Annotated in this window: 84 protein-coding genes, 10 pseudogenes and 1 riboswitch (2 of these 95 cut by a window edge); of the genes and pseudogenes, 64 read left to right on the top strand and 30 right to left on the bottom strand. The window is 61.8% G+C overall.

Going from position 1 to position 115343, the window contains the following annotated elements:
• From MF410_RS24070 to MF410_RS24040, 7 genes and pseudogenes are all read left to right on the top strand, one after another.
• On the top strand, positions 1-1223 hold the 3' portion of the coding sequence (locus tag MF410_RS24070) for a right-handed parallel beta-helix repeat-containing protein (protein WP_097627789.1). 904 nt of this gene lie to the left of the window's left edge; the window shows 1223 of its 2127 coding nt (coding positions 905-2127); its start codon lies off the left edge, out of view; the stop codon is at positions 1221-1223.
• Positions 1220-1420 (top strand): hypothetical protein, encoded by a 201-nt coding sequence (locus tag MF410_RS24065; protein WP_097627788.1) that lies wholly within the window; start codon positions 1220-1222, stop codon positions 1418-1420. The genes MF410_RS24070 and MF410_RS24065 overlap by 4 nt, the downstream gene beginning before the upstream one ends.
• A gap of 344 nt (positions 1421-1764) precedes the next feature.
• Positions 1765-2622 (top strand): WecB/TagA/CpsF family glycosyltransferase, encoded by an 858-nt coding sequence (locus MF410_RS24060; RefSeq protein ID WP_097627955.1) that lies wholly within the window; start codon positions 1765-1767, stop codon positions 2620-2622.
• Between the two features lie 13 nt (positions 2623-2635).
• Positions 2636-4126, top strand: a pseudogene (locus tag MF410_RS24055) (sugar transferase).
• Positions 4127-4165: 39 nt separating this feature from the next.
• The gene (locus tag MF410_RS24050; RefSeq protein WP_097627786.1) at positions 4166-5218 is read left to right on the top strand and encodes a UDP-glucuronic acid decarboxylase family protein; all 1053 of its coding nucleotides are present in this window, start codon (positions 4166-4168) and stop codon (positions 5216-5218) included.
• A gap of 126 nt (positions 5219-5344) precedes the next feature.
• Positions 5345-6274 (top strand): glycosyltransferase family 2 protein, encoded by a 930-nt coding sequence (locus MF410_RS24045; protein WP_239620467.1) that lies wholly within the window; start codon positions 5345-5347, stop codon positions 6272-6274.
• 92 nt (positions 6275-6366) lie between these two features.
• Complete coding sequence (locus MF410_RS24040) at positions 6367-7359, top strand: glycosyltransferase family 2 protein (protein WP_097627784.1); 993 nt, start codon at positions 6367-6369, stop codon at positions 7357-7359.
• Between the two features lie 200 nt (positions 7360-7559).
• On the opposite strand, the pseudogene MF410_RS24035 reads toward MF410_RS24040, so the two are convergent.
• Positions 7560-8316 (bottom strand): annotated as a pseudogene (locus tag MF410_RS24035) (response regulator transcription factor).
• 564 nt (positions 8317-8880) lie between these two features.
• Between MF410_RS24035 and MF410_RS24030 the strand changes: the two are divergent.
• From MF410_RS24030 to MF410_RS24005, 6 genes are read left to right on the top strand one after another with little or no spacing between them, the layout of a single operon-like run.
• Positions 8881-9387: an acyltransferase gene (locus MF410_RS24030; protein ID WP_097627782.1), complete on the top strand. Its 507-nt coding sequence runs from the start codon at positions 8881-8883 to the stop codon at positions 9385-9387.
• Positions 9384-10421 (top strand): Gfo/Idh/MocA family oxidoreductase, encoded by a 1038-nt coding sequence (locus MF410_RS24025; RefSeq protein WP_097627781.1) that lies wholly within the window; start codon positions 9384-9386, stop codon positions 10419-10421. The genes MF410_RS24030 and MF410_RS24025 overlap by 4 nt, the downstream gene beginning before the upstream one ends.
• Entirely contained in the window at positions 10418-11521 is a 1104-nt protein-coding gene (locus tag MF410_RS24020) for a DegT/DnrJ/EryC1/StrS family aminotransferase (RefSeq protein WP_097627780.1), read from the top strand. The genes MF410_RS24025 and MF410_RS24020 overlap by 4 nt, the downstream gene beginning before the upstream one ends.
• On the top strand, positions 11511-12230 hold the full coding sequence (locus MF410_RS24015; protein ID WP_097627779.1) for an acyltransferase: 720 nt from the start codon (positions 11511-11513) through the stop codon (positions 12228-12230). Before MF410_RS24020 ends, MF410_RS24015 begins: the two co-directional genes overlap by 11 nt.
• Entirely contained in the window at positions 12227-13267 is a 1041-nt protein-coding gene (locus MF410_RS24010) for an NAD-dependent epimerase/dehydratase family protein (protein WP_239620466.1), read from the top strand. The genes MF410_RS24015 and MF410_RS24010 overlap by 4 nt, the downstream gene beginning before the upstream one ends.
• The gene (locus MF410_RS24005) at positions 13194-14423 is read left to right on the top strand and encodes a DegT/DnrJ/EryC1/StrS family aminotransferase (RefSeq protein ID WP_097627777.1); all 1230 of its coding nucleotides are present in this window, start codon (positions 13194-13196) and stop codon (positions 14421-14423) included. The genes MF410_RS24010 and MF410_RS24005 overlap by 74 nt, the downstream gene beginning before the upstream one ends.
• Before the next feature lie 51 nt (positions 14424-14474).
• On the opposite strand, the gene MF410_RS24000 is transcribed toward MF410_RS24005, so the two are convergent.
• Both MF410_RS24000 and MF410_RS23995 read right to left on the bottom strand, forming a co-directional pair.
• The gene (locus MF410_RS24000) at positions 14475-15983 is read right to left on the bottom strand and encodes an O-antigen translocase (protein ID WP_097627776.1); all 1509 of its coding nucleotides are present in this window, start codon (positions 15981-15983) and stop codon (positions 14475-14477) included.
• Positions 15984-16062: 79 nt separating this feature from the next.
• Entirely contained in the window at positions 16063-17376 is a 1314-nt protein-coding gene (locus tag MF410_RS23995) for a polysaccharide biosynthesis/export family protein (RefSeq protein ID WP_179867145.1), read from the bottom strand.
• Positions 17377-17947: 571 nt separating this feature from the next.
• On the opposite strand from MF410_RS23995, the pseudogene MF410_RS23990 reads away from it, so the two are divergent.
• A pseudogene (locus MF410_RS23990) lies at positions 17948-24976 on the top strand (DUF4082 domain-containing protein).
• A 96-nt stretch (positions 24977-25072) separates the two neighbouring features.
• Positions 25073-26257 (top strand): GTP-binding protein, encoded by a 1185-nt coding sequence (locus MF410_RS23980; RefSeq protein ID WP_097627969.1) that lies wholly within the window; start codon positions 25073-25075, stop codon positions 26255-26257.
• 415 nt (positions 26258-26672) lie between these two features.
• Here MF410_RS23980 and MF410_RS23975 read toward each other — a convergent pair whose 3' ends face one another.
• The gene (locus MF410_RS23975) at positions 26673-26873 is read right to left on the bottom strand and encodes a hypothetical protein (protein WP_239620465.1); all 201 of its coding nucleotides are present in this window, start codon (positions 26871-26873) and stop codon (positions 26673-26675) included.
• Between the two features lies 1 nt (position 26874).
• Between MF410_RS23975 and MF410_RS23970 the strand changes: the two genes are divergently transcribed.
• The 7 genes and pseudogenes from MF410_RS23970 to MF410_RS23940 all read left to right on the top strand — a co-directional run bounded on the left by MF410_RS23970 (position 26875) and on the right by MF410_RS23940 (position 39411).
• Positions 26875-31803 (top strand): DUF4082 domain-containing protein, encoded by a 4929-nt coding sequence (locus tag MF410_RS23970; protein WP_239620463.1) that lies wholly within the window; start codon positions 26875-26877, stop codon positions 31801-31803.
• A gap of 49 nt (positions 31804-31852) precedes the next feature.
• On the top strand, positions 31853-33085 hold the full coding sequence (locus MF410_RS23965; RefSeq protein ID WP_097627953.1) for a GTP-binding protein: 1233 nt from the start codon (positions 31853-31855) through the stop codon (positions 33083-33085).
• A 65-nt stretch (positions 33086-33150) separates the two neighbouring features.
• On the top strand, positions 33151-33453 hold the full coding sequence (locus tag MF410_RS23960; protein WP_097627952.1) for a hypothetical protein: 303 nt from the start codon (positions 33151-33153) through the stop codon (positions 33451-33453).
• 43 nt (positions 33454-33496) lie between these two features.
• Positions 33497-35641, top strand: coding sequence for a peptidase domain-containing ABC transporter (locus MF410_RS23955; RefSeq protein ID WP_097627951.1), 2145 nt, complete (start codon positions 33497-33499; stop codon positions 35639-35641).
• Entirely contained in the window at positions 35638-37077 is a 1440-nt protein-coding gene (locus tag MF410_RS23950) for an HlyD family type I secretion periplasmic adaptor subunit (protein WP_097627950.1), read from the top strand. The genes MF410_RS23955 and MF410_RS23950 overlap by 4 nt, the downstream gene beginning before the upstream one ends.
• Positions 37078-37525: 448 nt before the next feature.
• Positions 37526-38344: a DUF6030 family protein gene (locus MF410_RS23945; RefSeq protein WP_097627949.1), complete on the top strand. Its 819-nt coding sequence runs from the start codon at positions 37526-37528 to the stop codon at positions 38342-38344.
• A gap of 171 nt (positions 38345-38515) precedes the next feature.
• Positions 38516-39411, top strand: a pseudogene (locus tag MF410_RS23940) (GGDEF domain-containing protein).
• A gap of 124 nt (positions 39412-39535) precedes the next feature.
• On the opposite strand, the pseudogene MF410_RS23935 reads toward MF410_RS23940, so the two are convergent.
• From MF410_RS23935 to thiC, 4 genes and pseudogenes are all read right to left on the bottom strand, one after another.
• Positions 39536-40310, bottom strand: a pseudogene (locus MF410_RS23935) (thiazole synthase).
• 2 nt (positions 40311-40312) lie between these two features.
• The gene (gene thiS, locus MF410_RS23930; RefSeq protein WP_097627946.1) at positions 40313-40510 is read right to left on the bottom strand and encodes a sulfur carrier protein ThiS; all 198 of its coding nucleotides are present in this window, start codon (positions 40508-40510) and stop codon (positions 40313-40315) included.
• Entirely contained in the window at positions 40501-41481 is a 981-nt protein-coding gene (thiO, locus tag MF410_RS23925; protein WP_131711324.1) for a glycine oxidase ThiO, read from the bottom strand. The genes thiS and thiO overlap by 10 nt, the downstream gene beginning before the upstream one ends.
• Position 41482: 1 nt before the next feature.
• Positions 41483-43309 (bottom strand): phosphomethylpyrimidine synthase ThiC, encoded by a 1827-nt coding sequence (gene thiC / locus MF410_RS23920; RefSeq protein WP_097627944.1) that lies wholly within the window; start codon positions 43307-43309, stop codon positions 41483-41485.
• A gap of 93 nt (positions 43310-43402) precedes the next feature.
• Positions 43403-43533, bottom strand: a riboswitch (TPP riboswitch).
• A gap of 135 nt (positions 43534-43668) precedes the next feature.
• Between thiC and MF410_RS23915 the strand changes: the two genes are divergently transcribed.
• Positions 43669-44115: a GNAT family N-acetyltransferase gene (locus tag MF410_RS23915; RefSeq protein ID WP_097627943.1), complete on the top strand. Its 447-nt coding sequence runs from the start codon at positions 43669-43671 to the stop codon at positions 44113-44115.
• 111 nt (positions 44116-44226) lie between these two features.
• On the opposite strand, the gene ugpC is transcribed toward MF410_RS23915, so the two are convergent.
• Positions 44227-45294: a sn-glycerol-3-phosphate ABC transporter ATP-binding protein UgpC gene (gene ugpC / locus MF410_RS23910; protein WP_097627942.1), complete on the bottom strand. Its 1068-nt coding sequence runs from the start codon at positions 45292-45294 to the stop codon at positions 44227-44229.
• A gap of 336 nt (positions 45295-45630) precedes the next feature.
• Here ugpC and MF410_RS23905 point away from each other — a divergent pair, with 336 nt between their 5' ends.
• The 7 genes and pseudogenes from MF410_RS23905 to MF410_RS23875 all read left to right on the top strand — a co-directional run bounded on the left by MF410_RS23905 (position 45631) and on the right by MF410_RS23875 (position 53032).
• On the top strand, positions 45631-47274 hold the full coding sequence (locus MF410_RS23905) for an extracellular solute-binding protein (protein WP_097627941.1): 1644 nt from the start codon (positions 45631-45633) through the stop codon (positions 47272-47274).
• A gap of 72 nt (positions 47275-47346) precedes the next feature.
• Positions 47347-48465, top strand: a complete 1119-nt coding sequence (locus MF410_RS23900; RefSeq protein ID WP_097627940.1) for a sugar ABC transporter permease — start codon at positions 47347-47349, stop codon at positions 48463-48465.
• Positions 48465-49376, top strand: coding sequence for a carbohydrate ABC transporter permease (locus MF410_RS23895; protein ID WP_088936811.1), 912 nt, complete (start codon positions 48465-48467; stop codon positions 49374-49376). The genes MF410_RS23900 and MF410_RS23895 overlap by 1 nt, the downstream gene beginning before the upstream one ends.
• Before the next feature lie 16 nt (positions 49377-49392).
• Complete coding sequence (locus tag MF410_RS23890) at positions 49393-50421, top strand: LacI family DNA-binding transcriptional regulator (protein ID WP_239620485.1); 1029 nt, start codon at positions 49393-49395, stop codon at positions 50419-50421.
• 39 nt (positions 50422-50460) lie between these two features.
• Positions 50461-50921 (top strand): annotated as a pseudogene (locus tag MF410_RS23885) (RbsD/FucU domain-containing protein).
• Positions 50918-51847 carry a ribokinase gene (gene rbsK / locus MF410_RS23880; protein WP_097627937.1) on the top strand — a complete coding sequence of 310 codons (930 nt, stop codon included), beginning with the start codon at positions 50918-50920 and terminating at the stop codon, positions 51845-51847. Before MF410_RS23885 ends, rbsK begins: the two are co-directional and overlap by 4 nt.
• Before the next feature lie 150 nt (positions 51848-51997).
• Positions 51998-53032: an Ldh family oxidoreductase gene (locus MF410_RS23875; protein WP_097627936.1), complete on the top strand. Its 1035-nt coding sequence runs from the start codon at positions 51998-52000 to the stop codon at positions 53030-53032.
• 122 nt (positions 53033-53154) lie between these two features.
• On the opposite strand, the gene MF410_RS23870 is transcribed toward MF410_RS23875, so the two are convergent.
• Both MF410_RS23870 and MF410_RS23865 read right to left on the bottom strand, forming a co-directional pair.
• Positions 53155-54123 carry a dihydrodipicolinate synthase family protein gene (locus MF410_RS23870; RefSeq protein ID WP_097627968.1) on the bottom strand — a complete coding sequence of 323 codons (969 nt, stop codon included), beginning with the start codon at positions 54121-54123 and terminating at the stop codon, positions 53155-53157.
• Between the two features lie 112 nt (positions 54124-54235).
• Positions 54236-54939 (bottom strand): annotated as a pseudogene (locus MF410_RS23865) (GntR family transcriptional regulator).
• A 405-nt stretch (positions 54940-55344) separates the two neighbouring features.
• Here MF410_RS23865 and MF410_RS23860 point away from each other — a divergent pair.
• From MF410_RS23860 to MF410_RS23850, 3 genes are all read left to right on the top strand, one after another.
• The gene (locus tag MF410_RS23860; protein WP_097627934.1) at positions 55345-56613 is read left to right on the top strand and encodes a DNA repair exonuclease; all 1269 of its coding nucleotides are present in this window, start codon (positions 55345-55347) and stop codon (positions 56611-56613) included.
• Entirely contained in the window at positions 56613-60086 is a 3474-nt protein-coding gene (locus MF410_RS23855) for an AAA family ATPase (protein ID WP_097627933.1), read from the top strand. The genes MF410_RS23860 and MF410_RS23855 overlap by 1 nt, the downstream gene beginning before the upstream one ends.
• A 300-nt stretch (positions 60087-60386) precedes the next feature.
• The gene (locus tag MF410_RS23850; RefSeq protein WP_097627967.1) at positions 60387-61298 is read left to right on the top strand and encodes an acetamidase/formamidase family protein; all 912 of its coding nucleotides are present in this window, start codon (positions 60387-60389) and stop codon (positions 61296-61298) included.
• 43 nt (positions 61299-61341) lie between these two features.
• Here MF410_RS23850 and MF410_RS23845 read toward each other — a convergent pair whose 3' ends face one another.
• Together MF410_RS23845 and MF410_RS23840 are read right to left on the bottom strand one after the other, a co-directional pair.
• Positions 61342-62244 (bottom strand): proline iminopeptidase-family hydrolase, encoded by a 903-nt coding sequence (locus tag MF410_RS23845; protein ID WP_097627932.1) that lies wholly within the window; start codon positions 62242-62244, stop codon positions 61342-61344.
• Between the two features lie 83 nt (positions 62245-62327).
• Positions 62328-63104: a LuxR family transcriptional regulator gene (locus tag MF410_RS23840; RefSeq protein WP_097627966.1), complete on the bottom strand. Its 777-nt coding sequence runs from the start codon at positions 63102-63104 to the stop codon at positions 62328-62330.
• A gap of 142 nt (positions 63105-63246) precedes the next feature.
• Between MF410_RS23840 and MF410_RS23835 the strand changes: the two genes are divergently transcribed.
• From MF410_RS23835 to MF410_RS23815, 5 genes are read left to right on the top strand one after another with little or no spacing between them, the layout of a single operon-like run.
• On the top strand, positions 63247-64137 hold the full coding sequence (locus MF410_RS23835) for a proline iminopeptidase-family hydrolase (RefSeq protein WP_097627931.1): 891 nt from the start codon (positions 63247-63249) through the stop codon (positions 64135-64137).
• A gap of 51 nt (positions 64138-64188) precedes the next feature.
• Entirely contained in the window at positions 64189-65127 is a 939-nt protein-coding gene (locus MF410_RS23830; protein ID WP_097627930.1) for an ABC transporter permease, read from the top strand.
• On the top strand, positions 65124-65975 hold the full coding sequence (locus MF410_RS23825) for an ABC transporter permease (RefSeq protein WP_097627929.1): 852 nt from the start codon (positions 65124-65126) through the stop codon (positions 65973-65975). The genes MF410_RS23830 and MF410_RS23825 overlap by 4 nt, the downstream gene beginning before the upstream one ends.
• Entirely contained in the window at positions 65972-67681 is a 1710-nt protein-coding gene (locus tag MF410_RS23820; RefSeq protein WP_097627928.1) for an ABC transporter ATP-binding protein, read from the top strand. The genes MF410_RS23825 and MF410_RS23820 overlap by 4 nt, the downstream gene beginning before the upstream one ends.
• A gap of 19 nt (positions 67682-67700) precedes the next feature.
• The gene (locus tag MF410_RS23815) at positions 67701-69215 is read left to right on the top strand and encodes an ABC transporter substrate-binding protein (protein WP_239620483.1); all 1515 of its coding nucleotides are present in this window, start codon (positions 67701-67703) and stop codon (positions 69213-69215) included.
• 84 nt (positions 69216-69299) lie between these two features.
• Here MF410_RS23815 and yghU read toward each other — a convergent pair whose 3' ends face one another.
• Both yghU and MF410_RS23805 read right to left on the bottom strand, forming a co-directional pair.
• A complete protein-coding gene (yghU, locus tag MF410_RS23810; protein WP_097627926.1) occupies positions 69300-70175 on the bottom strand; it encodes a glutathione-dependent disulfide-bond oxidoreductase in 876 nt (291 codons plus the stop codon).
• A gap of 192 nt (positions 70176-70367) precedes the next feature.
• Entirely contained in the window at positions 70368-71219 is an 852-nt protein-coding gene (locus MF410_RS23805) for an NAD(P)-dependent oxidoreductase (RefSeq protein WP_097627925.1), read from the bottom strand.
• Between the two features lie 211 nt (positions 71220-71430).
• On the opposite strand from MF410_RS23805, the gene MF410_RS23800 reads away from it, so the two are divergent.
• From MF410_RS23800 to MF410_RS23790, 3 genes are all read left to right on the top strand, one after another.
• Positions 71431-71898, top strand: coding sequence for a universal stress protein (locus MF410_RS23800; RefSeq protein ID WP_097627924.1), 468 nt, complete (start codon positions 71431-71433; stop codon positions 71896-71898).
• Between the two features lie 120 nt (positions 71899-72018).
• Entirely contained in the window at positions 72019-72933 is a 915-nt protein-coding gene (locus tag MF410_RS23795) for a J domain-containing protein (RefSeq protein WP_097627923.1), read from the top strand.
• A 2-nt stretch (positions 72934-72935) separates the two neighbouring features.
• Positions 72936-73259, top strand: a complete 324-nt coding sequence (locus MF410_RS23790; RefSeq protein WP_097627922.1) for a chaperone modulator CbpM — start codon at positions 72936-72938, stop codon at positions 73257-73259.
• A gap of 13 nt (positions 73260-73272) precedes the next feature.
• Here MF410_RS23790 and MF410_RS23785 read toward each other — a convergent pair whose 3' ends face one another.
• From MF410_RS23785 to MF410_RS23775, 3 genes are read right to left on the bottom strand one after another with little or no spacing between them, the layout of a single operon-like run.
• Positions 73273-74202, bottom strand: coding sequence for a phosphatidate cytidylyltransferase (locus MF410_RS23785; protein ID WP_097627921.1), 930 nt, complete (start codon positions 74200-74202; stop codon positions 73273-73275).
• Positions 74199-74819, bottom strand: a complete 621-nt coding sequence (locus tag MF410_RS23780; protein ID WP_097627920.1) for a lysophospholipid acyltransferase family protein — start codon at positions 74817-74819, stop codon at positions 74199-74201. The genes MF410_RS23785 and MF410_RS23780 overlap by 4 nt, the downstream gene beginning before the upstream one ends.
• Positions 74816-75445 (bottom strand): CDP-alcohol phosphatidyltransferase family protein, encoded by a 630-nt coding sequence (locus MF410_RS23775; RefSeq protein WP_097627919.1) that lies wholly within the window; start codon positions 75443-75445, stop codon positions 74816-74818. Before MF410_RS23775 ends, MF410_RS23780 begins: the two co-directional genes overlap by 4 nt.
• 269 nt (positions 75446-75714) lie before the next feature.
• On the opposite strand from MF410_RS23775, the pseudogene MF410_RS23770 reads away from it, so the two are divergent.
• The 6 genes and pseudogenes from MF410_RS23770 (at position 75715) to MF410_RS23745 (ending at position 82945) form a co-directional block, all read left to right on the top strand.
• Positions 75715-76700, top strand: a pseudogene (locus MF410_RS23770) (BMP family protein).
• A gap of 7 nt (positions 76701-76707) precedes the next feature.
• On the top strand, positions 76708-78120 hold the full coding sequence (locus MF410_RS23765; RefSeq protein ID WP_239620482.1) for an amidase: 1413 nt from the start codon (positions 76708-76710) through the stop codon (positions 78118-78120).
• Positions 78117-79649, top strand: a complete 1533-nt coding sequence (locus MF410_RS23760) for an ABC transporter ATP-binding protein (protein ID WP_097627916.1) — start codon at positions 78117-78119, stop codon at positions 79647-79649. Before MF410_RS23765 ends, MF410_RS23760 begins: the two co-directional genes overlap by 4 nt.
• Positions 79639-80688: an ABC transporter permease gene (locus tag MF410_RS23755; RefSeq protein ID WP_097627915.1), complete on the top strand. Its 1050-nt coding sequence runs from the start codon at positions 79639-79641 to the stop codon at positions 80686-80688. Before MF410_RS23760 ends, MF410_RS23755 begins: the two co-directional genes overlap by 11 nt.
• Positions 80685-81629 carry an ABC transporter permease gene (locus MF410_RS23750; RefSeq protein ID WP_097627914.1) on the top strand — a complete coding sequence of 315 codons (945 nt, stop codon included), beginning with the start codon at positions 80685-80687 and terminating at the stop codon, positions 81627-81629. Before MF410_RS23755 ends, MF410_RS23750 begins: the two co-directional genes overlap by 4 nt.
• A 26-nt stretch (positions 81630-81655) precedes the next feature.
• On the top strand, positions 81656-82945 hold the full coding sequence (locus MF410_RS23745; protein ID WP_097627913.1) for an amidohydrolase family protein: 1290 nt from the start codon (positions 81656-81658) through the stop codon (positions 82943-82945).
• A 51-nt stretch (positions 82946-82996) separates the two neighbouring features.
• On the opposite strand, the pseudogene MF410_RS23740 reads toward MF410_RS23745, so the two are convergent.
• Positions 82997-83777, bottom strand: a pseudogene (locus MF410_RS23740) (class I SAM-dependent methyltransferase).
• A 244-nt stretch (positions 83778-84021) separates the two neighbouring features.
• The gene (msrA, locus tag MF410_RS23735; RefSeq protein WP_097627911.1) at positions 84022-84531 is read right to left on the bottom strand and encodes a peptide-methionine (S)-S-oxide reductase MsrA; all 510 of its coding nucleotides are present in this window, start codon (positions 84529-84531) and stop codon (positions 84022-84024) included.
• A 189-nt stretch (positions 84532-84720) separates the two neighbouring features.
• Here msrA and MF410_RS23730 point away from each other — a divergent pair, with 189 nt between their 5' ends.
• The 4 genes from MF410_RS23730 to MF410_RS23715 are packed head-to-tail and all read left to right on the top strand — an operon-like array spanning position 84721 to position 88689.
• Positions 84721-85866, top strand: a complete 1146-nt coding sequence (locus tag MF410_RS23730; RefSeq protein WP_097627910.1) for an extracellular solute-binding protein — start codon at positions 84721-84723, stop codon at positions 85864-85866.
• Positions 85866-86756 carry an ABC transporter permease subunit gene (locus tag MF410_RS23725; RefSeq protein ID WP_097627909.1) on the top strand — a complete coding sequence of 297 codons (891 nt, stop codon included), beginning with the start codon at positions 85866-85868 and terminating at the stop codon, positions 86754-86756. Before MF410_RS23730 ends, MF410_RS23725 begins: the two co-directional genes overlap by 1 nt.
• Complete coding sequence (locus MF410_RS23720) at positions 86753-87580, top strand: ABC transporter permease subunit (protein WP_097627908.1); 828 nt, start codon at positions 86753-86755, stop codon at positions 87578-87580. The genes MF410_RS23725 and MF410_RS23720 overlap by 4 nt, the downstream gene beginning before the upstream one ends.
• A gap of 29 nt (positions 87581-87609) precedes the next feature.
• Positions 87610-88689: an ABC transporter ATP-binding protein gene (locus MF410_RS23715; protein ID WP_097627907.1), complete on the top strand. Its 1080-nt coding sequence runs from the start codon at positions 87610-87612 to the stop codon at positions 88687-88689.
• A gap of 5 nt (positions 88690-88694) precedes the next feature.
• Here the strand turns inward: MF410_RS23715 and MF410_RS23710 are convergent, their stop codons facing one another.
• From MF410_RS23710 to MF410_RS23680, 7 genes are all read right to left on the bottom strand, one after another.
• Entirely contained in the window at positions 88695-89528 is an 834-nt protein-coding gene (locus MF410_RS23710) for an inositol monophosphatase family protein (RefSeq protein ID WP_097627965.1), read from the bottom strand.
• A 111-nt stretch (positions 89529-89639) separates the two neighbouring features.
• Complete coding sequence (locus MF410_RS23705; RefSeq protein ID WP_097627906.1) at positions 89640-90710, bottom strand: ABC transporter ATP-binding protein; 1071 nt, start codon at positions 90708-90710, stop codon at positions 89640-89642.
• Positions 90707-91537: a carbohydrate ABC transporter permease gene (locus MF410_RS23700; protein WP_097627905.1), complete on the bottom strand. Its 831-nt coding sequence runs from the start codon at positions 91535-91537 to the stop codon at positions 90707-90709. Before MF410_RS23700 ends, MF410_RS23705 begins: the two co-directional genes overlap by 4 nt.
• The gene (locus tag MF410_RS23695) at positions 91534-92436 is read right to left on the bottom strand and encodes a sugar ABC transporter permease (RefSeq protein WP_003595640.1); all 903 of its coding nucleotides are present in this window, start codon (positions 92434-92436) and stop codon (positions 91534-91536) included. Before MF410_RS23695 ends, MF410_RS23700 begins: the two co-directional genes overlap by 4 nt.
• A 282-nt stretch (positions 92437-92718) precedes the next feature.
• Positions 92719-93951: a sugar ABC transporter substrate-binding protein gene (locus tag MF410_RS23690; RefSeq protein WP_097627904.1), complete on the bottom strand. Its 1233-nt coding sequence runs from the start codon at positions 93949-93951 to the stop codon at positions 92719-92721.
• A 62-nt stretch (positions 93952-94013) separates the two neighbouring features.
• Complete coding sequence (locus tag MF410_RS23685) at positions 94014-94916, bottom strand: sugar phosphate isomerase/epimerase (RefSeq protein ID WP_131711321.1); 903 nt, start codon at positions 94914-94916, stop codon at positions 94014-94016.
• An 11-nt stretch (positions 94917-94927) separates the two neighbouring features.
• On the bottom strand, positions 94928-95962 hold the full coding sequence (locus MF410_RS23680; RefSeq protein WP_097627902.1) for a Gfo/Idh/MocA family oxidoreductase: 1035 nt from the start codon (positions 95960-95962) through the stop codon (positions 94928-94930).
• A gap of 135 nt (positions 95963-96097) precedes the next feature.
• Between MF410_RS23680 and MF410_RS23675 the strand changes: the two are divergent.
• Positions 96098-97126: pseudogene (locus MF410_RS23675) on the top strand (substrate-binding domain-containing protein); the annotation flags it as partial.
• Between the two features lie 35 nt (positions 97127-97161).
• Here MF410_RS23675 and MF410_RS23670 read toward each other — a convergent pair.
• A complete protein-coding gene (locus MF410_RS23670; protein ID WP_097627900.1) occupies positions 97162-98499 on the bottom strand; it encodes an LLM class flavin-dependent oxidoreductase in 1338 nt (445 codons plus the stop codon).
• Positions 98500-98821: 322 nt separating this feature from the next.
• Here MF410_RS23670 and MF410_RS23665 point away from each other — a divergent pair, with 322 nt between their 5' ends.
• Entirely contained in the window at positions 98822-100039 is a 1218-nt protein-coding gene (locus MF410_RS23665) for an SfnB family sulfur acquisition oxidoreductase (RefSeq protein ID WP_097627899.1), read from the top strand.
• Positions 100040-100118: 79 nt separating this feature from the next.
• On the opposite strand, the gene MF410_RS23660 is transcribed toward MF410_RS23665, so the two are convergent.
• Together MF410_RS23660 and MF410_RS23655 are read right to left on the bottom strand one after the other, a co-directional pair.
• Positions 100119-101327: an acyl-CoA dehydrogenase family protein gene (locus tag MF410_RS23660; RefSeq protein ID WP_097627898.1), complete on the bottom strand. Its 1209-nt coding sequence runs from the start codon at positions 101325-101327 to the stop codon at positions 100119-100121.
• Between the two features lie 79 nt (positions 101328-101406).
• Positions 101407-102453 carry a substrate-binding domain-containing protein gene (locus tag MF410_RS23655; protein ID WP_097627897.1) on the bottom strand — a complete coding sequence of 349 codons (1047 nt, stop codon included), beginning with the start codon at positions 102451-102453 and terminating at the stop codon, positions 101407-101409.
• 235 nt (positions 102454-102688) lie between these two features.
• On the opposite strand from MF410_RS23655, the gene MF410_RS23650 reads away from it, so the two are divergent.
• From MF410_RS23650 to MF410_RS23600, 11 genes are all read left to right on the top strand, one after another.
• Entirely contained in the window at positions 102689-104173 is a 1485-nt protein-coding gene (locus MF410_RS23650; protein ID WP_097627896.1) for a sugar ABC transporter ATP-binding protein, read from the top strand.
• Positions 104170-105231 (top strand): ABC transporter permease, encoded by a 1062-nt coding sequence (locus MF410_RS23645; protein ID WP_097627895.1) that lies wholly within the window; start codon positions 104170-104172, stop codon positions 105229-105231. Before MF410_RS23650 ends, MF410_RS23645 begins: the two co-directional genes overlap by 4 nt.
• 17 nt (positions 105232-105248) lie before the next feature.
• Positions 105249-106646: an LLM class flavin-dependent oxidoreductase gene (locus MF410_RS23640; RefSeq protein WP_097627894.1), complete on the top strand. Its 1398-nt coding sequence runs from the start codon at positions 105249-105251 to the stop codon at positions 106644-106646.
• A 121-nt stretch (positions 106647-106767) separates the two neighbouring features.
• Positions 106768-108378, top strand: a complete 1611-nt coding sequence (locus MF410_RS23635) for an ABC transporter substrate-binding protein (protein ID WP_097627893.1) — start codon at positions 106768-106770, stop codon at positions 108376-108378.
• Positions 108379-108418: 40 nt separating this feature from the next.
• Positions 108419-109408 carry an ABC transporter permease gene (locus tag MF410_RS23630; RefSeq protein ID WP_097627892.1) on the top strand — a complete coding sequence of 330 codons (990 nt, stop codon included), beginning with the start codon at positions 108419-108421 and terminating at the stop codon, positions 109406-109408.
• On the top strand, positions 109405-110238 hold the full coding sequence (locus tag MF410_RS23625; protein ID WP_097627891.1) for an ABC transporter permease: 834 nt from the start codon (positions 109405-109407) through the stop codon (positions 110236-110238). The genes MF410_RS23630 and MF410_RS23625 overlap by 4 nt, the downstream gene beginning before the upstream one ends.
• Before the next feature lie 10 nt (positions 110239-110248).
• Entirely contained in the window at positions 110249-111028 is a 780-nt protein-coding gene (locus tag MF410_RS23620; RefSeq protein ID WP_239620480.1) for an ABC transporter ATP-binding protein, read from the top strand.
• Positions 111025-111789 carry a dipeptide/oligopeptide/nickel ABC transporter ATP-binding protein gene (locus MF410_RS23615; protein WP_239620479.1) on the top strand — a complete coding sequence of 255 codons (765 nt, stop codon included), beginning with the start codon at positions 111025-111027 and terminating at the stop codon, positions 111787-111789. Before MF410_RS23620 ends, MF410_RS23615 begins: the two co-directional genes overlap by 4 nt.
• Positions 111790-111814: 25 nt before the next feature.
• Entirely contained in the window at positions 111815-112909 is a 1095-nt protein-coding gene (locus MF410_RS23610; protein ID WP_097627888.1) for an aminotransferase class V-fold PLP-dependent enzyme, read from the top strand.
• A gap of 71 nt (positions 112910-112980) precedes the next feature.
• Positions 112981-113844 (top strand): glycerophosphodiester phosphodiesterase family protein, encoded by an 864-nt coding sequence (locus MF410_RS23605; protein WP_179867144.1) that lies wholly within the window; start codon positions 112981-112983, stop codon positions 113842-113844.
• Positions 113845-113972: 128 nt separating this feature from the next.
• Positions 113973-115343, top strand: the 5' portion of a protein-coding gene (locus tag MF410_RS23600; protein ID WP_097627964.1) for a GGDEF domain-containing protein. Its footprint extends 288 nt past the window's final position; the window shows 1371 of its 1659 coding nt (coding positions 1-1371); the start codon lies at positions 113973-113975; its stop codon lies off the right edge, out of view.

The following is a 115343-nucleotide window of genomic DNA, read 5'->3' as shown; positions in this document are numbered from 1 at the left end:
TCGATGCTCCCGGAGAGTGGTGGTACGACCTTGTCGCGGGCCAGCTTCATTATATCCCCGTCGATCAATCATTGCCCAATTCCATGGTTGTTGCTGGCATTCTGCCGACGTTCTTCAAGTTGGATGGGGCCAATGGGATGGTCGTATCAGGGCTAGAGTTTAGAGATGGAGCTCCTGCAGGCAGCGGCAAGTTCTATACGGAAACCAGAGGATTTGGCGCCATACGGATCGAACACTCTGACGGCGTCAGGATTCTCGGCAACAGCATCGAGAATGTCGGCGTCGGGGTGCATGTGACGGAAAGTAAGGATGCGTTGATTGCCGCCAATGTGATTGCAGATGTGGCTGGCAACGGGATCTACGTCGGCACCAATTATGGCACGTTCGGCAAGTCGAACGGCGCCAGGATCCTTTCAAACCACATTCATGATATTGGAACGGTATATATTGAAACCGCGGGAATATGGTTCCAGGCGGCTGATAATGTCAGGATCGCCGACAACCTGATCGAAAACACGGCGCAGTTCGGAATTGCCGGCGGATCGCTGTGGGGTTCCAATGACGCCGTCTATAACGCTGTCATCGAGCACAATGTGATCCATAATGCCAATCAGCAGACGGCAGATGGCGGCGCCATCAAGATGATGGGCGAGCAGGGCGATCCTCTGAACAGCACCATCCGCTCCAATCTCGTGACCGGGACCGGTCATCTCATGAACAGGGCCGATGGGACGTTCTGGCCTCCCGGATATGAGAACACCAGGGAATGGCCGTCTCCTATCAGCTGGGCGATCTATACGGATGGGAAGGCGAGCGGGCTGCGCATCGAGGGAAATACCCTCTCGGGCAATGTCGCGGCGATCGGTATCAACGGCGGTTGGAGCAACCTGGTAACGGGAAACGTCATCACGCACGGATCGGGAGCGGCTTTTCGGGTTGATGACGGTACCGGCAGGGGTTGGCGTCCGACATGGGCACGCCCTAATCGTATCGAGGAGAATGTTGTATCGGTTGATAGCGACAGCGGCATTGTCGCGTATGTCAACGCTCCCGATCTTGGGCTTGGATTTGTGCAATTCGCGCGCAACCGCTACAGCGGCAACTTGAACAGCCAGAGCTTCCGAATAGATCCGAGCATCATGCGTTCGGGAGAATTTGGCAGCCTCAGGGATCTTCAGAAGGCTGGGGCGGACATCGGAAGCGTGGTCGCGCCGGCGGAATGACAAAGGGCGCCGCGACGAGCGGTGTTCTGCGGCAACAGAGCCGGCAGAAGGCCGCCGATCCGTGGAACAATCGATCGCGTCAAGGTAAGCCGCAGTCAAATCCGCTCGCGAGCCTGCTAGGCTTCTGCGAACCAGCGTCGGCATTTGCCGGCATGTTCGATCTGCGCCACAAAAATTATGGCATTGCCAGCTCGTAGGCCCGGGTTCTTCTCTGGCATGCTCTTTACCAGGTCCTGCGATGAGCTTTCGGTCCAACCTTCAATTCGCGGGCGGGTCTTCATTCTGCTCATAAAGATAGAACGCGATCCTCCGCGGCTTTGTGTGCGCGAGGGCGACTATGCTGTGCGCCCCCTGCGGTCATCAAAAAGAGCAACATGGCAAGCCATGGGGTACATGGACTTACTTCGAATATCGTACGTCATCCCGGCGTAAGACGTAAAGATGAAGTCTCTTCTACGTCCAATAGCTGGAGCTGCAAGTATGGAGGCAATCGGCCTGCCGGGATATTCTGATGACAGTTTCAGTCGCGAAAGCGCAGGTCATGAGAAAACAAGCAGTAGGCAGCAGCCCAACTTCAGTTCTTCATCCGGAGGGATCTTTAGGATGGACGAATGTCCTTGGCGTTCGCGTTTCGGCAGTCAATCTCAAAAGCGCGACTGAGTTTATTCAAAAAGCGATCGAAGACGGCAGGAAGGAATATGTCTGCGTTCGTGACGCACACGGCATCGTCCGATGTCAGGATGATCCCGAGCTCCGGTCGATCCATAACCGGGCGTTCCTCGTAACCCCTGACGGCATGCCGCTTGTTTGGGCGCTGAGGAAGGCTGGGCATGCGGAAAGCGGCAGAGTCTATGGACCTGATCTCATGCTATCCGTTTTCGATGCCGGCAGCGCCAAGGGCTTGCGCCATTTCCTCTATGGCGCGACGGCCGAAACGCTCGAACAACTGCAGGCGCGCCTTCTCGCAAAATTTCCGCAAGCGCAGATCGTCGGCTCCTATGCGCCGCCTTTTCGCAAACTGTCGACGCAGGAGGAAGCAGATATTGCTGACAAGCTCAATCGGTCGGGCGCCGATATTATCTGGGTCGGGCTGAGCAGTCCCAAGCAGGAACTCTGGATGGCGCACATGCGCGACCGTCTGGAAGCATCGATGCTTATCGGTGTCGGAGCTGCGTTCGATTTCCATGCTGGCCTCAAGCGGCAGGCTCCGAGGTTCATTCAAAGAAGCGGCTTCGAATGGGCGTTTCGTCTTCTGTGCGAGCCGCGGCGGCTGTGGCGGCGCTATGCGCTCGTCGTGCCGACTTTCATCTCACTGTCAGCATTCCAGAGACTGGGACTTCGGCAGTTTCCGATTGAAGACGCCATTTCTGGATCGGGCGTGTCGGGACAAATGCAGTAGGGGGTAAAGCGTCATGTCCATATTTGTGCCGTCAGCGATGACACCGGGTCCGTCGAAGGCATCCACATCAAATGACATGACATCGCGGGCGATTCCGGCAGGGTCCGTGCCGCCCATAGCAGCCAAGACCGCCGATGCCTTTGTACCGGCAGGGCTGAATATGCCCGTCGCGCTACGGCGCCGGCTTCCACGGGTTGCAACGTCGTCCTTGCTGGTCGCCGGCGACACCGCCAGCTATTTGCTTGCCTATTTCCTTCTCCTGTCCTTTCTTCCCAGTGGTTCGGATGGCACGTTCGTGGAACGCGCGTTCACGGTCGCCGCACTGGCTGCGATTGTGCTTTACGCATCGGCCGGCCTCTATCCCGGATATCGGCTGCATGACCACGAACATCTGCGGCGACGCACTTTGGCTGCCGTCAAGGTGGCTGTCCTGGCGGCATTCGGAGCAATTATCCTGCCGGAAGGGGGACGGCTGCTGTTTGCCATTATTGTATTCCTCGGTCTCGGGTTGATTGTTCAGCCATTTCTGCATTGGCTTGCACGAGGTCTTTGCTGGAGACTTGGAATTTGGGGGGAGCGTGCGGTTGTCATAGGGGGCGCAACCTCGCTCCCGCGCTCGTGGCACATTTCACCGACCACTGGCAGTATGGCATCAGGCCGGAGCCCTTTTCCCCGATACTTTGGACGCAATGCCGGGTGGTGGGCCATCCATTGCTTTGATCGCGGGCGACAGGGGCTCGCTTGTGTCCGGCTTGCCGGCGCTGCGTGGGAAGTTCGCCGAAGTCCTTTTGCTGTCCGACACACCGAGCCTCAAGGTCAGTGGGTTGCGACCTGCCGATATCGGCGGAGAGATCGGCATTCGCCTCACCACCGGGGGAGCTCGATCAACTCGGATCCAATTCGCCGGATCCTCGATCTCGCAATCGCCATCCCTGCAACGATCGTGGTCGCGCCGTTCATCGCGATTGCAGCGGCCGCAATCTACGCCATCGATCCAGGTCCTGTCTTCTTTCGGCATGCCAGGGAAGGACGGTCCGGCAGGCCGGTGCACGTCCTGAAATTACGGACCATGTACCAAGATGCAGAACAGCGCCTTGAAGCACTATTCCGAGACAACCCTGCCATGCGCGCCGAGTGGCTGAGCCATTTCAAGCTTAAGGACGATCCGCGCATCCTTCCGGTGATAGGACATATGCTGCGCTCATCGAGCATCGACGAGCTCCCGCAATTGGCGAACATCATTGCGGGCGAGATGGCCTTTGTCGGACCACGGCCGTTCCCGGAGTATCATCTTTCGGCGATGGACGGCGAATTTCGGGACAAGCGCCGTTCCGTCACGCCGGGGCTCACAGGCCTTTGGCAAATATCCGAACGAAGCGATGCGGATATCGAGCTGCAGCAGCAACTCGACGAGTTCTACATCGACAACCGGTCCCTCTGGTTCGACTGCCAAATTCTTCTCGGCACAATCCCCGCTGTCTTCAAGCGCAGGGGAGCCTGCTGACCACTTCCACGAGGCAAGCATCAACAACGGAGCACATCAATGCACGGACACAAGAGAATTATGGTTACCGGCGGCACCGGGTTTCTGGGATCATTCCTGTGCGAAAGGCTTTTGCGAGAGGGTAACGACGTCCTCTGCGTGGACAATTACTATACCGGTTCGCGCGACAACGTGCTGCACCTTCTCGACGATCCACGCTTTGAGATTCTTCGCCACGACATTACCTTCCCGCTTTATGTCGAGGTCGACGAGATCTACAACCTCGCCTGCCCGGCCTCTCCTGTCCACTATCAGCACGACCCCGTGCAGACGGTGAAGACCAATGTGCACGGCGCCATCAACATGCTCGGCTTGGCAAAACGCACCAAGGCGAAGATCTTCCAGGCCTCCACCAGCGAAGTTTATGGTGATCCGGCCGTCCACCCTCAACCCGAGGAGTATCGAGGCAGCGTCAATCCGATCGGCCCGCGGGCATGTTATGACGAAGGCAAGCGGTGCGCCGAAACATTGTTCTTCGACTATCATCGTCAATACGGTGTGGAAATCCGGGTGGCGCGGATCTTCAATACCTATGGGCCGCGCATGCAGACCAATGACGGCCGCGTCGTCTCGAACTTCATCGTTCAGGCTCTTCAAAACCAACCGATCACCATCTTCGGCAACGGCACACAGACGCGCTCCTTCTGCTATGTGGACGATCTGATCGAGGGCTTCATTCGCCTGATGGGTGCGCCGGCCGGCGTTACGGGTCCGATCAATCTCGGTAATCCGGGAGAATTCCAGGTCCGGGAACTGGCCGAAATGGTCATCGAGATGACGGGATCGAAATCAGGCATCGTTTACAATCCTCTGCCGATTGACGATCCGACGCAGCGCAAGCCCGACATCAGTCGCGCAAAGCAGGACCTGGGCTGGCAGCCGACGGTGAACCTGCGAGAGGGGCTCGAGAAAACGATCGCGTATTTCGAGTGGAAGCTTTCAGGCGGAGTCAAGAGCGTGCCTGGCGTCCGGTCTTCGCGAACGGCGAACACCTATCTACCTACCCCGGCCGTCGGACTTCCCGCTCCGCAAGCTGCGCCTCTCGGAACGTGAGAACGGCAAAGCCAAAATCAAGGCTCGGTTTCTTCAATGAACCGAGCCCCAAATCGCAGTTTGCAAAAAGAGCGGCGATCGCCGGACGTGCCGATCGCTGCAAAAACAACAATGAGGACATGAAGCATGCGCGTTGCCGTTATTACGCCATACTACAAGGAGCCGAACGAGCTCCTTGAGCAATGCCGGGCGAGCGTTCTCGACCAAACCGTTGCATGCGACCAGGTTTTTGTTGCCGACGGGTTTCCGAACGCTGTCGTCGGTGGCTGGCACGCAAAACATTTCATCCTGCCGAACGCTCACGGCGACGCGGGCAACATGGGTCGTGTGATCGGCAGCCTTAGCGCCTTTGTCCAGGGCTATGACGCGGTGGCCTTTCTCGATGCGGACAACTGGTACAGACCCGACCACATTCAGCGCCTGCTCGAACTTCACCGCCGGACTGGTGCTGCGGTTTGCACATCGAGACGTTCGATGCACCGCGCGGACGGCAGCTACATGTTCGACGACTCAAAGAGCGACGGCCGTACGCATGTGGATACGAACTGCTTATTTCTCACGCGACCGGCCCTGCCAATCATTGCGCGCTGGGCTCACATGCCGAGGGAACTCTATCCAGTCGGAGATTCCGTCTATTGGAGTTCGATCCGGAGTTCCCGGCTGTCGTGCTCTCATGAGCCGACCGCGACGGTATGCTACCGCACGACTTGGGAAACCGACTACAAGCGAATGGGGGAACCTGCCCCTGCGGGCAGCAAGACCCTCGCGTTCACCGACCAGCCGTACTACTGGTTCAAGTCTCTCCCGGCTCGGGACCGCTGGCGCATCTGGCAGGATTTCGGCTTTCCGCTCAGACGGCGCTCGGTAGCAAAGCTGGTCGGCCAATATGCGCTGTCAAGGCTTTCCCCTACTCTTATCTCGGCCCAAAACATGAGTACTGAAAGTCTTGCCGGGGCCCAATCTCTTGTCTTCCTGCGCGGTCCGCCCTGTTGGGGACTGTCTGGTCGCGCACGAAATCAGCCAGGCGAAAGCGTCTCTCGACATCTGCGAGAATGAATCAGAAAACAGACAATGCATACACCGAAACGATGCCGCGTCCGGAAGATCTGTCAAACCAACGGTGACGCTGTGCGCACGGAGGAAGAAGTTTGCAACGTGTTGATGTAGTAATTCCCTGCTATAACTACGCCCATTTCTTACAGGAATGCGTTGAAAGCGTCCTTTCGCAGGCGGGAGTCGATGTGCGCGTGCTTATTCTCGATGATTGCTCGCCGGACAATACGCCGGAAGTCGGAATGGCCCTGGCAGCCCGTGACACGCGGGTCACTTATCGGCGGCACGCGGCAAACATGCGGCACATCGCCACCTACAATGAGGGGATCGATTGGGCAGGCGGTGACTTGTTCCTGCTTCTTTCTGCGGATGACTATCTTCTGCCAGGCGCGCTGCACCGTGCAGCGGAACTGATGCGCAATTATCCGGATGTGGGGTTGGTGTTCGGGAACGCGATCATAGCGGAGCCAGACGGGACCATGAGCAAACGCGCTGATCCTCTCGGCGAAAATTACGTGCACGCCATGCAGATCTTGTCCGGTCGGCAATTCATGCAGTTGAGTGGAGCACGCAATCTCGTTCCAACGGCGACCGCTGTCGTGAGGACGGCGCTGCAAAAGCAGGTCGGCGGGTACCTGAAGGAACTGCCGCATGCCGGCGATATGGAAATGTGGCTGCGGCTCGCATCACATGCCGGCGTAGGGTTCATCAATGCTGATCAAGCAGTATATCGCCAACATTCCTCGAATATGTCGCTGCAATACTATGGAGAAAATATTCTCTCCGACCTTGTGCAAAGAAAAAAGGCCTTTGATATGCTATTTAGCCAAGCGGCCGATAGCCTCAGAAAAGATGAGATATTACGACGCTTTCTTGCCAGAGATCTCGGAAAACAGGCGCTTCGACAGGCTGGCATCGCATTCAACAATTTCGACGTTGCGACGGCCGTGGCTATTCAGCGTTTTGCATTGGAGGTTTCCCCTGATGTGCGAAATTCGTTGCCCTGGATCAAATTGGTCTGCAAGCAAACGATCGGTCCAAAGTGCTGGTACGCCTTGAATTCGATGCGGCGAAGAGTTGCAGCATGAACAGGCAGACCGGGCCGGGTTAGTTCATCCGCAAGTGCCGAAACAGCCGCCCATGTCGAGCGCTCGATCGTTGCTCACGCCAAGATCGCAGGAAGCGTAATAGGGCGCCCTCAAAAAACCCGGTGACGCATTTGCGCCACCGGGTGATTTGAGCAAAGAAACGTGGTTCCAGGAATGCTCCGGCCAGCACGTATTCACGTTCATGCCGGAATAGTATTTTGGAACAAGTCGTTAAGCTTGAACACGACCTCCGTCCTGTTCGTTGCCTTGACCTTTTTCATGATGTTGCGAACATGAACCTTGACTGTGCTTTCTCGCAGGTTCAGTTCGTAGGCAATGATCTTATTCGCCTTCCCGCGGCGCAGTGCCGCGACGACTTCGGCCTGGCGATCCGTGAATATTCCGGCCAATGGATGCGCTGTCGGATTGTTCGACTGCATCAAGTGGCGCATGGCGAACAACGCGCTTGCGGGCACGAAAAGTCCTCCTGCGACCGATAGCGCAATCAAGCTCCATGCAGACGCTAATGCTGACGGAGGCAGGTATGTATCCCTTTGCTCCGTAATCGATCGCCCTGACGATCTGGGCGAAGTCGTCGCTATCGGACAATATGATGACCGGTGTCGATACGAATTCCGACGAAAGAGCCTTGATCTGCTCCGAAACGACAGGGTCGTCGACCGTCTTGCCGCCGACGTTCAAGAGGATTGCCGAAAGCGGAGGATATTCTTCACGCTTTTGCTTCCACTCCTCAATCGATCCGAACGCCAGAATTACGAAATCCGCCGTGTGTGCGGCCATGCATTGCGCAAGGCAGTGCCGGTCAAGTTCCCTTTTATCGAGAATGACAAGCGAATGCTTTGACTTTGACGGTCCGGCAAGCGCTGTCGAACCATCGTCTATCTCCAACGGAAGAGATATGTTTTCCTGCCTGTGGCTTATATTTATTGTATCCAACGCCCTATCCTCCCAGCCTTTTTTACGCGGTACTTCAAAGTCGAATATCAAACCCCTCTGTAAATATGGGAGTTTAATAACCAGAAGTGCTAAACTATTAACACAGTTTCCAAGATGTTAAACTAATTAATAGTGGTTATCTCAACACATAAGTTCCACGCAAATATACAAATGGCTACATAGTTGAGAATGATCGATCTCGGCTAATTCATTTGTATGGCGGGGCGTCAGGTTGCTACATATATATATAGTCGAATGCGCTAAACCCATGTAAACCATGCCCGTCCTCGACGTGGAGGATCAGGATCGCTCGGCGCGTGACCTGTCGCCGCCGATGGTCGATGGTCATAGACGTTCGCATGCGCTCGTCATCCGATTTTCGTAAGCAGATACGCCTTTAGGTGAATGAGCTTCAACGTTTTGTTTCTTTACTCAGATGAAGAAAACAATTCTTTTTGAAGGGAAGGAAATATTTTCTCTGACGAAACGAAACCTTGGATGCATTCTTGCGATGGCCGGTTTCACCCACGTCAGGGCCTGTTGAAGCGTAGGGGGCGAGTTGGGATGATTGCATCGAACGTCAACCTGGGTGACGGCTGCGTTATCCACCATCGGGATCTTGTGAATCTCTACGGCTGTACGATAGGCGCGGGAACGCGCATCGGCACCTTCGTTGAAATCCAGAAAAACGTCCTCGTCGGAAAGGACTGCAAGATCTCCAGCCATTCCTTCCTTTGTGAAGGCGTGACGCTGGAGGACGGCGTTTTTATCGGCCACGGGGTCATGTTCACCAATGATACCTACCCGCGCGCCGTCAATTCGGACGGCAGTCTGCAGACGGAGGCTGATTGGGTCGTCATCCCCACTCTGGTCAAGCGCCACGCATCGATCGGCAGCAACGCCACCATTCTGCCCGGCGTGACCATCGGCGAGGCCGCACAGGTCGGCGCCGGCGCTGTCGTAACGAAGGATGTGCCTGCCGGCGCCATTGTTGCCGGCGTTCCGGCGAGAATCACCGGTCGCGTTCATGACCGGTCAGTTGACATGCAAGTGTTGGGAGGAATGCGATGATCGGCATTGCTGTAGTTGGGTATGGGTATTGGGGCCCGAACCTGGTTCGTAACATCTCTGAAGCGGCCGGCGCGCAGCTCCTTTCAGTTTGTGATCTCAACGTCGAACGGCTGGCGGCTGTGAAAAGCCGGTATCCGGCGGTGACGATCACCGACAATTTCGAGGAAGTTCTGCGCGATCCGAGAGTGGATGCAATCGCCATCGCAACCCCGGTCTCGACCCATTTCAAGCTCGCAATGCAAGCGATGATGGCCGGAAAGCATGTCTTCGTCGAAAAGCCGATGGCATCGACGACGGAGGAGGCCGCCCGGATGGTCGAGGAGGCCGCGCGCAGACGCCTCGTGCTGGCCGTGGATCATACCTTCGTTCACACCGGCGCCGTCCGCAAGATGCGCGAATTGGTCGAAAGCGGCTTGGGCGACTTGTATTACTACGACTCGGTTCGGGTCAATCTGGGGCTCTTCCAGCACGATGTCAGCGTTATCTGGGATCTCGCGGTGCACGACCTGTCCATCCTGGACCATGTTGTGCAGGAAAGGCCGGTGGCTGTGTCTGCGACGGGCATGAGCCACGTGCTCGGTGAGCCGGAGAACATCGCCTATCTGACGCTTTTCTTCGAAAGCAAGCTTATCGCCCACATCCACGTCAACTGGCTGGCGCCGGTCAAGGTGCGCCGCACGCTGATCGGCGGCAGCAACAAGATGGTCGTCTACGATGATCTGGAGCCCAGCGAAAAGATCAAGGTTTACGACAAGGGCATCACGCTGAACCCGAATTCCCAGGCCTACGGGGAGAAGGTGCATCAGATGATGGTCGGCTACCGCAGCGGCGACATGTGGGCGCCGAAGCTCGATATGACCGAAGCGTTGAAACGCGAGCTGGATCAGTTCGTCGATTGCATCGAGCAGAGCTCGCGGCCCATTACCGATGGCCAAGCCGGGCTGCGCGTTGTTCGCATCCTTGAATCCGCAAGCCGGTCGCTCGCCCAGCGCGGTCGCATCATTGAGCTCGAAGAGGCGAGGCGCATTGCATGATCCCGTTCCTGGACCTCAAAGCACAATATCAATCGATCAAGAGCGAAATCGACGCCGCCGTGCTCGGCGTGCTCGGCTCGGGACAATACATACTGGGCGAGGAGGTCGCCCGGCTCGAGCAGGAATTCGCGGATTATTGCAACGTCAAACATGCGATAGCCGTCAACACCGGGACGAGCGCCCTGCATCTGTCGCTGCTCGCGGCAGGTGTCGGCCCCGGCGATGAAGTCATCACCGTGCCGTTTACCTTCGTCGCGACCGTGTCGGCGATCTGTTACGCAGGTGCACGACCGGTGTTCGTCGATGTGGAGCCCGTGACGCTGACGATGGATCCGGCTCAGCTCGAGGCAAAGATCACTCCCCGAACCAAGGCCATTATTCCCGTCCATCTCTACGGTCAGATGGCCGATATGGACGCGATCAAAGCGATTGCCGACCACCACCGGATACCGGTCATCGAGGACGCCTGCCAGGCACATGGAGCGCAGTATAAAGGCGCGCGCGCCGGCAGCATCGGCGCATCCGGCTGCTTCAGCTTCTATCCCGGCAAGAACCTCGGCGCCTGCGGCGAGGGCGGTATCGTCGTCACGAACAGCGACGATCAGGCCAAGACGATGCGCATGCTGCGCGACTGGGGTCAGGAACAGCGTTATCACCATCTGCTGAAGGGCTTCAACTACCGCATGGATGCCATTCAAGGTGCGATCCTGCGCATCAAGCTCCGGCACCTCGAAGCCTGGACCGAAGCGCGGCGCTCCCATGGCCGCCGCTATTCGCTGCTGCTCGGCGGTTCGCCGAATTTGAGGACGCCTGTCGAAGTCGCCGACCGGCGTCACGTCTACCACGTCTATGCCATCAGAAGCCGCGATCGCGACGAGCTTCAGCGCGGGCTGAGCGCGGAGGGCATCCAGTCCGGGCTGCACTATCCGATTCCCGTTCACCTGCAGAAGGCCCATGCCGACCTTGGGTACCAAGCTGGCGATTTCCCAATCTCGGAAGCCGCCGCACGGGAGGTGCTCTCGCTGCCGATCTATCCCGAGATGCCGGCGTGGCACGTCGATCAGGTGGCCGCTGCGCTGGAGTACGCCTATGTCAGCTAGTCGTGCCGGCGAGGCCCGGGTCGTGCAGGCGGTCCATGGCCGTCATGAAAGGCCGGCGGACCCGGCCTACCAGGCTGGGTTGGCCGAAGAACTCAGGCAATCTTATGGGCGTGCCGGCCTGATTGAGCTCTACGGTCGATTCGCGGCCGGGGACGGTGTCATCGATACTCTGATGCGAAAAGCCATCTGGCAAGCGATCGCGCGAAGTTGCGGCGCAGGATTGCAGGTTGCAGGCGGTGCCGGTTTCAAGCATCCGGAAACATTCGAAATCGGCAATGGCGTGTTTATTGGCGCCCAGGCCTATATCCAGGGACGCTTCGACGGTACCTGCGTGATCGGCGACAATGTCTGGATCGGGCCGATGGCCTATTTCGACGCGCGCGATCTGGTGATCGAGGATTGTGTCGGCTGGGGACCTGGCGCCAAGGTGCTTGGCTCCAGCCACACGGCCCTGCCGGTCGATGTGCCGATCATCCGCACGGATCTCGAAATCAAGCCGGTCCGTATCGGCGCGTGGGCCGACATCGGAACCAACGCCACAATCCTTCCCGGAGTGACCGTCGGCAAAGGCGCGATCGTCGGTGCGGGCGCCGTTGTCGTCTCAGATGTCGAGCCGTTTTCAGTTGTCGCCGGCGTGCCGGCGAAGTTCATACGCTGGCGCACGGAGGCTGATCCTGTGCTGGATATATCGCATGGAGGAAGATCGTGAGAAATCAACGGGTGCTCATTACCGGCGGAGCCGGCCTGATCGGGTCGCATATTGCCGATCTCGTTGCATTGGAAAAACCGCGTGAGATCATCATTCTCGACAACTTCGTGCGCGGACGCCGGGATAATCTCAGTACGGCAATAGCCAGCGGGTGCGTTAATATCATCGAGGGAGATATCCGCGACAGAGCGCTTCTGGCAAAAGTCTTCGAAGGCGTCGATATCGTGTTCCATCAGGCCGCCATCCGCATCACGCAATGCGCGGAAGAGCCACGACTGGCTTTTGATGTCCTTGCGGAGGGCACGTTCAATGTTCTCGAAACTGCCGTCAAGGCCGGTGTTTCGAAGGTGGTCGCTGCTTCCTCGGCTTCCGTTTTGGGGCTGGCCGAGAGCTTTCCCACAACCGAAGAGCATCATCCCTACAACAACCGGACGATCTACGGCGCGGCGAAGGTATTCAACGAGGGGCTGATGCGCAGCTTCGCGGAAATGTACGGTCTGCGCTATGTCGCGCTCCGTTATTTCAACGTCTACGGGCCGCGCATGGACGTCTACGGCGCCTATACGGAGGTTCTGATCCGTTGGATGGAGCGTTTGGCGGCGGGAATGCCGCCCCTCGTCTACGGGGACGGCAGCCAGACGATGGACTTCGTCGATGCCCGCGACATCGCCCGCGCTAACATTTTGGCCGCGAAAAGCGATGTCACGGACGAAGTGTTCAACGTCGCGAGCGGCAGGGAAATAAGCCTGCTGCAACTCGCCAAGATGCTGAGCGACATTATGGGTTCGTCACTTGAGCCGGAGCATAAAGAAGCCCGCACGGTCAACGGCGTGACTCGTCGTCTTGCCGATATCAGCAAGGCGGAACGGCTCCTCGGCTTCAAGGCGGAGATCTCCATGGAGCAAGGACTTCGTGATCTCGTTGCCTGGTGGCAAATGCAGACCGACGCAGGGGGCAGGCAGCATGAGTTCATCTCAATCTACAATACTGGCGACAATCCCGGTCGCCAAACCCGTCCTCGGGGAGGAAGAGGCTGAGGCTGCGCGCCGCGTTATTCTGTCGGGATGGGTGACGCAGGGGCCGGAGGTCGCGGCTTTCGAGCGTGAATTCGCTGCCTTTGTGGGCGCCGCGCATGCTTGCGCCATGTCCAACTGCACAACTGCGTTGCATCTGGCGCTGAAGGCGGTCGGCGTATCCGCCGGTGATGAAGTCGTGACGGTCAGCCATTCTTTCATCGCGACGGCAAATGCGGTTCGATACTGCGATGCGGTGCCCGTTTTCGTTGATATCGAAGACGATGGTTACAACATCGACGCCAGTCTGATCGAAAGGGCAATCACGCCCCGCACCAAGGCAATTCTCTGCGTGCATCAACTCGGCATGCCTTGCGATCTCCGCGCTGTCGTCGAGATCGGCAAGCGCCATCAGATACCGGTCATCGAGGATGCCGCCTGTGCGACGGGAAGCGAAATCCTGTGGGATGGGCGTTGGGAAAAGATCGGCAAAGCGCATGGCGACATTGCGTGCTTCTCCTTCCACCCCAGGAAGGTCGTCACCACGGGCGATGGCGGCATGCTGACCACGGCCAATCCCGAATATGACCGGAAGTTCCGGCTCTGGCGCCAGCACGGCATGAGCGTCACCGATGCCGTTCGTCACGGGTCGAAGCAGGTCATCTTCGAAGACTATGACGAGTTGGGTTTCAATTACCGGATGACCGATCTTCAGGCGGCCGTCGGACGCGAGCAATTGCGGCGGCTGCCGGGGTTGGTTGCCCAGCGCAGGCTGCTTGCCGAGCAATATTGCGAACGTCTGCAGACGATTACCGGGCTTTCCCTGCCGGCCGAGCCGCGCTGGGCTCGCAGCAACTGGCAGAGCTTCTGTGTGAGATTGCCCGATACGGTCGACCAGAGGGCCGTCATGCAGACGCTGCTCGATCAGGGTATCTCGACGCGGCGTGGTGTGATGAACATTCACCTGGAGGGAGCCTATTCATGTGAGAGCTCCTATCGCGCAGCCTCGAGCCTGATGCGAAGCGTATCTGCGCAGCAGCAAACCATCATCCTGCCGCTTTATGCCCAGATGACGGTGTCTGACATGGACCGGGTTGTCGAGGCACTTCGCGCCGCCGTTGCGGAAGCGACCGTCGGAGCGGCTGCCGTGCAACCTGCCAGGGATGTTGCTCTCGCCTGAACAATCGGCATAACGAACAATGCGCGCATCTTCGGATGCGCGCATTGTTCGTTATGCTGATTTCGTGATCCATCCGCGGATGATTGCCGGCACGGATTCCGGCGGAAGCAGGTCGATCAGCATGCGCAGCGAATAGAGCCCGCAGAGAACGACGGCGACGAAGCCGATCGCCGTCGCCGGCCATAGCGGCAAAATCGAGAACATCAGGAATACCAGTCCCGATGCAGGCAGGAACAGCAGCGCATGTCTGCGATTGGCGGCGGACCAGCGAAAACCGGTCAGCCTCCGCACGATCACATAGATCAGGATGCTGTGCCAGACATAGAGGCCAAAAAACGCCATGCCGGCGCCGCGCGTACCGAACAGCGATACGAAGAGCCAGGCAAGCCCGACATGCACGACTGCCGCCGCAACCTCCGTCCAGAAGAAGATCGCCTGGGTACGCTTCGCCACGACGATGAAACCCATCGGCCAAGCAATGATCCGCAGCATCATTCCGAGGCAGATCCAGCGCAGAAGCTCGACTGCCCCATGAAATTCAGCCGAATAGAACAGGCTCATCATCAGCGGCGCGAGCGTCAGCGTGCCGAGCAGGCCGGGGCCGGCGAGCAGCATGCTGATTTCCGCCTGTTCATTGACCAGCCGATTGCATTCGGCACTGTTGTCGATCGTTGCGGTCAGGCGCGGATAGAAATCCGTTCCCATGGCCTGCAGGATGAAACCGGCGTATAGACCGCCGAGGCCCCAGGCCGCCTGATACAGTCCGGCCGCCATGACGCCGCCCTCCTTCAGCACGATGAGGCGGATGGCATAGGCCGCACCGAAGGTCAGAAGTCCGCTTGCCATGAAGACGAAACCGAGCCGGAGCAGCGCCGACACCTCCCGGCTGAACTGGCGCGCCGGCATTGGGGATGGATGCGGGAAGATCCGCCGGCTGTACCACCAGGTCGGAAGGATCGAGGCAGCTGCAATGACCACGAGCGACGGTGCGATCGCCTGGACCCCGAACAGGTAGATCAGCGGGATACTCACGGCCGTACCGATGAGCCCGGCAAGCACGTTGATGCGGGCAAGATCGGCAATGCCGCGCAGGCCCTGAATCAATGCGCTCTGCCCCGCAGACACCAGCCGGAAGAAAACGGCGAGCGACAGCAGCACAATGCCGCCGACGTGCTGGAAATCACCGAAAGTGAAACTTGAGACAGGATATGCCAATGCGGCGAGAAGAACCGCCCCAAGCAGCGCCAGCACCACCGATATGCGTCTCAGCACGGTTGCCGACTGGGCAATCCTCGCTGAGTCGCCGGTGCCGGCTGCCTCAGCGACTTGGCGCACGCCACTGCCGCCGACGCCCAGACCCGCGATAGACTGCGCGATATCGACAATCGAGCTATAAAGGCCCATAAGCCCGATGCCCTCAGGCCCGAGCAGGACGGCCATCGCCTTGTTTCTGATAATGCTGAGTGCGACATTCACGAGCGAAGCGCCGCCCATCAGCATCGTCGACTTGAGGATCTCGGTGTAGGTCTGGCTGCCGGGTGGGGTAATGCGCAAAGTCATCGGAAGCCCCCAGCCGTGTGTCCTGTGCCGGCGTTCAATCCCCGCCGCAGGCTCGATTGCAGCACATGCTTTTCGCTTATCACCGGCTTACCTGACTGATATGCGCCTCGTTCTGAGCAGGTAGAGCTGCGGCGTCTTCGGACGGCGCATCGGCGATGCTGCGGCTCCGGGTTACCCTGATCACGTCGCCCGGCGCTAACTCGGTCGTTTCCAAGGCCTGGAATTGAGTGACCTGTCCATTGTCCCGCCGGTTCACGACGAACGTCAGGGGGAGTTCGTCAACGCGGTTATTCACGTTGGCGCCGTTCGCCAGGTCTTCGAGAAGAAGTTGTTGCGTGGTGTCGCGCTTCAATTTCAGCTGATCGAGATTGGCTCTTTCCGCCTGCACCTCGGACGCGATCTCGCTACGGCGAGTGTCGGAAAGTCCCTCGAGACTGCGCGTCGTCTCGTTGGTTGCCTGGCGGCCCCGCATGATGGCGGTGACGAGGTCGAGCCGGTCGGAGCGATAGGTGGTGAGCAACCGTTCCAGATCCATCTGGCGTGAGCTGATTGTCAGGCCCTTCTGGACCAGCGTCTTCACGCTCGTCAGTTGCTCCTCGACCGACTGGATATTGTCATCCGAGCCTTTCAGCTTTTCTTGCATTGTTTCGATTTCCGCCGTCAAGAGATTGCGCAATTCGACGAGCGCCACCGACTGTTTGTCCAGTGCGTTTGCACGGGCCTGAAAAATGACCCGCTCCTCCTCGTAGATACTCTCGGCATATTGCCGATCGGCAGCGGGCGGCGGATCGAAGGCGATCTCTTTCTTCCCGGCCATCTCCGCTTGCAGCCGCGCGAGTTTTGCCGAACCGCGCAGCAGCGAATGGTCGATCTCCCGCAAGTCGCCGGCAAGCCTGATCGTCTGCGATTGCTGCTGTGCCGCAGCCCGCAACGGGCCGCCGCTCATGGCCAGGGATTGCAGGACGCTGAGGCCAGAGCGAAACTTGTATTCTCCCGGCGCTACCACGTCTCCGACGACGTAAATGGAGGGATAGTCGAGGATATCGATGGTCACCGCAGGCGCCTGGGCCAAACCCATCTTCGCTTGAAGGCGCTTGGCAATTTCGCTGGTAAGGCCCGCATTATCCAGATTTCCAACCGACAGCGACCCCAGAAAGGGTAGGGAGACCGTACCTGCATCCGAAACCGTATAGTCGCCGCCAATCCCGTCCCATCGCTCAAACTGGCCTTTGGACTGGATCCATTGGACGATTGTCAGGCGGATTCTCGTTTGTGGCGCCAAGGGGGAGCTGTCGGCGACAGCAGACGGCACCGCTCCGGCGAGAAAGGCGAGTGTGCTGATGACAAACGTCGCGCGAAAGAACACGCGAGGGGCGCGGTGCGATAGATTCATATGCATGTCTCGCCTGCAAACATTCTTACACGGACGCTGATACGATTACCTTGAACTCTGCTCGAACGCCGGAACCAAATTCCGAAGCTGCATCGCCAGTGTGCAGTCTGGCGAAGCCTTGAGGAAGGTGGAGGTCGTTTGCTTTGCCACATCAATATTGATGAGGTGGGGAGGGTGCTTCAGCCTAAATTGAGTAGAAACATGTATCGTCGGTGCCGCACACAGGCGTTGTCGCGCAAAATCAACAGGTTCTGCACGCAGAAATAGGCGCGCTCGCTTCGGTGAAGCGCAACCCCTCGGCAGCGCCTGTATGCTCCGGATCGCCGATCTTACCGCACGATGACCCGCCGCTTCGCTCTCTTCGCGGCTGCGAGCCTTGCACAGGAAACCGCAATCTCCGCCATCACGCATCTGATCCATCGCGCGGGCGCGCAACACGGCCGCTTGCCAAAAGGATGCCGCCAGTAGAGCGAAAGGAGTAGGATATACTCTGCTAATTTTCGACTATACTTCAGAACTTCGCGTTTAAGCGATATAGATTCGACCCTGACAATCTCGCGAGGTACCTGCCATGTATCGCAACGCTCGCCGGTGGACTTCGCGCTCACTCCTGCTGGATTCGCTGGTCCCCCGATGGTTGACTGTCGGCGGAAAGGAAAGGCCGCGTAAGCCGGCCGGAAAGCAAGGGGATGATGCCCAACTCGCGGCAGGGGTGCAAACGGCGGATGGAAACAAGCAGGCTCCCCTTGTCGGCGATCCCCATAATGACGCGGCGCTCAACAAGCACGACGTTGGGCAGATCGCGGGCGTGGACGGTGACTTCTGACGGTCGGGCCGACGACGGCGTTGTAGCGCCGCCCTTGCCCGACGCTTTCACAGTCAATCGCGAAATCGGAAAGCGAAGCGCTAATAGAGCCGCGTCCGTACTGTCAGTTCATATGCCGGATTTTGCCCCTTTCGAGGGGAACGCGCACGGACTTGCGTTCGGGTCGGCATCACCCCTTTACCGCACCTACGCTGGAATGAACCTCATAGGCGACGATCCTTTGGCGCCATATCTGCCGCAAAGCCCTTCACCGACCTCGTCGGGCACGATTCTGCCGCCGTCGCCAGCGAGCGTGCGCACTCGGGCAAAGTCGTCATTCTCGAATCGACGCCGTCGGCGCAGTCGACCGTGCAGCATGCTGGTGCAAATGCGCTGGCGGTTGGCATGCCCTTTGGTGTGTGCGGGTGCGGCTACTATACGTCCCCCACACGGATTCTCGATTACGCCCATAGCGGCGCCCTGCTTCAGCAAGATGGTCAGTTGCCGGGATCAAAGCTGACCGACGGACCGGACTATGCGGAGGCGATCAAGAAGGCCATCGGAGCCTCGGTCAGCGACCCGCTTCTCGATCGTAGCCTGTCTCCTCTCTCAGGCTGGCGCGGAACCGCAACGTGGACAGAATCAACGGCCCTGAACGGATCGTTGCCAGGCGGCGGAGAGACCGGAAAGGGCACTACCACGAAGGGTGTCGGCACCCTTTCCGGCTCGGTGACGACGCCGTCTCCACCTTCTGCGCAGCGATCGTTGACGACGCAAAATCTGGCGGCCGCTGCGGCGGCGGCCAGCAACGCGATCGTCCTGGAAAACCAGAAGCAGGGCAACCCGGAGAGCGAGTGGGGTATCGACGGTGCCGGCAGCACCAACATCGAAGGTTTTGCGACCGACATCAGCGTCGACAACGGCAAGACGATCAACTTCAAGATCAACACGAATTCTACCAACTACCGGATCGATATCTATCGACTCGGCTACTATGGCGGCATGGGCGCGCGCAAGGTCGCGACAATGCAGCATACCGGATTGCAGACCCAGCCCAGTCCGTTGCGCAATGCAACGACCGGCACGGTCGATGCCGGCAACTGGGCGGTTTCGGCTTCGTGGACCGTACCTGATGATGCTGTCTCAGGCGTCTACATCGCCAAGCTTGTGCGCCAGGATGGCACCTCTGGCGAAAATCAAATCCCGTTCATCGTGCGCGACGATGCCAGCCACAGCGACATTGTCTTCCAGACCGCAGACGAGACCTGGCAAGCTTACAACGGCTGGGGTGGCGCAAACTTCTATGGCGGCAACGGCCCCGCGACGGGCCAGGGCGCTGGTCGCGCCTATGCCGTCAGCTACAACAGGCCGATTGCAACCCGCGGCGGGGTCGGCACCTATGCCGGCCCGCAGGACTATCTGTTCGGCGCCGAATATGCTGGCATCTACTGGCTGGAACAGAACGGTTATGACGTCTCCTATATGTCGGGTGTCGACGTCGACCGCTATGGCAGTCTCCTGCTTAATCACAAGACCTATATCGATGCCGGGCACGACGAATACTGGTCGGGACAGCAGCGGACCAATGTCGAAGCCGCGCGCGACGCGGGCGTCAACCTGATGTTCTGGAGCGGCAACGAAGTCTATTGGCGCACCCGTTGGGGCAACGCCTACAGCGCCGACGGCACGCCCTATCGCACACTTATCTCCTACAAGGAGACATGGGCGCCTGGCAGCAGCATCGACCCTTCCAACGAATGGACGGGCACCTTCCGTGATCCGCGTCTCAGCCCACCTGCCATCGGCGGCGGAAACCCGGAAAACTCGCTGACCGGGCAGTTGTTCAAGGTCGACGATGTCGGCAGCAATCTCGCCGCGATCACCGTCGGATACGACGACGCCAACCTGCGCTTCTGGCGCAATACGAGCGTCGCCAATCTTCAGCCTGGCCAGACGGCAACGCTCACCAAGAACTATCTTGGTTACGAGTGGGATGAAGCGACTGACAACGGCTTCGATCCGGCTGGTCTCGTCAAGCTCTCATCGACGACGCTTCCGGTCAGCACCTACCTGCTCGACTACGGAAACACGACCGGCAATGCGACTGCGACCCACAATCTGACGCTTTATCGGGCGCCCAGCGGTGCGCTGGTGTTCGGCGCCGGTACCGTCTACTGGACGTGGGGCCTGAGCGACAATCATGACAATCAGGCGACTGCGACCGATCCCCGCGTGCAGCAGGCTATGGTCAATCTGCTGGCCGATATGGGCATTCAGCCCGGGACGCTGCAATCCGGGCTCGTTGCGGCAACGGCTTCGGCGGATCATACTGCACCGACTTCGGTGATCACGGTGCCCGCCACGGCGGCCGTTGGATCCACCGTGACGATTACCGGCACAGCTACCGATTCAGGAGGCGGGGTTATCGCCGCGGTCGAGGTCTCGACCGACAACGGGGCGAGTTGGCATCCGGCGACCGGCGATGAGAACTGGACTTATAAGTGGTCGCCGCAGACCGCGGGCACCTACACCATCCGATCTCGCGCAGTGGACGACAACGTCAACCTGGAAACACCCTCGACGGGTCGAACGGTCACCGTCAGCGGGCCGAATTACACCTCTCTCTTCGGTGCAGCGACACCGGCGGTGATCAACACCAACGATACCTCGGCCGTTGAACTCGGCGTGAAATTCCAGACCTCCTTGGCGGGCACCGTCACCGGCATTCGTTTCTACAAGAGCGACCTCGATACGGGAACGCATACAGGTTCACTATGGTCGAGCACTGGTACACGGCTTGCGACCCTCACCTTCACGAACGAGACGACCAGCGGCTGGCAGACTGCCTATTTCACCAGTCCGGTGTCATTGACAGCCGGGCAAATCTACACGGCGTCTTACCACACGAATACCGGTCATTATTCCACGACCACCAACTACTTCACCTCAAATGTGACCAGCGGTCCGCTGACGGCACCGGCCAGCGGCAATGGTGTCTACCGCTATGGCAACAACAGTCAGTTCCCCACGACCACATTTCAGTCGACGAATTATTGGGTCGATGTGATGTTTACCACGCCGAGCTCGAACACGACGCCGACGGCGGTTGCCGATGCGGGCGATGCGACCGAGAAGGGCGGCGTGGCCAACGGTTCGGGCGGCGTGGTTGCCAGCGGTAACGTGCTGACCAACGACACCGATCCGGATTCTGGTGACACCAAGACCGTCACGGCAGTGGTCTTCGGCGCGACGTCGGGCACGCTCGGCTCAGCACTCGCCGGCACCTATGGCAGTCTGGTGCTCAACGCATCGGGCGCCTATACTTATGCCGTCAACGAGGCCAATACCGCCGTCCAGGGGCTGCGCCTGTCGACCAACACGCTGAGCGAAGTCTTCAGCTATACGATGCGCGATAGCGCCGGCGCCACGGCCACGGCCAATCTCACCGTCACCATCCATGGCGCCAACGATGCGCCGGTGCTCGCTGTCCAGACGGCCGCCCAGAATGCCACCGTCGGCACGGCCTTCTCCTTCGCGGTGCCAACGACGACCTTCACCGATGTCGACAGCGGCGAGACGCTGGCCTATTCGGCAACGGCCGCCGATGGCACGGCATTGCCGTCTTGGCTCTCCTTCAATGCCTCGACCCGGACCTTCTCCGGCACGCCGACGGCAGGCGGCACCTACGGCGTCAAGGTCACGGCGACAGACCTTGGCGGCCTCGCCGCCAACGAGAGCTTCAACATCGCCGTGTCGGTTCCCGGCAACACGACGCCGACGGCGGTCGCCGATGCGGGCGATGCGACCGAGAAGGGCGGCGTGGCCAACGGTTCGGGCGGCGCAGTCGCGAGCGGCAACGTGCTGACCAACGATACCGATCCGGATTCTGGTGACACCAAGACCGTCACGGCAGTGGTCTTCGGCGCGACGTCGGGCACGCTCGGCTCAGCACTCGCCGGCACCTATGGCAGTCTGGTGCTCAACGCATCGGGCGCCTATACTTATGCCGTCAACGAGGCCAATACCGCCGTGCAGGGGCTGCGCCTGTCGACCAATACGCTGAGCGAAGTCTTCAGCTATACGATGCGCGATAGCGCCGGCGCCACGGCCACGGCCAATCTGACCGTCACCATCCATGGCGCCAACGATGCGCCGGTGCTGGCTGTCCAGACGGCGGCCCAGAACGCCACCGTCGGCTCCGCCTTCTCCTTCGTGGTGCCGACGACGACCTTCACCGATGTCGACAGCGGTGAGACGCTGACCTATTCGGCAACGGCCGCCGATGGCACGGCACTGCCCGCCTGGCTCTCCTTCAATGCCACGACGCGCACCTTCTCCGGTACGCCGACGACCGCTGGCACCTACGGCGTCAAGGTGACGGCGACGGACCTTGGCGGCCTTGCCGCCAACGAGAACTTCAATATCGCCGCCTCGACGGCGCCCGTGACCTACAGTCTGTTCAACGCCTCCAGCACGCCGACCCAGACCAATCTCAACGATGGTCAGCAGCTCGAGCTTGGCGTCAAGTTCCAGTCGAACGTTGCCGGTGACGTTACCGGCATCAAGTTCTATCGCAGCGCCAACGACAACGGCCAGAACGTTGTCGACCTGTGGACCACGACGGGCACCAAGCTCGCCACCGCCACCTTTGCCGGCACCACCGGCAGCGGCTGGCAGACGGTCAACTTCTCAACCCCCGTCACGATTACTGCCAACACGACCTACGTTGCCTCCTATCACACCACCGGCGCCTACGTCGCGACCAACAATTTCTTTACGGCCGCCGTCACAAACGGCCCGCTCACGGCGTCGGCCAGCGGCAACGGCGTATACACCTATGGCGGCTCCGCTACCGCTGGCATTTTCCCGAATGCCACCTACAACGCCGCCAATTACTATGCCGATGTGGTCTTCCGCCCGGCATCGACAACGCCGAACACGACGCCGACGGCGGTTGCCGATGCGGGCGATGCGACCGAGAAGGGCGGCGTGGCCAACGGTTCGGGCGGCGTGGTTGCCAGCGGTAACGTGCTGACCAACGACACCGATCCGGATTCTGGTGACACCAAGACCGTCACGGCAGTGGTCTTCGGCGCGACGTCGGGCACGCTCGGCTCAGCACTCGCCGGCACCTATGGCAGTCTGGTGCTCAACGCATCGGGCGCCTATACTTATGCCGTCAACGAGGCCAATACCGCCGTCCAGGGGCTGCGCCTGTCGACCAACACGCTGAGCGAAGTCTTCAGCTATACGATGCGCGATAGCGCCGGCGCCACGGCCACGGCCAATCTCACCGTCACCATCCATGGCGCCAACGATGCGCCGGTGCTCGCTGTCCAGACGGCCGCCCAGAATGCCACCGTCGGCACGGCCTTCTCCTTCGCGGTGCCAACGACGACCTTCACCGATGTCGACAGCGGCGAGACGCTGGCCTATTCGGCAACGGCCGCCGATGGCACGGCATTGCCGTCTTGGCTCTCCTTCAATGCCTCGACCCGGACCTTCTCCGGCACGCCGACGGCAGGCGGCACCTACGGCGTCAAGGTCACGGCGACAGACCTTGGCGGCCTCGCCGCCAACGAGAGCTTCAACATCGCCGTGTCGGTTCCCGGCAACACGACGCCGACGGCGGTCGCCGATGCGGGCGATGCGACCGAGAAGGGCGGCGTGGCCAACGGTTCGGGCGGCGCAGTCGCGAGCGGCAACGTGCTGACCAACGATACCGATCCGGATTCTGGTGACACCAAGACCGTCACGGCAGTGGTCTTCGGCGCGACGTCGGGCACGCTCGGCTCAGCACTCGCCGGCACCTATGGCAGTCTGGTGCTCAACGCATCGGGCGCCTATACTTATGCCGTCAACGAGGCCAATACCGCCGTGCAGGGGCTGCGCCTGTCGACCAATACGCTGAGCGAAGTCTTCAGCTATACGATGCGCGATAGCGCCGGCGCCACGGCCACGGCCAATCTGACCGTCACCATCCATGGCGCCAACGATGCGCCGGTGCTGGCTGTCCAGACGGCGGCCCAGAACGCCACCGTCGGCTCCGCCTTCTCCTTCGTGGTGCCGACGACGACCTTCACCGATGTCGACAGCGGTGAGACGCTGACCTATTCGGCAACGGCCGCCGATGGCACGGCACTGCCCGCCTGGCTCTCCTTCAATGCCACGACGCGCACCTTCTCCGGTACGCCGACGACCGCTGGCACCTACGGCGTCAAGGTGACGGCGACGGACCTTGGCGGCCTTGCCGCCAACGAGAACTTCAATATCGCCGCCTCGACGGCGCCCGTGACCTACAGTCTGTTCAACGCCTCCAGCACGCCGACCCAGACCAATCTCAACGATGGTCAGCAGCTCGAGCTTGGCGTCAAGTTCCAGTCGAACGTTGCCGGTGACGTTACCGGCATCAAGTTCTATCGCAGCGCCAACGACAACGGCCAGAACGTTGTCGACCTGTGGACCACGACGGGCACCAAGCTCGCCACCGCCACCTTTGCCGGCACCACCGGCAGCGGCTGGCAGACGGTCAACTTCTCAACCCCCGTCACGATTACTGCCAATACCAACTATATTGCGTCTTATCACACGACCGGCGCTTACGTGGCGACTGACGCCTTCTTCGCCAGTGCCGTCACCAACGGTCCTTTGACGGCCCAATCAAGCGCGGTCGCCGGCGGCAACGGTGTTTATGCCTATGGCGGATCCGCCACCACAGGTCTCTTCCCGACCAGCTCCTACGATTCTGCGAATTACTATGCCGACGTGGTCTTCCGCCCGCAGCTCGCCGGATGAAGCAAAGCTTATGGACCGGTTTTCGAATGAGGCTAACACGACGCACATACTGGCCGCGGCGAAGGCGCTGCGACCGACCGCCCTCAAGGAATGCCGATGAACAGGATTGAGCGGCTCCCGGTAACCGTGCTGGCCGGCTTCCTCGGCGCCGGCAAGACGACGCTCCTCAGTCACATCCTCAACAACCGTCAGGGGCTGCGGGTCGCTGTCATCGTCAACGATATGAGCGAAGTGAATATAGACGCCAGTCTCATTCAACACGGCGGCTGCAACCTGTCGCATACAACCGAGACATTGATCGAGCTCAGCAACGGCTGCATATGCTGCACCCTGCGCAACGACCTCCTGACGGAAGTACGACGGCTGGCCGAAGAGCAGCGATACGACTATCTGTTGATCGAAGGCACCGGCATTGCCGAGCCACGCCCCATTGCGGCAACCTTTTCCTTCCGCGACGAGAACGGCGTCTCGCTCGCCGACTTTGCCAGGCTCGATACAATGGTCACCGTGGTCGACGCTGCAAACCTGTTGGCCGACTACAGCAGTGCCGATCTGCTGGCCGACCGCGGCCTGCAGCGCGACGGTGAAGACCGGCGCACACTTATCGACCTGCTGGTCGATCAGATCGAGTTTGCCGATGTCGTCGTGATCAACAAGATCTCGGACGCGACCGACGAGGTCCGAGCAGAGGTGAGCAAGATCGTAACGTCTCTCAACCCGGATGCACTCCAGCTGGAGACGGATTTCGGCAAGATTTCTCTTTCAACCGTCCTCGATACAGGCCTCTTCGACGAAGCAAAGGCGGCTGCGCATCCCCTGTGGCACAAGGAATTGTACAGCCCGGATGAGCATGTTCCGGAAACGGAGGAATACGGCGTTTCGAGCTTTGTCTATCGTACCAGACGTCCCTTCGATCCCACACGGTTTCGGGCATTCCTGGACGAGCCCTGGCCGGGGGTCCTGCGCGCCAAGGGCCATTTCTGGCTTGCCACGCGCCCGCGTCATGTGGGGCTGATGTCGGCTGCCGGGATCCAACGGCGCTGCGAACCCATGGGACTTTGGTGGGCAGCCGTGCCCCGGCAGGACTGGCCGAGCCATCAGCAATTTCGCCAGCATCTCGAGAGCCGGTGGGACAGCGCTTGGGGCGACCGTCGGCAGGAACTGGTTTTTATCGGCGTTGATATGGACGAGACGGGTGTGCGGACCGCGCTGGACGGGTGCCTCGCCAGCGCCGATCCGCGCGACTGGGCTAGCCTCGAAGATCCGTTTCCGGCCTGGTAGCGGCGCAGGACAACGCTCGAGTTGACCGGCTAGGCCAGCCGGACCGAACTAGAATTCCTTTTCAAGCGTCAGGCACTTGCCAGGAGCCGTCGGCAACTTTGGGGCCTTGTCGTCCGGTATGGGGTGAGGGTCATCACATTGGAGTAGGAGCTACCTCCCACATACCCCGGATTGCTGTCGTACGTTCCCTTCGCAAAGGTGCCAGAATGAACATCTTGCTACAGCGGTCGAAGGGCCGGCCGATGCGGAAGGGGACGCCGCTGATGCGGAGAATTCATGTCAGTAATCGTGAGTACCTGTGTACATTTGGTGGAGCGTTGAGTGTCCTTCGTGCATCCTCTGCCTGGAGCGCAGTCCTTGCCTCCGCGACAGTTGTGTCGTCGAGGAGCACGGACGGCGCTCCGAGCTTTGCCAATCAGGGCAGCGCAACCGTCCAATCCTCCTTCACCGGCACGGTCACATCTTCCCTGATATCCTCCGGCGACATGCAATCGTCCCCGGCATCGTCGACGGCGATGCCGGCCCCTGCTGCCGACGGCGGCGCGCAGGACACGTCCACGAAGACGGCGTCGGCTGCGACGGTCTTCCAGACGCCGTCCTCGACATCTGAGCGCACCGTGCTTGGCCCGGATCCGGCCGAGGAGGCGGCGGCACTGCCTGCCGCCCCCGCGCTTACGGGTGTTACCAGCGATGTCGATACCGGCAGCGCCAAGACGGCGGCGCCGGTCAGTTCTTCCACCAGTGTCGGCACGGCTTCGTTGCGCCTTCAGGCCTCGATCGCATCCATCTCGGTGGAGCCGAGCCAGGACGCTTCCGCTGAGACGACCGCCGCCCCGACAGCGCTGGTGGCGCCGGCGGCTGCAGCGGCAGCAGTGACGCCCAACAAGATCGCGCTCGAAAACCTGAAGCAGGGAAACCCGATCAGCGAGTGGGGTCTGGAGGGCGATGGCGGCGGTACCATCCAGGGCTTCGCCACCGAAATCAGCACCAATATCGGCCAGACCGTCGATTTCAAGATCGCCACGGATTCCACCCATTACCGCATCGACATCTACCGCATGGGTTATTACGGCGGCGCCGGCGCGCGCAAGGTCGACTCGATCGAGCAGCAGCTGACCACGGCGCAGATCCAGCCGCATCCGATCGTCGACATGTCGCTCGGCCTCATCGATTGCGGCAACTGGTCGGTTTCGGCGAGCTGGCAAATTCCTAGTGACGCCGTCTCCGGCGTCTACTTCGCCAAGCTGGTGCGCGAGGATGGGACCGAGGATGCAAGCATCATCCCCTTCGTCGTGCGCGACGATGCCTCGACCAGCGATATCGTCTTCCAGACATCGGACACGACCTGGCAGGCCTATAATGCCTGGGGCGGCGCCAGCCTGTATTACGGCGAAGTGCCTGTCGATCCGGCCGCCATGATCGGCTACCTGCCGCCGAACTGCAGCTGCGGCCTGACCGCCATCGGCCGCGCCTCGGCCGTCAGCTACAACAGGCCGATCATCACCAATACGAGCCCGATCGGCGGCTCGCACGATTACATCTTCGGCGTCGAATCCTCCGCCATTTCATGGCTGGAGCAGAACGGCTACGACGTTTCCTATATATCCGGCGTCGATGCGGCGCGCAGCGGCACGCTGCTGCTCAACCACGATGCTTATCTCTCTGTCGGCCATGACGAATACTGGTCTGCCGAACAGCGCGCCAATGTCGAGGCTGCCCGCGATGCCGGCGTCGACCTCGCTTTCTGGAGCGGCAACGAGTGCTACTGGAAGGTCCGCTGGGAAAGCAGCATCGACGGCAGCGGCCAGGCCTATCGCACCATGGTCTGCTACAAGGAAACCTGGGGCACGAGCACCGATCCGAGCAATATCGGCACCGGAACCTGGCGCGATCCGCGCTATGCCGATGCCGGTCAGGAGCCGGAAAATTCGCTGACCGGCACGATGTTCCAAGTGGACAGCTACCGCCAGGACACGATCTCCATCCCCTACGATTATTCCAACCTGCGCTTCTGGCGCAACACGGATGTCGCCGAGCTGCAGGAGGGTGATACCTACAATCTGGTGCAGAACCTGCTCGGCTACGAATGGGATTCCGACGTCGAGAACGGCTTTCGCCCGGATGGGCTGATCGACCTGTCGCTCTCCTCCATCGCCGTGAGCACCTATCTGCGCGACTACGGCACGACGGTCGGTGATGCGGTGGCGACCCATAGCCTCACCATGTACCGGGCGGAAAGCGGCGCGCTGGTCTTCGGCGCCGGCACTGTCTTCTGGTCCTGGGGGCTGAGTGACAATCATCAGGGCCCGGCCACGTCGACCGATCGCAACGTCCAGCAGGCGATGGTCAACATGTTCGCGGACATGGGCATCCAGCCGACGACGCTGGATGCGAGCCTGATTCTAGCCACACAATCGACCGACACCCTGAAGCCGACCTCGTCGATCTCGTCACCGATCGTCGGCGCAAGTTTTATCGAAGGGCAGCACGTAACGATCACCGGCACGGCGCAGGATTTCGGCGGCGGCATCATTGCTGGCGTGGAGGTCTCGACCGATGGCGGCCAGCACTGGTTCAAGGCCACCGGCCGCGAGAGCTGGAGCTATAACTGGGTCGTCCAGGCAAGCGGCACCTATACGGTCCTGTCGCGCGCCGTCGACGACAGCGTCAACATGGAGGCGCCATCGGCCGGCAAGCAGGTCACCGTCACCCTGCCGGGCACGCAGGGCCTCTGGACCTTGGCGGAGAAGCCCACTGTCGAAATGGCGATCGATCCCAATTCCGTCGAGCTCGGCCTGCGCTTCCAGGCGACGACGGCAGGCTATGTGGAAGGCATCCGCTTCTACAAGGGCTTCCACGATATCGGCGACCATGTCGTCAGCCTCTGGCGAGCCGACGGAACCTTGCTGGCAACGGGTGTCTCGGTCGGCGAGTCGCTCTCCGGTTGGCAAACGGTGATCTTCTCCAGTCCGATCCAGATTGCGGCGGGCACGACCTATGTGGCCTCCTATCACACCAACGGCTTCTATTCCGCCACCGATAATTATTTCGGCAGCACCTATGCCAGCGGCGCGCTGAAGGCCGTCGACGGCGGCGGCGTCTACGCCTATGGCGACAATGCCGGCACATTCCCCGGCCAGAGCCCCGGCACGGGCACCAACTACTGGGTCGACGTGGTCTTCGATGCCGGCCCCAACAGCGCGCCGGTTGCGACCGACGATACCGGGCTGGCCATCACCCGCAACAACAGCGTCGTCATCTCGATCACCTCGCTCATCGGAAACGATACGGATCCCAACGGCGATGCGATGACGATTTCGGCCGTCGGCAATGCCGTCAACGGCACGGTGACGCTCAACAAGCAGAACGGCACCGTCATCTTCACGCCGACCAACGATTATTCGGGCCCCGCAAGCTTCACCTATACGCTGTCGGACGGGCGCGGCGGCACGGATCAGGGCAGCGTCAGCCTCACCGTGAACCCGGGCCCTACCGGCGAAACACTGTTTACATCAAGCGAAGGGCCGACGGGCGCAAGCTTCAACGACGGTCAGTCGCTGGAACTCGGGATGCGGTTCGTCGCTTCGTCCGGCGGCATGATTTCCGGCATCCGCTACTACAGGGTGGTCGGCGATACTGGCGCCCATACCGGCTCTCTCTGGTCGGCCGACGGCACGCTGGTCGCGACCGTCACCTTCGCCGACAGCGGATCTGTGAGCGGCTGGCAGACCGCGACATTCGCCAACCCTGTGCATATCGCCGCCGGCACGACCTATGTCGCCTCCTACCACACGACAGGCTCCTATGTGGCGACATCGGACTATTTCACCTCAGCCCATACCAACGGCGCGCTGACGGCGCTTGCCGGCAGCAACGGTGTCTTTGCCGAGGGCACCGGTTTCCCGACTTCCAGCTACCAGTCGTCGAATTACTGGGTGGATGTCCTCTACAACCAGACAAGCAACGTGCTGCCGGTCGCCGCCAATGACAATGGCTACTCGACCTATTCCAACACCGCGCTGGCGATTGCCGCAGGCAGCCTGCTTGCAAACGACACCGATGCCGATGGCGATCCGCTCAGCATCACCGGCGTCAATGGTGCGGTCAACGGAACGGTGACCTTCAACAGCCAGACCAAGTCCGTCACTTTCGCGCCGACGGCGGGTTATACGGGTGCGGCAAGCTTTTCCTATTCAATCTCGGATGGGTTTGGCGGAACAGCCTCGGCCACGGTCAGCCTCACTGTCGGCACGCCGCCCGGCGGAGGCACGACGTCAAGCCTGTTTACCGGTGCGGATACGTCGGGGGTTGCCGTCGCCAATGACACCAACTCGGTCGAACTCGGCGTCAAGTTCATCGCGTCCGCCAGCGGCCAGATCACCGGGCTCATCTATTACAGGAGCGCTCAGGATACCGGCACGCATGTCGGCTCGCTCTGGACCGCGAGCGGCCAGCTTCTGGCCCAGGCGACCTTCATCAACGAGACGGCGAGTGGCTGGCAGACGGTTACCTTCACCCAGCCGATCAACGTGACGGGCGGCACCACCTATGTGGCGAGCTACCATTCGAACGGCTTCTATTCGGCAACGGCGAACTACTTCACGACGGACCATACGAATGGTGCGCTGACGGCTCCGTCGAGTACGACGAGCGGCGGCAACGGCCTTTATGCCTATGGCTCGGGCAGCCTGTTTCCGACGGCATCCTACAATGCGAGCAACTACTGGGTCGACGTCGTCTATCAGCAGGGCGGTGCGCAGAATGCGGTTCCGGTCGCCGCCAATGACAGCGGCTTTACGACCAATACCGGCACGCCGATCACCATCCAGGCCTCGGCGCTGCTCTCAAACGACAGCGATGGCGATGGCGATCCGCTCACGATCACTGGGGTCAGCACCGCGGTCAACGGCTCGGTCGCCTGGAACGCCCAGGCCCAGACGGCGACGTTTACGCCGACGGCAGGCTATTCGGGACCAGCAAGCTTCAGCTACACGATCTCGGACGGCAAGGGCGGCACGGCCTCGGCGCAGGTGGCGCTTACCATCAGCAATGGGACGGCCGGTCCGGAGCAGAATCTCTTTGCCGCCAACGCGACGCCTTCGGTCGTCTCGGTCAACGACAACCAGCAGGTCAATCTCGGCATGAAATTCCAGGCCGATACGTCAGGCTGGATCACCGGCATCCGCTTTTACAAGGGTGCCGATAATACAGGCTCGCATAACGGCTATCTCTGGACCGCCTCGGGCACGCTGCTCGGCAGCGTCACCTTCAACAACGAGACGGCGAGCGGCTGGCAGACTGCGCAGCTCACCCAGCAGATCGCCATCCAGGCGGATACGACCTACGTCGTCTCCTACTCGACCAACGGCAATTATTCGGCGACCGGCAATTACTTTGCCAGCGACGTGACGAACGGTGATCTCAAGGCGCTCGGCGGCAGCAACGGCGTCTATGCTTATGGGGCGGGCGGGTTGTTCCCGACAGCCAGCTATAACAGCACGAACTACTATGTGGATGTGGCCTTCAAACCACAGCTCGCGGCGTAACGCCCGCGAGGATGTAAGGCCGGGCATGCTGTAAAGAGTGAGAGTATCGATGATGGGTGCAGACAACAGATTGCCAGTAACGGTTCTCGCCGGGTTTCTCGGCGCCGGCAAGACGACTGTCCTCAATCATGTCCTGAGCAATCGGGAGGGCCGCCGGGTTGCCGTCATCGTCAACGATATGAGCGAGGTCAACATCGATGCGGAGCTCGTGCGCGAGGGGGGAGCAGATCTCTCGCGCACCGACGAGACGCTGGTAGAGCTCACCAACGGCTGCATCTGTTGCACCCTGCGCGACGATCTCCTGAGCGAAGTCCGCCGGCTCGCAGCCGCCGGCCGTTTCGACTATCTGCTGATCGAGGGCACCGGCATTGCCGAGCCCCTGCCTGTTGCAGCCACCTTCTCCTTCCGCGACGAGAGCGGGGCGGCCCTCTGCGATGTGGCGCGTCTCGATACGATGGTCTGCGTCGTCGATGCGGTCAATCTCCTCGCCGACTACCAGAGCGCCGAGTTCCTAGCCGATCGCGGCGAAAGGCGTGACGGGCATGATGACCGCAAGCTCGTGGAACTGCTCGTCGAGCAGATTGAATTTTCCGATGTCGTCATCATCAACAAGGCAGGCGACGTGCCGTGCGCCGACCTTGCCGAGGTTCGCCGGGTCGTCGCGGCGCTCAATCCGGGGGCGCAGGTCGTCGAGGCGGTCTTCGGCCAGGTGCCGCTTGGCGCGATCCTGGATACCGGCCTCTTCAGCGAGGCGAAGGCCGCCCGTCATCCGCTCTGGCACAAGGAACTCTTCGGCTGGGGCGATCACGTGCCGGAGACCGAGGAATACGGCATAAGAAGCTTCGTCTATCGCAGCCGCCGGCCCTTCCACCCCCTTAGGCTCAAGGATTTCCTAGACCGGAAATGGGCGGGCCTCATCCGCGCAAAGGGTCATTTCTGGCTGGCGACGAGGCCTGATGAAATCGGCCTTCTGTCGATTGCCGGCTCCCAGTGCCGCATCGAAACCAGGGGCTACTGGTGGGCCTCGGTGCCGCGGGTACAATGGCCGCGCTTTCCGCAGTTCCGCCAGCTCATCGACCGGCATTGGGATGATGTCTGGGGCGACCGCCGCCAGGAGCTGGTCTTCATCGGTTCCGGCTTCGACGAGGAAGCGATCCGCGCGGCTCTCGGTTATTGCCTGATCGGCGAGGAGACGGGTTTCGATCCGCAGACCGCCGTCGGCATTCGCGATCCGTTTCCGGCTTGGCAGCACGGACATATCCCTGCGTATTCAAATAGTTAGAGTGTCATATGGAACGTAAAGCGCCTTAAGTGAAGACGTATTGATTATCAACGGAGGAGAGAACAATGAGCAACGAACTTTACGCAGACGGCATCGGCGAAATCACCATTACGGGAACGATCGTGCGCATCGACCTGATGTCGCTTTCGGCAACCGATCGCGACGATAACAACAACCCGAAGCCGGTCTTCCGCCAGCGCATCATCATGCCTGTCGATGCTTTCGCCAACGCGGTCGATCTGATGCAGAAGGCGCTCGGTGGGTTGGTCGAGGCGGGTGCGGTCCGTCGTATCGGCGATATGTCGGCGGCGGCGGCGACCGATATCCAGCAGGCCGGCGCGTCGAACGCTTCGCCGAACTTCAACTGAAAAAACGAATATCGACTCGGTCTCGTATTGTTTCGGGTGGGCCATGACTGGTTTTCTGCATACCAACCTGCACTGTCTGGCGCTCGTCGCGCGTCATCATGGCGTCGATCTCGCGCCTGAAAGATTGCAGCATGATTATGCCGTCGGCAACGATCCGGTTGCCGTGCGGCAGTTGCTGCGCATGGCCAAGGATGCCGGTCTCAGAGCCCGGCATCTGACGCTCGACTGGCGATCGCTGTTTCAACTGGGCGAGGCCTTTCCGGCGTTGGCGGAACTGACGAACGGCAATTGGGTGGTCATCGCTGGCGCTGTCGGGAGCGGCGAGGATGAGAGAATTCGCGTTCTCGATCCGCTCGCGTCACGCGCCGAAGTGATGATGCTGAGCGAAGAGCAATTCGCCAAGGCCTGGCTCGGATCTGTCGTCCTGCTGAAGCGCAATTATCGCATGTCCGATGAGGACCGGCCGTTCGGCTTCCGCTGGTTCGTCCCCGAAATCATCAAGCAGCGCAGCTTCTTCCGCGATGTCGCGCTCGCAGCTTTCGTGCTTTACGGCCTGGGGCTGACGACGCCGATCTTCTTTCAGCTCGTCATCGACAAGGTGCTGGTGCATCAGAGCTATGCGACGCTGACGGTTCTGACAGCGGGCATTGCGATCGCACTCGTCTTCGATGCGACCTTCACCTTCCTGCGGCGCTATCTGCTGCTCTACGCGACGAACCGGATCGATATCCGCGTCGCGACACGCACCTTCGGCCATCTGCTAAATCTGCCGATCGCGCTCTTCGAGCAGGCTTCGGCCGGCGTCCTCGTCAAGCATATGCAGCAGACGGGGCGCATCCGCGAATTCCTGACCGGGCGGCTGTTCCTCACACTTCTGGACGGTGTTTCCCTGCTGGTCTTCGTGCCGATCCTGCTTCTCTACAGCGTCAAGCTGACGCTGGTTGTGCTGGGTTTTGCAGCGCTTGTCGGGCTGGTGGTGATGATGCTCGTCGGGCCGTTCCAGCGCCGCCTGCAGGCGCTTTACCAGGCGGAAGGCGACCGTCAGGCCTTGCTGGTGGAAACCGTGCACGGCATGCGCACCGTCAAATCGCTGGCGCTGGAGCCGCGCCAGCGCAAGGTCTGGGACGACTATTCGGCGCAATCGATATCCGTGCGGTTCCGGGTCGACAAGATCTCGACCATCGCCCAAGCGATGACCGGGCTGCTGGAGAAGCTAATGAGTGTCGCGATCATCGGCCTCGGTGCGCTAGACGTCTTCAGCGGCGCGATGACCATCGGAGCGCTTGTCGCCTTCAACATGCTCGCGGGCCGTGTCTCCGGTCCGCTCGTCCAGATCGTTACCATGGCGCATGAATATCAGGAAGTGGCGCTCTCCGTGCGCATGCTCGGTGAGATCATGAACCAGCGGCCGGAGCAGGCAGGCCGCGGGCGTGGCGTGCGACCGCATTTGCAGGGCCGCATCGAATTCGACAGGGTCTCCTTCCGCTACGCTCCGGACAGCGCGCCGGCGCTCGACAATGTCTCCTTCGCCGTTCCGGCGGGCTGCGTCTTCGGCGTGGTCGGCAAGAGCGGCTCGGGGAAGACGACGATCACAAGGCTCATCCAGGGGCTCTATCAGAGCCAGGAAGGGCTGGTGCGCATGGACGGCTATGACAGCCGCGAGATCGACCTTGTGCACTTAAGAACCAGCATCGGCGTCGTGCTGCAGGATAACTTCCTGTTTCGCGGCTCGGTTCGCGAGAATATCGCCGCCGCCAAGCCCGATGCGAGCATCGAGGAGATCATGGAGGTCGCCCGCATCGCCGGCGCCGAGGAGTTCATAGAGCGTCTGCCGCGCGGCTTCGACACGATGCTGGAGGAAAATGGCTCCAACCTCTCCGGTGGCCAGAAGCAGCGGTTGGCCATCGCTCGCGCGCTGATCACCGATCCGAAGCTGTTGATTTTCGACGAGGCGACGAGCGCGCTCGATCCCGACAGCGAGGCGATCATCCGCGAGAATCTGAGCCGCATCGCTGCCGGCCGCACCGTCATCATCGTCTCGCACCGGCTTTCGACGCTCGTCGATGCCGATGCCATTCTCGTCGTCGATCGCGGCAAGGTCGCCGATATCGGCCGGCACGATCAGCTCGTATCGCGCTGCATGACCTATCGCCACCTGTGGGCCCAGCAAATGAGGCAGGTCGCATGAACGCGCACGCCAGAAAACCCAGTGAAAACCTGCCGGTCCCTTCAGACAAGGGCGCCTCGGACAAGGCTCCTGATAAGGGAAGGGCACTAACTGCCCGCCCGCCGCTGCCGCCGGCAATTGCCGAATTCCAGTCCGATGCTGTCGAGCTCGAGGAACGCGCCCCGCCGCGGGTGGCGCGCATGACGCTCTACTGCGTAACGGCGCTGCTTGCCGCAGCGATCACCTGGGCCTCGGTCTCCTCGATCGATGAGGTGGTGATTGCGCCAGGCAAGCTCGTCACCACCCAGCCGACCATCGTCGTACAGCCGCTCGAAACCTCGATCATCCGCACGATCGAGGTGAAGGCCGGCGAGGTCGTGCATACCGGTCAGACGCTCGCGACCCTCGACGCCACCTTCAGCCAAGCCGATGTCGACCAGCAGCAGGCGAAATTCTCCGCACTCGATGCCCAGGTAAGGCGCATCGAGGCCGAGCTTGCCGGCGACGACTATACGAAGATGGCAGGAGATACGCCCGACCAGATGTTGCAGGCGCAGCTCTTTGGCCAGCGACGGGCCTTTTACGTGGCGCAGTTGCAGAATTTCGATCAGCAGATCGCCGGCCAATCCGCCGCTCTTGTGGCGAGCAAAAACCAGGAGGCGGTGCTCAATGACAGGCGTGATGGGCTCTCTCAGATCGAAGCAGCGCGGGAGAGGCTCTATGACAACCAGAGCGGTTCGCTGATCACGCTGCTCGGCTCCCGCGACGCCCGCCTCGACGTCGAATCCGATCTAACTGCCGTCCGCGGCCGGGCCGACGAGGCCGCCCACTCCTTTGCCAAGCTCCGAGCCGACCGCCAAGCCTTTATCGAGGACTTCCGCCGCGCCGCAATGGAGCAACTGGTGGAACTGCGCGGCCAGCGCGACATGGCCGACGAGGAACTGAAAAAGATGAAGCTGCGCCGCAACATGGTGGCGCTGACCGCACCCGCCGACGCCGTCGTGCTGGATCTCGCCCAGCGCTCCATCGGGTCTGTGGTGCGCGAAGCCGAACCGATCGTTACCCTGGTGCCGATCAACGTGCCGCTCGAAGCCGAAGTTTCGATCAACACCCGCGACATCGGCCGGGTGGCCGTCGGCAAGGAAGCGCGTATCAAGCTCGACGCCTATCCCTTCCAGAAATACGGCACGGCCTCCGGCAAGGTTCGCACCATCAGCGAGGACACGTTCCTGACCGGCCAGCAGGATCAAACCACCACCCCCAGCCAGTCGGCTGCTCCCTTCTTCAAGGCTCGCGTCCTGCTCGCCGACACCAGGCTGAATGCGTCGGACGTGCCAGTGCGGCTGCTTCCCGGCATGACCGTGTCCACGGAGATTAAGGTCGGCAAGCGCACAGTGATCTCCTATTTCCTGTATCCGTTGCTGCGGGGCCTGGATAACGCAATACGCGAACCGTAGGCGGATCGGTCTGCCGCGAACGCGATACCGAGTGTATGAAGATCAATGGGCGGCTGACAATGCGGGGTCAGCGCAGTTGTCGCGAAGCGGTCTGATGTAGGTGTCCTGAGGCGGCCAATGCGCTCTTCCCACCAATTTTGAGGGGGTGAATGCCGTCCGACAGGCTTGCTGCTTGACGCTCCACAGAGGCGACCTCACACTCAAAAGTGTCGAAGGTGAGTCGGACAGACTGTACCGTTTTGCACATGCGTTGCTCACCTCAGAAAGAGCCGCCAGCAGGGGCATTGGCTGACGCGCCGACCGACAGCGGCTGGTTGCAAACGGGATCGAGCTTGATTGGGTTCAAACTCGCATCCGCTCCGATTTTGCTTGTGAGGTCGCCGTGGATAAAACGCTATCAGCAGTCGATCCTCCTCCCGACATCCCCCATCGGCGCTGGAACTCCAGATTGCGGAGCCGCAGCCGCTGGCTGCTTTGGTCGATACTTTTGATATCCGGTTTGCTTTTTGCAAGTACGCTTGTCTTTTACCGTGAACTCCACGACCTCGACGATCCGGTCGGGCTCTCTGACGATGGAGCTCTCGACACGGCTGTCCAATCAGCGCCCATGGCCATCGGCCCCGGCACGGCGGCTCCTTCTCCTCTCCCGCCGATGTCTATATCGCTGCCGCTGATCGAGGTCCCGAAGCCGGAATGGGCAAGTCAATTTCTGCGGATGTGGCGCGTTTCGGGCCCGAATATGTGCGGTGCTCTTCGAGGGGCCGGCATCGAGATGAGCGACTGGAAAGCCGCATCGATGCGCAATCGCAGTTATGAATGTTATTTTCAGCGCATCTACGAACGGGACGAGGTGCGTCCCCTCAGTTCCACCTTCGTCAAGGTTCGTGGAAATGAAACCGGCGATGTTGTCGATATCCGCGCCAAGATCATTGGGCCGGCGACAGACGCGAAGGGGCACCTCGCCCCGGCCGTCCTGCGCATTTTCGAGATCATCGTGAAGCAGGCGTGCTGGCGCGATTTCGAGGATACTCTTGCGTCGATCCAAAACCTTCGAAATGTCGAATACGAGCGATTCGGCTCCTATCTCAGCTTCACGCGCGAAGCCGGCAGCGAAAATAACTTCAATTTTGTCCTTGGTCTGAAGGCGACGTCAGATTCGCAGGTGAGGACGAAGACGTATTTTTCCCCAGAGCGGTGGCTAGCCACAACAGATCCGCGTCTCACGGACAGCTTGGGCACGTCACTATCGGCCAGTTGCGCCCAATGACGGCGGGGCGATATCTGCAACATCCACTTGGAGCCAGCGCTTATCGGGATATCTCTGGTGCCCGCCAGGCATCCGGAGGCCGATAACCGACTTAGGGGCCTTTGTCTCACGAGACTTTTCACGTAGAAATGGCGCGGTATGCATGGTTGTGGTAACCAGACGGGATCCAATATGGACGAGATCGCTGAACAGCTTCTGCAGCTCTCTGCGAACACCTCGACGCTCATGGCGGTCTATGACTCTAGCGACCGGCTGCGCTACGCCAACCTGGCGTTCCGGTCGGCGTATTTCATCGAGCGGGACGAGACCCCGCTTTGGCCGGATCTCATGCGACGCAATTTCGAACGCGGTCAGGGCACTGTCATTCACGCAAAAAAATTCGACGAGTGGCTGCGCTCGACGCAGTCCCGCCGGGGAAAATCGGCTACCGGGCGTTCGAAACAGACCTGATGGACGGCCGCTGGCTCTGGATGACCGAGTCTGTCCAGAAAAACGGCTGGATGCTGTGCGTTGCAAGCGATATCACAACCCTGCGTGCCGAGGAGAGAAGTGTTCGGCAGGACCGCGACTTTGCGGTCAAGGCTTCGCAGACCGATGAGCTGACCGGGGTTGCAAACCGGAGATTCGTCATGGCGCGGATAGAGGACATGCTTGTTGCCGCCAAAGACGGTAGCGAGGGATGCCTTGCCGTGCTCGACATCGACAACTTCAAGCACATCAACGACAGGCTCGGCCATCACGCCGGTGATCTCGTGCTGAAGGACTTTGCGCAACGAATCCACCAGCATGTCCGGCGCAACGACTGTTTCGGTCGCGTCGGAGGAGAAGAGTTTGTTTTGGCGATGCCGGACACGGCTTTGGAGGACGCCGTCGAGATCATCGAAAACATGTTGACGATGATCCGGTTTTCCCGCCCGCTGACGGAATCCCCCGATTTTGCCTACACCTGTTCGGCAGGCGTTGCAGCCTCCCTCAGTGAGGATACTGCGGCTGAACTCTATAGACGCGCCGATCAAGCACTTTACGCCGCCAAACTTGGCGGCCGCGATCGGGTCCGCGCCGCTTGAAACTGTCGCTGCATCCAAGCACACCGGTCGCCACGCGTGATCTGGCCCGTAATCCGTTCGAAGTATATCGCAGACCCAACCGATGAGCGTCGGCTGTGGGAAGATCAAGCAGAAACCGTCGACTTCATGCAAACACCGCCTTTCCGATCACGGGCGTCGAAGGCACGGCCATGTCGCGCGGCTCCAGCATGCCGGCGCCGAATGCCTGCCTGCCGGCATCGATTGCCTTGGCAAAGGCCTCCGCCATTGCGGCGGGGTCGCCGGCGCCGGCAACCGCGGTGTTCAGCAGCACGCCATCGAAGCCGAGTCTCCATGACGATAGCAGCATGTGAAGGCCGGCCGATGCCGGCATCCACGATGAGCGGTACGTCGGGAAAATGCGCCCGCATCGATCGAAGGGCTGAAAGGTTTTGTGGTCCCGCCGCAGATCCGATCGGCGCGCACCAGGGCATCAGCACCCGGCATCCGGCGTCGATCAGACGCTCGGCAACGACCAGGTCGTCCGTCGTATACGGAAAGACCTGAAAGCCTTCGCCGGTCAGAATGCCGGCCGCTTCCACGAGCGCGAAAACATCCGGCTGCAGCGTGTCGTGATTGCCGATCACCTCCAGCTTGATCCAATCGGTGCGAAACACTTCGCGGGCCATCTTCGCCGTCAGCACCGCCTCGGACACGCCGTGGCAGCCGGCCGTGTTGGGAAGAACGTGAACGCCGAGTGCACGGATCATGTCGAAGAAAGCGCCGCCATTGCGCCCTCCGGCCATTTCGCGGCGCAGCGATACGGTGACGATCTCCGTTTTAGAGCGCGTGATGGCTTCGGCGAGGATGGCGGGTGAGGGGTAACGGGCGGTGCCGAGAAGAAGGCGTGATGCGATTTGACGTCCGTAAAGATTAAGCATGCTCAGCCTCCCTGCATCGGGGTCAGGATTTCGATCCGGTCATAATCGTTCAGCATATGCTCGCCGCGATCCTCGCGATGGACCAGTTCGCCATTGACGGCGGTCGCCAGCCAGTCGCCTTCGTAGTCGAGCGCGGCCAGAAGCTGCAAAAGCGTTGTGGCGGCGGTTGTCTGGGCTTCGCCATTGATGATCAGTTGCATTGGGTGTTCCTTTGCTTCGGCTGTTGGGAAAAAACGAGATCGGCAGCCTCGGCCGCCATGGTCGGCGCCAGCAGAAAGCCGTGGCGATAGAGGCCATTGAAAACGACGGCCTTCCCCTCCCGCAGGACGCGTGGAAGATTGTCGGGCAGGGCAGGGCGAATGCCGGCGCCGGTCTCGACGACGGCGGCGTCGGCAAAGGCCGGGTGCAGCGCATAGGCCGTGTTCAGCAATTCCATCAGCGAACGTGCGGTGATCGGGCCGTCGGAATCGGTCTCGATCATCGTTGCGCCGATCATGAACAACCCGTTGCTGCGCGGGACGATATAGACGGGGAAGCGCGGATGCAGCAGGCGGACGGGCCGGGCAAGGGTGACCTCTTCGGTATGGAGATAGAGCATTTCACCCCGCACGCCGCGCAGATCGCGCTCTTGCCCGATGCGGGCGGCACCTGTGCAGTCGACGATATCGGAGAAATCGTCATCGCTCACATCTACGCCGGTAAAGGTGACGCCGTTTGCCGTCAGTTGCTCTTTCAGCCCGTGCAGCGCCTGGCGAGGGTTCAGATGCGCCTCACCGGGGAAGAACAGACCGTGCCTGAAACGGGCGGCGAGCATGGGCTCCAGGGCGGCGATATCGTCCTCTTCAACCCATTGATAACCGGTCGTGCGGCTGGCAAATCGCTTCAGCTCGCCATGGTCGCGCGTCGAGGCAACGACCAGCGTGCCGTTGCGGACGACCTTGCCGGGCAGGATCGCTTCCCAGCGATCGGCGGCATCGAGGCCGCGCGTCAGCACTGCCTCATCGGCGCTTTCCCGCTCGCACCAGGGCGCCAGCATGCCGCCGGCGAGCCAGGACGCGGCATGGGCGAAATTCGGATGCGGGTCGAAGACCGTGACATCGGCACCGCGGGCATGCAGCTCGCGGGCGACGGTGAGGCCGGCGACGCCGGCGCCTTTGACAAGCACGCGCATGTCAGTCCGCCCCGTGCGCGGAGGTCTCGATCGGCATATAGAGATCGCCGCCCTCCCGGTATTTCGCCGCCATCGCGTCCAGCCCCTCCTTCTGCGCTTCAGCGCGGATGTCATGCGATATGCGCATCGAGCAGAATTTCGGGCCGCACATCGAACAGAAATGCGCCACCTTGTGCGCTTCCTTCGGAAGCGTCTCATCGTGGAAGGAGCGGGCCGTCTCCGGGTCGAGGGAGAGGTTGAACTGGTCTTCCCAGCGGAATTCGAAACGTGCCCGCGACAGCGCATCGTCGCGAAGGCGCGCCGCGGGATGGCCCTTGGCAAGGTCGGCCGCATGGGCGGCGATCTTATAGGTGATGACGCCGGTCTTGACGTCGCTGCGGTCGGGCAGGCCGAGATGCTCCTTCGGGGTGACGTAGCAGAGCATGGCCGTGCCGAACCAGCCGATCATCGCCGCGCCGATGCCGGAGGTGATGTGGTCGTAGCCGGGGGCGATATCGGTGGTCAGCGGCCCCAGCGTGTAGAAGGGCGCCTCGCCGCAGACGGCGAGTTGCTTGTCCATGTTTTCCTTGATCTTGTGCATCGGCACATGGCCGGGCCCCTCGATCATCACCTGGCAATCCCTGGCCCAGGCGATCTTCGTCAGTTCGCCGAGCGTCTCGAGTTCGGCAAATTGGGCCGCATCATTGGCATCGGCGATCGAGCCGGGGCGAAGGCCGTCGCCGAGCGAGAAGGAGACGTCATAGGCCCGGCAAATCTCGCAGATCTCCTCGAAATGCTCGTAGAGGAAGTTTTCGCGGTGATGATGCAGACACCACTTGGCCATGATCGAGCCACCACGCGAGACGATGCCGGTGACGCGGTTGACGGTGAGCGGAATGTAACGCAGCCGCACGCCGGCATGGATGGTGAAATAGTCAACGCCCTGTTCGGCCTGCTCGATCAGCGTATCGCGATAGATTTCCCAGCTAAGATCCTCGGCGATGCCGCCGACCTTCTCCAGCGCCTGATAAAGCGGCACCGTGCCGATCGGCAGCGGCGAATTGCGGATGATCCATTCGCGGATATTGTGGATGTTGCGCCCGGTCGACAGATCCATGACCGTATCGGCGCCCCAGCGGGCGGCCCAGACCATCTTCTCGACTTCTTCAGCCATCGACGAGGTGACGGCGGAGTTGCCGATATTGGCGTTGATCTTCACCAGAAAATTGCGGCCGATGATCATCGGTTCGCTTTCGGGGTGGTTGATGTTGGCGGGGATGATCGCCCGGCCGGCGGCGACTTCCCGGCGGACGAATTCCGGCGTCACATGATCGGGAATATCGGCGCCGAAGCTCTCGCCGTCACGCACCAGCACTTCAGCCTTGGCCTTGCGGCCGAGATTCTCGCGAATGGCGACGAACTCCATCTCCGGCGTAATGATGCCGGCCCGTGCGTAGGCGAGCTGGGTGACGGCTTTGCCGTCCTTGGCGCGCAGCGGCCGGCGCCGCCCCGGAAATTCCGGCGTCAGCCGGTCGCCGCTGACAAAGCCGTTGTCCTCGGGGCGGACATGGCGGCCGTCATAGGCTTCGACGTCGCCGCGGGCCAGCACCCAGTCGCGGCGCAGTGGAGACAGGCCCTGCTCGATGCGGATCTCCGCACCTTCGATCGTGTAGGGGCCGGAGGAATCATAGACGATGACAGGCGGCTCGCCGGCAGTCGGATGGACACTGATTTCGCGCATCGGCACGCGGATATCGCCATGAATATCTCCTGGAATATGGATCTTCCGCGATGCCGGCAACGGGCCGGTGGTGACGGTCAGGGTGAGGTTCTTTGCGGCAATGGTCATGGTTTGAGGCTCCAAGTTGTAAGTTGGAGACCCAGTCAATCAGCCGGAATGATGGAAAGACACCGGCACGGATTCCACGCGTGAATCCAAAGCCTTCGAGCGCTTGCACCGTCCCTACGCCAGTATGAACTGGATCAGGTTCAACGGGTCACTGCGCCACAACAGGCAAAGCCTCATTGTCCAGCAGTATCTCAGCCCCTTGCGGGACCCCCCTGGTGAATACCGACAGTCGTAAAGCGCGGTCGCTGGTTGTGTCAAGCTTACAGCTTTGTCGTTTCCGTAGATCGTCCGGCTCGGAGCCTGTTGCGTTACGGATCGAACTGCGGCAAATGTCAATTCACTCAACGTCAGGTGGATTTATGTCGTTTCGGATTAAACGTCTTACGCTAGAACATCTCAATGACGCCGCCACTGTGCTGGTCAGCGCCTATTCGGGACCTCCGTGGAACGAGAATTGGTCGCTTGAAGCGGCGGCTGAAAATGTAAACACCGTGCTTGGAACGCCGAAATCCATTGCGCTTGCGGCCTTTGACGGAGGCAAGGTGCTGGGGATCGCGTTGGGCATACGACAGCGGCGCCATGCCGGTCCGGTCGTTTATCTTGACGAGTTGTCGGTGCTGCCTGAAGCCCAAGGTGCGGGAATAGGGACTGCGCTGCTATCAGCAGTTTTCGAAACAGCAAAGGCCGAGGGATGCAGCAGCGTCTGGTTGGTCTCACAGCGAGAAGGGGCGTTGTCGAAATTTTATCAGGGTTGCGGGTTCGCCCTCGGCAACAACCTTGGTCTCTACTCCAAATCGAGTGCGTAGCGGCCGCGTCTGCGGTGGCCAGCCATAGCCGAGGCCGAGCGGAAGAATTCGAGGTCCGTCAGCCCGATCTTCACTTTGAACCTATCTCGGCGGCTTTTGAAGCGATACCGCTCAATCCGGTCGTAATGTCTTGCCGGATGCCGCATCGAAAAGATGAAGCTTTCCTGGCCGAGCAGCGATCGTCGCGACCTGCCCCGGTTTAAACTCGTGACGGTCGGACAGCACCGCGACAAGCTCGCCGGTCCCGTAGCGCAGGAAAACCATCGTCTCATGGCCGGTAGGTTCGGTGACGCTGACGGTCGTGTCGAGGCCGCTTGGGCTGAGCGACAGGTGCTCGGGCCGCACGCCGAGAAGCACGGCCTGCCCTTCGGACGCCTGCGGGTTAAAACCGAGCGCGATCTCGTCGCCGGTCTCGGTGACGAAGATCGCACCATCGGCCTTGTAGCGGCCTTTCAGCAGATTCATCGACGGTGAGCCGATAAAGGCCGCAACGAATGTATTGCGGGGACGATCGTAGAGTTCCAGCGGCGTGCCAATCTGTTCGACCTTGCCGCCCTGCATGACCACGATCTTGTCGGCCATGGTCATCGCTTCGACCTGATCGTGGGTGACATAGATCGTCGTGGTTCTCAATCGCTGGTGCAGTTCCTTGATCTCCTTGCGCATCTGCACGCGCAGCTTGGCGTCGAGGTTCGACAAGGGCTCGTCGAACAGGAAAACCTGCGGTGACCGGACAATGGCGCGTCCCATCGCCACGCGCTGGCGCTGGCCGCCCGAAAGCTGGCGCGGATAGCGGTCGAGATAGGGCACGAGGTCAAGCGTTTCGGCCGCCGCCTGCAGCCGCTGCTTGATGATATCGGCAGGCTGTTTCTGCAGACGGAGCGCAAAGACCATGTTTTCGGCAACGGTTTTGTGCGGATAGAGCGCATAGCTCTGAAAGACCATGGCGATGTCGCGATCCTTCGGCGGCAGATTGTTGACGACCTTTCCGCCGATCGAGATGGTGCCGCCGGTGATGCTTTCGAGCCCCGCGACCATGCGCAGCAATGTCGATTTGCCGCAACCGGACGGGCCGACGAGCACCACAAATTCGCCGTCGCGAATGTCGATATCAACGCCATGCAGGATATTTACGGCGCCATAGGCCTTGCGCGCCTCCGAAATATTGACCTCAGCCATGTGCCTCCCCACTCGCTTTCCAGCTCCCCCGGCGGTTCCGGGAGATATGCATCTCTCGACAAAATCCAAGGCATGAGGCTTGGCGAAACGCACCCTGCCGCTGCTCGTACATGCTGTCAGACCTCCTCCATGAAACGTTTCATTTCATGTTGACTTTTGCCGCTTGCCGTCTAATTCTCGCTGGCGAGGCCGAGAGGAGCGGTTTCGAACATCAATATGAAACGTTTCATTTTTTTGTTTACCAGATAGTTCTGCATGAGACCAGTGCGAAAATCGGACCGGAGCCAATCCGGAAAGACGGGCTGGCGGCAGCGCAAAAACGTGGAGGAGGAAAGTATGAAAGTCGAAATATACGATGCATTGATGCGCCGTCAGGCAAGTCGCCGCGACGTCCTGCGCGGAACTGCGAGTGCTGCGGCTCTGCTCGGTCTATCGGGCGCGATGGGCGGAATTCCCGGCATGGCGATTGCCGCCGCCGACGATCTGCGCGCCCAGATCCTGCAGATCCCGGGCGTCGGCAAGGGCTCGCCGACGGATGCGGACTGGCAGAAGGTCGGCGAACTCTGCCTCGGTCCGACCAAGGCCAACGTCAAGCAGGGCGAATTTGCCGGTGTCGAGCTGACCTTCATGGGGCTCAACAATCAAAACCTGCACAACTTCCTGTTCCGCGGCTTCCTGAAGCCCTGGGAGGCTTATACCGGCGCCAAGATCAACTGGATCGACCTTGCGCAAGCCGACTACAATGCCCGCCTTCAGCAGTCGATCGCGACCGGCACGGTCGATTTCGACATTCTGGAAATGGGCGCTCCGTTCGAAGGCGATACTGCCGGACGCGGACTGCTGGACGAGATGCCGGACTGGGCTGCAAAGCAGATCGAGGCCGACGACCTGGTGAGTTACCTGAAGCCGCCGGTCGGCACCTGGGGCGGCAAGACCTATCGCGTCACGATCGACGGCGACTGCCACACCTTCGCCTATCGCAAGGATTACTTCGGAGAGGGCTCCATCAGCGGCATGGCTGAGCCGCCGAAGACCTGGCAGGAGGTCAACGCGGCCTCGAAGGCGCTGATCGGCAAGACCGATCCTCTGACCGGCCAGCCGGCCTATGGCTATCTCGATCCGCTGAAGGGCTGGGGTGGTTTCGGCTTCTATTTCATCGAGAACCGCGCGACGGCCTATGCCAAATATCCCGGCGATCCGGCCTGGCTGTTCGATCCCGAAAACATGAAGCCGCTGGTCAATAACCCCGCATGGGTCCAGGCGATCCAGGACGTCCTGGATCTGATCGCGGCCAAGGCCTATCCGGCCGATCAGATCAATGCCGACCCCGGCACCACGGCCTTCTCGCAGTTCCTGGCGGGCACCGGCGCCATGCTGATGTGGTGGGGCGACGTCGGGTCCGGCGCGCGCACTTCGGACTCGTCGGTCGTCGGCGATGTGGTCGGCTTCGGCATCAACCGCGGCTCCAACCGGGTTTACAACCGTAAGACCGGGCAGTGGGAAGACAAGTATAACGAAGCGCCCAATATGGCCTATCTCGGCTGGGGCATCTATGTCACCAAGCAGGTCTCCGGCGACGAGAAGAAGCGAAAGGCGGCCTGGTCCGCCGCCGCCCATCTTGGCGGCAAGGATCTGTCCTTGTGGACGTCGGCCTATCCCTCCGGTTTCCAGCCTTACCGCCAGTCCAACTTCAACTACGACGAATGGGAAAAGGCAGGTTACGACCGCGCCTATATCGAGGACTACCTGGGTTCGAACGCGGACAGCTACAACCACCCGAACGCCGCCATCGAACCGCGCATTCCCGGTATCTTCCAATATTATTCCGTCGCCGAGGACGAATTGGCTAAGGGCTTTGCCGGACAGTACAAGTCGGCGCAGGAGACCGCGGATGCGATTGCGGCCGCCTGGGAAAAGATCACCGACCAGATCGGCCGCGACAGCCAGCTGAGACTCTATCGGGCGAGCCTCGGGCTCTGATCGTTTGACACCAATACGCCGGCGGACCGGAAGCGGTTCGCCGGCGCCCATTCCGTCCGGGCGAGGAAAATCATGTCGACAGTCGAAGGCGACCTGCTCCACACGGTCGAAGCCAGCTCCATTTCCGCGAGCCGTCGTTTCTGGGGCCGCACGGCTCTATGGCTGAGCGCCATATGGTTCATAACATCCTTTGTCTTGCAGGGGGCGCATGAACTCGGCTGGACCGGGTGGGGTTTTGCGAACTGGCGGCCGGTTCTTTATGCCTATTTTCTCTGGGCCGCCGTTCTTTGCGTCACGCGCGTCGTCATCTACGGCGAGCCGGGCAAGAAGGCGCTTTTTGTTCTGCCTGCCGCGCTTTTCGTCGTGTCGATGGTGGTCTTCCCGCTGCTCTTCGCGCTCTGGATCGGCTTTTCCGATTGGAACCTCGCCTCCTCGACCGGTCGGCGCTTCAATGGGCTCGACAATGTGCGCCGGATGATCGCCGATCCGTTCTATGCCAATGCCCTGCTGAACATGGTCCTTTACTGCCTGGCGATCGTGGTCGAATATGCAATCGCGTTCGGGTTGGCGCTGCTCCTCAACCAGGAAATTATCGCCCGAAAATTCTGGCGGGTCACCTTCCTCATCCCTTTGATGCTGTCGCCGGTCGCGGTGAGCTGGATGGTCGGCAAATCGATGCTGGAGACCCGTTTCGGCCCGATCGCGCGCTTCGCCCGCTGGCTCGGCTGGGAAAACCCGTCCTTCTTCGGCGATCCGCTGACGGCGAAGCTGTCGATCATGATCATGGATGCCTGGACCTTCATTCCCTTCATGATGATCATGCTGCTTGCCGGATTGCAGGGCTTGTCCAGGGAGGTGCTGGAGGCGGCCGAAGTCGATGGGGCTACCAAATGGCAGCGCTTCTGGAAGGTCACTTTCCCGCTCATGCTGCCGGTTTCGGTGACGGCGGTGATGATCCGCGTGATCTTCAAGCTCAAGCTCGCCGACATCATCATCACGGTGACGTCGGGAGGCCCGGGCGGCGCGACCGACTCCGTTACCAGTTTCATCTATCGTGAATACCGCGACCGGTCGAATGTCGGGTACGGTACCTTGCTCGCGCTCGTCTATCTGGTGATCATCGTCTTCGGGATGACAATGCTGATGAAGATCGCAGACCGTATCGTGAAGCGGATGACAGGAAGGCTCTGATGGTTCGCATCGATTTCGAAAAATACGGGCGAGCTCAGCGCATTCGCTGGTGGGCGATGCGCCTGGCCGTCTACGGGCTGCTCGTCACCTGGGCGTGTGTCTGCATCTTCCCGCTGTTCTGGACGGTTTCGACCTCGTTCAAAACGGCTGCCGATGTCATGCGCGGCAATCTGGTCCCCTGGTTCAATTTTACGCCCAATTGGCTCGGCTGGCGCTCGCTCGGGCTCTCTCCCGATACGATCTCCCAGGTATCGACGGTGCGCGATGAATTTATGCGCCGGCTCTGGAACAGCGTCATCATCTCCGTGACCGCATCCGCGCTTGCGGTCGTGCTCGGATCGCTGGCCGCCTACGGCCTCAGCCGCTTTTCCTACAAGTTCGGCCATATGCGCAATTCCGACATTTCCTTTTTCTTCCTGTCGCAGCTGATCATGCCGCCGGTCGTCCTCGCCCTGCCGTTCCTGGTTCTCTATAAGGAGCTGGCGCTGCTCGACACTTATGCCGGCATGATCGCCGTCTATACGCTGATGGTGCTGCCGATCGTCGTCTGGATCATGCGCGACCAGTTCGCCACGATCCCGGTAGAACTCGAGGAGGCAGCCCTGGTCGATGGCCTGTCGATCTGGGGCGCCTTTGCCCGCATCATCGTGCCGCTCGTTCTGCCGGGCATGGTGGCCGCCTTCCTGTTGGCGCTGATCCTGTGCTGGAACGAATATTTCTTCGCCGCACTGCTGACCTCCACCAATACCAACACGCTGCCGGTGATGATTGCCAGCCAGACAGGCAGCCAGGGCATCAACTGGTGGTCGATGGCTGCCCTTTCCACCGCCGGCATCCTGCCGCTTGTCGTCGTCGGCGTCGTCCTGGAAAAGCACATCATCGCCGGGATGACCGCGGGCGCCGTCAAGTAGCTGCGGGATGTCAAAAATGTCAAAGATGCCGACAGTCAAGGATGTTGCCGAATATGCAGGCGTCTCTGTCGGCACCGTTTCGCGTGTGCTGTCGGGCGAAACCGCGGTCAAACCCATGCTGCGGGAAAAGGTCAACGACGCTATTTCAGCGCTCGGTTACCGCCCGAACGTCACCGCGAGAGCGCTGCGCACCAGCAGAACCGACGTCATCGGCCTCATCGTTCCCGACATCACCAATCCGTTCTTCGCCCAACTTGCGGCAAGCGTCGAGCGTGCGGCGCTGGAGCGTGCGCATAGCCTTATGCTGGCAAGCTCGCATGACGACCGCGAGGCGGAGCAGAGCCACGTTTCAGCCTTCCTCCATCGGTCGGTGCGCGGCATCATCGTCGTGGCTTCGAGCGACGGTTCGGGCCTCCAGCTGCCGGCATCGGTGCCGATCATCTCGCTGGACCGGCGCTTCGGCACATTTCCTCTGGTGTCGACCAACCATGCGCAGGCAGCCGCGCTGATTGCCGACCATCTCTACGGACTGGGGCACCGACGCATCGCCTATATTGCCGGACCGGCCGATACCGAGGCGGGGCGCATGCGCAAGGAAGGCTTCGTCGGCCGCTTGGAGGAGTTCGGCAAGACCGGCGAACCCGTTGAACTGGAAATTGCCTATGGCAGGTTCGACTACGAGTTCCGGGAAAGAATTGCCCGTGACCTGCTTTCGCGCCCGCCACAGGACCGGCCGACGGCGATTGCGGCTGCCAGCGATCAGCAGGCCATCGGCGCGCTGCGCACAGCGCGCGACCTGAAGATCGACGTGCCGCGCAAACTGTCGGTGACAGGGTTTGACGATATATCGCTCGCCAATCTTGTCGTTCCCAGGCTGACGACCATACGCCAGCCGGCCGACATGCTGGCCCGGCGTGCGGTCGGCCTTCTCTTGGCGGAACCGCCGGTCGCGGAGGACGAAATGGTCGACGGATCGCTGATCGTGCGCGGTTCGAGCGGCCCAAGCCCGCAGTCCAAGGCGGAAAGCGCCGGCCATACGAATTGAAGCAGGCCGGTGCTCCGGCAACGAAAGGATGGAAGATCGATGCTCAAGGGAATTCGGGCCGAACTCAACGGCGACATTCTTCAAGCACTTTGCAATATGGGACACGGCGACTATCTCGTCATCTCAGACATGAATTTTCCGTCGGATTCGATTGCCCGGCAGACTCGCCTGGGGACGCTGCTGACCATGGAAAACATTCCCGCGCCGCAGGCAATCGATGCGATCCTTTCGGTCTTGCCGCTGGACACGCCGATCCAGCCATCGGTGGGTCGCATGGAAGTGATCGGCAAGCCGGATGAAATTCCCCGATTCAGCAGGAAGTCCAGGCGATCGTCGATCGTGCCGAGGGCAAGCCATCGCCGATGTATCCCGTCGAACGCATGGCCTTCTACGAAATCGCCAAAAAGGCCTATTGCGTCATCGCAACGGGGGAATTGCGCTTCTACGGATGCTTCCTTCTGACCAAGGGCGTCATTCCGGCGGATGAGGCTCTGAGATGAGCAAGAAAAGCGGGATTGTCATCCTCGGCATTTTTGCAGCCGACACCGCCTATAAAGCAAAACGCCTGCCCCATATTGCCGAGACGTTGATGGGATCGGGTTTCACGCTCGGGCCGGGAGGCAAGGGTTCCAACCAGGCGATCGCCGCGGCAAAGGCCGGCGGCAAGGTGACCTTCATTTCACGGGTAGGCAACGACCCGTTCGGCGAGATGGCTCTTGCGGCCTATGCGGCGGCGGGTGTCAAAGCCAATGTGATGAAAATGGACGGCGTTTCCAGTGGTGCTGCCTTCATCTTCGTCGACGAAGTGAGCGGCGACAATGCCATCATTGTCGTGCCGGGCGCCGCGGGCCTTATCGGCATCGAAGATGTCGATGCGAACCGGGCGGCGATCGAAAGCGCTCAGATTTTCATGACGCAGCTCGAACAGCCGCTCGAGGCCGCCTTGCACGGTCTCTCGATGGCGAAAAGGGCAGGGGTCACGACGGTCTTCAACCCCGCGCCGGCGCGCGCCATCCCGGATGAGATCTACGGCCTGTGCGATTTCATCGTACCCAATGAGGTGGAAGCCGCCGAATTGGTGGGGCATGCAATCACAACCGATGAGCAGGTCCGTGCGGCGGGCCGCACCCTGCTGGATCGAGGAGCGCGGGCGGCGGTCATCACCCTTGGCGGACGCGGCGCGTATTATCACACCGTTGATCAGAGCCAATTCGTCCCTGCATTCTCGGCAGGAAATGTCATCGACACCACCGGGGCGGGGGACGCCTTTCTCGGCGGTTTCGCGACGGCGATTTCCGAAGGACAAACACCGATCGAGGCCGTCCGTTTCGGCTCTGCGACCGCTGCAATCGCCGTAACCCGGCCGGGCACCGCCCCCGCCATGCCGTCGCGCGCCGAGATCAACGCCTTGATGGCCTCCTCATGATTGAACACCGCAAGGTGCGCTTGATGGTCGGCGGCGAAAAACCAGAGTTGCCTGCGAAATTTGCCAATCGGTGAACTGCAGAAGTTGAAATCCTGCATACTTTATGTATGCAGAAAGGGCCCCGTAAAGTCGGCCGAGGAGAAGCGCAGCATGACGATGACCACCTTGACGATTGTCGACTTGCATAGCCGTATTGAAGCCATCTTCCGCAAGGCCGGCCTCAACACCTTGCAGGCCGGTGCGCTTGCCCGCGTCATCGTTGCCGGTGAGCGCGACGCCTGCAAATCGCACGGCATCTACCGTATCGAGGGCGCGCTGCGCACAGTCAAATCAGGCAAGGTGAAGCCGGACGCCGTGCCGGAACTGGATCTCAACGAAGGTTCCGCCATCGTCAAGGTCAATGCAAAAGGCGGCTTTGCCAATGCGGCCTTCGAACTCGGTCTGCCGGCGCTGGCCGAACGCACCCGCAGGCTCGGCATTGCCGCCCTCGTCATCAACGATTGCAGCCACTTCTCAGCGCTCTGGCCGGAGGTGGAGGCGGTGACCAAAGAGGGTCTTGCGGGCCTCGTTATGTGCCCGAGCTATGCGACCGTCGCGCCTGCCGGCGGCAACAAGCCGCTGCTCGGTACAAACCCCTTCGCCTTCGGCTGGCCGCGCAACGACACTTCGCCCTACGTCTTCGACTTTGCGACCTCCGTCGCTGCCCGAGGAGAAATCGAGTTGCACCGCCGCGCCGGCAAGCAGCTTCCCGAGGGCTGGGCGATCGATGCCGACGGTAATCCGACGACCGATCCGGAAGCCGCCCTTGCAGGCGCCATGCTGCCCTTCGGCGGACACAAGGGATCGGCCATCGGCACGATGATCGAACTTCTCGCCGGTATCATGATCGGCGACCTCACCAGCCCTGAGGTGCTCGACTATCTCGGCACGACGACACTCGCCCCGTTCCATGGCGAACTCATCATTGCGATGTCGCCGCAAGCCTTTGCCGCCGGCCGCCCCGGCGATCCCTTCGCCCGTGCCGAGCTGCTCTTCGAAGCGATCGTCGGCAGCGGCGCCCGCCTGCCGTCGCAACGCCGCTTTGCCGCCCGCCGGAAGTCCGAGATGGAAGGTATCGTACTGACGGCAGTCGAGTTGGAACTGCTTGATCGCCTTTTCGACAAAAGTCTCGACGCGTTCTCGTGACGACTGCATCTTTCTCGCTGGTTTACAAATGACAAGCCCTCCGAATGAACTGAACCCGAAAGTTGGACATCAACCGTCGGGGATCAGTTCAGAGAGGAGGGCCGTCAACTCAAACCGATGGATTATGCAGAGGCTTTATATGTCTGCACGGCGCCCGGCAGCTTGCTCCACTCGGCGTACCAGGTGTCAAACAGCTTCAACTGGGCTTCGACATAGCCGCGCTGGCTCTCGGAGAGCACATCCGTCTCGTTGAAGTGCAGCGTGTATTCCTTGTCGCCCTTCAGCACCATCATGTGCTTGAAGTAGAGAACTAGGTCCGGGCCCTCGTCGAAGGAGGAGAGAACGGCAAGCGCCGATTCCAGTTCCAGGGCGCGCTGGCGGGCATCCGGATCGCCGGCGGCCGCGCCCTGTGCGAGGTTGCACATGTGGATGACTTCCTTCGGCAACACGCAGCCGATGCCGGTGATCGCGCCGACGGCGCCGCAGTTGACAAAGCCGTGGAAGACGCAGGTGTCGACGCCGATCATCAGCGAGACGTCATCGTCGCGGCTGGTGATGTTTTCGGCCGCGTAGCGCATGTCGGCCGCGCCGCCGAATTCCTTGAAGCCGACGAGGTTCTTGTGTTCCTGGCGCAGCGCGAAGAACAGATCGGCGCGGGTGGCAAAGCCGTAATAGGGGCTGTTGTAGATGACGGCCGGCAGGTTCGAGGCAGCCGAAAGGATCGCCTTGAAGTGGTTCTTCTGGGCGGCAACGACTGTGCCGCGCGACAGGACGCGTGGGATCACCATAAGGCCCTGGGCACCGACCTTTTGGGCGTGCGCGGCGTGCGCGACGGCAGAGGCGGTGTTGACGGCGCCGGTGCCGACGATGACCGGAATGCCAGCCTGCACCAGACGCTCCACGCCCTGCATGCGCTGCCCATCCGTCAGCAGCGGCCAGTCACCCATCGAGCCGCAATAGACGACGGCGGACATGCCTTTTTCGATCAATTCCTTGCCCTTGCGCACCAGTGCGTCGAAGTCTGGCGTGCGGTCGTCCGTGCAGGGCGTCATCAGGGCGGGAATGACGCCGGAAAAAATTGTGGCCTTCATGTCGATCTCCTTCAGCGCTGGGCGAGGCTTGATCGGCAAAGGTCGCCGACCTGTTCACGGATGGAAATAACATCCTGTGTTCTTTTTGTCGACAAGAAAAATACAAGATCTGTTATAGTGCTATGTCGAGCTTGCCGTTGCGGCTGAAAAGCTTCTGCACCTGGGCGACGATCTGTTCGGCGTGAACCTTGCCCAGGCGATCGGCCTCCTCGACATCGCGTGCCTCGATCGCGGCAATGATCTCAGCATGTTCATCGACGAACTGCCGGGGAAAAGTTCATCGTAGGACTGGTAATAAAGCCGGAGAATCCGCCGGCCTTCATCGAGCAGCCGGCGAAAAAGGCCGGTGAAATAGGGGTTGCGCCCGGCCTCGGCGATGGCGGCGTGGAAGGCGGCGTTGGTCGCGATCATCGCCAGCGTGTCGCGCGCTTCGATTGCCGCCGAATAGTCCTCGTGGAAGCGACGGATAGAGGGCAGGTCCTCGGGGCGATGGTTCTGTGCCGCAAGGCGCGTCGTCACCCGGTACATGAGGACGAGGGCGTCGAAGAAGGTGCTGAGATTGAGAAAGTCGATGTTCGACACCATGGTCGAGCGGTTCGGCAGCGTTTCTATCAACCCGTCACCGGCGAGGCGCACCAGCGCTTCGCGGATCGGTGTCCGCGACATCTTGAACCGCTCCGCCAACTGCACTTCGTCGATCGGGCTGCCGGGGGCGAGCTTGAGGTCGAGTATCTCATCGCGCAGCAGGTCGTAGACCATTTTCACGCCGGAGCCGCGTTTGCGTTCGGGATGAGAACCGGGGTCGATGTCGCGCATAAAAACTCCTCTTGTCGACACGACAAATACAATGGGTTTCAAGCTGCAGCAAACCGCGGGGAGATGCCAGGGAAAGGGCGACCTTCGATAAGCGTGCGATAAGCTTAATTTACAATGTTATAACATAACAAAATTGCATAAGTTCTGTTATGGAACAGGAGCTTTTGCCTGCCATGCCTCTCCATGTTGGTCGCCAATCGGCTGAGACAGCAGGGCCATCGGCTGCGGTATCGGCGCTGCCCGCAACATTGATTGTGGATGGGCCGGTTTGAAGAGCCCATTTCGCTCGCGCCCCTTGGACGCGTGCTCCATATTCTATTGCTTACGGCCAGGTGACAACGACCGCACGATTATCGGTCAGCCCGCACCTGTTACACGATCTTATCGCAACACGATTCTGTATTCATGGCTTATCGTTTCGTCCACACGGCCGATCTCCATCTCGATTCTCCCCTGCGGTCGCTGGCGCTTCGCAACGCCGATCTGGCCGATCTCGTGAGCGACGCCAGCCGGCAGGCGCTGGTGGCGATCGTTGACCTGTGCCTTGAGGAACAGGTCGATGCGCTCGTCATCGCCGGCGATCTCTATGACGGCGAGCAGACGTCGATGAAGACGGCGCGCTTCCTGGCAAGCCAGCTGGAACGGCTGCACCGAGCGGGGATTCATGTCTTCAAGATTCGCGGCAATCACGATGCAATGTCGAAGATCGCCAGGGAACTGGTAATGCCCGATACGGTGAAGATCTTCGGCGGCCATGCCGAGATCGTGGAGGTGACGAAAGGCAGCCTGTCCGTTGCGATCCACGGCATGAGCTTCGCCAAGCCGCACGCGCCGGACCCCCTTCTGCCGAAATTTAAGCCGGCGGTGGCGGGTGCGGTTAACATCGGTATTATGCACACGAGCCTCGCCGGATCGGCCGGCCATGACGTCTATGCGCCCTGCAACGTGCTCGACCTTCACGCCTCGGGGTTCGACTACTGGGCGCTCGGCCATCTCCACCAGCGCAGCCAGCATCCCGGCGCGGCGACGATCATCATGCCCGGCATGCCGCAGGGCCGCGACATCAATGAGTCGGGCGTCAAGACCGTATCGCTGGTGACCGTGGCGGACGACCGGACCGTGACGGTCGAGGAGCGGCGCACCAGCGTCGCGCAGTTCGAGCGCGTCGATGTCGACCTCACGGGTGTCGATGATTGGCGCGATGCGGCCATGGCGGTCGAAGCGGCACTGACGGCACAACGCGACCGCACGGCCTCGCCGCATCTCGTCGCCCGCCTCAGGCTTTCCGGCCGCACGCCGCTCTCCTGGCAGCTTCGCCGCGATGTCGACCTCATGCAGGCGGAAGCCGAGCAGCGCGGCGATCTGATCGGCCGGACCTGGATCGAGAAGCTGGAGCTCGCCTTCGAAGCGCCCTCGACCCTTGCAGACGCCTCCGCTGCCGATCCCATCGTGGGGCTGGCTGCGCTGATGCGGGACGAGGTCATCTCCCGTAGCGGGTTTCGCGACGATATCAGGGAGATGGTTCGGGACCTGCTCGCCGACCTGCCGGCCGAGAGCCGAGTATTCGCCGGCCATGACGAGGCGGGCTTCGAATGCTTCATCGACAACATTCTCGCCAACGGCGCCGACGACATCGCCGCCCGAATGAAGGCCGCGGACCGGGGAGAAAGCTGATGCGCCTGCGCCGCCTCGACCTCACCCGCTATGGCAAATTCACCGACCACTCGATCGATTTCGGTCCGGCCCTTCCGGGCTCGCCCGACCTGCACATCGTCTACGGCCTCAACGAAGCGGGCAAGTCGACCACCTTTGCCGCCTATCTCGATCTGCTTTACGGCATAGGCGAGCGCAGCACCTACAATTTCCTGCATCCTTACAACACGATGAAGGTTGGCGCGCGGCTGGAATTCGATGATGCGGAATACGAGCTGGCGCGGCTCAAGCTTCGGACCGGCAGCCTCGTAGACGATCGGGGGCAAGCCGTGAACGAGGCGCTGCTCGCCGGCGCGCTCGGCGGCATCGGCCGCGAGGCCTACCGTACCATGTTCTCGCTCGACGACCAGTCGCTCAAGGACGGCGGCAATGCCATCATTCAAAGCAAGGGCGAGCTCGGCGAGTTGCTGTTCTCGGCAAGCTCCGGCCTCGCAGGCCTCAGCCGTTCGCTGGTAACGGCCGCCGACGAAGCCAATGGGATCTACAAGAGGCGGTCGTCCAGCACGAAGCTCGCCGAACTTAAACGCGCGCTCGAAGCGCTGAAGGCCGAGCGCAACGCCATCGACACGCTTGCCTCCACCTATTCTGCCCTGAAATCGACCCACGAGCAGGCCGAGGCCGCCTATGCCGGGACCACGCGGGAACTGGCCGAGGCCAAGGCCCGGCATCAGGAACTCACACGCCTTCTCGGTGCCCTGCCCGCGGCGCTAGAGCTCAGGCGGCTGGACACCGATGCAGCCGGCATGGGCGATCTGCCGCGGCCGCCATCCGAATGGTTCGCGCTGCTGCCGCAGCTATCCCGCGATGAGACGCGGCTGCAGGCGCTTGTCGAAACCGTTGACCGCACGCTGCGCCAGCTTGCCGACGAGATCGAGGCGATCGCGATCGACGACAAGGCGCTGGCGGTCGCCGCCCATATGGACCTGCTGGATCAGGGCCGGGCGCGTTATCTCGCGGCTGAGAGCGACCTGCCGAAACGCCGGCTGGCGCTGGCCGAACAGGAAGGTGTGCTGGTACGGCTGCTTGCCGATCTCGAGCAGCCGGGCAATGCGACGCCCGAGGCACTGCTGCTGCCCGCCTCGCTGATCGGCACCATCCGCGACCTCATCGAACGGCGTTCCGGCGTCGAGGCGAAACTGGCTGCCGCGGGGCGCGAGCTGGTGCGGGCGCGCGAAAATCTCGAAAGGCTGAGCAAGGAAGACGGCTCGCATAACGGAGCCGCGGTGCTCGATCCGGCGCGGCTTGGCCGCATCGAGGCCGCTCTCAGCCGGCTAACCGGGTCCGATCTCGCAGTGCGGCTCACCATGGAAGAACGTTCCCTTGTCCAGGCGAAGCGAATGCAGGCAAGCCAGTTTGCCCAGCTCGCGCCCTGGACCGGCGACGCCGCGGCCTTGCAATTGACGAGCGCGGCGGAGCCTCGGCAGATCGAAACCTGGCGTGGCCAGGCGACCGCTATCGACAAGCGGATCGGGGATCACGAGGCGCGACGGCGCGATCTCGGCACCGAACAGGCGCTGACCAGAGCCCGGATCGCCGCCTTCGTCGCCGGCGGTTCGATAGACGATGCCGAGGCCGTGAGGCTGCGCGACGAACGCGATGCCGCCTGGCAGGTCCATCTCACCAGCCTGAATGCCGCCACTGCCCGGGCATTCGAGGAGCGGATGCGGAAGGACGACGTGGTGTCCGCCGGCCGGCTGTCGCGGGCGCAGGAGCTGGCGGAGCTGCGCCAGCTCCGCCAGACGGAAGCGGCAACGGCAGCGGCGATCGAACGGCAACGGGAACTGCTCGCCGAGGCGCGCGCCGAACATGAGGCGCTTGCCGAACGCATACGTGGTCTGCTGCCTGGCACCATCGAATATGACGCCGAAGCTTCAGCGCTTATTGCGACACTCGAGACCTGGAGCACCAAGCGGGCCGCGGCGCTGGCCGCCTGGGGCGATCTCCAGCGAGCCGAAGAGACGGTGGACGCGCTTCGCGGCGAACTGGACGGGCATACCGCGACGCTTTCGGCCAGTCTTGCGGATGCTGGTCTTGGTGACGCAAACCATCTGCCGGTCACCGAGCTGATGCAGACAGCAAATGAGATGCTTGCCGCCGGCAAAGCCGAGTGGGCGGCGCGGCAGGCGCATGAGAAGGCCATCGACGATCTCAGCCACGATCTCAGGGAACGGGAGCGCGACCGGCAGGAGGCGGAAGCCACTATAGCGGCCTGGGATCGGGAATGGGCGGGCGCGCTGTCACGAAGCTGGTTTGCCGACAAGGCCGGCTCGATAGCCGCCGTCCGCGCCATGCTGAACGCGCTTGGCACACTGCCCGCCATCCTGAAGGAACGGGATGACCTCGCCAGCCGCGTTGCCGCGATGGAACGCGACCAGGAGCAATTCCGCGGGGATATTGCCGGTCTTCTCGCAGACTGCGGCCTCAGCCGGTTGGCGGCGGATACGCTCGCCTCCGCCAATGCGCTCGTCGAACGCCACGAGGCGGCGCGGCATGCAGCGCAACTTCGGGCAGACCGGCAGGCGGATCTCGAAAAACACTTGGAGAAACAACGGGCGTTGGAGGAAGAACTGGCCGTTCACAATGCCCGCAGGAACGAATTGACCAGCTATTTCGGCACGGACTCGCTTGCCTCAGTCGACGCATTCCTGAGCCAGGCCCGAGAGCGCGACCGGCTGGAGCAGCGGGCTGCCACCTTGCGCGGTCAGATCACCGAAGCATTGCGCGCGACGAGTTTTTCCGAGGCCGAACGGCGCCTTGCCGATGTCGACTCCGATGCCGTCGAGCGCGATGCAATGGAGCTTGCCGCCCGGATCGAAGATCTCACCGAACGGGCGAAGCTTCTCTATTCCGACGTGTCGCTGGCATGGCAGAAGCTCGAGGCCGTCGGCGGGGACGACGCGGTGGCCCGTATCGAGGCCAAACGCCGAACCATCTTCCTCGAGATCGAGGAACTGGCCGTGCGGCATCTGACGCTGCGCGCCGGCACGCTCGCGGCCGAACAGGCGCTGCACATCTATCGCGAAAAACATCGCAGCTCGATGATGAACCGCGCATCGGAAGCCTTTCACCTGATCACCGGCGGCAACTATTCCGGCCTGACGACGCAGCCCGACCGGGACAGGGAAATACTGATCGGCGTATCACGTGATGGCGGCTCGAAACTTGCAGACGCGATGTCGACGGGCACGCAGTTCCAGCTCTACCTGGCGCTGCGGCTGGCGGGTTATGAGGAATTCGCAGCGCTTCGCCGACCCGTGCCCTTCGTCGCCGACGATATTATGGAGAGCTTCGACAATCCTCGCTCCGAAGAGGTTTTCCGCCTACTCGGCGACATGGCAAAGGTAGGACAGGTCATCTACCTCACGCATCACTGGCATCTCTGCGAGATCGCACGGGATGTCGTTCCGAACGTGACCATCCACCAACTGCCATGATTGGCCGCAAGATATGTCGCCCGCCGCATAGGTGCTTACTTACATCTGCTGTCCGGAGAATGTAGGCGAGATCAGACATCAGCAGCCGTCCTACCCGTTGCTTCGCTCGATCGGCTGAGGGATCTTAAAGCGCGACGCGAGACCTATATCGGCCCTTGGCTACCCGAACCGATCATCGAGATCGAAGAAAACCCCGAGTGATGCTGCGGATATTGGCATTGCTGGCGATCTCTGGTCTAGTCTACCCGGCGTCCAGCCGCAGGCCTCATGGCATTCGAAACGAGCGAGAGCTGTATTCTCATGACCACTCACCGCTTCATTCCGACGAGCTTTCACAATGTCATCGGCTCCCTTCCGCCAGCCCTGCGCATCGCCGATGGCGACACCGTCGTGACCGAGACTCTCGACGCCGCCGGACATGACAAGGATGGCGTCAAGCAGGCAACCGGCGGCAATCCGATGAACGGCCCGATCTTCGTGGAAGGCGCCGAGCCCGGGGATGCGCTGAAGGTCGAGATCGTCAGCATGATCCCGACCAGAGACACGGGGTTTACCCGAAGCGTCGTCGCCGCCAGTGTGGTCGATCCCGAGACGGTGCGTGACCTGCCGCCACGCGATATCGCCATCTGGGCCATCGACCGCGAGGCCTTGACCGTCCGGCTTTCCGAGCCGGTCGCAGGCCTGGAAAATTTCGTTCTGCCGCTCGCCCCGATGATTGGCTGTTTCGGCGTGGCGCCCAGCCTCGGCCAGGCGATATCGACCGCGACCAGCGGCGAATATGGCGGCAACATGGATTATCGGCTGTTCGGTCCCGGCACCACGGTTCGCTTTCCCGTGTCGGCTCCCGGCGCCTTGTTCTTTCTCGGCGATTGCCATGCCGTGCAGGGGGATGGTGAGATTGTCGGAACCGGCATCGAGACCACCTTCGAAGTCACCGTTCGCCTGACGGTGGAAAAAAAGGCCGGGTTGGTCTGGCCGCGCGGGGAAACTGCCGAAGACATCTTCACCATCGGCAACGCCCGACCGCTCGACCAGGCGCTCCAGCATGCCACCAGCGAAATGCTGACCTGGCTGGCGTCGGATTATGGCCTGGACAGAACGGCAGCCAGTCATCTGCTCGGCCAAGTCGTGCGTTACGACGTCGGCAACGTCTTCGATCCGGCCTATACGATGGCCTGCCGTGTTGCCAAGAAATGGCTGGTTCGTCGATAGGCGATCGCCAGCTGGCGATCAATGATTGGCCGGCGGCACTTCCTCAATCGTGCCGTGACAGGAAAGCGGAAACGGTCGCTAGGCAAAGCTGCTTTTCCTCGACATGCGGCATGTGGCTGGAATTTTCGAAGAGCACCCATTCGCAGCCGGGAACACGGTCGAGATAGGGCCTTACCACCAGGGGTGTCGCCTCGTCGTATTGGCCGGAGATCAGCAGCGTTGGGGCTTCGATGCGGTCGAGCCTGTTTTCGATCGTCCAGTCCTTCATCGTGCCGATGACATGAAATTCGGTCGGGCCATTCATGTTGCGGTAGACAGTGCTGTCCTCGTCCATGATTTCGAATGTCCGCGCCACTTCGGGTGGCCACGGCACCACGCGGCAGACATGGCGGTCATAAAAGACGCGGGAGGCGGCGATATAATCCGGATCGGTCAGGCTTCCCGCCAGCTCATGCTTCAGCAGCGTGTCCTGCACCTCCTTCGGCAATTCCCGCCTCAGCCGGTTCGCTTCCGAAACCCAGGTGTGCATGTTGGCCGGCGAGTTGGCGATGACGAGCGCCTTCAGGCCTGGCGGCCGGCGCACCGCATGTTCGGCGCCGAGCATGCCGCCCCAGGACTGGCCGAGAAAGGCATAACGATGCTGGATGCCGAGATGGGCAAGCAACGCGTCCAGCTCTTCGAGAAACAGGCCGACCGTCCAGAAATCCGGCCCTTTGTCGGGAAGGCGGGTAGAGTTGCCATTGCCGAGCTGGTCGTAATGAATGACCGGGCGGTCGTCGAGCGCGGCGATGTCCTTGAAGGAATCGACGTAGTCATGGGTGCAGCCGGGTCCTCCATGGGCGACGACGAGCGGCAGCTTGTCGCTTTCCAGCGATCCGGTGACACGATACCAGGTGCGATAGTCGTGAAAAGGCAAATAGGCTTCATTCGTCACGGTTTCGGCCACCGGTGTCTCCATCTCTTGGCATGTCGGAAACCATAACGCGGCGGCAGCGGCCAAGGCAGCTATCACAACTTATAGGGTGACCATTAATCGGCCGGCCGGTCCTCGAGTAGGCGGTAATGGGTGGCGCGCACCACGGCCTGGGTGCGGTTGCGCGCACCGAGCTTCTTTGCCGCGGCATTGAGATGCATCACGACGGTCGGCACCGAACGGCCGATGATGCGGGAGATTTCCTTGGCGGAAAAACCTTCCGCGGAATGGCGCAGACACTCGCGTTCCCGCTCGGTCAATCGGACCGTGCCGACGCTCAACGCCTTCTTGTCGAAAAGCGAATACGCCGTCTCGTGGAAGACATGGGCCAGCAGGTTGAAGTCGGCGATATAACGCAGCGCATGCCGTTCGAACTCACTGTTCCCACCGAAGCGGATGCCGGTAACCGTCGCATAGTCGCCGCCCGGCATATGGACCGGCACGGTGACGCCGGTCGACATGTCGCGTTCGTACAGGTAGCGCGCTACCGGCGCGGTGTCGTCGCTGATGAAGCGATTGATCAGTGTGTCGGCATCGGTGTCGTAGTTCCAGAAGAACGGCGCCGTGCTGCGCAGCGCCACCTTCTGGACAGGATCGATGCGGAAATAACCGCGGTCGAACCAATAGTCGTGCATGTCGTCGGAAATATTCCGGAGCTTCAGCAGAGATGGTATCATGATCGCGCCGTCGAGATCGTAGGGCACCGGCGTATAGTCGTAGATCAGCGCCTCGAAGCCGATCTGCTTCATCGCCTCGAAGGCCTGGTCGATCCGGCCCTCCAGCGTTTCGTGCGCCGTAAACTGCCGTCTGATCGTTCCGATGTCGTCAATCATGGCCTCGTCAAGCATGGGCGGCTCCCGGTTCGGCATGCACCCCACCCTATCACTTCTTATAGCTGGCACGGAGCGAGATTTGCGATAAAAAATTAACCATGCCCAAATATTGAGCAAGCGAAATCTTCTGCCGGAGCGATCAATGTGGCGTGAAATACGGCCGGACCAGCGGTTCGAGATCGATGTCGATGGCTATCGCGTCGTTGCCTATAGCTTCGGGGCCGGCAGCGAGACGGTTTTCTGCCTGAATGGCGGACCCGGCCTGCCCTGCGATTACCTGCGCGAGGCGCATTCCTGCCTGATCGACAAGGGCTACCGCGTCATCGCCTTCGACCAGCTCGGCACCGGCGCATCCGATCGGCCCGACGATCTCTCGCTCTGGACGATCGGCCGCTATGTCGAGGAAACGGAGACCGTGCGCAAGGCGCTGGGGCTCGGCAAAGTCCATCTGCTCGGCCATTCCTGGGGCGGGTGGCTGGCGATCGACTACGCGCTGACCTACCCCGAAAATTTGAAGACGCTGATCCTCGAGGATACCGTTGCCGACATGCCGCATCTGATTTCGGAACTGGAACGGCTGCGGGCGGCACTCGGTCCCGAAACGGTCTCGATGATGCAGAAGCACGAGGCGCAGGGCACCTACAATCACCCGGAATATCTCGCAGCCGTCACCATTCTCAACTATCGCCACGTCTGCCGCCTGGCGGAATGGCCGGCGCCGGTGCGCCGCTCGCTCGACGATTGGAACATGGCGCCCTATGAGACCATGCAAGGGCCGAACGAGTTTCTCTATACCGGCAACCTCAAGGACTGGAACCGCATCCCCGATCTGCCGCGCCTGATGCTGCCGGTGCTGATCACGACGGGAGAGCATGACGAGCTGACGCCGGCCTGTGCGCTGAGGATGAAGCTTGCCCTGCCAAATGCCGAGCTCAAGGTGTTTGCCAATGCCAGCCACATGCCGTTCTATGAGAATCCGCAGGATTATTATCCAGCACTTCTCGATTTTCTCGCCCGGCACGAGGCAGGCTGATGCAACAGGAAGCGGACCGAACCCGACGAAGACAAAGGGGCGATCGCCGTCATGCATCGCTATAAATTCGTTCTGACGCGACCGCTGCAGTTTCTGCCCGTCATCTTCGGCATTAGCGTCATCACTTTCATTCTGGTTCGGCTGATTCCCGGCGATCCGGCGCGCAACATTCTTGGCACGCGCGCGACGCCGGCGGCTCTCGCCAGCATCCGCGCCCAGTACGGTCTCGACCAGCCGATGTGGCTGCAATATGTCTATTTCCTCAAGAATCTTGCCAATGGCGAAATGGGCAAGTCGATCCTCTACAAGATCGACGTGCTGAAGCTGATCGTCACCCGCGTCGAGCCGACGCTCGCGCTCGTCGTCTCCAGCGTCGTGCTTTCGGTCCTGATCGCAGTGCCGATGTCGGCAATCGCCGCACGCAATGCCGGCCGGGCTCCGGATCATGCGGTGCGCATCATCTCGACCTTCGGCATCGGATTTCCGCCCTTCTGGCTGGGGCTGATGCTGATCATCCTGTTCAGCGTTGATCTCGGTATCCTGCCGGTCTCGGGCTATGGCGCGACGATCGGCGAAAAGCTGTCGCATCTGGTGCTGCCGAGCCTGACGGTTGCGCTGTCGCTCTCGACCGTGCTGACGCGCAGCCTGCGGGCGGCAATGATCGAGCAGCTGAAATCGGATGTGGCGACCGCGGCGCGCGCCCGCGGCATGCCCGAAGGCATCGTCTTCTGGCGGCATGTGCTGCCGAATTCGCTGGTGCCGACGATTAATCTGCTTGCCGTCAACATCGGCTGGCTGATCGGCGGCACTGTGGTAGTCGAGAGCGTCTTTGCGCTGCCCGGCATGGGACAGCTGCTCGTCAGGGCGATCTTCTCACGCGACTACATGGTGGTTCAAGGCGTCGCCATGGTCTTTGCCTGCGCCACTGTGCTTATCAATTTCATCGCCGACATCGTCACTGTCGCCGTCGATCCGAGGGTGAAGCTATGAGCATCGAGGCGGTCGCCCCCGCCTCCCTCGGCTGGCGCCGGTTCTTCGGCCGGCGGCCGATGCTTGTGCTCAGTGCCGGCCTGCTGCTGTTCTTCGTCCTGCTGGCGATCGGTGCGCCCCTCGTCGCGCCTTACGACCCGATCATGCAGAATGCCGAGGTGCGCCTGCAGGCGCCTTCATTGTTGCATCCCTTCGGCACCGACAATTTTGGCCGCGATATTCTCTCCCGCGTTATCTGGGGCGCGCGCCTCGACCTGCAGATGGCGCTGATCGGCGTCATCTTCCCGTTCCTGATCGGCACGATCGTGGGCACGATCGCCGGCTTCTTCGGCGGCATCGTCGATGCGCTGTTCATGCGTCTTGTCGATATCATCCTCGCCTTCCCCTTCCTCGTGCTGATGCTGTCGATCATCGCCATCCTCGGCCCGGGTCTTGGCAGTTTCTATATCGCCATGGCGCTGGTCGGCTGGGTCTCCTATGCGCGGCTGATCCGGGCGCAGATGCTGGTGCTGAAGGGCAGCGACTATGCCGTTGCCGCTGTCAGCCTCGGCTTCAGCCGCCCACGGATCATGTTCCGCCACCTGCTGCCGAACGCGATCGCCGGCTCGATCGTATTTTCGATGTCCGATGCGACGCTGGTGCTGCTCAGCGGCGCTGCCGTCAGCTATCTCGGCCTCGGCGTCCAGCCGCCGATTGCCGAATGGGGCGTCATGGTCGCCGAAGGACAGAGCTTCATCACCACGGCATGGTGGATCACTTTGTTTCCTGGCCTCTCCATCGTCTGCCTCGCCTTCGGCTTCAGCATGCTGGGCGATGCCCTCGGCGAACTGCTGGGGGTGCATGAATGAGCGGCTCGGTGCTATCCGTTCGCGATCTCACAGTCAGGGCGCATGTAGATTCCGGCCCGCGCACGCTGCTCGATGCGGTCTCGCTCGACCTCGGCAAGGGTGAGATTCTCGGCCTCGTCGGCGAAAGCGGCTCGGGCAAGAGCCTGTTCTGCCGTTCCCTGGTGCGCCTGCTGCCCTCCTTGCTGCTGAAGATCGAAAGCGGTAGCGTCCTGCTCGAAGGGCGCGACCTCATGCGGATCGACGATGGCGAGATGCTGAAAGTGCGCGGCGGCGAGATCGGCATGATCTTCCAGAACCCGACCAGCCATCTCGACCCGGTGATGCGGATCGGCGATCAGATCGCGGAGGGCATCCGCTATCACCAGGGCCTCGGTGCCCGCGAGGCCCGCACCGCAGCGACGGAAATCCTGGCGCAGGTCGGTTTTCCCGATCCCGTGCGCCAATATGACAGCTACCCGCACGAATTTTCCGGTGGCATGCGGCAGCGGGCGATGATCGGCGTGGCGCTGTCCTGCAATCCGAAGATCCTGATCGCCGACGAGCCGACCACGGCGCTCGACGTGACCATCCAGGCGCAGATCCTGCGGCTGCTGATGGAGATTCGCGACCGGCGCGGGCTGTCGATCATTCTGATCACCCACGATCTCGGCATCGTCGCCCAGACCTGCGACCGCATCGCCGTGCTGCGCGGCGGCAAGCTCATCGAGGAGGGGCCGAAGCGGGCGATCCTGGCGCTGCCGCAGCACCCCTATACGATCAACCTGATCAACAGCCACCCTTCCCTGCCGGGCGAGATATCAGCGCCGCGGCCGGACATTGCCGAAGCCGGCCAGCCGGTGAGGCCATTGCTTGAAATCGACGATCTCCACGTGCGCTTCAAAACCGGCGGCAGCCTGTTCAAGGGCGGTGCCAGAAATGTCAGCGCCGTTGCCGGCGTCAGCCTGCAGATCATGCCCGGCGAGACGGTCGGCATTGTCGGTGAATCCGGCAGCGGCAAGAGCACGCTTGCCCGTGCTGTGCTCGGTCTCACACGGATTTCGTCCGGTCACGTCACCTTCGACGGCGTCGATCTGGCCCAGCAGAAAAGTGCTGGCCTGGCAAAACTCAGGCGCGAGACGGCGATGGTGTTCCAGGACCCATACAATGCGCTCAATCCGAGGCTGACGATCGGGCAGATGCTGGCCGAAGTGCTGAAGGTGCAGGGCAAGGTCGCCAGGAGCGATATCCAGGCGCGGATCGGCGAACTGCTCGATCTCGTCGGCCTCGAACGCGAATTCGCCGGCCGCAAACCGCGCAGCATGAGCGGCGGCCAGTGCCAGCGTGCCGGCATTGCCCGAGCCCTCGCCGTCGATCCGAAGCTGATCATCGCCGACGAATGCGTGGCGGCCCTCGACGTCACCATCCAGGCGCAGATCATCGAGCTCTTCCGCGAGCTCACGGCGAAGATGAACCTCACGCTGATCTTCATTGCCCATGATCTCGCAATCGTCCGCAATCTCTGCGAACGCGTCGTCGTGATGTATCGCGGCGAGATCGTCGAGGAAGGTCGCTCAGAAGAAGTCTTCGCGCGGCCGAAACACCCCTATACGGCGGCGCTGATCGCCGCCATTCCCGACATCGATCCTGACAAGCGGCTGCTTCAAGACGCCGACGGCAAGGACGATCCCCATTCGATGCCGATTCAATCAATCAAACGCATGCCATAACAACGAAGGGAACGAACTCATGACAAACAGGTGGAAATCAATCGGGCTTGCAGCCTTGCTCGCCGGTCTGACGCTCAGCGCAAGCTATGCCGAGGCCGCCGGTGTACTCACCATCGGCCGCCGCGAGGATTCGACGACATTCGATCCGATCAAAACAGCGCAGAACATCGACAACTGGGTGTTCTCCAACGTCTACGACGTGCTGATCCGCGTCGACAAGACAGGCACGAAACTGGAGCCGGGCCTTGCCGAAAGCTGGACCACCTCGGATGACGGGCTGACCTACACGTTCAAGATCCGCGACGCGAAATTTTCCGACGGTTCGCCGCTGACGGCGGAGGACGCGGCCTACAGCCTGCTGCGCATCCGCGATGACGCGGCCTCGCTCTGGAGCGATTCCTACAAGGTGATCGACACGGCGGTCGCAACCGACGCCCATACGCTGACGATCAAGCTCAAGAACCCGTCCGCGCCGTTCCTTTCGACTCTGGCACTGCCGAATGCCTCCGTCATCTCCAAGAAGGGCATGGAATCGCGTGGTCCCGACGCCTATGGCGAAAAGCCGATCGCATCCGGCGCCTTCGTGGTCGAGGAATGGCGGCGCGGCGACCGCGTCATTCTCAAGAAGAACCCGAATTTCTGGCAGGCGGACCGGGTGAAGCTCGACGGTGTCGAGTGGATCTCGGTGCCTGACGACAATACCCGCATGCTGAACGTCCAGGCCGGTGAGCTGGATACGGCGATCTTCGTGCCCTTCTCCCGCGTCGAGGAGTTGAAGAAGGACCCCAACCTCAACGTCGATATCGACGCTTCGACCCGCGAGGATCATCTGCTGATCAACCATGCGCATGGCGCGCTCGGCAAGAAGGAAGTCCGCCAGGCGCTTGATCTCGCGATCGACAAGAAGGCGATCGTCGATACCGTTACCTTCGGCCAGGGCACGGTCGCCAACTCCTACATTCCGAAGGGCGCACTCTATTATTATGCCGACAATCTGCAGCGACCTTATGATCCAGAAAAGGCAAAGGAGCTGTTGGCGGCTGCCGGCGCCTCGGACCTGACGCTGAATTATTTGGTGCGCGCCGGCGACGAAGTCGATGAGCAGACGGCCGTGCTGGTCCAGCAGCAACTGCAGAAGGCGGGCATCACCGCCAACCTGCAGAAAGTCGATCCGAGCCAGGAATGGGACATGACGGTTGCCGGCGACTACGATATCTCGGTCAACTACTGGACCAACGACATTCTCGATCCGGACCAGAAGACCACCTTCGTCCTCGGCCACGATTCCAACAACAACTACTCGACCAATTACAAGAGCGAGGCGGTGAAGGAACTGGTTGCCAAGGCGCGTCTCGAGCTCGATCCGAAGAAGCGCGAACAGATGTATGTCGATCTGCAGAAGATGGCCAAGGACGACGTCAACTGGATCGACCTCTATTACAGCCCCTATATCAACGTCTCACGCAAGAATATCGAGAACTTCTACCAGAACCCGCTCGGCCGGTTCTTCCTGGAAGATACGGTCAAGAACTGAGTTCTGACAGCATGCAGATGTTCCGCCGCCGTAAAGGCGGCGGAACATAATTTGTTGCTGCGACACGTGGCTGGGGCCGCTTGCTTACTCGGCGGCAGCGAGCTTGTCCTGCGTCCTGGTGTCGAAGTCGCTGGCGTCGTGGCGCTCGTGCAACTGGCTCGAGGGCTCACCGGAGAGGCGGTTGACCATCCGGCCGCGTTGCACGGCCGGCCTGCTGTAGATGCTGTCTGCCCAGCGCAGCACGTTCTTATACTCTTCCACCTGCAGAAACTCGGCTGCACCGTAGGTCCAGCCCTTCACCAACCCGCCATACCAGGGCCAGACGGCAATATCGGCGATCGTATAATCGCTGCCTGCCAGATACTCGCTTTCGGCAAGGCGACGATCGAGCACGTCGAGCTGACGCTTCACCTCCATTGCAAATCGGTCGATCGCATATTCGATCTTCGTCGGCGCATAGGCGTAGAAATGGCCAAAGCCGCCGCCGAGATAGGGGGCGCTTCCCATCTGCCAGAACAGCCATGACAGGCATTCGGCGCGGGCGGCCGGTTCAGTCGGCAGGAAGGCGCCGAACTTTTCCGCGAGATAGGTCAAGATGGCGCCCGATTCGAAGACACGGATCGGCTTTGGCCCGCTACGGTCCATCAGCGCCGGTATCTTGGAATTGGGATTGACCGCGACGAAGCCGCTGCCGAACTGGTCGCCATCGCCGATCTTGATCAGCCAGGCGTCATACTCCGCACCTTCATGGCCAAGCGCCAGCAGTTCCTCGAGCATGATAGTGACCTTCTGGCCGTTCGGGGTGCCGAGCGAATAGAGCTGCAGCGGATGGCGGCCGACCGGAAGCTCCTTGTCATGCGTCGGCCCTGCGATCGGGCGGTTGATACTGGCGAATTGGCCGCCATTCGCCTTGTTCCAGGTCCAGACCTTCGGGGGTGTATAATCGGGAGAACCGCTCATCTTTCAAACTCCTGGCATTGATCGGACAGAGCGCGGCGCCGGTTGGGGCCGCCGCATTTTTCCTGACATAGCAGAGGCGATGAGGTTTTGTCAGAGGTGTCGGAGAAGGTTCACACAATCGTCAGAGTGTTGGAAAGCCCATGGCTCCATCTCTCATATTCGGTTGCTGCGACTATTGCTTGACCATTGCGATCAGTTTTCGGTTCCCGAGGAAGCGATGATCTCGTCCAGCCGTCCGACGAGCACGCGGCTGCCCTCCACGTCGCCAGCCATCCTGGCAAAGAGGTCCGCCATGCCGCGGAAGATGGTCGCCGCCGGATCATCGTCTCCAAGGAAATCGGCAATCTCCTGCATTTCGGCGACCCATCGATAGGCCTTCGGGTACATGTCGGGAATGGATCTCGACAGCTTGCGATCGACGTCCGGAAGGCTGTCGGAGAGTTCGGCTTTCAGGCTTTCGGCAGCACCCGAGCGCGATGCGGCAAGCAGCATGGCGGTGCCGAGGCCGGTAAATCCCTTGTTGATGCCGGCATAACACATTTTCAGGGCCGAGGCGGCGCCGAGCGGTCCGTCGAGCCTGCGGATCCTGAGGCCGCAATCCTCGAGCAGCCGGCTCCGCTCCGCGGTATCGCCGCTGATATAGATGGTCGGACCTGATTTGCCGGGGACCGGCGGCCCGCCGATGATCGCTCCGTCAAGCACCTCGATGCCGCTGCCTTCGAAGCGTGCCGCCAAAGCCTGCATCGTTTTCGGCGCAATCGCGTTGAGGTCGATGAAGGGAGGCGGCGCCTGCATCTCCGACGCTATGTCCGCGACGAGTCCGGCGACCTTGATCGCCTGCGCCGGCGGGACGATCGACAGGATCAACTCAGCCTTCGTCAGCTCCTGGTGGCCGACCGGCACCATGCCGGCTGCCTTTGCCCGCACAATCGTCTGCTCGCTCCTCCCCTCGAGATAGGTCAGCACCGTAGCGCCGTGGTCGATCAGCCGTTTGGCGACGGCACTTCCCATCGCACCCGATCCGATAATCGCAAAATTCGGCATGTGAACCTCAATCAGTGACGACACCGGGTTAGAAATGTTGCTGGAGACCGTGCCGTCAACTGCGACGATACAGCCGGAGGTTCGTTCACAAGCAGTTGGCCGTTTCATGCGCGCTGCCGTTGCGGCACTTTTTCTTGATATTCGTCAATGTCGGAATGGTCGACACCGGTATGATCGGTGTTATCATTCGCATTCGAGGATATGGATTTCAATGTATCGGACGATCATCTGCGGCATCGGCATGGGTTCCAGGGAAACGGCAAGCCGCCTTTTGCGTCGGGCTGCTGCGCTGGTGGATAAAGGCGGGAGCCTCGTCGTCGTGCACGTCATCGAGGGTATCCCCCACCGTCACCTGACGGAGCTTCCCGAAGAATTCGAAACGACCGCGATCGTCGACGCCGAAAAGAAGCTTGCATCGCTTTGTAAAGAGATGGGAGTTCCGGCAACGATCGAGGTTCGTATCGGCGTCGCCGCCTCCGTGCTCGTTTCCGTTGCAAGGGAGAAGTCGGCCGATCTCATCCTGCTTTCATCCCATGTGACGGATATCACCGACTACGTCTTCTCCTCGATCGTCGACAAGGTCGTGCGCCACGCCGGGTGCTCGGTTCTCATCGACCGGCGACCCGATCCCGCGCATGAAGGCTCGGCGCCTCAAGTGGAAGACGCGACGTTGTTTTAGTTCCGCTGCGGATTGACGAAGTCGATCGGAGCGACCGGCCTCCCCTCCCCGGCGGCGGCCCGACAACCTATATCATCCCCAAGCCAACCAGCAGTATTCGCTGCCTGACCGGAGATATGCATGAGCCAGGATCCATATGAGCTTCTGGGCGTAAAACGGGATGCGACGCAAAAGGATATTCAAAGCGCGTTCCGCAAGCTCGCCAAGAAACTTCACCCCGACCTCAACCCCGGCGACAAAAAGGCCGAGGAACGGTTCAAGGAAATTTCAACCGCCTACGAGATCTTGAGCGACGAGGAAAAACGCGGACGCTTCGATCGCGGCGAGATCGATATAACAGGCGCCGAGCGGGCGCAGCGCAATTATTACCGCGACTATGCCTCAAAGAGCGGGCCGGGCGATCCCTACCACAACAGCGCCGGCTTTGCGGATTTCAGCGATGCCGACGATATTTTCGCCAGCTTCTTTTCACGTCGTGCCGGCGGCGGCCAGACCCGTGGTCGTGGCCGTGACCGGCAATTCTCCATGGAGGTCGACTTTCTCGAGGCGGTCAACGGCACCAGGACGGAGGTCAAGATGCCGAACGGTCCGGCGCTGGACGTACAGATCCCGCCGGGGACGCGCGACGGCCAGACCTTGCGGCTGCGCGGCAAGGGCGAGCCGGGCATTGGAGGCGGGCCGACAGGTGATGCCCTGATCGAAATCCGTGTGACCCCACACCGTTTCTTCACGCGAGACGGCGACGATATCCGCCTGGAACTACCGATCTCCCTCAGCGAGGCCGTGCTCGGCGGCAAAGTCCGTGTGCCGACCCCTTCCGGACCAGTCAATTTGACGCTCCCGCCTTATTCGAACAGCGGCAAGGTCCTGCGTCTCAAGGGCAAAGGTGTTGCAAAACGTGGCGGCGAACACGGCGACGTCTACATTTCGCTGAAGATTGTGCTGCCCGACGCCCCGGATGAACGGCTGACGGCCTTGATGAAGGAATGGGCAACGGCAAACTCCTACGATCCGAGAAAGAACATGGAGGCTTGATCATGGATGATCTCGAATTCCGTCTTTACTTGAAAATCGACGTCATCCAGCTTGACCTCTGGATCGAACAGGGTTGGCTGATCCCGGAGACATCAGACGGCCGGAGGCAATTTCGCGACGCCGACGTTGCACGCGCCAGGCTGATCCTGGACCTCATGGGAAACATGGGTGTCAACGAAGCCGGCGTCGATATCGTCATGGAGCTGGTCGACGAATTGCACGGCCTGCGGGGAACGATGGGCAAGCTGATGGCGGCCATCGGCAAGCAGGAGCGGGATGTTCAGCGCCGGCTGCTCGAGAGCCTCGAGGAGATCGACCGGTTTTAGATCGGCCGAATTCTCAGGTGGTGAACCAATAGCGGACGATGTGGAAGAACAGCGGCGCTGCGAAGGTGATGGAATCCAAGCGGTCGAGCACGCCGCCATGGCCCTCGATCACATAGCCCCAGTCCTTGGCATTGAGATCGCGCTTGATGGCCGAGAGCACGAAGCCGCCGAAGAAGCCGGCGACGACGATGACGGTGCTGACGGCCGCGGCCTGCAGCGGCGAGAACGGCGTCAGGCGATAGAGCAGCGTTCCGACAAGGATCGCCGAGGCGCCGCCGCCGATCAGGCCTTCCAGCGTTTTCGACGGGCTGATGTTCGGCGAGAAGCGGTGCTTTCCGAGAAGCTTGCCCCAGACATACTGGAAGACGTCACTGAGCTGCACGACGATGACAAGATAGACGAGAAGAAGTGCCGACGGTGTGTCGGTCTGCAGCATCAGCAGCGCCGGCGCGTGGCTGATCGAATAGACCGTCAGCATCAGGCCCCATTGCACCCTGGCGCTGCGCGCCAGGAATTCGTTGACATCGCCCGTCAGGGTCGCCACCGCCGGCAGGATCAGGAAGGCATATACGGGGATGAAGATCGCAAAGAGGCCGTACCATAGCGTTCCGAGCAGCACATAGTGCACCGGCAGGACGACGAAGAAGGAGAGGAACAATGCCAGGTGGTCGCCGCGCCGCGACGGCGTCAACGTCCAGAATTCACGAAGCGCCATGAAGGAGAGGAACGCGAACAGGATGACCACCGCCGTATCGCCGAGCAGGATCGCGCCGCCGAATATGGCGACCATGATCCACCAGGAGCGGATACGGGCGTTGAGGTTGTGGACGGTGGCGACGGAGCCGGGCTCGGTCGCGCGCCTTTGCAGGATGAAGCCGATGGCCGAGGCGGCGGCAAGCAGGGCGAGGATGGCGGCAAGTACCAGGGAAAACAGGCTGGTCATCTGACAGGCCCCCCGTCTGCGAGCTCGATGACCGCGGCCCGGGCGCGGGCCAGGAAGGCATTCTTTTCCTCGCCGGGTTCGACGCGCAGCGGCTTGCCGAAACGCGCGGTGCAGGTGATCGGGACGATCAGCATGCTTCCTTTCGGCAGGATGCGCTGCAGATTGTCGAGATGGATCGGTATGAGGTCGACATCGGGAAAGCGGCAGGCCAGGCGATAGATGCCGCTGCGGAACGGGGCGATCTCTTCAGTGGCGCTTCTCGTGCCTTCGGGAAAAATCAGGATCGAACGCCCCTCTTCGAGCAGGCGCTCGAGGGGCTCCAGCGGGTTGCTGTCCGGCAGAGGCTTGCGGTCGATCAGGACGGCGCGCAGGCCTTTCTCGGCGATAAAACGGCGAAAGGCGCTGGTTCCCCAATAGTCGCGCGCCGCCACCGGATGGGTCAGCCGCCGCACCGGATACGGCAGGGCGGCCATGACGGCGACGGTATCGACATGGCTGTTGTGATTGGCGAAATAGATGCGGCGGCGCGTGTCGGGCGCACAGCCCCGCCACTCGCTTCGGGCGCCGACCACGATACGGACGAACAGCACCAGAAGACGACGAATAAGAGGAATCATGGTCTCTCCAGCGAACGGGCAAGCGTTATCGTGCGCGTGACGCAGGTGACGAGGCTGCCGGCCGCGATGATGGCGGAGGTTAGGATCAGCGATCGATGGCTGGCGAAGACCAGTGTCTCCACACTCTGGGCAACGAGGCCGGCCGTCAGCACCGCCATGCGGCGCTGCTTGGCCATGATGCCGCTGAAGTCCTGGGCAAGGCCGACCGATCCTCCGAAGACCCTGATATAGGCGGTGAGTGCGGCGAGCAGCGCAGCAAGCCAGCCAAGCCAGGCAAAACCGCAGGCATAACCGGCGGCGACGAGCAGCAGACTGTCGGCGATCCGGTCGGGGAATTCGTTATAGATCGGCCCGCTCCTGGTTTTCTTGCCGCCTTCGATTGCGACCATGCCGTCGAGCAGGTTGCAGACGAGCCGCAGCTGCACAGAGATCGCGGCGCCGATCATAGCGATTGGGTGCGTTGTGAGCAGGATCAGCGCCGCGCCGATGCCGGCAAAGAGGATCGACAGCAGCGAAATACCGTTCGGCGTGACGCCGGTGCGCGCGAGCCATGCGCTCATGCCGATCGCCCAGCGCGACGACCGGCTCGCAATCGGTCGCCGTGAGGCGGCCTCTTCTTCCCCCATTTTCATTTCCCCAAACCCGATCTCCTTGCATATCCTGCCGATGTCGTCGCGCCAAGCCGTCCCGCACTCTAAATTCCGCGCGAGGTCCCGCTCGCGCCAGGCCGCGTTCATTCGGCCGAATCCCGACGCGATACGAGTTCGGAAAAACGGCTGAAGGATCCGGGGCGATGGATCGAACAGCCTGATTTTTAAGCCCATTTGGCGCTTGACACATTTTTGGGCGCTACCTATGATTTTTGAACCAAACGGTAAAAAAAGGGGAGCAGTCAATGACCAAAGACATCCTTATTTCACGCCGGACAGTGATCGCGTCAGGCATTGCGCTTGGCGTCAGCGGCTTTGTCCCGCTGGCGAGAGCTGCCGCGCCGCTGAAGGTTGCGGGCATCCATGCATCGCCGGTCGAAAATGCCTGGAACTCCTGTTTGCACAAGGCCCTGCAGGACGCGGCCAAGGAAGGCGTCATCGAATATGTCTTCTCCGAAGGCGTCTCCGGCACCGATTATCCCCGCGCCATGCGCGAATATGCCGAACAGGGCAACAAGCTGATTATCGGCGAGGCCTATGCGGTGGAGAAGAAGCTCGGCAGGTCGCGGCCGATTATCCCGATACAGCCTTCGTGCTCGGGTCGAGCGGCGAGCAGGCTGGCGACAATTTCGGCGTCTTCGGCACCTGGAACCATGACGGCGCCTATCTTGCCGGCATGCTCGCGGGCAAAATGACCAAGTCCAATGTCGTCGGTTCCGTCGGCGCCATTCCGATCCCCGAGGTCAACATGCTGATCAATGCGTTTGCGGCCGGCGTCAAGGCCGTCAATCCGGACGCCAAGCACCTGGTCTCGTTCATCGGCACCTTCTTCGATCCGCCGAAGGCGCGGGAAGCTGGTCTTGCCCAGATCGACGCCGGCGCCGACATCCTGTTCGGCGAGCGCATCGGCACTGCCGATGCCGCCAGGGAGCGCGGCATCAAGTCGGTCGGCTCGCTGATCGACTATACGCCGCGCTACCCGGATACAGTATTCGCCAACGCCATGTGGTACTTCCGCCCGATCCTGAATGCCGCGATTGCCGATGTCGCTGCCGGAAAGCCGGTCGGCAGAAACTACACGTCTTACGGCCTGATGAAGGAAGGCGGCAGCGATATCGTCTTCGTCAAGGGTGTGGCGCCCGCCGACGCAGAGGCTGCGATGGAGGCCAAACGGGCGGAGATCAAGGCCGGCACCTTCGAAGTTCCGAAGATGGTGGACGAGCCGAAGTAATCGGCTCATGCAGGGTGATGCGACGGATCTGGCGGTAGCGCTCAGGCATGTCAGCCTGAGCGCTACAGAGGCGATGCATGCTTCTCTTGCCGAAGCTCAGCGGCAGGAGCCTCTCGGCGCGATTGCCTATCTCGATGCCGCCATGGGTCTCGCCTCGGCAAACGGTCGCGACCGGGAGCGGCGGAGCGAGCCCGAACGCTTTTCCAACAGGCCGTTTGCCGGCGTGCCGATCTTGGCGAAGGATCTTGGCGGCCCCTTCGCTGGGTTGCCGGTGACGGCCGGCTCCCGTCTCTTCGAAAGAAGGGGCGGCGAAGCGGATTCCGATCTCGCTTCCCTTTTCCGCGAGGCCGGCTTCTGTCTGTTCGGCCTGACGACCAGCCCGGAATTCGGACTGTCGCTTGCGAGCGAACCAGCAGTCGGGCCGATCTGCCGCAATCCGCTCGATCCGGCCCGCACCGCGGGCGGTTCCTCGGGCGGTGCGGCGGCAGCGGTTGCCGCCGGGATCGTCGTGATTGCGCATGCCACCGATGCCGGCGGTTCGATTCGTGTGCCCGCTGCCTGCTGTGGCCTTGTTGGAATGAAGCCGACGCGCGGCGCCATCCCGGGCGGGCCATCTTTCGGCAATCACCTCGCCGGCATTGCGAGCGAACTCGCGGTTTGCCGTTCGGTGCGGGATACGGCGCTGATTTTCGACGAGCTGAGCGGCAATTCACGAGGTCCCTTTGCGGATCCCGCCCCTGTCGATATCGACAACGAGCGTTTGCGGATCGGCCTGTTGACCGATACCGGAGCGGCCTATCCGACCGAGGGTGATCGGCTTGCAACTGTCGAGGCTGCGGCTCGTGCCCTTGAGAGCGACGGGCACGTCATCGTTCCGCTGAGCTGGACCGAGTTCGCATGGAGTGTCACTTCAAGCGGCCGCGCCTTCGCCGATATCGTCTCCGTCAACCTTGCGGCGCTCATCGAGGCGGCGGCGCTTGATGAAAGCAGAGCCGAGCGACTGACGCAGGCTTTCGCGGCGCGCGGACGGGCGCTGTCGGCGACATCGCTCTGGAACACGCTGAACGATGCCGTCCTCGTGAGCCATAAGCTCTGGGCGCTATTCGACAGGGTCGATTGCATCCTCATGCCGATGCTTTCGTCTGCGCCTCTTGCGATCGGCTCCTTTCCGTCCGATCATGCCGACACGGATCTGCATCTCGAGCGGATGACGGCATTTGCGCCGCTTGCCTGCCTCGCCAATATTTCGGGTTTTCCTGCTTTGACACTGCCTTTCGGACAGGATGAGCACGGCATGCCGCTGCCGGTGCAGATCATGGCGCCGATGGGCCACGAGCCGCGGCTCCTGTCACTTGCCGCACGTCTGGAGACCGAGGGGCGGTGGCGCCACCGCTTTCCCGTTGCAGGGCTGCCGTCATGACCGGGCCCGTGCTGGAGATTATCGGCGTCAGCAAGCGCTTCGGCGCCAATCTTGCCAATGACGATATTTCCATGACGCTTGCCGGGGGTGAGGTCGTCGCCCTTCTCGGCGAGAACGGTGCGGGCAAGACCACGCTGATGAGCATCCTTTTCGGCCACTACATGCCGGATGCCGGCCGAATCCTGATCGAGGGCACGGAGGTGCCGCAGGGCAAGCCGCGCGCGGCGATCCGCGCCGGCGTCGGCATGGTACATCAGCATTTTTCGCTGGCGCCCAATCTGACCGTCCTTGAAAATGTCATGACCGGCACGGAAAGACTGTGGTCCTGGCGCTCAAGGACATCAGCGGCGCGGACAAAGCTCTTGGCAATTTCCGAGCGCTTCGGCCTTAAGGTCGATCCGGATGCCCGCCTTGGCGACTTGTCGGTTGGTGAGCAGCAGCGGGTCGAAATCCTCAAGGCGCTCTATAACGATGCCCGGATCCTCATCCTCGACGAGCCGACGGCGGTTTTGACCAATATCGAGGCCGAACGGCTGTTCACGACGCTGAAGGAAATGGCTCGCCAGGGCCTGTCGCTGATCTTCATCTCCCACAAGCTCGACGAGGTCATGGCGGCCGCCGATCGCATCGTCGTCCTGCGCGGCGGCAAGATGGTCGCCGAACGCAAGGTGTCGGAAACCAGCAAGGCGGAACTCGCTGAACTGATGGTCGGGCGCCGTGTGACGCGGCCCGTGCGCGAGCCGTCGACACCTGGTGCCGTTGCCCTCGAAGCGGCCGATGTGACGGTGCGCATCGGCGGCGTCGATCGGCTGAAATCGATCAGCTTCCGCCTGTACCAGGGCGAGATCCTCGGCATTATCGGCGTTTCCGGCAATGGCCAGGCGGCATTGGCGCATCTTCTCTCCGGCACGCTCTCGCGGAGTGCCGGCGACCTTCTGCTGTTCGGGGAAGCCATCGGCAATCTCGGCGTTGCCGATGTCGTCGAAGCCGGCATCGGCCGCATTCCCGAGGATCGCAACGAGGAGGGCGTGATCGGCGAAATGGCGATCTGGGAAAACGTCGTGCTGGAACGCATCATCTCACCGGCCTTTTCTCGCCGTGGCCTCGTCAACCGCAAGGCGGGCATGGCGTTCGCGAAGGAGATTATCGACGGCTTCGATGTCCGCGGCGGCGGCCCGGCCATCCGTACCCGGCTGCTCTCAGGCGGCAATATGCAAAAACTCATTCTCGGCCGCAACCTGCATCGGCGGCCGCGCATCCTGATCGCGTCGCAGCCGGCGCGCGGTCTCGATGAAGGGGCCGTGGCAGCCGTGCACGCACGCCTGCTCGAAGCCCGCCGGCAGGGTACCGCCGTGCTGCTGATCTCGGAGGATCTCGACGAGGTGATCGCGCTTGCCGATCGCATACAGGCAATCGTCGGTGGCCGCCTGTCACCGCCCGTCGAAGCCGACGGTGCGGATGCCCGCAGGCTGGGACTGATGATGGCTGGCGAATGGCAGGAAAGCCCAGAGGCCGATCATGCGATTTGAGCGCCGCGAACACCGCCCGCTTTACCTGCTGATCGTCACGCCTGTCGTCGCGGTCATCGCAGCGCTGGCGCTGGCGGGTATCCTGATATCAATTGCCGGCGCGCCGGTTCTCGATGCCTATTGGCGCATCCTGATCGGCGCTTTCGGATCCCGGCTTTCGGCTACCGAAACGCTGACGCGGGCAACGCCGCTGATGCTGACGGGGCTTGCCGCCGCCGTCGCCTTCCGGGCGCGGCTCTGGAATATCGGCGCCGAAGGCCAGTTTTATCTCGGCGCCATCGCTGTTGCGGCGGCGAGTTCGAAGCTGCTCGGCAACCTTCCCGGCCCCATTCTCATTCCGCTGCTGCTGCTGATCGGCGCCATTGCCGGCATGGTGCTGATCCTGATCCCGCTCTGGCTCCGACTGCGCTTCTCGGTCGATGAGGTCGTCACCAGCCTGCTCCTGAATTTCATCGCCGTGCTGTTCGTCTCGATGCTGATCGACGGCGTTCTCAAGGACCCGCTCGCCTTCGGCTGGCCGCAGTCGCAATCCGTTAGCGATCACGCCATGCTGCCGAAGCTGATCGCCCGCTCGCGCCTGCATATCGGTTTTGCGATCGCGATCGCGCTGGCCATCATCGTTCATTTCATCCAGTCCCGCACCGTGTTCGGCATGCAGTCACGCGCCGCGGGCCTCAATCCCGGCGGCGCGATCTTCGCCGGCGTTCCACTCGGCAGAACGCTGGTGAAGGTCGCCTGCCTTTCGGGCGGGCTTGCAGGGTTGGCGGGGGCGATCGAGGTCATGGGCGTCAAGGGTTATGTGACGACCGATCTGTCGCCCGGCTTCGGCTATGCGGGTATTGTTGTCGCCATGCTCGCCAACCTCAATCCGCTCGGCGTCGTCTTCGCCGCCATTTTCACCGCCACCATGTTCGTGGGCGCGGATGGTATGAGCCGCGGCCTCGGCATCCCCACCTATATCGCCGACGTCACGGTGGCGCTGTCGCTTTTGACGATGCTGATTGCCTTGTTCATCACCCAATACAGGATCCGGCGATGATGCAGCTCTTCGACATCATCGCTTCATCAGGGCTCTGGGCTGCAATCCTGCGGATCGCCACGCCGCTCATTTTCGGCACGCTCGGCGCCTTGCTCTGCGAACGGGCCGGCGTGCTCAATCTCGGCATCGAGGGCATCATGACCTTCGGCGCCATGATCGGCTGGCTTTCCGTCTATCACGGCGCCGATCTCTGGACCGGCCTGCTGATCGCCGCCATCGCCGGCGGCGTCTTCGGCCTGCTGCATGCGGGCCTGACGGTGACGCTCGGCCTCTCCCAGCATGTCTCCGGTCTCGGCGTGACGCTCTTTGCCTCCAGCTTCAGCTATTATGTCTTCCGGCTGATCGTGCCGCTTGCCAATACCCCACCCACCATTGTGCCCTTCCAGCCGATCGCCCTTCCCGGTCTTTCGACCTTGCCTTTCATCGGGCCGGCCTTCTTCACCCAGACGGCGCCGACCTATCTTGCGATCGCCATCGCGCTGCTGATGGCCTACATTATCTTCCGCACACCAGTGGGGCTTGCGATCCGCATGACCGGCGAAAATCCGCACGCGGCGGAAGCCCAGGGCGTCGATCCGATGAAGGTGCGCTACTGCACGGTGATCGCTGGAAGCGCGTTGATGGGAATGGGCGGGTCATTCCTGACATTGTCGGCGTTCAACAGTTTCTTCCCGACCATGGTGCAGGGACGCGGCTGGATCTGCATCGCACTCGTCGTGTTCGCCTCCTGGCGCCCCGGCCGCGCGCTTTTCGGCGCCCTGCTCTTTGCCTTTTTCGACGCCTTTCAACTTCGTCTGCAAACCGCGCTGAGCGGGCTTGTACCCTATCAGCTCTTTCTGATGACCCCCTATATCCTGTCCATCGCCGCCCTTGCCGTCATGGCCCGCCGCGCCCGCGTTCCGCAGGCGCTGATGCGGCCCTATCGACGCGGCGAACGCTGAAACCGCTCACATCCAACGAGGTTCCGATGTTCGATCTGATCGTCAAAAATGCAAATCTCCCCGATGGCTCAGAGAGTATCGATATCGGCATCCAGGGCGGCAAGATCATCGCTCTTGAGCGCAATCTCCAGGCGCAGGCGGGTGAAGAGATCGACGCGACCGGTCGGCTGGTCAGTCCGCCCTTCGTCGATCCGCATTTCCATATGGATGCCACCCTGTCCCTCGGCTTACCGCGCATGAATATCTCGGGCACGCTGCTTGAAGGGATCGCGCTCTGGGGCGAGCTGCGCCCGATCGTGACAAAAGAAGAGCTGGTCGATCGTGCGTTGCGCTATTGCGACTTGGCTGTCACCCACGGGCTGCTCTTCATTCGCAGCCACGTCGACACCAGCGATCCCAGGCTGGTGACCGTCGAGGCGATGATCGAGGTTCGCGAAAAGATCGCTCCCTATATCGACCTGCAATTGGTCGCTTTTCCTCAGGATGGCTATTACCGCTCGCCCGGCGCGATCGACACCCTAAACCGCGCTCTCGACATGGGCGTCGACATCGTTGGCGGCATTCCCCACTTCGAACGAACGATGGGCGAAGGCACGGCGTCGGTCGAGGCGCTCTGCCGCATCGCTGCCGATCGCGGCCTGCCGGTCGACATGCATTGCGACGAAACCGATGATCCCCACTCGCGCCATATCGAGACGCTGGCTGCTGAAACCATTCGTTTCGGGCTGAAAGGGCGGGTCGCCGGGTCGCATCTGACCTCGATGCATTCGATGGACAATTATTATGTCTCCAAGCTCATTCCGCTGATGGCGGAGGCCGAGATCAACGTCATCCCCAATCCGCTGATCAACATCATGCTGCAGGGCCGGCACGACACCTATCCGAAACGCCGCGGCATGACTCGCGTGCGGGAGCTGATGGATGCTGGGCTCAATGTTTCCTTCGGGCACGACTGCGTCATGGACCCCTGGTATTCGATGGGATCGGGCGACATGCTGGAGGTCGGCCATATGGCGATCCATGTCGCCCAGATGGCCGGCATCGACGACAAGAAGAGGATCTTCGACGCGCTGACCGTCAATTCGGCGAGGACGATGGGGATTGCAGGCTACGGCCTGAAGAAGGGATGCAATGCCGACCTCGTCATCCTCCAGGCGAACGATACGCTGGAGGCGCTGCGGCTGAAGCCGAACCGGCTGGCGGTGATCCGGCGCGGCAAGGTCGTCGCCCGCTCGGCGCCGCGCATCGGCGAGCTTTTCCTGGACGGGCGCCCCGCCCGGATCGATGGCGGCCTGGACTATATCCCCCGCTATTGAGAGGGGATGGCGCTGGCCGTCGGTGAGATTCGCGCGCTGTCCGCCTCTCCATTACTCCGGCGCCCGGCGAGCGGTGATGATCCACGCCCGCGAGTTCGAACAGCACGCCCTCCGGGGTCATATGCGCCTCCATTAAATCGCGCAGCCGCTGCAATGGCCTGTCAGGCTGTTCGTTCGTGCGGGCGAGCGCGTCCGTCACAAGATAGAGGCCGGCAAGTGCATTGGATGCGGCATCGGCGTCCGGTCCATAGAAAACCGGCTCCCGAACGTCGATAAAGTCGATCGAGGTAAAGCCGGCCGTGCTCAGTAGCTCCGTGGCAACGCCGGGATCGCCGAGCGAATACGGATCGGGAGCACCTGCGGAAACGGCAGTTTCGGTCCCGAGGGCCTGCCGGATGGCGCCGGACCATGCGTTGCGCTCCCGGCTCTGCCACACCATCCACACAAGGCGCGCGCCCGGCCGCATCGCTCGGCCGATATTGGCAAAGGCCGCCGCCGGATTGGCAAAAAACATCACCCCGAACCGGCTGATGCAGAGGTCAAAACTGGCCGGCGGGAACATGTGGGACTGCGCGTCTGCCTGCTCGAAAGCCACATTTCGCAAACCCTCCGAAGCACTCCGCCGCCTTGCGACCTCGAGCATTTCAGCCGAAACGTCCACACCGACCGCTTCTCCTTGCGCTGCGGCGCGGGCGGCCTCACGCGTCGTTTGCCCAGCGCCGCAGCCGATATCGAGCACCCGATCATCCGAGCGCACGCCGGCGGCATTCCGCAGGTGCCGATTGTGTCTTGCCAATTCCGCATCGTAAAAGTCGGCACGATCCAACGCCATAACACTCACTCTGCGTTGTTCGATCAGGGCAGTCCGAGGAGCCGTCACGCAAACAGGTTGCATGTTAGGATCAGTTTGGCAAGATGAAGACCGACCGCAATCTGCGATTGCCGGCGGAGGGGCATGAAATTCACGCTCACGACATCGACCAGTTGGTGCGTCATTGGCCGATCATACTGGGTTCTGACCCGGCGGGACGTGCCGTGCATGCCGGCGTCGCTTCCGGCATGCACGCATGGTTGCGTCAGGCGATCTTCTGGCGGGCCGGCAGCTTCCAGCCGGGCCGGACGAAGTGGCAGGTATAGCCGTTCGGGATCCGCTCCAGATAGTCCTGGTGCTCGGGTTCTGCTTCCCAGAAATCGCTCACCGGCACGACTTCGGTGACGACCTTGCCGGGCCAGAGGCCGGATGCGTCGACATCGGCGATCGTATCCTTTGCAACGCTCTCCTGCTCGGGGCTGGTGTAGAAGATCGCCGAGCGGTAGCTCGCGCCGACGTCATTGCCCTGGCGGTTGCGCGTGCTCGGGTCATGGATCTGGAAGAAGAATTCGAGGATTTCGCGATAGCTGATCTTGGCTGGATCGAAGATGATCTCGATTGCCTCTGCATGGGTTCCGTGGTTGCGGTAGGTGGCGTTCGGCACGTCGCCGCCGGTATAGCCGACGCGGGTCGAGATCACGCCTTTGTAGCGGCGGATGAGGTCCTGCATGCCCCAGAAGCAGCCACCGGCGAGCACTGCACGTTCTTCGGTCATTGGGTGTCTCCTTGTTTGCCCAGAGATAGTGTCTGCAGCCGCCGATTTCCATATGGGCGGAAATAAGCACAGCTGTGCAATTCTCTCCGAATAGCGCCGTTCCTGTCATGTCGATGTTACGCGCCGGCGCTAGCAAAGTCCTGAACAATCCTGCGGAGGCGGAGCCTCGATACCTGATGGAGATGGGTTATGAACAGGCGTGAATTTCTGATCACATCGTCGGCTGCGGCCGGTCTTCTGGCTCTTCCGCGTTTCGCATCGGCCGCGGCCGGCACGATCGACCTCTACAGCGGTTCGGATGCCAATATCATCGACCTCTGGAACAACATCATCCGCCCCGCCTTTCAAAAAGCCCATCCTGAAGTCGCCCTGAAGGTGACCGATGCCGGCGACAATAACGGCCTGCGCGCCATCGCTGATCGCGCGCTCGCAGCGCTGAAGACCAAAACCGATCCGCAGGCCGATCTTTTCGAGCAATTCGATCCGCGCCTGCCGGCGGGCGGCATCGATGCCGGCCTCTGGCTGAAACTGTCAGCCGAAAACGTCGAAGGCTATGACCATATCAATCCGCTCGCCCTCGATACTCCCTACTCCCTTCCCTATCGCGGCTCGCAGGTCCTGCTGGCCTACGACACGACCAAGCTCGACCCGAAGGACGCGCCGAAGAGCTGGGAGCAGCTCACCACCTGGATCAAGGCCAATCCGGGCCAGTTCATCTATAACAGACCCGACAAGGGCGGTTCGGGCAGCAATTTCGTCCGCCGCGCCATTCATGAGGTGAACGGCCGCGATCCGAAGAAATTCAAGGTCGACAATTACACGGCGGACTACGGTACCGAGGCACTGACGCCGGCCTGGAAGATCCTTAACGATCTCGCCCCTTCGCTCTACGATAAGGGCGCCTATACATCAGGCAACACCCAGTCGATCCAGCTGCTTGCCCAGGGTGTCGTCACCATGGTGCCGGTCTGGTCGGACCAGGTGCTGCAGGCGATCGCGCAGGGCGTGCTGCCGGAGACGACCGGCCTAGTGCAGCTTGGCGATCTCGCCCTTTGCGGCGGCTTCTCCAGCATTACCGTCTTCTCGAACGGCGCCAACAAGGATGCGGCGCTGAAGCTTGCCGCCTTCATGCTGACGAAGGAGATGCAGGAAGCGATCATCACCCAGATCGGCGGCTTCCCCGCCATCTCCTGGGATCACATCTCCGACGATCTGCGCAAGAAATACGCCGACGTCATTCCGTCGACCATTCCGACCTTCCCGAGCGGCGATTGGGAAAAGGCGATCAACGACGGCTGGTACCGCAGCGTCGCTCCCGGTATCAGCCGCACCTGATGTCCGCCGATACCGCGCTGGCGGCACCGCGCCGCCACCAACCCATTGACAGGGGGAGCTCGATCGGGCTCCTCCTCGTCGCCCTGCCGGTTTTGCTGCTGGCATGGCTGATCGTCTATCCGATCTTTTCGGCGGTCGTCGGCACCATCTTCGTTCGAGGCCCCGATGGCGCGACGGACCTGACGTTCGCCTCCTACCGCTTCTTCTTCACCGACGGCTACAGCCTCGCCAACCTGTGGATGACGCTCTGGACCACTGCCGTCTGCGGCACCCTGCTGCTGGCGATCGGCTTTCCGATCGCGCTTTATCTTCGCTTCTCGCAAGGGCGCCTTGCCGCCTATGTGCAGGCGCTGGCGATCTTCCCGATGTTCGTGCCGTCGATTATCCTCGCCTATGCGCTGATCAGGACCGTCGGGCCGAACGGCACCGTCGACCTGCTGCTGAACGCCGTCGGCCTGCCCAAGCTGCGCACGCCCTATCTGACGCCATGGGGACCGGTCATCGGCCTCGTCTGGGACAATCTTCCGCTGACGGTACTGATGCTGACGGCCGGCCTCTCCTCCGTTTCGAACAGCGCCGTCGAGGCGGCCCGCGACGTCGGCGCAAGGCCGCTTCGGGTCTTCGTCTCGATCATCCTGCCGCGCATGGGCAATTCCATGCTGGTTACTGCATCCTTTGCCGTGCTCGGCATCTTCTCCGCCTTCACCCTTCCCTATGTGCTCGGCCCGGCATCGCCTGAAATGATGGGGCCGTTCATGCAGCGCACCTTCGCCGACATGAACGATCCGCTTGATGCCATGACCCAGGCCGTCATCACATTCGGCTTCTGCCTGGTCTTCGGCATCTTCTACATCCGGTCGATCGCCCGCAACCGTGAGGCCCGGCCATGAGTGCCGGCGGATCGCGCATCACCCTTCGCTTCGACTGGGTCGGCCTCGTCTTCGCCTGTCTGCTGACGCTGTTGATCGCCCTGCCGCTGATCGTCGTCGGCACCTGGGCCTTCACCGAGATCTGGCGTTATCCATCGGTGATCCCGCAGCAGTTCGGCCTGCGTTTCTGGGGCCAGACGCTGGCGCGGCCGGATGTCTGGGATGCCCTGTTTCTCAGCCTGCGGTTGACGACGACCGTAACGTTCCTATCCGCCGTCATCTGCCTTCCCGCGGCCTACGCCTTCGCGCGCCTGCGTTTTCCCGGAAGAAACATCCTGTTCCTGTCGTTTCTCGCATCGCATGCCTTTCCGAAATTCGGCCTGCTGGTCGCCATTGCCGGCATCTTCCTGCAGCTCGGCCTGATCAGTACCTTCTGGGGCGTGGTGCTGATCCAGCTCGTCGGCACGCTGATGCTGATGATCTGGATTCCGGTCGCAGCCTTCCAGAATGTCGACCGGCGCATGGAAGAGGCGGCCCGCGATGCCGGTGCTGCGCCGCTGCGCGTCTTCTGGTCGATCACCCTGCCGCAGGCCGCACCGACGATATCAGCCGCCCTGCTCTTGACCTTCGTCGGCACCTTCTACGAGACCGAAGGCGCCTGGCTGATCGGGGCGCCTGGGATCCGCACTATGCCGGTGCTGATGATCAGCTTCATCAACAATCAAATCGTCGTGCAATACGGCGCCGTGCTTTCCGTCATGCTGTGGGTGCCGTCCTTCATCGCGCTGATGTTTGCCCGCCGCGTTATCGGCACCGGCGCCTTTGCCAGAGGTTTTGGCGCCTGAGAAGCCTCAATCGAGGAAAGGGTTTGAGAATGGCACATCTGGCAATCGAGAGCGTTTCGAAACTGTTCGGAACCACCTTTGCCGTCAACGACTTTTCGCTCGAAGTCGGCGACGGCGAGCTTGTCTGTCTGCTCGGCCCCTCCGGCTCCGGTAAGTCGACGCTTCTCAGAATGATCGGCGGCTTCGAGCGGCCGAGCGGCGGCACGATCCGCATCGATGCCAGTGATGTGACGAACCTGCCACCCGAGCGGCGCCCGACCGGCATGGTGTTTCAGAGCCACGCGCTCTGGACGCATATGGATGTCTTCAACAATATCGCATTCGGCCTGAAGCTGCGGCGCCTGCCGAAATCCGAAATCCGTGAGCGCGTCGAGAACGCGCTCGATATGGTCGGCCTTGCCGATTACGGGCGGCGGATGACGACGCAACTGTCGGGCGGACAGCAGCAGCGCGTCGCGCTTGCGCGTTCGCTGGTGCTCGAGCCCAAGATCCTGTTGCTCGACGAACCCTTCGCCAGCCTCGACCAGCATCTGCGCGAGAGGCTGCGGGAGGAAGTGCGCGATATCCAGCAGCGCCTCGGCATTACCACGCTCTTTGTTACCCATGGCCAGGACGAGGCCTTGGCGCTTGCCGACCGCATCGTCGTCATGCGTGATGGGCGCACCGAGCAGATCGCGCCACCGAGCACCATCTATCGGCAGCCGCAGACGGCCTTCGTCGCCGGTTTCATCGGCTCGATGAACTTCGTCCAGAGCCGCACCCGAAACGGCGTCTGCGACCATCCGCTCTTCCCGCTTGCCGTTCCCGTCGAGGACGGGCCGGTGACGCTGGCCACCCGCCCGGAAGCGCTGACGATCCGTCCTTCGTATCGAGCAGACGCGGCCAGCGTCCATCGCATCGTCGATTTCGGCACGCACAAGATCGTCGATATCGATCTTGCGGACGGCAGCCGCCTGAAGGCAATGGTGGCGCCCGACGATCGGATGGAGGCCGGGATGAAGGTCGAGCCGAATTTTACGAGTTTCTTCGTCTTCCGCGACAATACACTCGTTCACCAGGGAGCCCCGGCAACGACCGGTGCGCAGCTCGGACGGTTGCTGCCGGTCTGAAGCAATTACGCCTTCGCCAGGAAGCCTTCCCTAAGCCAGGGGTGCAGCACCTTGCTGGCGGCAAGGATATCGCCCTTCCCGTCGACGGCGGCGCCGGAAAAACGGGTGACGATGCCGCCTGCCTCTTCGACCAGCAGCGCCGAGGCGCCGAAATCATGGACCGCGAGCCCGTCCTCGAAGAAACCGTCCAGCCGGCCGCAGGCGACATAGGCGATCGACAACGCCGCCGAACCGAGGCGGCGCACGCCTGCCGTATTGGCCATCAGCCGTTTGATGGCGTCGAAATAGACCTCTTCCGTAACCGCCTTGACCTGGCCCGGAATCGGCAGGCCGGCGCCGACGAGCACGTTCTCGATATCGCCGACATCGGCGCAGCGGATGCGCTCGCCGTTAAGATAGGCGCCGCCGCCGCGCTCGGCACTGAACAGCTCGTCCTGCATGGCGTCATAGACGACGCCGGCGACCAGCCGACCACCCTCGGCGATCGCGATCGTCATGCCGAAATGCGGGAGGCCCCAGGCGTAATTGGTGGTGCCGTCGATCGGGTCGATGTAGATGATCGGCGTTTCCGGCCCCGCCGTGCGGTTGCCGACGGCTTCCTCGCCCTGGATGGCGTAGTCCGGGAAGGCCTTGGTCATTTCGTCGACGATGATCCGCTCGACGGCGACATCGATCTCGGTCTGATAGTCTCGCGGCGCCTTGGCGAGCATTTCCTGAGAGGTTCGCCGCCGCAGCGAGCGGCGGGCGATTTCGCCCGCCTTCACCACCGCTTCGGCAAGCACGAGGAGGCGGGACGACGCCGTGGGGGAAAGGCGCGCTGAAATCAGGGAGGATGTCATGATGAAGATCCGGATGCTGCAGATGTGACGGAGTGACTCGTGCGGGAGCAATCCCTTCGCAGAGGCTGATGATGGTTTTATGAAACCGTCAGCGTCTCTGCGCCGGCGATGTTATATCACACGGTCCGTCGATGCGTCGAACAGATGGATCTGCCCCGGATCGATCGAAAGTCCGATCCTGTCTCCCGTCTTGACCCTGTCGCGGCGCGTCTCGACGATCGTCAATTCCGGTTGGGTCTCCGCGACGATGAAGGTCGACGAGCCGGTCGATTCGACGAATGCGATCGGGACGTCGAAAGTGCCATGCCCGGGCTCGACGACGCCGATATGTTCCGGCCGGATGCCGGCGACGAGCTTGCGCCCTGGCTCGACGGTGCGGGTGAGCGCAAGCGACTGTTTCACCGCGCCGAAATCCAGGATCAGGCTCCTGCCGTCTTCGGCGGCAATCGCGGGAATGAAATTCATCGCCGGCGAGCCGATGAAACCGGCGACGAAGCGGTTTGCCGGCCGGTCGTAAAGATCGAGTGGCGCCCCCTGCTGTTCGATGACGCCGTCGCGCATCACCACCACATGGTCGGCCATCGTCATCGCTTCGACCTGATCGTGGGTGACGTAGACGAAGGTTGCGTTCAGCCGGTCGTGCAGCGACCGGATTTCCTTGCGCATATGGACGCGCAGCGCCGCGTCGAGGTTGGACAGCGGCTCGTCGAACAGGAAGGCCTTGGGATGGCGGATGATGGCGCGGCTCATGGCGACGCGCTGGCGCTGGCCGCCGGACAGTTCGCGCGGGTAGCGCTTGAGGAGATGCGAAAGACCGGTCGTCGCCGCCACCTCTTCGGCCGCCTTCTTGGCTTCCGCCTTGGCGATGCCGCGAATGCGCAGGCTGTAGGTCAGGTTCTCCTCGACCGTCATATGCGGATAGAGCGCATAGGACTGAAACACCATGGCGACGTCGCGCTTGCGCGGAGGCACGCCGTTCATCAGCTCGCCGGCGATCCGCAGATCGCCGGTCGAGATGCTTTCGAGGCCGGCAAGCGAGCGCAGCAGCGTGGACTTGCCGCAGCCAGACGGGCCGACGAGCGCGACGAAAGTACCCTTGGCGATCGACAGGTCGATGTTCTTCAGGGCGTGGAAGGCGCCGTAATATTTATTGACGCCTCTGAGCTCGATCTGTGTGGTCATTTGAGGGCTCCAGAGGTGAGGCCGGATACGATGCGGCGCTGCAAGAGAACGAAGATGGCAAGGATGGGTGTCACATACATCGTGGCGTAGGCCATGATGTTGTTCCACTCGTTGGTGTTCGGTCCCATGAAGGAGTTGAGACCGACGCTTGCCGGCTGAAGGTCGACCGCCTGGATCATCGATTTCGAATAGACGAATTCGCCGAAGGCCTGCATGAAGATCAGGATGGCGCTGACGAGGATGCCGTTGCGGGCGAGCGGCAGCACGATGTTGAAGAAGGCGCCGACGCGCGAATTGCCGTCGACGAGGGCCGCCTCCTCCAGCTCCTGGGGCACGCTCATGAAGGTGGCGCGCACCAGGATGACGAAGAAGGGCATGCTCTTGGCGGCGACCGCAATGATGACGGCGAGCCGCGGCGTGGAGAGCATGCCGATCTGCGAGAAGCCGACGAAGATTGGCGTGATCATCAGCGATGCCGGCAGGACCTGCAGCATCAGGATCAGGAACAGGCCGATATCCACCCAGACGTTGCGGTATCTGGCGAGCACATAGGCGCAGCCGACGCCGAGCACGGTGATCAGCGCCATGGAGCCGAGAGCGATAACCAGCGAATTCCAGAGGTAGCGGCCCATGTCGCGGCTTTCCCAGACATAGGTGTAGGTGCCCCATTGGGGTGCTGCCGGCCAGAAGCTCGGCGGCGTGGCGAACATCTCCGAGCCGCTTTTCAGCGCGGTGATGTACATCCAGTAGAGTGGGAAGAGATAGATCGCCGCCATGACGATCGAGATTGCCAGCATCAAGCGGTCGCGATTGGTCGTCGTGCTCATCCGCGCACCTCATGGCGTGTGGACCGGACATAGACGACGGAGGCGAACATGACGAAGACGATCATGATGACGGAGATCGTCGCGCCCTTGGCGAAATCATACTGCCGGAAGGAAAGATCCCAGGCCCAATATTGGGTGACGTTCGACGAATTGTTCGGCCCGCCCGAGGTGATCGCGGCGAAAAGATCGAACTGCTGCAGGGTGAAGATCAGGCCGAGCGCGATGATGGCGCCGATGGTCGAGCGCATCATCGGCAGCGTGATCGTCCAGAAGCGCTGCCAGACATTGGCGCCGTCGAGTTCGGCGGCTTCATAGAGATCGGCGGGAATGCCGGCAAGGCCAACGGACAGCAGGATCATGTTGAACGAGGTGCCGAGCCAGATATTGGCGATGATCACGGCATAGAGCGAATAATGCGGATCGGAGCGCCAGAAGATATTGCCGGAGATGATGCCGCTTTCCCTGAGGATGAAATTCAGGACGCCGAAATCGCCCGAGAGAATCCAGTTCCAGATGGCGCCGACGACAAGGCCGGGCATCACCCAGGAGACGAGGAACAGGCCGCGCATCCATGAGGCGCCGGGAAAATTGACCCAGAAGAACAGCGCCAGCCCGAAGCCGATCAGGAACTGGCCGGCGATCGAGCCGGTGACGAAGATGACGGTATTGTAGAGGATCGGCAGCGTTTCCGGCTGCGCGAAGAGGTCGGTATAATTCTTGAAGCCGACGAAAGGACGCGAGAAGGTTCCGAGGCTGAACATGTCGACCTCCTGGAAACTCATCACCACATTGTAGATGAGCGGCAGACCCGCCATCAGGAACAGAAAGCCGAGCGGGAAAGCGACGAGCACGATATCGAAACCACGGCCGTCCCTGACGCTCATCAGGATCCTCTTCATGCGTCCTCCGATGCTCCGATCGGGGCCGCCTGGCGCATGATGCGGAAGACGGCCCCTGCCGGGAGGAAATGGTTGATGGCCTTCGCCATCGGTGGGTAGTCCCCTTCTCCCCGCGGGGAGAAGGTGGCGGCAGCCGGATGAGGGGGCGCCGAGTTCGGCGCTTGCTATTCTTCACTTGCGTTCAGAATGCTCGTCGCTTGCGCTCCTCACCCCCTCATCTGCCCTTCGGGCATCTTCTCCCCGTTGGGGAGAAGAGGGAGCGAACGGCCGGCTCGACGCTGGCTAGCCTAAAACAGCCTTAATCTTATCCGCGGCCTGGTCGAGTGCGTCCTTCGGGCTCATCTGGCCGGTCAGCGCCGCCTGGATGGCGTCCTGGATCGCCTTGGAGATCTTCGGCCATTGCGGATGGGGCCCACGCGGCTTGGCGTATTTCAGCTGTTCGAGGAAGACTTTGAGGGCGGCGTCCTTCAGCGGCTGGCCGGTCTCGGGAATGGTGATATCGGAACGGGCCGGAAGCTGGCCGAAATTCTTGAACATCTTGTCGTCCTGCGAGGCGAAATATTCGAGCGCCTTGAAGGCTTCGGCCGGATGTTTGCTGCTGGCGAAAATCGCCCAGTTGAAGTCGCCCATGGCCGACGAGCGTTCGGCCCCTTCCTTGGGAACCGGAAGCAGGGTGACGCCCCAGTCGAACTTCGCTTCCTGGGTCATGCGGTCGAGCTCCCAGGGACCGGAAATCGCCATGGCCGCATTGCCGGAGTTGAATGTGCCGGTGGAATCCCACTGGCCGCGCGTCAGCGTATCCGGAGACGCGAGCTTCTCGTCCATGATCGTCTTCCAGATCCCGAGTGCCTTCACCGCGCCGTCGGCATTGACATGCTCATAGCTGCCGCCGCCCATCTGCGCCCAGGGAAGGAACTGGAAGGTGCCCTCCTCATTGGCCTTGGCCGAGAAAGCGAGGCCGTAGACGTTCTTGGCAGGGTCGGTCAGCTTGCGCGCATCCTCGACCAGCTCATCCCAGGTCTGCGGCGGCTTCGCCGGATCGAGGCCCTTGGCCTTGAACATGTCCTTGTTGTAGTAGAGCGCGATCGTGTTCGTCGCTTTCGGCACGCCGTAATATTTGCCGTCCCATTCGACCGATTTCAGCGGCCCGGGGAAATAATTATCCGGCTTGATGACGCTCGACTTGGCGATCATGTCGGTGAGGTCGAGGAAGGCGCCGCGCGACGAGAACATCGCATGCTCCGGATTGTCGACGGCAATGATATCGGGCGCCTGGCCGGTGGCGTAGGCGCGCATGGCCTCGGTGACGACGTCGTCGAACTGGATCAGCCGATATTCGATCTTGATGCCGTTGTTCTGGGCGTTGAACTCCTTGACGAGGTTCGGCGCCGGCTGGGTGTCCTTATCCAGCGACCAGAGCGTCAGCGTGACGTCCTCGGCCTTGGCCGAAAGGCCGAAGAGTGAAACGCCTGCAAGCGCCAGAGCGCCGAGAATTGCATATTTGCGGATAGCCATGGTTCTCCTCCTTTGTGGTTATCCCCGTGTCCGGCAATTCCTCCTTGCCGGAAACGATATCATCAGACCGGATCGACGACGAATTCGCCGCCCCGGGCATGCTTGAGGTGGTTGAGCGCATAGACCTGGCCGGTCATTTCGAGTTCGTCGCGATAGACCGGGTCGTGCCAGCCTTCGATGTCGATCGAGCCGGACCAGCCGGCAAGGCGCAGCTCGGAAATGATGTCGGTCCAGTTGCTGTCGCCGAAGCCCGGCGTACGCATGAAGACGAATTTCTCCTTGCCGAAGATGCCGTGTTCCTTGATGATCTCCCAGCGGATGGTCGCGTCCTTGCCGTGGACGTGAAAGAACTTGTGCGCCCATTTGCGGATCTGCGGCATGGGGTCGATCAGATAGACCATCTGATGGCACGGTTCCCATTCCAGCCCGATATGGTCGTCCGGCGTCTCGTTGAAGATTAGCTCCCAGGCATCCGGATTATGGGCGATGTTCCAGTCGCCGGTCGCCCAGTTGCCGTCCATGGCGCAGTTCTCGAAGGCGATCTTGATGCCCTTATCGGCGGCGCGCTTGGCGAGCTCGCTCCAGATCTGCTTGTAGCGGGGTAAACTGTCGGTCAGCGGTTTGCCGCGGACGCGGCCAGTGAAGCCGGCGACGCAAGATGCGCCGAAGTGATGGGCATTGTCGATGCAGTCCTTCCAGCCCTGCAGTGTTTCCAGGTCGATGGCGCTCTCTTCCAGCGGATTGCCGAACATGCCGAGCGTCGAGATGGTGATGTCGCGGTCGCCGATCACCTCGAGGCAGCGCTTGCCGAGTTCGGCGAGGTTCTGCCCCTTGGTCGTCTGCCAGAAGAAGGGTTCGAAGCTTTCGAAGCCCATGTCGGCAATCTCGCCGATGCGCGTGGCGGCATCGCCCTTGTTGCCGCTGACCATGGTGCCGATGCGAATGGATTTTGCAGGGTTGCTCACGTCACGTCATCCTATGCTGAAATTTCGATACGCTTGCCGGTCTTGGCGCTTTCGATCGCGCCGAAGACCATGGCGAGGCTTCGGATATTGTCGGAATTGACCGTTTCGGGATGTTTGCCGGTGCGGATCGCCGCGATGAAATCGGCGATGACGCTGGCATGGCCGTGGGTTTCCGCCTCATGTTCCGGACCGGGAACGTTTACGGCGGCAGAGCCGCGCAACAGGCCGGGCTCCTCGCCGGCAACGGTCGCCTTGAAATTTTCCTCGCCGTCCCAGGTGAGCATGCCCTTCGAGCCGACGAGACGCCATTGGCTTTCCCAACTGGTGCGCTCGCCCTCGGCGCACCAGGAGCCGCGATAGGTGAAGACGATGTCGTCGGAGAATTCGAAGATGGCGTTCGCCGAGGCTGCGTGCCGGTACCACGACCCCTTCGGATTGCGCTCGACGCAATAGACGGCGAGCGGTTTCCGGTCGGCGACGTAACGAGCCGCATCGAAAGTGTGGATCGCCATGTCGAGCAGCAGGACATTGTCCATTTCTTCACGGAAGCCGCCGAAATGCGGCGCGAGGAAGAAATCGCAATGAATGCCGGTGAGTTCGCCGATCGCGCCGCTGTCGACGAAGCGGCGCAGGCGCCGGATGCCCGAGATGAAACGGCGGTTCTGGATGACGGCGTGGATCCGGCCTGTTTCGGCGGCAAGGTCGATCAGCGCGGCGCCCTCGGCAAGCGAGGCGGCCATCGGCTTTTCGCTAAGCACGTGGCAGCCAGCCTTGAGCGCCGTCGAAACGACATCGTAACGGGCGGCCGGAATGACGATGTCGAAGACCAGATCGGCCTTGGTGGCGGCGATGACCTCGGAGAGATCCGAGCCGATGACGGCGCTCTCGAGTCCGAACTCGGCAGCGAGCTTTTCCGCCGTCTCTCGGTTGAGGTCGACGAGGCCGACGATATCGATGGAGTCAGCCAGTTGAGGGTTGGACGCAATGGCGCGCAACCAACCTTTGGACATAGCTCCGCACCCGCACAGAATGGCACCGAATTTCACGATTTCCTCCAGGGAATGGCGCCAACTCTCCTCGTGACACGCACTCCGTAAACGTTTACGACTGTAGGCGAAAACATTTTGCGGTGTCAATAGACGCCAAATGGGAAATTACGGACGGGAGGAAAATCGTCAGCGATGAAGGGGATTCGCCAGCTTGCCGAACAGTTGAATATCTCGATCGGCACGGTCTCCCGGGCGCTGAACGGCAAGCCCGATGTCAATCAGGAAACCCGCCGGCGGGTGTTGGCGGCGGCCGAGGAACTCGGTTACGTCGCCAACCAGTCGGGACGGAGTCTCAGACAAGGAGAGACGAAGGTCATCGGGCTGATGATCGAATCCAGCATGGAGGCGGTCGAAAATGCCGACAACTTCTTCCTCGGCGTCACCAGCGGCCTGCAAAGCGTCTTTGCCTGCCACAAACTCGACCTGATCATGCTACCCTGCCCGAGCGACGAGGATCCGCACGAATATCTGAAGCGAATGGTGGCGCGCCGGATCGTCGATGCGATGATCATCTCCAATACGCAGCGCTTCGACCGGCGCATCGATCTTCTGTCGCGGGCAAAGATCCCCTTCGTTGCGGTCGGCCGCAGCCTTTCCCCAGGCAATTTCCCCTGGATCGACCTCGATTTCGAAGGCGTGGCCGAACGCGCCGTCGACCGGCTGGTCGCGCGCGGCCACCGCCGGATCGCGATCACGGCGCCGTCGAGCGATGTCAACCTGGGCCATGTCTTTCTAGAGAGTTATCGCCGCGCGCTCGCGCGGCACGGTATCGCTTTCGATCCGTCTCTCGTCATTCGCGTCAAGTCGAGCGAACAGGGCGGCTACCAGGCGGCCCATGAGCTGCTGCTGCTCGAAGAGCGGCCGACGGCGGTGATCCTGATCTACGAGCTGATGGCGATCGGCCTTTACCGCCGCCTGATGGAATCGGGCGTCATGCCCGGCCGCGACCTTGCCGTGATCGGCTTCCGCGATGCCCCGCGCGCACGGTTCCTAAACCCTTCGCTCAGCTGCTTCCGTATGTCGCTCTACGATCTCGGCGTCGCGCTCGGACAGACGCTTCTCGCCCATGTGCCGGCCTATCGCGCGTTCTATCCCGAAGGGGGGCGCAATATTGTCTGGCCGCTCGAACTGGTGCCGGGGGAAAGCGACGCGTTTGAGATCGCGACGGCGAAAGGAGTTCGAGCGGTTGACACGCCTCACGTGGGGGGTGCGAAAAACCGGTTCTCCGGCCGCGGCAAACCAAGATGCTCACGCAGCGTCGTGCCGTCATATTCGCTGCGGAACAGGCCGCGGCGCTGAAGCTCCGGAACCAGTCGCTCGGTGACGTCAAGAAGACCCTGCGGCAGATAGGGGAAGACGATATTGAAGCCGTCCGAGCCTTCCTCCTCCAACCAGCGTTCCATCTCGTCGGCAATGCTTGCCGGCGTGCCGACGAAGGCGAGGCCGGCATAGCCGCCGTAACGCTGCGCCAGCTGGCGGACGTTCAGCTTCTCCTCGGCGGCAAGCTTCAGCACCTGGGCGCGGCCGGTCTTGCTGGCATTGGTGTCGGGAATATCTGATGGTAGCGGTGCGTCGGGATCGAAGCCGGAAACGTCATGGCCGAGCGCGATCGAAAGCGAGGCGATGGCGCTGTCGTAGTGCACCAGGCTGTCGAGGGTGGCGCGTTTGGCCCGCGCTTCATCGATCGTATCGGCGACGATAACGAAGGCGGCGGGCAGGATCTTCAGATGGTCGCGGTTGCGGCCGATCGTTTCCATGCGTCCCTTGATATCGGCATAAAGCGCCTTGCCGGCGGCAAGATCGCGCGGCGAACAGAAGACCATTTCGGCAGTCTCGGCGGCAAGCTGGCGGCCGGGGTCCGACTGGCCGGCCTGGACGATGACAGGCCAGCCCTGCGGCGGCCGGGCGATATTGAGCGGTCCGCGGACGCTCAGTTCCTCGCTCTTGTGGCCGAGCACATGCATCTTCTCCGGATCGAAGAACAGGCCGCTTTTCCGGTCGCGGATGAAGGCATCGTCGGCGAAACTATCCCAAAGCCCGGTGACCACATCATAGAATTCCCGGGCGCGATGATAGCGCTCGCCATGCTCCACATGTTCGTCGAGGCCGAAGTTGAGCGCGGCATCAGGGTTCGACGTCGTAACGATGTTCCAGCCGGCGCGGCCGCCGCTGATATGGTCGAGCGAGGCGAAACGCCGGGCAATGTGATAGGGCTCGTCGAACGTGGTGGAGGCCGTGGCGACGAGGCCGATGCGCTCCGTCACCGCCGCCAGCGCCGAGAGCAGCGTAAAGGGCTCGAAGGAGGTCACGGTGTGGCTGCGCCTCAGCGCCTCGACCGGCATGTTGAGCACAGCAAGATGATCGGCCATGAAGAAGGCGTCGAATTTCGCCCGTTCCAGCGCCTGCGCGAAGGACTTCAGATGGGCGAAATTGAAATTGGCGTCGGGATAAGAACCGGGATAGCGCCAGGCGCCGGTATGCAGGCTGACGGGGCGCATGAAGGCGCCGAGGCGCAACTGCCGTGAACGGGTCATGATTTTCCTCATGGATCGGGCAAGGCGGCCGCCCTGCCCCGCATTGGGCGTTCTTTCTGCAACCGGCGCGGTGACGCACCTGACATCGGTTACGTAGGAGGTCGCCGTCGTCAAATCGAGACCGGGAACGCCGGTTCTGGGCAGGAATTTTATCGCTTCCCAGGCGATGTCGTCGCACGAGTGTCCGACCGCAACACTAATCGCGGCGATCCAAGCCCGATGAGCAAACACTTTTCATTTTCTATCGCATCTATAGAATTTGTGCTCTTATCTCGACGCTTAATTTCTTTCACCGATAGGCTCGTCAGAATTGGAGACATCGATGAACACCGTGCTGAGGCAAGCAGATCAGATCCGGCCCCTGGCCGACCGTATCGGCAGCGATGATGAGGCGATCGCCACCGCCCGCAGACTGGCGGCGCAATTTGCCGCACGCGCAGCCGAGCGCGACGCCGACCGGATCCTGCCGTTTAGCGAACTGGATCTTCTCGCCCAGTCCGGCCTTCTGGCGATCACCGTGCCGGCGCAATATGGCGGGCTCGACGTCTCCAACGCCGTGCTTGCCGAGATCACGGCGATCCTGTCTGAGGCGGATGGTTCGATCGGCCAGATCCCGCAGAACCATTTCTATATCCTCGAGGCGCTCAGAACCGACGGCGGCGAGGAGCAGCAGCGCTATTTCTTTGGTCGCGTGCTGGCCGGCGATCGTTTCGGCAACGCGCTATCCGAGCGCGGCACCAAGACGGTCGGCCACTACAATACGCGCATCACCCGCGACGGTCCGGGTTACCGGATCAACGGCCGCAAGTTCTATTCCACAGGCGTGCTCTTCGCCGACTGGATCACTGTCTTCGCCCTCGATCCGGAGGAGCGGCTGACCATGGCCTTCGTGCCGAAGGGCACCGAAGGTGTCGAGATCGTCGACGATTGGGACGGTTTCGGCCAGCGCACCACCGGCAGCGGCACGACGATCCTCGACAATGTCTATGTCAGCGCCGATTCCGTCGTCTTCCATCACAAGGGTTTCGAGCGGCCGACGACGATCGGCTCCGTCGGCCAGATCATCCATGCCGGCGTCGATCTCGGCATCGCCAGGGCTGCCTTCGCCGAAACGCTTGATTTCGTCAGGACGAAATCGCGCCCCTGGATGGATAGCGGCCTCGACCGGGCTTCCGACGATCCGCTGACGATCGCTAGGGTCGGCCAGATCGCCATCCGGCTCGAAGCGGCAACCGCTCTTGTCGAGCGCGCCGGCCACAAGGTCGATGCCGCGCAGATCGAGACGACGGAGCAAAAAGTGATCGAGGCAACGCTGGCAGTCGCTGCGGCGAAGGTGCTGACGACCGAAGTGGCGCTTGAGGCCTCGAACACGCTTTTCGAGCTTGCCGGAACCTCGTCGGTACAGACAGGCCTCAACCTCGACCGCCACTGGCGCAATGCCCGCACCCATACGCTGCACGATCCCGTGCGGTGGAAATATCACGTCGTCGGCAACTACCATTTGAACGGCGTAACGCCACCGAAGAACGGCGCGCTCTGAAATCTTCCCCTCTTTCAACCGAAAACCCCACCGCCGGTGCCGGCAGTGGGGTTTTTGCTTTCGATGAAAGATGACCGCCTCAGCTATAGAGGCTGACCTCCGGTATCTTGTCGTTCAGCGCGAATTCACCGACTTCCTTCGCCTTGTAGAAGACGGGATCGTGCAGCGTATGGGTGCGGACATTGCGCCAGAACCGGTCGAAACGGTATTTGTCGGCCGTTGAGCGTGCGCCCGTCAGCTCGAAGACGCGCGAGGTGATGTCGAGCGAAACATGAGTGGCGTGGACTTTGGCGGCATAGGCTTCCGCCGCCGCTTCGCCACGCTCGCGCGCCGTCACATCGCGGCCGCGGGCAAGGCCCGCCTGCACGGCGGCTGCCGCACTGTCGGCAAGGGCCGCCGATGCCTTCAGCGCGGCGGTGAATTCGCCGACGCGTTCGAGGATATAAGGATCATCCGCCGCCCGCTCGACACCCGAGGTGATCCATGGCCGGGTCGTGTTGCGGACGTAATCGACGGCCGCCTGCAGCGCGCCCTCCGCGGTGCCGAGATAGAAATTGACGAAGACCAGTTGGATGAACGGCGTATTGAAGGTCGACAGCACCGGCGGCGCCACATCGGGTGCAGCCGGCGCGTCGACGAAATCCTCCTCGTAGACGGGAAAGTCGCGGAACTCGACGCTGCCGCTGTCCGACAGGCGCTGGCCAATATTGTCCCAGTCGTCGTTGGCGACGTAGCCTGGACGATTGGTCGGCACGGCGAAGCCGGCGATCTTGTCGTCGAGCGCCGCATTGGCATTGATGTAATCGGAAACCCGCGCCGCCGTGGAGAAGGACTTGCGCCCGTTCAGCACATAACCGTTGCCGCGCCTCGTCAGCACCAGCCCGGGATCGCGCGGGTTGACGGCGGCACCCCAATAAAGGTTCTTCGCTACCGTCTCGCTGCCCAGCGCATGGGCGCGTGCCGGATCGAGCGCCCAGTAGATATACTGGCTGTTGACATAGTGGTAGCCGAGCAACTGGCCGATCGAGCTTTCGCCGCGGGAGAGAATGCGCACCAGCTTCAGCCCGTCGACCCAATCAAGGCCGCCGCCGCCGATTTCGCGGGGGTGCAGCGCATTGAGCAGCCCGGCATTCTTCAATTTGACGATTTCGCCAAGCGGCGTGCGGCCTTCGCGGTCGAGGTCTGCGGCGCGCCGCGACAGGTCGGCAGAAATCTCCTCGGCACGGGCAAAGAGGTCTTCGCGCGTCGGGTTGCGGCTGGCCGCGAAGATGACATTGGATTGGCTCATGGGCGGAACTCCAATTCTCCAAAAGATGATCCGGCGGAAGCCGCAGAGGCTTCCGCCGGAAGGATCGAAGTGCGTGGTCTCAGAACAGCTTGTCCGGGATCCAGCTGGCGGTCGCCGCATCGCTCGTGCTGAAGGCCGGGATCTTTTCGGCCAGTTCCTCGACCGTCTTGACGCCGGCTGCGCGCAGGCTTTCCTGCGTCAGAAGCGTCGGCTTCACGGTGATTTGGTGAGGAACCGTCTGCCCGGCGATTTCGAGGGCGGCGGCGCGAATGGAGACGGCGCCGACGACGGCAGGATTGGTCGCGACGGTCGCAACCCAAGGGCTGCCTTCCTCGGTGATTTCCTGGATATCGGCCGTCGAGACGTCGGCCGAATAGATCTTGAGCTTGTTTGCTATGCCGAGGTCGTTGGCGGCAAGCTTCACGCCGCGGGCGAATTCGTCATAGGGGGCAAAGACCACGGATATATCCGGATTGGCGGTGAGCGCGGCCTTCGCCTGGTCGGCGGTCGAGGTCGCGGTCGTGTCGCTGACATTGCCGAAGCGGGCCTTTTCGACCACGCCTGAATTGTCCGACTTGAACTTGTCCCAGACCTCGTTGCGGCGGTCGAGCGGCGCAAAGCCGGCGACATAGACATAACCGGCGTTGAAGCTGTTGCCGTTGTCCTTCACCACCTGCTCGAGTGCCAGCGAGGCAAGCTCGTGGTCGCTCTGCTCCACCTGCGGGATTTTGGGATTGTTGAGGTTGACGTCGAAGGCCACGACCTTGATGCCCTTGTCGAGCGCCTGCTGCACGACGTCGCCCAGCGATTCCGGCAGGCCGTGGTCGATGACGATGCCGGAGACGCCGAGATTGATCGCCTGGAGGATCTGTTCGCGCTGTTCTGCGGCATCCTGCCGTCCCGGGAAGATGCGCAGGTCGATATCCAGCGCCTTGGCCTGGGCTTCAGCGCCCGCCTGATAGGCCTGGAAGAAGTCGCCGGCCGAGATGTAGCTGATCAGCGCGACCTTGACGCCGCCCTTGTCGAAGGGGGCCGGGGCGCCGGACAGGCCGTCGGCCTTTGCGCCTTGAATGAAAATGAACGGAATGACGGCGGCAGACAGTGCGAGCCGTGCGAGGGATTTCATCGTCGCGTTCCTTCTAGCAAATCGGAGGCGTCGTCTGACAGGTCTGGAAGCCCTCGCGACGTGTTGAATTATTAGATATAATCTCTATGTATTTAGTAGAGTAAATGATCCGATTTTACCGGCTGCGGGAGATTCTTTGTTCCCCGAGCGCCGCTCGCCGGGGAAAGCCGTGCCTGGAGTTCGACCGCCCGGACGGGGCACACTCCGGCTTCGAATGCAGTCCCGGACACTATCGATGCCGCTTCTTCACATTGAAAATATCACCCGCAGTTTCGGGTCGACGCGGGCGCTTGCCGGTGCCGATCTTTCGATAGAGCGCGGTGAGATCGTGGCGCTGATGGGTGCAAACGGTGCGGGCAAATCGACGCTGGTCAAGATTCTTTCCGGCGTGCTTCCGGCCGATAGCGGCGCGATCAATCTGGATGGTCGTCCGTTTGCGCCGCGCAGTCCGGCCGAAGCGGCAAAGGCCGGCGTCGTCACCGTGCATCAGTCGACGGATCTCGTCGGTGCCGCCGGCCTGACGGTTGCCGATGCCCTGCTGCTCAACCGGTTCGCCGATCGCAGCACGCCCTTCTTCGTCTCGCGTGTCGGCATCCGCCGTGCCGCGCAGTCCATGCTCGATGCCGCCGGCTTCAGTCTGCCGCTGGACCGTGATTTCGGTGAACTCACCAGCGCCGATCGGCAGCTGGTGGCGATCGCCCGGGCGCTTGCCAACCACGCCGATCTTCTCATTCTCGACGAGCCGACGGCATGCCTTTCCGGAGAGGAAAGCCGGCGCCTCTTCGATATTCTGCTTAGGCTTCGCAAGCGCGGACTGGCGATCCTTTATATCTCGCATCGTACCGCCGATCTCGAAGCCATCGCCGACCGCGCGCTCGTCATGCGCGGCGGCCGCGTCGTCGGCACTTTCTCGCGGCCGATGGATTTTTCGAGCGCCATCGAGACGATGATCGGCCGCAGACTGGAGGCGGCTCGGCCGGATGCGCGGCCTGCGACCGGTCCGGCGATTTTCGAGATGCGCGATATTAGACTGCTCTCTGGGGCCACCTCCTTCAATCTGTCATTACATGAGGGTGAGGTGGTGGCGGTGACCGGTGTGCTCGGCGCCGGCAAGAGCCGGCTGCTCCAGGCGATCTTCGGCGTGACGGCGCTTGCCGGCGGCACAATGTTCCTCGATGGCCGGCCGTACCGGCCGAAAGGCCCGGTTGATGCAATCGCGGCGGGTGTCGCCATGGCCGCCGAAGACCGTCATCGCTCCTCGCTGATGCCGCCGGCATGGCCGGGCCATTCGCTGTCGGCGACGATCAGCCTGCCGCACCTTGGCAAATGGTATCCGAGCGGCTTCCTTGTCGGCGGCCGTGAACGACGCGAGGCCGAACAGGCAATCGCGCGTCTCGGCATCAAGGCCGCGGGTCCGCTCGCCTCGGTCTGGTCGCTGTCCGGTGGCAACCAGCAGAAGGCGGTGATCGCTCGCTGGGAGGCCGAACCGAGCCGGCTTCTGTTGCTCGACGAACCCTTCCAGGGCGTCGATGTCGGTGCCCGTCACGACATCATCCGGGCAATCCGGGCCCGCACCGACCGGGCGACGCTGATTGCGACCTCCGACCCGGAGGAGGCCTATGAGGTGGCCGACCGCTTCCTCGTCATCGACCGCCACGTGTTGAGGCCCGCGGCAGACGGGGCCGCTCTTGCCTCTGCCATCCAGGGAATATCCGCATGACGACGATCGACGACGACACACTTCCACAGGCAAGCGTCCGGCCGAAGGCATCGCCGCAAGCCGATAACGGCCGTCTCGCCGCCCTCGGGGCGTTCCTGCGGGCGGGCGCGGTGTTCATCCTGCTGGCACTGCTCGTCGTCGGTTTCACCTTCGCCCAGCCCGCTTTCATCAATATCGCCAATCTGATGAGCATCCTGCAGGCGGTTTCCGTCGTCGCCATTCTCGGCGCCGGCGTCACGGTCACGCTGGCCGTCGGCGGTTTCGACCTGTCGATCGGCGCGGTCGCCGCATCCAGCGTGATGGCGGCCAGCTATGCGATGATCGTCTGGGGCCTTGATGCCTATGCGACGGTGCCGCTGGTGCTCGCCTTTGGCGCTCTGGTCGGTCTCGTCAACGCCTTCCTCATCGTCCGCCTGAAGGTGCCGGATCTCTTGGCGACGCTGGCGATGATGTTTCTGCTTTCCGGCCTGCAGTTGATCCCGACCGCCGGCCGGTCGATTTCGGCCGGCCTCACTCTACCCGACGGGTCGAAGGCGACCGGCGCCTACGATCCGGCCTTCCTGCTGATCGGCCGCTACAGCATCCTCGGCACCCTGCCCGTTTCCGTGGTGCTGATGGCGGTGGTCGCCATCGCACTCTTCATCCTCACCGAACGCACCCGCATCGGTCGGCTGTTGTTTGCGACCGGCGGCAACGAGGTCGCGACCCGGCTTGCCGGCGCTTCGACGGTGCGGCTGAAGACGCTCGCCTATGTCCTATCGGGCACGCTGGCATCGCTCGGCGGCATCGTGATCGCCGCCCGCGTCGGGCGCGGCGACATTTCCTCCGGCGGTTCGCTGCTGATGGATTCTGTTGCTGCCGCGTTGATCGGTTTCGCGGTCTTCAATCTCAGGCGTCCCAACGTGCTCGGCACCATTGCCGGCGCCGTCTTCGTCGGCGTCCTGCTGAACGGCCTCACCATGCTGAACGCTCCCTACTACACCCAGGATTTCGTCAAGGGCGCCGTGCTCGTCGGCGCACTCGCCCTCACCTATGGCCTCGGCCGCAGCAATCCCTAATTCCAAGGAAGAAAGACATGACCCGCGAAATCAGGCTGAACGCCTTCGATATGAATTGCGTCGGACACCAGTCGCCGGGGCTCTGGCGCCATCCGCGTGACAAGTCCTGGACCTACAAGGATCTCGACTATTGGGTGCATCTGGCAAAGACGCTGGAGCGCGGCAAGTTCGATGGACTGTTTATCGCCGACGTGCTCGGCGTCTACGATGTGCTGAACGGCAATGTCGACGCCGCACTTCGCCATTCGGCGCAGGTGCCGGTCAATGATCCGCTGCAGCTGATCCCCACCATGGCCTACGAGACCGAGCACCTCGGCTTCGGCCTGACGGCGTCGCTCTCCTTCGAGTACCCCTACACCTTCGCCCGCCGCATATCGACGCTCGACCATCTAACGAAAGGGCGTGTCGGCTGGAATATCGTCACCTCCTACCTCAACAGCGGGGCGCTCAATATCGGCCAGCCGGCGCAGACGAAGCATGATGACCGCTACGATCTTGCCGAGGAATATCTCGAGGTCTGCTACAAGCTCTGGGAGGGAAGCTGGGAGGACGGCGCCGTCGTCCGCGACCGGGAAAGCGGTATCTTCACCCATCCTGACAAGGTCCACCCGATCCGCCATTCCGGCAAGCATTTCAACGTGCCCGGCATTCACTTGAGCGAACCCTCGCCGCAGCGTACGCCAGTGCTCTACCAGGCCGGCGCCTCCAGCCGCGGCAAGGATTTCGCCGGCGCCCATGCCGAGTGCATCTTCGTCGCATCCCCGTCGAAGCCTGTGCTGAAGCGTTACGTCGCCAATGTCCGCGAGGCGGCCGAACGCGTCGGCCGCAACCCGCGCGAAATCCTTGCCTTCAACCTGCAGACCGTCATCCTCGGCGAAACGGATGCGGAGGCACAGCGGAAGTTTAATGAATACCGCAAATACGCCTCCTTCGAGGGTGCGCTGACGCTGATCTCCGGCTGGACCGGCATCGATTTCGGCCAGTTCGGGCCGGACGAGGTGCTGCGGCACCGCCATACCAATGCGGTGCAATCGGCCGTCGAAACCTTCACCACCATCGATCCCACCAAGGAATGGACGGTGCGCGAAATGGCCGACTGGGTCGGCATCGGCGGTTTCGGCCCGGTTTTCGTCGGCTCGCCGCAGACGGTCGCCGATCTGATGCAGGAATGGATCGAAGACACCGATGTCGACGGCTTCAATCTTGCCTATGCTGTGACGCCCGAAAGTTTCGAGGACGCGGTCGATCTGCTGGTACCGGAACTGCAAAAGCGCGGTGTCTACAAGACCGAATACGCCAAAGGAACGCTGCGCGAAAAGCTCGGGGGAGCAGGGCCGCGGCTCGTCGCGCCACATCCCGGCGCCGCATATCGCAATCTCTTCGACGCGCCCGCACGTGTCGCCGCCAACGGCTGAGCGAATAATGGCTGGGTGACAAAAATATCTCGCCCAGTCCGACTATTCGAATCTAACCTCTATGACAATTTGCATTTCGCCCTGAATATGGGCACTCGAATTTCACCGATCAGGAGAGGTCATGACCGTACCATCTATCTCGCGGCGCACGCTGATGAAGGGCACCGCCCTGCTCCTTGCCTCGACGGCGCTCGCCCGGCAGGCGCTCGCGCAGACCGCGCCCGCCGGCGGCCGGCTGATCGTTGCAGCCGATTCCGAGCCGAAGAACCTCAATCCCGCCATCGTCGCCTCGAACGGCGTCTTCTTCGTCGCCAGCAAAGTGATCGAGCCGCTCGCCGAAGCGTCGTTCGACGGCAAGGATGGGCTTTCGCCGCGTCTCGCCACCTCCTGGGAAGGCTCGGCCGATGGCCTCTCCGTCACCTTCAAGCTCCGCGACGGCGTCACCTGGCATGATGGCAAGCCGTTTACCTCGGTCGATGTCGCCTTCTCGGCGCTCAACGTCTGGAAGCCGCTGCAGAATCTCGGCCGCCTGGTCTTCGCCAATCTTCAAGCCGTCGATACACCTGACGATTACACCGCCATCTTCCGCTTCTCCAAGCCGACGCCGTTCCAGCTGATCCGTAACGCGCTGCCTGTTGTCACCAGCGTCGTCGCCAAGCACATTTTCGACGGCACCGACATCGCGACCAACCCTGCCAATAACACGCTGATCGGCACCGGGCCGTTCAAGTTCGCCGAACACAAGCCCGGCGAATATTACCGGCTGACGCGCAACGAGAATTACTGGGACAAGGAGCAGCCGAAACTCGACGAGATCATCTTCCGCGTGCTGCCCGATCGCGAAGCGGCGGGTGCAGCGCTCGAAGCAGACGAAATCCAGCTTGCCGCCTTCTCGGCGGTGCCGCTCGCCGATCTCGACCGCATCTCGAAGGTCGCCGGGATCAAGGTGGTTTCGAAGGGCTACGAGGCATTGACCTACCAGCTCGTCGTCGAGATCAATCACCGCCGCAAGGAGCTCTCCGACCTCAGGGTCCGTCAGGCAATCGCCCAGGCGATCGACAAGAAATTCGTGGTCGACACGATCTTCCTCGGTTACGCCGCAGCCTCGACCGGCCCGGTGCCGAAGAATGCGCCGGAGTTCTATACACCCGATGTCGCGACCTATGCGTTCGACCCTGCTGCCGCCAACGAAATCCTCGACAAGGCGGGTTACAGCCAAGGGCCTGACGGCAACCGCTTTTCGCTGAAGCTTCGCCCCGCGCCCTATTTCAACGAGACCCGGCAGTTCGGCGATTACCTTCGCCAGGCGCTCGCCGTGATCGGCATCAATGCGGAGATCGTCAATGCCGATGCGGCCGCGCACCAGAAGGCTGTTTATACCGACCACGACTTCGACCTTGCCGTCGGTCCGCCGGTCTTCCGCGGTGATCCGGCGATCTCCACCACCATTCTCGTCCAGTCCGGGACGCCAGCCGGCGTGCCCTTCTCCAATCAGGGCGGCTACGTCAATCCGGAGCTCGACAAGATCATCAAGCAGGCCTCGGAGACTGTCGACACGGCGGCGCGCACCGATCTGTACCGCAAGTTCCAGCAGCTCGTCGTCGCCGATCTGCCGCTGATCAACGTCGCGGAATGGGGTTTCATCACCGTCGCACGCGACAGCGTGCTCAACGTCGCGGATAACCCGCGTTGGGCTGTCTCGAACTGGGGCGATACGGCGCTGCAATCGTGATAGGATCGGCGGCAATTCTCTTCCAGAGGCCCTGTCCGGCGTGAGACGTGCAATCATCCTCCTGAGGCGCAGGGCGATCAGCAGCATTCCTGTGCTGCTGATCGTGGTGATCTTCACCTTTTTCCTGCTTGAATCCGCCTCGGGCGATGCCGTCGACGCCTATCTTGGCTCGATCGGCGGCGGCGATGCCGCACTTAGGCAGTCGCTGCGCGAGAGCTACGGCCTCGACCAATCGATGTTCGCGCGCCTCTGGCTCTATCTTTCCTCGCTCGCACGCTTCGATCTCGGCTGGTCGGTCGCCTTCGGCCGGCCGGTCGGTGCGCTCATTGCCGAACGCCTGCCCAATACGCTGCTGCTGATGGGCAGCGCGACGGCGCTATCCTTCGGCCTCGGCTCAGCGCTCGGCATCCTTGCCGGAGCGCGGCCGGGCGGTCTGCGTGAGCGGCTGCTGTCGATCGGCTCATTGATCGTCTATGCCATTCCGAGCTTCTGGCTCGGCCTGGTGCTGAGCATCGCCTTTTCGGTGAAGCTGCGCTGGTTTCCGATCGCCGGCGTCGAGACGATCGCTTCCGGCAAGACGGGTTTTTCGCGCGCGCTCGATATCGCCGATCATCTGGTTCTGCCGGTCGGCGCGCTCGCCCTGATCTATCTCGCCTTGTTCCTGCGGGTGATGCGCAGCGGCATGGCCGAGGCCTGGAAGCTTGAATTCGTGCTCTTCGCCCGGGCCAAGGGTCTGTCGCGCAGCCGGATCGTGCTGCGCCATGTCGCGCGCAACGCGCTGCTGCCGCTCGTCACCATGCTCGGGCTGCAATCGGCGGCCATGCTCGGCGGCAGCGTGGTGATCGAGAGCATCTTTGCGATCCCGGGATTCGGGCGGCTGGCGCAGGAGGCGGTCAACGGCCGCGACGCGCCGTTGTTGATGGGCATCATCGTCACCAGCGCCGTCTTGGTCATCTCGGTCAATTTCCTCGTCGATCTCGTCTATGCCGCACTCGACCCGCGCATCGGCGCATCGGAGGGCGGCGCATGAGCTGGCTGCGGCGACTGCTGCGCACGCCGGAAGGTGCTGCAGGATTTGTGATCCTTCTCGTCCTGCTTTCGGCCGGGCTGCTCGCTCCGGTTATTTCGCCGGGCGATCCGCTGAAAATTGCCGGCCGCGCCCTGCTGGCGCCGTTCACCGATCCCGCCTTTCCGCTCGGCACCGACCGTCTCGGCCGCGACTTGCTGGCGGGCCTGCTTTATGGCGCGCGAACCTCGCTGGCCGTCGGCATGGCGGCGGCGTTTGCGGCCATGGTGCTGGGGCTTTGCGTCGGCCTGGCTGCCGGTTTTGCCGGCGGGCTCATCGATGAGGCGCTGATGCGAGTGGTCGACGCCTTCCAGATCGTGCCGGCCTTCCTGCTCGCCTTAGCTTTCGTCAGCACCATCGGCGTGTCGACGCCGGTTGTCGTCCTTGCCATCGCACTCGGCACCTGGGCCGATCCGGCGCGGCTGACGAGGGCGCAGGTGCTGGCGATCCGCGAGCAGGATTACGTCGCCTCGGCAAGGGTAATCGGCATGCATCCGGCCGAGATCGCCTTCCGGGAAATCCTACCCAACGCGCTGCCGCCAGTGCTGGCGCTTTCGGCCACCATCGTCGCCGGTGCGATCCTCACCGAGGCTGCGCTGTCCTTCCTCGGCCTCGGCAATCCCAATATCGCCACCTGGGGTTCGATGATCGCCGAGGGCCGCAGCGTGCTGCGTTCGGCATCCTATCTCTCGGTCATACCGGGTGCGGCACTCGCCGTCACCGTGCTCGGCGTCCATCTCTTCAGCGAGGGTCTCGGCAAGGCGCTTGGCGATGACGGCGTGAGGGCGGCATGAGCGGGATTTTTTGAGCCTGCGACAGCTTTCGGTCACCTATGGGCGCGGCAGCAGCGGTGCGGCCGCGCTCGACGATATCGACCTTGATATCGTCGCCGGCGAAAGGCTGGCGATCATCGGCGAAAGCGGTTCCGGCAAGAGCACGCTTGCCCGCGCGATTGCCGGTCTGCTGCCGGAGGGAGCGACAGTCCGCGGCGAGATACTTTGGCCCGGCCTTGGCCATCCGACCCGCGCAGGCCGCGATTTCGGCTTCGTCTTCCAGGATCCGGGCTCCAGCCTCAATCCCGTTTTGACGATCGGCGAGCAGATCGCCGAGGGCGCCAGGCGCCATCTCGGCCTCAGCTGGAAACAGGCCTATGTCAGGGCCGAAGAATTGCTTGAGCGGGTACGGATACCGCAGCCCGACAAGGCGATGCGGGCCTTTCCGCATCAGCTCTCCGGCGGCCAGCGCCAGCGCGTGGCGATCGCCGCAGCCATTGCCGCTAGACCTGCGCTGCTGATCGCCGACGAGGCGACCAGCGCGCTCGATGTTGTCGTCCAGGCCGAGATCGTCCGCCTGCTCGACGGGCTGGTGCGCGAGGACGGCATGACGCTGCTCTTCATCACCCACGACATCGCGCTGGCCTCCGGCTTCGTCGACCGCATCGCCGTCTTCCGCAATGCGAGGCTGGTCGAGGCAGGCCCCGTCCGTTCGGTGCTTTCGGCGCCCAAGAGCGACTATACCGCCGCCCTGATCGCCAGCCATCGAGACCTCGCGACGCCGCCGCTGATCGTGGAGGTGCCGTCATGAACGACAGGCTGCTTTCCATCGAAAACCTGTCGAAAGGTTTTTGGTCTGCGGGACGCCGGATTGCCGCTCTCGATAATGTGTCGCTCACCATCGCGGCCGGGGAAACGCTCGGCCTCGTCGGCGCTTCCGGCAGCGGAAAATCGACATTGTCGCGCATCCTGCTGCGGCTCCTCTCGGCCGATGCCGGTTCGATCCGCTTCGAGGGAGAGGATTGGCTCGCGCTGAATGGCGCGCCGTTGCGCCGCCGGCGGGCGCGTATGCAGATGGTGTTTCAGGATTCGCTCGCCGCCTTCAATCCGTTGGCGAGCGTTGGTGCGGTGCTCGACGATCCGCTTCGCATCCACGGCGTCGCACAAAACCGGCGCTCGGGCGAGATCGTCGAGCTGCTGGAGCGCGTCGGCCTTACCGCAGATCATGCCGCCCGGCCGGTGCGGGTACTCTCCGGCGGCCAGCGGCAGCGTGTGGCGATTGCGCGTGCGATTGCGACACGGCCCTCGTTGCTGGTGCTCGACGAGGCAGTCTCGGCGCTCGATGTGACCGTGCGTGGCAGGATCCTCGAGATCCTGGTCGATCTGCAGAAAGAACAGGGCATTGCCTGTCTGTTCATTTCGCACGATCTTGCCGTGGTCCGGGCCGTCTCCCACCGTATCGCCGTCATGGATGGCGGGCGGATCGTCGAGACCGGTCCGGCCGCGGCGGTCGTCGCAGCGCCGCAATCCGAGGCTGCCCGTGCGCTCGTTGCCGCCGTCCCCGTCTCGTGACCGATCCCTGCTGAAGGAAGTATCCATGTCCGATCTTGGTTGGAATCCCCTGCATGGCGTGCCCTCCTATCCCGCGGAGCGCTACGCCGTCCTTGCCGACAGGATCGGCGGCATCTTGCGCAGCCGCAACGATATATTGCTGGTGCAGGCCGAGGCGGTGGTGGCGCTGGAGGCGGCGGCGGTCAGCCTTGCGCGCCCGGGCCTCACAGCACTGAACATCATCACCAGCTCCTATGGCGGCTGGTTCGGGCAATGGCTGCGACGGGGTGGCGCGGCGGTCGCCGATATCGTCGCCGAACCGGGCCTGCCGATCGAGATCGAAGCAGTCGCCAAGGCGCTCCAGACGGGTCCGAAGTTCGATATGCTCGCTCTTGTGCACGCGGAATCCGCGAGCGGCATTCTCAATCCGCTGCCCGAGATACTGGCGCTTGCCCGGGCTCGTGGCATCGTCACCGTCGTCGACGCCGTCGCCTCGGTCGGTGGCCACGGGCTCGATGTCGGCGACCTCGGCATCGACATCGCCGTGATCGGTCCGCAGAAGGCGCTCGGCGGGCCGGCCGGCGTCTCCGCGCTCTCGGTCAGCCGTAGCGCCTGGGATCTGATTCTCAGAGATGGTGCACCGCGCGATTCGATCTTGTCGTTGGCCGATCTGAAGACCTGGGTCGACAGCGGGCGACGCGGCCTGCCGGGAACGCCGGCGCCGCTGGAATTCTTCGCACTGGAAACGGCGCTCGACCGCGTCGAGGCTGAGGGCATGGGGAATATCGTCGCCCGTCATGTGCTTGCGGCAGCGGCGACACGGGCGGGACTTGCCGCACTCGGAGCCCCGGCCTGGGTGCCGGCAGCAAGGGCGTCGAACCTGGTGACGGCGGTACCGGTGCCGGAGGCACTGGCGCCTGCCGCGCTGATCGCAGCCGCCGGGCAGTTGGGAGTCGAGCTGACCGAAGGCGTCGGAACTGGGCCGGCCCGTCTCTTGCGGCTGAACCACACTGGTCCGCGCGCCGCATTCCAGACGGTGCTCTCGAACGTCGTGGCGTATGGCGCGGCCCTCAGGCAGACCGGCCATCCCTCGGATATATCAGCCGCTGCGGAGGCAATATCCGCAGCCTACAGCCGATGAAAGCGGTATTCGGCCCTTGATAATCATGGCTCATCAAGGCAGGAGAGTGGTATCGCGGAGACTTGGTGCAAATGACGAAATTGCTGGATGCGCAGGGCCTGGAGATTTCACATGAGGGGCATCGCACCCGCCTGAAATGGCACCGATTGCGCAAGCGGTTTTCCGACCCGCTGTTTTCCGCCGAAGTAATGGCGGAGGGCTTTGCGGCGGGCGCCTCGATGGAGCTCGATCTGCGCGTCCGCGCCGACGGTGGGTTCGTCGTGCTGCACGACAGGGAACTCGAAGGCGAGACGACAGGACATGGACCGGTCGCCGAAAAGAGCGTCAGTGACCTCAGCGATATCAAGATGCAAGAGGGCGACCGGCCGCTGATCCTCAGCGAGGATCTGGCTGCCATGATGCAATCGACGCATCCAGCCGCATTGCTGCAATTCGACATGAAGGACGACTACGAAGCGATCGGCGCCAGGGGCGTCGCGCATCTGGCCACGCATTTCCGCGATATCGCCGCCTCGGTGATCGTCAGTGGCGACAGTCTCGACCTCATCGTCGCGGTCAAGGAGAAGCTTCCCCATCTCCTGCGCGGCATCGATCCGACCAACAAACTCTACGATATCAGGATGGCCGACGGCTGGAAGGCGGTCGAGACGGAACTGCGCGCTGACCTGCGCGGCCCGTCCGAACCGGACACGATCTATCTGCACTGGCCGCTGATCCTTGATGCCGCCAATGCGGGGCTGGATATGATCGCGCTTTGCCAGGACGAAGGCAAACGTGTCGATGCCTGGACTTTCACCCTGAAGGATCGGGAGGCCGGCTTCAGCGAAGAGGAATGGCAAAGCTTTTCGGCGCTGACGGCCCTGAAGCCGGATCAGATCACCACCGACGAGGCGCCGGCGACCGAACGCGCCTGGCGCCGCCGCATGGCGGTTTAACCGGCGAGCGTTGGAGCATGATGTCGTCCAAAAACTGATCACACTTTTCAGCATCATGCACTTAGTCGCATGTTTTGCGTAATTTGCATCATTTTAAACTTCTGATGCTATCCATAACCAGCAGACAACTGTTGGTGCCCGATATGCAAGTTGTTGATACTAAAGCAATTGCGCAACAAGCAAATTCCAGCTTGCAGGAAGCGTGGCATTTTGGGTGTACGGGCCGATCGGTTGAGGCACTCACACTGGCCGGCGAAATTCTTGCGGATGCCAAAGCGCGGGGCGACGATCGGCTCGCCGCGCAATGCGACACCGACATTGCTTGGTATTGTTTTCAGATCGGCAAGGCCGAACTTGGACTGACGCATGTCCGCCGGGCGGTAGACTTCTGGAAATCGACCGGGGAGCGCAAACAGGAATCCTGTGCCCGCGCTTATTTCGGATGGCTGCTCTTGGAACTGGGCTTGCCGGAGGAAGCAATCGAAGAAGCGACCCGCGCCTTGGATCTGGCCGACAAAGCCGCGGACCCGCAAGCACAAAGCCTGGCCACTAACGTCATCGGAATTATCTTCTGGTGCAACAAACAGCCCGATCGGGCCATCTTAATGAGCGAGAGGTCCGTCGAGCTCGCCAGATCGATCGGAAATAAGAACTATGAATGCTGGTGGCTCATCAATCTCGGCGGCGCTCATTCGGAAGGCGGGTATATCGCGCGGGCGCTCGGCCAGCCGGAGGAAGAACACCAGATGCTGGTCAGAGCGCTGGAACTGACCGAACAAGCGCTCGACATCGCAATCGAGATCGGCGACAGCTGGGCCGCTCGCCTCTGTCTCGGCAACCAAGCCGAGTTCTACAGCCACCTGGGCGAGCATGACAAGGCGCTCCGATGCATGGGCCGCTATAGGCTGTTTCAAGAGAACAGCTATGTCAGGGACAGGCAGCAATATCTCTACACTTTGGGCCAGATCTACAACAATTCCGGAAAATTCACCGAAGCCCTGTCGCCGCTTCTCGAGGCGGTGGAGCTGATCGACGCCGGCGGCAGTTTCGATTCCTATGTGCAGATCTATCTTTATCTGTCGCAGGCCTATGAGGGGCTGGGGCAGTTCGATCAGGCGCTGGAGGCCCATAAGAAATACCACCAGGCCTATTTGCGCAATAGCGCCGAGAGTACCCAGCGGCGCGCACGTCTCGCCGAAATCTACTATGAAACCAAACGGTTCAAGGAAGTTGCCGAAACGGAGTCGAAGCGCGCAGAAACGCTGGAGGCCTCCTATCAGAAATTGCAGGAGCAAACCGATATCCTTGCCAATGCCGTCTATCTGGACGCACTGACCGGGCTCTATAATCGCAAATATCTCGACAGCCGCTTTAAAGCGCTGACATCTGAGAAACGTCCATATTCGATCGCGATGCTGGATGTCGATCACTTCAAGTCGATCAACGATAACTTCTCTCACATGATCGGCGACCGGGTCCTGAGTGCCATTGGAACTATA

It is taken from the genome of Rhizobium sp. C104, assembly GCF_022354505.1.
In the GTDB taxonomy this organism is placed as follows: Bacteria; Pseudomonadota; Alphaproteobacteria; order Rhizobiales; family Rhizobiaceae; genus Rhizobium; species Rhizobium redzepovicii.
The sequence above is the reverse complement of the archived record's forward strand: the minus strand, read 5'-3'. Positions and strand labels throughout refer to the sequence as shown.

Coding starts and splice junctions, on each gene's coding strand:
- MF410_RS24020 (WP_097627780.1), top strand. CDS start 10,418: ATGATCCCGTTCCTGGACCTCAAAGCACAATATCAATCGATCAAGAGC.
- MF410_RS23905 (WP_097627941.1), top strand. CDS start 45,631: ATGAAAGTCGAAATATACGATGCATTGATGCGCCGTCAGGCAAGTCGC.
- MF410_RS23665 (WP_097627899.1), top strand. CDS start 98,822: ATGAACACCGTGCTGAGGCAAGCAGATCAGATCCGGCCCCTGGCCGAC.
- MF410_RS23830 (WP_097627930.1), top strand. CDS start 64,189: ATGCATCGCTATAAATTCGTTCTGACGCGACCGCTGCAGTTTCTGCCC.
- MF410_RS23755 (WP_097627915.1), top strand. CDS start 79,639: ATGCGATTTGAGCGCCGCGAACACCGCCCGCTTTACCTGCTGATCGTC.
- MF410_RS23900 (WP_097627940.1), top strand. CDS start 47,347: ATGTCGACAGTCGAAGGCGACCTGCTCCACACGGTCGAAGCCAGCTCC.
- MF410_RS23965 (WP_097627953.1), top strand. CDS start 31,853: ATGATGGGTGCAGACAACAGATTGCCAGTAACGGTTCTCGCCGGGTTT.
- MF410_RS23730 (WP_097627910.1), top strand. CDS start 84,721: ATGAACAGGCGTGAATTTCTGATCACATCGTCGGCTGCGGCCGGTCTT.
- thiS (WP_097627946.1), bottom strand. CDS start 40,510: ATGCAACTGATCATCAATGGCGAAGCCCAGACAACCGCCGCCACAACG.
- MF410_RS23955 (WP_097627951.1), top strand. CDS start 33,497: ATGACTGGTTTTCTGCATACCAACCTGCACTGTCTGGCGCTCGTCGCG.
- MF410_RS23745 (WP_097627913.1), top strand. CDS start 81,656: ATGTTCGATCTGATCGTCAAAAATGCAAATCTCCCCGATGGCTCAGAG.
- MF410_RS23645 (WP_097627895.1), top strand. CDS start 104,170: ATGACGACGATCGACGACGACACACTTCCACAGGCAAGCGTCCGGCCG.
- MF410_RS24005 (WP_097627777.1), top strand. CDS start 13,194: ATGAGTTCATCTCAATCTACAATACTGGCGACAATCCCGGTCGCCAAA.
- MF410_RS23805 (WP_097627925.1), bottom strand. CDS start 71,219: ATGCCGAATTTTGCGATTATCGGATCGGGTGCGATGGGAAGTGCCGTC.
- MF410_RS24015 (WP_097627779.1), top strand. CDS start 11,511: ATGTCAGCTAGTCGTGCCGGCGAGGCCCGGGTCGTGCAGGCGGTCCAT.
- MF410_RS23605 (WP_179867144.1), top strand. CDS start 112,981: ATGACGAAATTGCTGGATGCGCAGGGCCTGGAGATTTCACATGAGGGG.
- MF410_RS23850 (WP_097627967.1), top strand. CDS start 60,387: ATGACCACTCACCGCTTCATTCCGACGAGCTTTCACAATGTCATCGGC.
- MF410_RS23980 (WP_097627969.1), top strand. CDS start 25,073: ATGAACAGGATTGAGCGGCTCCCGGTAACCGTGCTGGCCGGCTTCCTC.
- MF410_RS23695 (WP_003595640.1), bottom strand. CDS start 92,436: ATGAAGAGGATCCTGATGAGCGTCAGGGACGGCCGTGGTTTCGATATC.
- MF410_RS23660 (WP_097627898.1), bottom strand. CDS start 101,327: ATGAGCCAATCCAATGTCATCTTCGCGGCCAGCCGCAACCCGACGCGC.
- MF410_RS23995 (WP_179867145.1), bottom strand. CDS start 17,376: ATGAATCTATCGCACCGCGCCCCTCGCGTGTTCTTTCGCGCGACGTTT.
- MF410_RS23760 (WP_097627916.1), top strand. CDS start 78,117: ATGACCGGGCCCGTGCTGGAGATTATCGGCGTCAGCAAGCGCTTCGGC.
- MF410_RS23860 (WP_097627934.1), top strand. CDS start 55,345: ATGGCTTATCGTTTCGTCCACACGGCCGATCTCCATCTCGATTCTCCC.
- MF410_RS23655 (WP_097627897.1), bottom strand. CDS start 102,453: ATGAAATCCCTCGCACGGCTCGCACTGTCTGCCGCCGTCATTCCGTTC.
- thiO (WP_131711324.1), bottom strand. CDS start 41,481: ATGCGCGTGCTTGTCAAAGGCGCCGGCGTCGCCGGCCTCACCGTCGCC.
- MF410_RS23670 (WP_097627900.1), bottom strand. CDS start 98,499: ATGACCCGTTCACGGCAGTTGCGCCTCGGCGCCTTCATGCGCCCCGTC.
- rbsK (WP_097627937.1), top strand. CDS start 50,918: ATGAGCAAGAAAAGCGGGATTGTCATCCTCGGCATTTTTGCAGCCGAC.
- MF410_RS24050 (WP_097627786.1), top strand. CDS start 4,166: ATGCACGGACACAAGAGAATTATGGTTACCGGCGGCACCGGGTTTCTG.
- ugpC (WP_097627942.1), bottom strand. CDS start 45,294: ATGGCTGAGGTCAATATTTCGGAGGCGCGCAAGGCCTATGGCGCCGTA.
- MF410_RS23650 (WP_097627896.1), top strand. CDS start 102,689: ATGCCGCTTCTTCACATTGAAAATATCACCCGCAGTTTCGGGTCGACG.
- MF410_RS23890 (WP_239620485.1), top strand. CDS start 49,393: ATGTCAAAGATGCCGACAGTCAAGGATGTTGCCGAATATGCAGGCGTC.
- MF410_RS23715 (WP_097627907.1), top strand. CDS start 87,610: ATGGCACATCTGGCAATCGAGAGCGTTTCGAAACTGTTCGGAACCACC.
- MF410_RS23610 (WP_097627888.1), top strand. CDS start 111,815: ATGTCCGATCTTGGTTGGAATCCCCTGCATGGCGTGCCCTCCTATCCC.
- thiC (WP_097627944.1), bottom strand. CDS start 43,309: ATGACCATTGCCGCAAAGAACCTCACCCTGACCGTCACCACCGGCCCG.
- MF410_RS23840 (WP_097627966.1), bottom strand. CDS start 63,104: ATGATTGACGACATCGGAACGATCAGACGGCAGTTTACGGCGCACGAA.
- MF410_RS23960 (WP_097627952.1), top strand. CDS start 33,151: ATGAGCAACGAACTTTACGCAGACGGCATCGGCGAAATCACCATTACG.
- MF410_RS23785 (WP_097627921.1), bottom strand. CDS start 74,202: ATGACCAGCCTGTTTTCCCTGGTACTTGCCGCCATCCTCGCCCTGCTT.
- MF410_RS23870 (WP_097627968.1), bottom strand. CDS start 54,123: ATGAAGGCCACAATTTTTTCCGGCGTCATTCCCGCCCTGATGACGCCC.
- MF410_RS23705 (WP_097627906.1), bottom strand. CDS start 90,710: ATGACCACACAGATCGAGCTCAGAGGCGTCAATAAATATTACGGCGCC.
- MF410_RS23820 (WP_097627928.1), top strand. CDS start 65,972: ATGAGCGGCTCGGTGCTATCCGTTCGCGATCTCACAGTCAGGGCGCAT.
- MF410_RS23895 (WP_088936811.1), top strand. CDS start 48,465: ATGGTTCGCATCGATTTCGAAAAATACGGGCGAGCTCAGCGCATTCGC.
- MF410_RS23780 (WP_097627920.1), bottom strand. CDS start 74,819: ATGATTCCTCTTATTCGTCGTCTTCTGGTGCTGTTCGTCCGTATCGTG.
- MF410_RS23775 (WP_097627919.1), bottom strand. CDS start 75,445: ATGGGGGAAGAAGAGGCCGCCTCACGGCGACCGATTGCGAGCCGGTCG.
- MF410_RS23750 (WP_097627914.1), top strand. CDS start 80,685: ATGATGCAGCTCTTCGACATCATCGCTTCATCAGGGCTCTGGGCTGCA.
- MF410_RS24045 (WP_239620467.1), top strand. CDS start 5,345: ATGCGCGTTGCCGTTATTACGCCATACTACAAGGAGCCGAACGAGCTC.
- MF410_RS23875 (WP_097627936.1), top strand. CDS start 51,998: ATGACGATGACCACCTTGACGATTGTCGACTTGCATAGCCGTATTGAA.
- MF410_RS24030 (WP_097627782.1), top strand. CDS start 8,881: ATGATTGCATCGAACGTCAACCTGGGTGACGGCTGCGTTATCCACCAT.
- MF410_RS23855 (WP_097627933.1), top strand. CDS start 56,613: ATGCGCCTGCGCCGCCTCGACCTCACCCGCTATGGCAAATTCACCGAC.
- MF410_RS23700 (WP_097627905.1), bottom strand. CDS start 91,537: ATGAGCACGACGACCAATCGCGACCGCTTGATGCTGGCAATCTCGATC.
- yghU (WP_097627926.1), bottom strand. CDS start 70,175: ATGAGCGGTTCTCCCGATTATACACCCCCGAAGGTCTGGACCTGGAAC.
- msrA (WP_097627911.1), bottom strand. CDS start 84,531: ATGACCGAAGAACGTGCAGTGCTCGCCGGTGGCTGCTTCTGGGGCATG.
- MF410_RS23615 (WP_239620479.1), top strand. CDS start 111,025: ATGAACGACAGGCTGCTTTCCATCGAAAACCTGTCGAAAGGTTTTTGG.
- MF410_RS23710 (WP_097627965.1), bottom strand. CDS start 89,528: ATGACATCCTCCCTGATTTCAGCGCGCCTTTCCCCCACGGCGTCGTCC.
- MF410_RS23625 (WP_097627891.1), top strand. CDS start 109,405: ATGAGCTGGCTGCGGCGACTGCTGCGCACGCCGGAAGGTGCTGCAGGA.
- MF410_RS23635 (WP_097627893.1), top strand. CDS start 106,768: ATGACCGTACCATCTATCTCGCGGCGCACGCTGATGAAGGGCACCGCC.
- MF410_RS23720 (WP_097627908.1), top strand. CDS start 86,753: ATGAGTGCCGGCGGATCGCGCATCACCCTTCGCTTCGACTGGGTCGGC.
- MF410_RS23835 (WP_097627931.1), top strand. CDS start 63,247: ATGTGGCGTGAAATACGGCCGGACCAGCGGTTCGAGATCGATGTCGAT.
- MF410_RS23825 (WP_097627929.1), top strand. CDS start 65,124: ATGAGCATCGAGGCGGTCGCCCCCGCCTCCCTCGGCTGGCGCCGGTTC.
- MF410_RS23725 (WP_097627909.1), top strand. CDS start 85,866: ATGTCCGCCGATACCGCGCTGGCGGCACCGCGCCGCCACCAACCCATT.
- MF410_RS23950 (WP_097627950.1), top strand. CDS start 35,638: ATGAACGCGCACGCCAGAAAACCCAGTGAAAACCTGCCGGTCCCTTCA.
- MF410_RS24025 (WP_097627781.1), top strand. CDS start 9,384: ATGATCGGCATTGCTGTAGTTGGGTATGGGTATTGGGGCCCGAACCTG.
- MF410_RS24000 (WP_097627776.1), bottom strand. CDS start 15,983: ATGACTTTGCGCATTACCCCACCCGGCAGCCAGACCTACACCGAGATC.
- MF410_RS24060 (WP_097627955.1), top strand. CDS start 1,765: ATGAGAAAACAAGCAGTAGGCAGCAGCCCAACTTCAGTTCTTCATCCG.
- MF410_RS23790 (WP_097627922.1), top strand. CDS start 72,936: ATGGATGATCTCGAATTCCGTCTTTACTTGAAAATCGACGTCATCCAG.
- MF410_RS23640 (WP_097627894.1), top strand. CDS start 105,249: ATGACCCGCGAAATCAGGCTGAACGCCTTCGATATGAATTGCGTCGGA.
- MF410_RS23690 (WP_097627904.1), bottom strand. CDS start 93,951: ATGGCTATCCGCAAATATGCAATTCTCGGCGCTCTGGCGCTTGCAGGC.
- MF410_RS23815 (WP_239620483.1), top strand. CDS start 67,701: ATGACAAACAGGTGGAAATCAATCGGGCTTGCAGCCTTGCTCGCCGGT.
- MF410_RS24065 (WP_097627788.1), top strand. CDS start 1,220: ATGACAAAGGGCGCCGCGACGAGCGGTGTTCTGCGGCAACAGAGCCGG.
- MF410_RS23915 (WP_097627943.1), top strand. CDS start 43,669: ATGTCGTTTCGGATTAAACGTCTTACGCTAGAACATCTCAATGACGCC.
- MF410_RS23765 (WP_239620482.1), top strand. CDS start 76,708: ATGCAGGGTGATGCGACGGATCTGGCGGTAGCGCTCAGGCATGTCAGC.
- MF410_RS23800 (WP_097627924.1), top strand. CDS start 71,431: ATGTATCGGACGATCATCTGCGGCATCGGCATGGGTTCCAGGGAAACG.
- MF410_RS23795 (WP_097627923.1), top strand. CDS start 72,019: ATGAGCCAGGATCCATATGAGCTTCTGGGCGTAAAACGGGATGCGACG.